We start from the raw sequence: 112,982 nt of genomic DNA, 5'->3' as shown, positions 1-112,982 counted from the left end.
CTCCACCTGGGGGGACGCGGCGAGGACGGCGAGCGGGCGCAGCACCTCGTCGAGCACGGACAGCTCGGGGCGCGCGGCCGGGCCGCCGATCCGCACCGTCAGCACCAGCTCGGCGCGCGGGCCGCGCAGCGGGTCGGCGACAACGGCGGTCGGGTCGGTCATCGGCCGGTCGGACATGCCGAGTGTGACGTAACGCACGACGTCCGCTTCGCGAAAGCGCAGCACCTCGATGCGGTCCGTGCCGACGAAGGTCACGGCGGCGCGGGCGTCAGGATCGCCCAGCGCCGTACGCAACCGGGCCTCGACCAGCTGAAGAACGTCTGACATGCGGCGAGCATAGATCGCGTATCGAACAGGCAAAGCGTCGACTTAACGCTTCAGACGGCTGATAGCCTTGGCGCCTGCCCAGGGAGTTACACGTCATCCCTCAAGGGGGACCGACCGGAGGAGGTGGGGCTGCGGTGGATCCTAGTCGACCGTGCAGTACCGACAGTTCTCCCGTCCTCTCCCCCTCGGTATGCGGCTGTTCTTGATCTAAAACCTTCCGTACCCCACCGCTCGGCGGTGAAACACGTGAAGTTGATTCGCATCCAGGGCACTTGACGGTAGAGCGCCTTCGTAACGCTTTGTCTCTTTTCTAACGCGAACTTCCGTCAGCGCCATCGCACGGAGCGCCGCCCGCTTTGCGGACGTACGGCCACCGGAGCCCGTACGCCCACCTTCCGGGCCGCGCTGCGCCGCGCGCCCGCCGCTGACGGCCTGCCCGTGAAGGAGCCCGTCATGTCGATGATCCGTGACCTGCGCGCAGCCGTCCGCCCCGCCCTGCGCCGCACCCGCGCCACCAGCAACTACGACACCACCCGCGACCCCTCCGTCTCCAGCGCGGTGATCGACTGCGCCGTCTACCGCGACGGGCGGCGGGTCAGCGACCACTGCAGCCCGGCCGAGGCCATGAAGCGGGCGCGCGCCGAGGGCGGGTTCGCCTGGATCGGGCTGCACGAGCCGACCGAGCGGGAGTTCGCGGGGATCGCCCAGGAGTTCGGGCTGCACCCGCTGGCCGTGGAGGACGCGGTCCAGGCGCATCAGCGGCCGAAGCTGGAGCGGTACGACGACTCCCTGTTCACGGTGTTCAAGACGATCCACTACGTGGAGCACGCGGAGCTCACCGCCACCAGCGAGGTCGTCGAGACCGGCGAGGTCATGTGCTTCACCGGCCGGGACTTCATCGTGACCGTCCGGCACGGCGGCCAGGGCTCGCTGCGCGCGCTGCGCCACCGCCTGCAGGAGGACCCCGAGCTGCTGGCCAAGGGCCCCTCGGCGGTGCTGCACGCGATCGCCGACCAGGTCGTGGACGGCTATCTCGCGGTCGCCGACGCGGTCCAGGACGACATCGACGAGGTCGAGATCGACGTCTTCTCCGCGGCCAGCTCCCGGCGGGGCGGCGACGCGGGGCGGATCTACCAGCTCAAGCGCGAGGTGCTGGAGTTCAAGCGGGCCGTCTCGCCGCTGCTGCGGCCGATGCAGCTGCTGAGCGAGCGGCCGATGCGGCTGGTCGACCCGGACATCCAGAAGTACTTCCGGGACGTCGCGGACCACCTGGCGCGCGTCAATGAGCAGGTGCTGGCCTTCGACGACCTGCTCAACTCGATCCTGCAGGCGAATCTGGCGCAGGCCACCGTGGCCCAGAACGAGGACATGCGCAAGATCACGTCCTGGGCGGCGATCTTCGCCGTGCCCACGATGATCGCCGGGATCTACGGGATGAACTTCGACTACATGCCGGAGCTGCGCTGGAGGTTCGGCTACCCGGCGGTGCTCGTCGTCACGGTCGCGATCTGCTTTGTGATCCACCGCGGCTTCAAGCGCAACGGCTGGCTCTGAGCTCAGCCCGGCTTCCTGCGGTCCGCCAGCACCACCAGCGCGAGGCCGACCAGGATCACCGCGAGCGCCGGGTAGGCGACCGCCTGCGGCGTCTGGCCCAGCCACAGGGCGGCGATCAGGGCCGCGCCCGGCGTCTCGAGCAGCAGCGAGGTCGAGGTGACGGACGGCCCCAGGCCCTTGACCACGCGGTTGATGAGCGAGTGGCCCAGCAGCTGCGCGGTGAGCGTCAGCGCGGCGAGCTTCAGCCATGTCGCGCCGCTGTAGCCGCCCAGCGCGGTGCCGGAGGCCAGGCAGGTGACCAGCAGCAGCACGCTGGTGGTGCCGTAGCAGACGTAGGTGTACGCCGTCGTGGACACCGTCCGCCGCACCTCGGCGCCGAGCACCACGTACCCCGCGGCCGCGATGCCGCCCACCAGCGCGAGCGCGTCGCCCGCGAGCGCGCGCGTGGACAGCGACAGATCGACCCCGGTCAGCAGCAGCACGCCGAGGAGGGCGACCGACATGCCCGCCCAGACCAGGGCGGGCGGGCGCTGCCCGCGCAGCCGCAGCAGCAGCGCGGTCCAGATCGGGGTCGTGGTGACGAGCGCGGTCGACGAGGCGACGGAGGTCATGTGCAGGCTGGGCAGCCACGCCCCGAAGTGCAGCGCGAGCAGCGCCCCCGACCCGGCGGACAGCAGCAGCCCGCGGCGCCCCATCCCGCGCAGCTCCCGCCGGTGGCGCAGCAGCGCGAAGGGGGTGAGCGCGCCGACCGCCATGGCGTTGCGCCAGAACGCGACGGCCAGGGCCGGGGCCGCCGTCGCGGCGACCAGGGGCGCGGAGAAGGAGACGGAGGCGACGGCGAGCGCCAGCAGCGCTCCGTCGAGGGTGGTGGCGGAGTGGGCGGTGGGGTACCCGGCGGGGGCCTGCGGGGCGGGGGTGCCGGTTCCGGCCGGACCGGCCGGGCCGACACCGGTGGAGGTCCCGGAGCGGCTGGAGCTGGCATTGGACACGGCCTCAGCGTAAAGAGGCATGGGGCCCTTTCGGAACTGTCCGCCCACGTGGTGGGACGGCCGTCCGTACGGCGGTCGTCCCGCGTGGCCATAGGCTGTCCGCATGACGCAGACCCCGATGGACCGCGCCCTCATCGAGGAAGCGGCCAAGAAGTCCGCCCTCGTCTGGGTCCGTGGCGCGGCCGGCGCCCGGGCCGCCGACCGCGCGCTGTGGCATGTGTGGCACGAGGGCGCGGTCTGTCTGGTCGGGGACGGCCCCGGGGAGCAGCCCCTTCGCGACCTCGGTCTGGTGGACGGCGGCGCCGCCACCGTCACCGTGCGCAGCAAGGACAAGGGCGGACGGCTCGTCAGCTGGTCCGCGCGGGTGGCCGAACTCGCGCCCGGCGGCGAGGCCTGGACGGCCGCCGTCGACGAGCTGAAGGGCAAGCGGCTGAACGCCCCGGACGCCGAGCGGATCGCCGAGCGCTGGGCCCGTGAGTGCCGGGTGCTGCGCCTGGAGCCGGCGTCCGCTCAGCTCGAGGAGCTGCCGTCCGGCTCCCTGGCCGCGTCCCCGCCGCCCAGCCCGGCCGTCACCCGCCGCCCGATGCCCGCCGGGCTCCCCAAGCTGCTCGCCCGCCGCGGCCGCGCCCGCAAGGGCCGCTGACGCGCTGAACCGCTCATGCGCTGATGCGCGGAGCCGCTGACGCCCTGAGCCGCTACGTACCGCTCGGGATCTGCTGTCCGTAGTCCACGACTTCGTCCTTGGCGGGCGCGGCCAGCGTGAAGTCCTTGTCCCAGTCGGCGAGCCGGATGACGCCCGCGCGGCCCGCCCGCTCCAGCCGCAGCGGATACGGCCTGCCCTCCAAGGAGACGTCGAGCGCCCCGCCGCTCCCCCCGCCGCCGCGGATCCGGATGGTCCGTACGCCGCCGACCTTGCCGCGGTCGCCCACGGAGATCTCGCCGTGCAGCCCGAGCAGCCCGTCGAGCAGCAGGGTCTTGTCCGTCAGCCCGCTGAGCCGTTTGTACGAGGGGTCGCGGACCGGCACCTTCACATACTTGGCGTCGAGCTTCTCCGCGGCGTCGGCTCCGTTGTGCCCGCCGCCGCCCTCGCTCTTGTGGGTCCAGAAGGCCGCGCCGGCCTTGAGGTAGAGGTCCTTGCCGACGCGCAGCAGCTGGAAGGTGCTGCCCTCGGTGGAGACCTGGCCGGTGCCGCCGTCCGACGTGAGCCGCATGTCGACCTTGTAGGTGCGCCCCTTGGTGACGAGCTCGCCGGACAGGCGTACCGCCTCGGCGTCCCCGGCGGCCTTCCGGGCCTTGGCCTCGATCTTGGCGGGGGCAAGCTTGCCCACGCCGTTGGTGCCCGCGTCGGGGTCCTCGCCGCCGCCGTCGCCGCCACATCCGGCGAGCGCCGCGGCCAACCCCGCGCACATCGCCGCCACGACAGCCGTGTTCCGGGTGCGCACGTCTGCTCTGCCTCCTGAAGCCGGTGCAGGGGCAGCGTACCGGTGCCGTCCGGGGGTGTCGGCACGATCCCGCGGAAGGGGGTGCCTCCCGGCGGTGGCCAGGGGGACCCGTCCGGCGGCAGGGCAGGGCCCGGCGCGCTAGCCTGAACCCGGCATTCAAAGCAATAGTCATATATAGCCGCCAAACCGGCATCAGCCGGAGAGTTCATGACACAGGGAGGCGCATGACATGCCCGCAGGCGCCCCCAGGGTGTTCGTCTCGCACCTCGCGGGTGTTCCCGTCTTCGACCCCAACGGCGACCAGGTGGGCCGGGTCCGCGACCTGGTGGCCATGTTGCGCCTGGGCGGGCGGCCGCCGCGCCTGCTGGGTCTGGTGGTCGAGGTGGTCACCCGCCGCCGGATCTTCCTGCCCATGACCCGGGTGACCGGCGTCGAGTCCGGCCAGGTCATCACCACGGGCGTGGTCAACATGCGGCGCTTCGAGCAGCGCCCGACCGAGACTCTGGTACTCGGCGAGCTGCTGGACCGCACCGTACGGCTGGTGGAGACGGGCGAGGAGGTCACGGTCCTCGACGTGGCCATGGCGCAGCTGCCCGCGCGCCGTGACTGGGAGATCGACAAGGTCTTCGTGCGGCGCGGCAGGTCCGGCGCGCTGCGGCGGCGCGGGGAGACGCTGACCGTCGACTGGTCCGCGGTCACCGGCTTCTCCCTGGAGGAGAAGGGGCAGGGCGCCGAGAACCTGCTGGCCACCTTCGAGCAGCTGCGCCCCGCCGACCTGGCCAACGTGCTGCACCACCTCTCCGAGAAGCGCCGCGGCGAGGTGGCCGCGGCGCTGGACGACGAACGGCTCGCCGACGTCCTGGAGGAGCTGCCGGACGACGACCAGGTCGAGATCCTCGGCAAGCTGCAGGAGGAGCGCGCGGCCGACGTCCTGGAGGCGATGGACCCGGACGACGCGGCCGATCTGCTCTCCGAGCTCCCCGAGGAGGACAAGGAGCGGCTGCTGGCCCTGATGCGCCCGCGGGACGCGGCGGACATGCGGCGGCTGATGTCGTACGAGGAGGGCTCGGCAGGCGGGCTGATGACGCCCGACCCGATCGTGCTGCGGCCCGACGCGACGGTCGCGGACGCGCTCGCCCGCGTACGCAACCAGGACCTGACCCCCGCGCTGGCCGCGCAGGTGTATGTGTGCCGGCCGCCGGACGAGACGCCGACCGGCCGCTACCTGGGCGTGGTGCACTTCCAGCGGCTGCTGCGCGAGCCGCCGTACACCCTCGTCGGCTCGGTCGTCGACACGGATCTGCGGCCGCTGCCGCCCGAGGCCCCGCTGCCGGGTGTGACCAGCTATCTGGCCACGTACAACCTGGTCACGGCGCCGGTCGTGGACGAGAGCGGATCGCTGCTCGGCGCCGTGACCGTCGACGATGTGCTCGACCACCTGCTGCCGCCCGACTGGCGGGAGCGGGAGCTGTACGGCATGGCGCCGGCCGCGGTCCCCGGCAGACCGCAGACGGTCCCCGGAAGCCCGCCCGAGACCCCCGACGGCTGGCCGGAGGTCCCCGATGGCCGGTGAGGGAGCCCGGCTCGACCGGCCCAGGGAGCGCCGCCGCGTCCGGCTGCCGCGGTGGGACCCGGAGGCGTTCGGCAAGGCGTCGGAGCGGATCGCCCGCTTCCTGGGCACCGGCCGCTTCATCGCCTGGATGACGGTCTTCGTCGCCGTGTGGCTCGGCTGGAACGTCCTGGCCCCGGAGCGGCTGCGGTTCGACTCCTTCCCGTTCATCTTCCTGACGCTGATGCTCTCGCTGCAGGCCTCCTACTCGGCCCCGCTGATCCTGCTCGCCCAGTACCGGCAGGCCGACCGCGACCGCGTTACCCTGGAGCAGGACCGGAGCCGGGACGAGCGTTCCATCGCCGACACGGAGTTTCTGGCCCGGGAGATCGCGGCGCTGCGGATGGGCATGGGCGAGGTGGCCACCCGCGACTGGATCCGCTCCGAGTTCCAGGATCTGATCAGGGAGATGGAGCAGGGGCGAACTGCCCCTGCTCGGAGTGATGAACCCGACAGCTGATGGATCCTCACAGCGCGTTGCGCGCCGTACCATCTCCGTGTGACTCCTCCCCCTCCCAAAGGAGGCGGCTTCTCACTCGGCCGCCGTGGCGACCTCATGACGGCCAAGCCCTGACCGGCGCCCGAAGGCGCGATACATACTGTAGCGAATCGGTTGCGCTCCGCGCCACCGAGTCAAGGAGATCGGATGGCTTCCGCGACAAGCCCCACGCCGACCGAGGACGCGGTGCGCGCCGCGCTCGCGACGGTCAACGACCCGGAGATCCACAAGCCGATCACGGATCTCGGCATGGTCAAATCCGTCGAGATCGCGGCGGACGGAACGGTCGCGGTGGCGGTCTACCTGACGGTCGCCGGCTGTCCCATGCGCGAGACGATCACCGCCCGGGTGCAGGAGGCGGTCGGCAAGGTCGCGGGGGTGGCCGGGGTCACCGTCGAGCTGGACGTGATGAGCGACGAGCAGCGGCGCGAGCTGGCCGCCTCGCTGCGCGGCGGCCAGGCCGAGCGCGAGGTGCCCTTCGCCAAGCCGGGCTCGCTGACCCGGGTGTACGCGGTGGCGTCCGGCAAGGGCGGCGTCGGCAAGTCGTCGGTGACGGTCAACCTGGCCGCGGCGATGGCCGCCGACGGTCTGAAGGTCGGCGTCGTGGACGCCGACATCTACGGCCACTCGGTGCCGCGCATGCTGGGCGCCGACGGCAGCCCCACCCAGGTCGAGAACATGATCATGCCGCCGTCCGCCCATGGCGTGAAGGTCATCTCGATCGGGATGTTCACCCCGGGCAACACGCCGGTGGTGTGGCGCGGGCCGATGCTGCACCGCGCGCTCCAGCAGTTCCTCGCCGATGTCTACTGGGGCGACCTGGACGTGCTGCTCCTCGACCTGCCGCCGGGCACCGGCGACATCGCGATCTCCGTGGCCCAGCTCGTGCCCAACGCCGAGATCCTGGTCGTCACCACGCCGCAGCAGGCCGCCGCCGAGGTCGCCGAGCGGGCGGGCTCGATCGCGGTCCAGACCCACCAGAAGATCGTCGGCGTGGTCGAGAACATGTCCGGGCTGCCCTGTCCGCACTGCGACGAGATGGTCGACGTCTTCGGCACGGGCGGCGGTCAGACCGTCGCCGACGGCCTGACCCGGGCCACCGGCGCCACCGTGCCGGTGCTCGGCGCCATCCCGATCGATGTGCGGCTGCGCGAGGGCGGCGACGAGGGGAAGCCGGTCGTGCTGACCGACCCCGACTCCCCGGCGGGCAGCGCGCTGCGGTCCATCGCGGGCAAGCTCGGGGGGCGGCAGCGCGGGCTGGCGGGCATGTCGCTGGGCATCACGCCGCGCAACAAGTTCTGAGCGGGCGCGAAGGGCGGCGGGCGGCCTCCTGAGGGGCCGCCTCGTACGCGGCTCCCGGCTACGCGTACGCGGTGATGTCCTTGATCACCGCGAAGCCCAGCCCGTACGCGCTCATCCCGCGCCCGTACGCGCCGATGAGCACGCCCTCGCGGGCCGCTCCGGCCAGCACCCAGCCGTACTCCGACTCGCGGTAGTGGAAGTCGGTCGGCACCCCGTCCACCGGCAGCGACAGCTGCGACCAGCTCGGGCCCTCGAGGTCGTCCGCGAGCTCCCAGGCGATCGCGGTCTGCTGGTCCAGCCAGTCCTGGCGCAGCGCGCGCTCCATGCGCGTCGGCCAGGTGGACGACAGCAGGCCGGATCCGGCCAGCCAGGCGGCGGAGGAGACCGACGTGGCCTCCAGCACGCCGGTGCCGTCCGCGCTGTCCCGCACCGGGCGGCTGGCCACGGTCACCACGACCGCGAAGCGCTGTTGGTCCGGCTCGGTCTCGGCGCGCAGCGACGGCTCGTCGCCGTGCCCGGTGGAGCCGTGCTCGACCGTGCCGTCCGCGGCCGCGCCCACCTGCATCAGCCAGCGCCGCCCCGTGAACGCCTCGTCAAGGCCGTACCACGGGAAGGCGGCCATCAGATAGCCTTCGACCCTCCGCCGAGCGTCGGCGGGGATTCCCTGAGCGGCCGACGCGGCGTCCTCGGCGGACGCACCCGCTGTACCAGCCACCCCTTGCTCCCCTAGCCGACTCGTCGTCTCCATCTGCGCGGAGCCTCCTCGTTGCCCTGCGTCGTGGGCGGCCCGCCCCCCTCAGGCGACCTCACCCCGGACAAAGGGAGGATAGCCATACGGGTCAACCAGCCCGGGCATACGGGGGGATCAAGTGGCGTCGGAGTCGAAAGGCGGACGCTCCTCGCGCCCTGGCTCTTCGCGCTTGCGCAGCAGGTCAGGGGTGCTGGAGTCGCCGGCGGAGCCGGACCCGCCACCGGACTTCGGGGCCGGGGAAGAACCGGAAGAGCCGTGTGCGGAGTCACTCTCCCGGCCGTTCACCGCGTCCGCGACCTCGGCCATCTCCTTGCGGAGGTCGAAGCCGTTACGGATCTCCTTGAGGCCCAGGTCGTCCGAGTCGAGCACGTGCTTGCGGACGAAGTTCTTCGGGTTCAGGTCCTCGAACTCGAAGTCCTTGAACTCCGGGCCCAGCTCGGAGCGGATGTCCTCCTTGGCGTTGTCGGAGAACTCCCTCACCTTGCGTATGAACCGCGACACATCCTGGATGACCTTCGGAAGCTTCTCCGGGCCGAAGACGAGCACCGCAAGGATGACGAGCGCGATCAGCTCGAGGGGTCCTATGTCGAAGAACACCTTGCAGCTCCTAGTGACGTCTGTGGCCACGGTCCAGGCCACTGAACACGGTACCTGTCGGCAGGGTCGGGGCGGGAGACGCCCGGGCCAACATCGGGCGTCTCCCTCCCCCGGCTACCGCTGGGCGGGTGTACCTCCCAGCGGTAGCCGGGGGCGCCCCGGGACCCCGGTGCCCCGGTGCCCCGGGGCCCCGGGGCTCAGCCGCTGCCGCTGGCCGAACCGAGCGTCAGCTCCACCGTCCGCTCCCGGTCGTCCCGGCGCAGCGTCAGCCGGAGCCGGTCGCCGGGGCGGTGGCTGCGGATCTTGACGATCAGCTCCTGACCGCTGTGCACCGGTACGCCGTCCACCTCCGTGATGATGTCGCCGGCCTTGATGCCGGCCTTGTCTCCGGGGCCGCCCGGGTTGACCGGCGGGCCGTCGGCGCCCCGGGTGTGCACCCGGGCGCCGTCCCCCGCGTACTCCATGTCGAGCGTGACACCAATCACAGGATGGGTGGCCTTGCCCGTGTTGATCAGCTCTTCGGCGACGCGCTTGCCCTGGTTGATCGGGATCGCGAAGCCCAGGCCGATGCTGCCGCCCTGGCTGCCGCCGACCCCCGAGCCGTCGTCGGCCGCGCGGATCGCGCTGTTGATGCCGATGACCCGCGCCTTGGAATCCACCAGCGGTCCGCCGGAGTTGCCCGGGTTTATCGGGGCGTCGGTCTGCAGCGCGTCGACATAGCTCACATCGCTGCCGTCCCCCTCCTCACCGCCGGCGGTGATGGGGCGCTCCTTGGCGCTGATGATCCCGGAGGTCACGGTGCCCGCCAGGTCGTACGGGGCGCCGATCGCCACGACGGGGTCGCCGACACGCACGGAGTCGGAGTTGCCGAGGGCCAGCGGGTGCAGTCCTGAGACCCCGTCGACCTTGATGACCGCCAGGTCGTAGCCGCTGTCCCGGCCGACCACCTTGGCGTCCGCCACCTCGCCGCCGTTGAACGTCACCGATATGGCGCCGCCCGAACCGGCGGGCTCCACGACGTGGTTGTTGGTGAGGATGTGGCCCTGCTTGTCGAGCACGAAACCGGTGCCGGTGGCCTGCTCCGTGCCGCCGCTGACATGGATGGTCACCACGCCCGGCAGCGCCCGCGCGGCGATGCCCGAGACGCTGTCCGGGTCCACGGCCCCCTGGTCGGCCGGCGCCTGCGGGAGGTGCACCACGCTGTCCTCGGTGGTCCGCTCGTGCTCCAGATACGCGCCGATGCCACCGCCGAGGCAGCCCGCGATCAGCGCGATCAGCACGGCCCCGACCAGGCCGCGGCGGCGGGACTGCTTCCGCGGCGCGTCCGGCGAGGGGGCCGAGGTCCACGGGTCGTAGTGCTGCCACTGCGCGGCCTGCCCCGGCTGGGGCTGCAGGGGCTGCCCGGTCTGCTGCGGCAGCTGGGCGGTGGCGGCGGCCGGGTCCGCCTGCGCGCCCGGCGGAAGCTGGGTGCCGTGGGCCGGGGTCATCCCGGCCGGGGGGAGCTGCGTGCCGTGGGCGGGGGTCATTCCGGGGGGCGGCACGGCCTGGGCCGCAGCGGGCGGCAGCTGGGTGCCGTGTGCGGGGGTCGCGCCCGGGTGGACGCCGGGCGGAAGGTGGGTGCCATGGGCCGGGGTCGGCACGGGCCGCTGCACGGGAGGAGCGGGCGCCCAGGGGCCGGGTCCGCCGTAGGGCGGTGTGCTGTACGGGTCGGGGGCGTGCAGCGGATGGGCGGCCTGCCCGCTCTCCGCAACGGACCCGGCTCCCGTCGAGGCCCCGTCACCGCCGCCACCGCCATCGCCGCCGGGGCCACCGGCCACCGGCGACCGCGGCTGGTCCGACACTCCGTCACCGGCGGCGTCCTCGGCGGGGGGTTGGGCCACAGGCGCCGCCCCGGGCTCGGCCCCGGCGGCCACCGCATCGCCCGGCGCTGCGGCGGCCGACGGGCCGTCAGCCGCGGTCGGCGCACGCCCGGCATCGCCGTCGGCCGCGCTCGCGGCCGATGCCGCATCCCCGGCCACGGTGTCCTCCGCGGGCTTCGGATCGGCCTCGGATGACGACCGGCGGCCGGGCCGCGCGTCCGGACGGCTCCACCACTTCGGCTTGGGCCCGGTGGCCTTACCCTCGTCCATGATCTCCCCAGATTTCCCGCGACACGGCGCGGACTGCGCCGCCTCGGGACAGCCGCCACCGCCACCGGGTGACGCTGCCCGGTAGCGATTCAATCAGGTCCGCCGACGCCCGCGCAGGGTCTGCGCCACGAGCCGCCCCGCCCCGGCGGTCAGCGAGAGGGGGCTACTTCGGGGGCGCGCTGAATCCGTGGTACGGCGGTGTCCTCGTCGCCGGCTGGGAGGGGTTCGCCATCTGGGTCGGCGCGGGCGTGGCCGCGGCGGCCCGCAGCAGCCGGGTGGCCGCCAGGATGGGCTGGATGAGCGGGTCCGGGATGCCGCCGGAGACCTCGCTGAGGGTCCGGGCGTGCGTCGTGCCCGGGGAGGTCGTGTCCGCCGGGGCCGCCATGTCCAGCAGCCCCACCTCACGGCGGGTGCGCTCGCGCACCCCCATGACCTCGGTCTCCTCGACCACAGAGCTCGCGCCGACCGGGCTGACCGCGCTGTCCGAGCCCTCCGCCTGGCTCCCGGGCGAGTCGACCGCCGCGTCCAGCGGAAGCGCGCCGCCGAGCGCGAACGCGGCCAGGGACACCGCCCCCGCGGCTGCGAAGGCGAGCCGCCGACGCGGGGCGGGGCGCCCGACCTCATGGATACGGAAACCGCGCTCGCGCGGGGTGGCGGCGGACGAGGCGGCCGGGCTCACCGCCCGGCCGGTGGGCAAAAACGCGAAGGCCTGCTCCCGTGCCTCGTGCACACCCTGAACCCCCCGGGTGTCCCGGACACCGAAGACGCTCGAGCCGCCGAACGGCGAGCCCTCGCCCCCGCCGCCGTCGCCGTCGTCCGCCGAGAGGCCCGGCAGGCCCTGGAGCCGCGCCAGAAAGCCCTCCGAGGGAGCGGGGGGCGCCGTCTGCGCGAACACGTTCTTCAGCCGCCGCTGAGCGTCGGCTTCCGCCTTGCACTTGCAGCACGTCGCGAGGTGTGCGAGCACACGCTCACGCGCGTCATGCCCCAGCTCGCCATCGACCAGAGCTGCAAGGCGGTCGCCGAGATGCTGCTCGGCGGGGGACTGACCGCCTGACCGGGTCACGCGATTCCGACCTCCCCGCTCAACCGGGGCGCGGCGGCGGGGCGGGGCACCGCCGTCACCGTGCGCTGCTCGGCCCGGGCCTCGGGCGAGCGGTGCTTGAGGGCCTTGCGCAGATGCGAGCGACCACGGTGGATACGGCTGCGCACCGTGCCGAGCTTCACACCGAGGGTGGCGGCGATCTCCTCGTAGGACAGGCCCTCGATGTCGCAGAGGACGACGGCCGCGCGGAACTCCGGCGCGAGGGTGTCGAGCGCCTGCTGCACATCGGCGTCGAAGTGGGTGTCGTTGAAATGCTGCTGGGGAGAGGGCTCACGGCTGGGCAGCCGCTCGGCCGCGTCCTCGCCGAGCGCGTCGAAGCGGATGCGCTGGCGGCGGCGGACCATGTCGAGGAAGAGGTTGGTGGTGATGCGGTGCAGCCACCCCTCGAAGGTCCCGGGGCTGTAGGTGGACAGCGAGCGGAAGACGCGGACGAAGACCTCTTGGGTGAGATCCTCGGCGTCGTGCTGGTTGCCGGTGAGGCGGTACGCGAGGCGGTAGACCCGGGCACTGTGCGTGCTGACGATCTCCTCCCAGGTAGGAGGTGTCCACGCCGGAGCGTCCGCATCGGTGGCGAAGGTCGCGGTCGTAGCGGAATCGACGGAACGAGGACGGTCAGCAGTGTTGGTCACGGATTTCGGCTCGCCCGCTGACCTGCGAAAGCGCCTCAGCACTCTCCGGTCACCGGCCGCAGCCGCACCTCCCCTGTCGGCTCTGGTGGTGTCCAGTAGAGCCCCTACCATATCCACCTCGCCCGTTAGCTCCGGATAAGCATTTTTGACCTGCATTTGTTCGTGATCCATATGCTCCCCCTTCCTCTTCCAACGCCCGGTCCCATCTGCGGGTTCCCGGGCGCAGCGGCTACAGTCACGCTTGCGTCAACTACGGGGACAGGAGAGGGCCATTACCGCCAACCGGCAGACGAGCTGGGCGTTCGCCGATGCGTTCGTCGCCGAGGACGCAGCCCTGCGCTGGGCCCGTGACCGGGCCCGGGAGGCGGGGATGCGCTCGGTGTCGTCCGGCACGGGCGCGGCGCTGCGCCTGCTCGCCGCCGCCGCGGACGCCAAGGCCGTCGCCGAGATCGGCACCGGTACCGGGGTCTCGGGCATCCACCTGCTCAACGGCATGCGGCCGGACGGCGTGCTGACCACCGTGGACTCCGAGCCGGAGATGCAGCAGTTCGCCCGGCAGGCGTTCCGCGCCGCCGGCTTCACCGGGAACCGCGCGCGCTTCATCCCCGGCCGGGCGCTGGACGTACTGCCGCGGCTCGCCGACGGCGGCTACGACCTGGTGTTCTGCGATGGCGACCGCTCCGAGTGCCTTGACTACCTCGGTGAATCGTTGCGCCTGCTACGGCCCGGCGGGCTGGTCTGCTTCGAGGGCGTCTTCGCGAACGGGCGGACCGTGGACTCCGCGGTACAGCCGGCCGAGGTGCTGCGCCTGCGCGAGCTGCTGCGCACCGTACGGGAGTCCACCGTGCTGCAGTCCTCACTGCTGCCGGTGGGCGACGGGCTGCTCTGCGCGGTCAAGCGCGGATAAACCCGAATGAGCCCGGATAAGCCCGAATAGGCGCGGATACGCACGGATCAGAACACCGTGGAGCGCCCCCTGCTCACAACACCCCGCTCACCATGCCCCCGCTCAACACACCGCCGATCAAAGCACCGCCCCGGCGGCCGGTATGTCCATACCGGCCGCCGGGGCGGCACACGGGTAGTGGTGGGACCGATGGCTTCAGCCGACAACCTTCTTCAGGGCGTCGCCGAGCGCGTCGGCCTCGTCCGGTGTCAGCTCGACGACGAGCCGACCGCCGCCTTCGAGCGGAACGCGCATGACGATGCCCCGCCCCTCCTTGGTCACCTCGAGCGGGCCGTCGCCCGTCCGCGGCTTCATGGCCGCCATGCTCGTTCCCCTTCCTGAAACCAGCTCATCGCAGCCGACAACCCAGGTGTCACCGGCATCGAACACGTTGCTTCCCTGTCATTATCCCGCATGGCACGACCCGATGACCAACATCAGTCGGCAACCCCTGCGCAACGCGCTCACCCAAAACCACCCAATTCGGGGAGGGGTCGCGATACCGTACGGGCGCCGATGCCCGGGGCGCGTCCCGACGGTGGCCCATGGTGAGCCGGATTCTTTGACGCAGGTCACATGTCGGTCGCGCCGATCTTTCGGCATGCTGAGCGCTGACCGCCGCGCGGGGCCCGGACCGGGCCGCCGCTGCGGCACCGCCCGAGCCGCGACCCAGCCGCACCGGAGGACCCGCCATGGCCGACACCGTGCTCTACGAGCTGACCGATGGACTCGCGACGATCACCCTCAATCGTCCCGACGCCATGAACGCGCTCAACATCGACACCAAGGTCGCCCTGCGCGACGCCCTGCTCCAGGCCGCCGGGGACCCAGCCGTACGGGCCGTGCTGCTGATCGGCACCGGCCGCGCCTTCTGCGTGGGACAGGACCTCAAGGAGCACATCGAGCTGCTGGCGGCCGACCGGGCGGGGGAGGGCGAGGGCTCGACCATGAGCACCGTCGCGCTGCACTACAACCCGATCGTCACCACGATCGCCGGGATGCCGAAGCCGGTCGTCGCCGCGGTCAACGGGGTCGCGGCGGGCGCGGGCGCGGGTTTCGCCTTCGCCGCCGACTACCGCGTCGTCGCCGACACCGCCTCCTTCAACACCTCGTTCGCCGGGGTCGCCCTCACCGCCGACTCCGGTGTCTCCTGGACCCTCCAGCGGCTGATCGGCCACGGCCGCGCCGCCGACCTCCTGCTCTTCCCGCGCTCGATCAGCGCTCAGGACGCCCATGACCTGGGTATCGCGAACAAGGTCGTCCCGGCCGCGGAGCTGGCCGCCGAGGCGGCGGCGGTGGCCCGGCACCTGGCGGAGGGACCGACCGCCGCCTACGCGGCGATCAAGGAATCCCTCGCCTACGCGGCGGGGCACAGCCTGACCGAGGCCCTGGCCAAGGAGGACGAGCTCCAGCGGCGCGCGGGCTCCTCGGCGGACCACCTGGCCGCGGTGGACGCGTTCGTCAAGAAGCAGAAGCCCCACTTCACCGGCCGCTGAGCTTTCAGGGCCCGGTTCTCCCCCGGCTACCTCCGGGAGAGAACCGGACAGCCATGCGAGAACTCAGGCGCCCCGGACATGGCAGTCGGCCAAGTGGTCGTTGACCAGGCCGCACGCCTGCATCAGGGCATAGGCGGTGGTCGGGCCCACGAAACGGAAGCCGCGCTTCTTGAGGTCGCGGGACAGCGCCGTCGACTCCGGGGTGATCGGGGCGATGTCCTCGAAGGTCCGCGGCGCCGGGCGGCCGACCGCGTTCGGAGCGTGTGACCAGATCAGCGTGTCCAGCTCGCCCGGCGCCAGCTCGGCGGCCACCCGCGCGTTCGCCACGACGGCCGAGATCTTCGCCCGGTTGCGGATGATGCGGGAGTCGGCGAGCAGCCGCTGCTCGTCCGCTTCCGTGAACTCCGCGACCGCCGCGATCTTGAAGTCGGCGAACGCGGCACGGAAGCCCTCGCGGCGGCGCAGGATCGTCAGCCAGGACAGCCCGGACTGGAACGCCTCCAGGGAGATCCGCTCGAACAGGGCGTCGTCGCCATGGACCGGGCGGCCCCACTCGGTGTCGTGGTAGACGCGGTAGTCGGCCATGTTCTCGGCGTCCAGCCCACCCCATGGGCAGCGCGGCAGCCCGTCCGGCCCCATCACCACTTCCCCGGCGCTCATGCCACTCCCTCACGCTCAGTCTTGCCGTGCACACTCATGCGTTCTCCCCTTCCGGCCCGCGCGGCGGGACGTCGGGCACGGGCGGATACTGCGGCGCCGGGTCATGCGGGGACAGGCCGGGGGCAGGCAGGTCGTGGGTGGGCAGCCCGGGCGGCGGCAGATCGCGCGGCAGGCCCGGCGCGGCGATGTCGTGCGGCGGCAGGCCCGGCGCCGCGATGTCGTGCGGCGGGAGGCCGCCGGGCCGCTGCAGCAGCCCGGGCCCGCCGTGCGCCGAGGCCTGCGCCCCGGCCAGGGCCGTCTCCAGCTCCGCGATCCGCGCGTCGCGCTCGGCGAGCTCGGCGCCGAGGCGGCCCAGCACATCGTCGACATCGGCCATGCGGTAGCCCCTCATGGTCATCGGAAGGCGCAGGGCCTCCACATCCGCCCGGCCCAGCGGCCGGTCGGCGGGCAGCGCGTCATCGAGCCGGTCGGGGGGCGCCTCGGCCAGCGCGCCGCCGTCGCCACCTCCGACGACCACGACCGTGACCGCGCCGACCACCACGACCAGCGCGATCAGCAAGAACCAAAACACGACGATCGTCTCCCCGGGGTGCGCGCGTACGTCCTACCAGTCTGCCTCGATCGTGCCATGCCCCACCGACAGTTATCGTCGCTCGCAGCCCCTCTGGGGAGGAAGCGAGAGGAAGTGCGGATGCTACGGCTCGGACGGCGTGAGTTCGGCGGGAACGAACAAGTGATCATGGCGATCGTGAACCGGACGCCGGACTCCTTCTACGACCGGGGGGCGACCTTCGACGACGCGCCCGCCCTGGCGCGCGTCGAGCAGGCGGTGGCGGAGGGCGCCGCCATCGTCGACATCGGCGGGGTGAAGGCCGGCCCCGGCGAGGAGGTGAGCACCGCCGAGGAGGTGCGCCGCACAGTGAGCTTCGTGGCCGAGGTGCGCCGGCGCCACCCCGACGTGGTGATCAGCGTGGACACCTGGCGCCATGAGGTCGGGGAGGCGGTCTGCGAGGCGGGCGCGGATCTGCTCAACGACGCGTGGGGCGGGGTCGACCCCAAGCTGGCCGAGGTCGCGGCCCGGCACGGCGCCGGTCTGGTGTGCACCCACGCGGGCGGCGCCCAGCCGCGCACCAGGCCGCATCGGGTCGCGTACGACGATGTGGTGGCCGACATCCTGCGGGTCACGCTGGAGCTCGCGCGGCGCGCCGTCGAGTTGGGCGTACCGCGCGAGTCGATCCTGATCGACCCGGGCCACGACTTCGGCAAGAACACCCGGCACTCGCTGGAGGCGACCCGGCGGCTCGGCGAGCTGGCGGAGACCGGCTGGCCTGTGCTGGTCTCGCTGTCCAACAAGGACTTCGTGGGCGAGACGCTGGACCGGCCGGTCAAGGAGCGGCTGCTCGGCACCCTCGCGACGACCGCGATCTCGGCCTGGCTCGGCGCGCGGGTCTACCGGGTGCACGAGGTGGCCGAGACCCGCCAGGTGCTGGACATGGTGTCCTCCATCGCCGGTCACCGGCCCCCGGCGGTCGCCCGGCGCGGCGTGGCCTGACGGCGCGGGGCGGCGGGCGGGCCGACGGGTGGCCGGGGGAGGCCGACCGGTGAGCCGGGGGAGGCCGACGCGGGCCGGCCGGTGGGTCAGCCGCCGGACTCCTTCGTCATCAGGTCGACCACCTCGTCCACGTCGTCGGTGAGGCGGAACAGCTCCAGGTCCACGGGGCTGGCCTTGCCCTGCGCGACGAGCGTGTCCTTCAGCCAGGCCACCAGGCCCTCCCAGTAGGCGCTGCCGTAGAGCACGATCGGGAAGCGGGTCACCTTCTTGGTCTGGACGAGGGTCAGCGCCTCGAAGAACTCGTCCAGGGTGCCCACCCCGCCGGGCAGCACCACGAAACCCTGCGCGTACTTCACGAACATCGTCTTGCGGACGAAGAAGTAGCGGAAGTTCACGCCGATGTCGACGTACGGGTTGAGGCCCTGCTCGTACGGCAGCTCGATGCCGAGCCCGACGGAGACCCCGCCCGCCTCGCACGCGCCCTTGTTCGCCGCCTCCATCGCCCCCGGGCCGCCGCCGGTGATCACGGCGAACCCCGCCTCCGCGAGGGCCCGCCCGATCCGCACGCCCGCCTCGTACTCCGGCGACCCCTCCGGCGTACGGGCGGACCCGAAGACGCTGACCGCCCGGCCGAGGTCGGCGAGCGCGCCGAAGCCCTCGACGAACTCGGACTGGATGCGCAGCACCCGGAACGGGTCCTCGTGCACCCAGTGGGTCGCCCCCTGGGTGTCCAGCAGCCGCTGGTCGGTCGTGCCGGGCCGCATCTGCTGGCGTCGGCGCACGACCGGGCCCTCACGCTGCTCGTGCAGCGTCCGCTCGTCCTCGGCGTTGCCCATGTGTGCTCCCTTCGCCACGATCTGCCTCCGATCAGCCGCAGATCTGTCGTTCAGCGTAGGCCTCTCGATTCGGCACGTCAGCCAAGTCCGGACGGCGGCCGTGCCGGCCGGGCAGCCAGGCGGTCAGGCGGTCAGCCAGGCCCGCAGCCGCTCCTCGGCCTCCAGCACGGCCGCGGTGGTCACGTGCTCCTCGCGGGTGTGTGCGAGGAGCGGATCGCCGGGGCCGTAGTTGATCGCGGGCACGCCGAGCGCCGAGAAGAAGGCGACGTCCGTCCAGGCGTCCTTGGGGGCCGGCTCCGTGCCGATCGCCTCGACGAAGGCGGCCGCGGCCGGGTGGGACAGGCCCGGCAGCGCGCCGGGCGCGCTGTCCGTGGCCTCCACCTCGAACCCGTCGAAGACCTCGCGCACATGCGCGAGCGCCTCCGCCTCGGAGCGGTCGGGGGCGAACCGGTAGTTGACGGTCACGGCACAGAAGTCCGGGATGACGTTGCCGGCGTGGCCGCCTTCGACGCGCACCGCGTTCAGGCCCTCACGGTAGACGAGCCCGTCGATGTCCACGCGGCGCGGCTCGTAGCGGCTCAGCCGGTCGAGAACGGGCGCGGCCTTGTGGATGGCGTTCTCGCCGAGCCAGCTGCGCGCGGAGTGGGCGCGCCTGCCGCTGGTGGTGACCCGCACCCGCAGGGTGCCCTGGCAGCCCGCCTCGACCTTGCCGTCGGTGGGCTCCAGCAGGACCGCGAAGTCGGCGGCCAGCCACTCGGGGTGCCGCTCGGCCAGCCGCCGCAGCCCGTTGAGCTCGAGGGCGACCTCTTCGTGGTCGTAGAAGACGAAGGTCAGATCGCGGCCCGGGTCGGGCACGGTCTGGGCGACGCGCAGCTGTACGGCCACGCCGGACTTCATGTCGGAGGTGCCGCAGCCCCACAGCACCCCGTTCCCGTCGAGCCGTGAGGGCACGTTGTCGGCGATCGGCACGGTGTCGATGTGCCCCGCGAGGACCACCCGCTCCGCCCGCCCCAGGTTCGTCCGGGCCACGAGGGCGTCCCCGTCCCGGTCGACGGTCAGGTGCGGCAGGGCGCGCAGCGCCTCCTCCACGGCGTCGGCGAGCGCCTTCTCGTCACCGCTGACCGAGGGGAAGTCGACGAGCCGGGCGGTGAGCCGGGCGGCGTCCAGGGACAGATCGAGTGCGGGATGTGCCATGGAAACGACCCTAGCCCGTCCCCGTCGGCGGCGGCCGGGCGGTGGCGGCGGCGGGCCGTCCCGGGCCGGTGACGTGCCTCTTGACACATGTCGGTCCGGGGCCTGGGGGCCCTGAAGTAACGTGGGCGCCGTGCCCCTGCCCGTCCTCGCCAGCCGCGCCCGTCGGACTCGTGCCGCGATCGCCCTCGCCGTACTGCTGGCCCTGGTCGGGTATGTGGCGCTGCACATCGCGACCGGCGGCTGGGGCCCGCCCCGCTGCTTCGTACGGGCGCAGGGCGAGTATCTGGCGCTGACCCCCGAACAGGCGGTGAACGCGGCCACGATCGAGGCGGTGGCCGCCTCCCGGGGGCTGCCGGAGCGGGCCGTCACCATCGCGCTGGCCACCGCGCTGCAGGAGTCGGGGCTGCGCAACATCCGCCATGGCGACCGGGATTCGCTGGGGCTCTTCCAGCAACGGCCCTCGCAGGGCTGGGGTACGGCGCGGCAGATCCAGGACCCGGTCTACGCCACGGGGCGGTTCTACGACCGTCTGGTGAAGGTCCCCGGCTACTCGCGGCTCCCGCTCACGGTGGCCGCCCAGCGGGTGCAGTACAGCGGTTTTCCGCAGGCGTACGCGAAGCACGAGACCGAGGCCGTGGTGTTGACCGGCGCGCTGACGGGGCGTTCGGCGGCCGCCTTCTCCTGCCCCGGCCCGCCGGACGACGGGATTCCGGGCGATCCGGCGCGGGTCCGGGCGGAGTTGAAGCGGCAGTTCGGCGCCGAGGTGGCGGCGGTGCGGCCGACCGGGCAGGGCGGCGGGCGCGCCGCGGCCGCGCATGTGGTGCGGGTGTCGCCGGGGGCGACGCGGGCCCGCGGCGGGGCGGAGCGTAACGGCTGGGAATTGGCCTATTGGGCCGTGGCCCACTCGGACGAGTTGCGCATCGAACGCGTTTCTTATGGCAAACATGTATGGACCGCCGGGAATTTGAGGGCCGGCTGGCATACCGCCGACGAGGATTCCGGGCCGGAAGTGCGCATCGTCACGGCCCGATAGCGCGGCATATCACCGCTGGTGACGGCGGATCAGAGCGGGTCTCGCGGCATTCCCGGACGCCCACTCACATACGAAACGGATTATGCGACGCATTGCCAATTCTTTACCTTGGCGCACCGCAACCTTCCCGCTTCTCGCGCGGTATTCACTGCGTCCGCCTGCCGGACATCCACGCCAATTGTCCCTCCGTCAAAGGAGCATCATGTCCCTCCCCCTCACGCGTCGGATCGCCCGGACCGCGCTGCTGGTCGCAGCGGGCGCAGCTCCCGTGGTCGGTGCCGCCGACGCCGCGAGTGCAGCGGACCTGGCCCTGCCGCAGGCCTCCAAGCTGGGCGGGCTGAGCGCGCTCGACACCGCCGTGGTCGGCAGCCTCGCGGACTCCGCCTCGCACCACGTCGGGAGCGCGGCGGGCGAGGTCGGCGGCAAGGCCGGCGGGACGGTCACGCGCGCCCTCAAGGGCCCGGAGCAGACCGCTCCGGTCGCCCGGACCGCGGAGAAGGCCGCTCCCGCCGCGGGCAAGACCGTCTCCGGGGCCAAGTCGGCTTCCGGCAAGGCCGGAAAGGCCGGGGCGGTCAAGGCCGGGGCGGCGAAGGCCGGAAAGGGCGACCACGGCAAGGCGGAGGCCGGAAAGGGCCAAAGCAAGGGCAAGGGCAAGGCCCGCCACGCCGCGCCGAGCCGCGGCAAGGCCGCCATGAGCAAGGTCGGCAAGGCCGTCACGGGCAAGGTCGGCAAGGCGTCCAAGGCCGGCAAGAGCGCCGCCGGCAAGGCCCACGAGGCCGGCCAGGCCACCCCGGCCGCACCGGCCGCCCCGAGCACGCTGCCCGGCAACTCCCTGACCGACGGCCTGTCGGTCAAGGGCCTGCCGATCCTCGGCAGCTGAGAGCGGGCTTTCACGGCTCACACCCGGGCCCGGGGAGCATCGGCTCCCCGGGCCCGCCGCATATCCGCAGGGCCCTCGCACATCCACAGGGCCCGCGCGGTCAGCGCCTGGGCAGACCGCCGCCCAGCCGCTGGACCGCCGCCGCCACCCGCTCGTCGGTGGCGGTGAACGCGACGCGTACGTTCCGCTCCCCCGCCACGCCGTAGAAGTCGCCCGGCGCCACCAGGACGCCCAGCTCGGCGAGCGCGCCGACGGTGTCCCAGCACGGCTCGTCCCGCGTCGCCCACAGGTACAGCGACGCCTCGCTGTGCTCGATGCGGAAGCCGCACCCCTCCAGCGCCTCGCGCAGCGCGGCCCGGCGGCGGGCGTAGCGCTCGCGCTGCTCGGCCACGTGCGCGTCGTCGCCGAGCGCCGCGACGGTGGCGGCCTGGACGGGCGCGGGCACCATCATCCCGCCGTGCTTGCGGATCTGCAGCAGCTCGCCGAGCACCGCCGCGTCACCGGCGAGGAACGCCGCCCGGTAGCCGGCCAGGTTGGAGCGCTTGGAGAGCGAGTGCACCGCCACCAGGCCCTCGAAGCTGCCCCCGGACACCTCGGGGTGCAGCACGGACACCGGGTCGGCGTCCCAGCCGAGCTCCAGGTAGCACTCGTCGCTGACCAGCAGCACGCCGTGCTCGCGCGCCCAGGCCACCGCGGCCCGCAGCTCGTCCTTGTCCAGCACCCGGCCGGTCGGATTGGACGGGGAGTTGAGCCACAGCAGCTTCAGCCCGGCCGGGTCCAGCCCGGTGCCCGCGGCGCCGGCCGCAAATGTCTCCGTGTCGTACGGCACGGGCTCCGCGCCCGCCAGCCGCGCGCCCACCTCGTACGTCGGGTAGGCCAGCCGCGGGAAGGCGACCCGGTCGCCGGGGCCGAGGCCGAGCTGGGTCGGCAGCGACGCCACCAGCTCCTTGGAGCCGACCACCGGCAGCACCTGGGTGTGGTCCACGTCCGTCGCGCCCAGCCGCCGCTCCACCCAGCCGGTCAGCGCGTCCCGCAGCGCGGCGGTGCCCCATACGGTCGGATAGCCGGGGCTGTCGGCCGCGCCGGCCAGCGCGGTGCGGATCAGCTCGGGGACCGGGTCGACGGGGGTGCCCACCGACAGGTCGACGATGCCGTCCGGATGCGCCGCGGCGGTCGCCTTGTACGGTTCGAGCCGGTCCCAGGGGAAGACGGGGAGACGGGCGGAGACGGGTGGCACAACTGGCTCGCTTTCTCGGGTAAAACAGCCCGGCCCCGCAGGCCGTGGTGGCATGCGGGACCGAGGGCTGCGCGGTGCCGGGGCGTCTTCAGAACGCGCCCGCGCGCCGCGAGGTCACTCGTCGTGCTCCTGCGGGGGCAGGGCGGCGATGAAGGGGTGGTCACGCTCGATCAGGCCCAGCTTGCTCGCGCCACCGGGCGAGCCCAGCTCGTCGAAGAACTCGACGTTGGCCTTGTAGTAGTCCTTCCACTCCTCGGGAGTGTCGTCCTCGTAGAAGATCGCCTCGACCGGGCAGACCGGCTCACAGGCCCCACAGTCGACGCACTCGTCCGGGTGGATGTACAAGGACCGCTGGCCCTCGTAGATGCAGTCGACGGGGCACTCCTCGATGCACGCCTTGTCTTTCAGGTCGACACAAGGCTGCGCGATGACGTAGGTCACGCTGTCGTTCCTCCTCTTAGGGCTGCTATCGCGCGGGAGCGCGGCGTCGTCGATGCCCGCACCTAGTATCTCCGTTCTTGGGCACGAGACGCACGTGAGGGGCGAGCAGAGCTGTGGATTTCACCACTGGCGGACGACTAGAGGTCCGGATTACCCCGTCTGACGTGGGTAAACGCGTGTCCGTCAGGCTGACGATCGAGGGTGGGGACAGCGCCGCGCGGTTCACCGACGTGGTCGGCGTGCTCACATCGTGGACAGAGAATGTGCTGTGCGTCACTCGACGCTCGGGAGAAGAGGTCCGCATCGCGGAATCCTCGCTCGTCGCGGGCAAGGTGGTGCCCGCGGCCCCGGCCCGCCGCCGCGGCCCGGCGGCGACCGCGGCCGAGCTGGACCGGGCCGCCGCCCGCGCCTGGCCGCCGGTGGAGAGCGAACGGCTCGGTGAGTGGCAGCTGCGCGCGGCGGGCGGCTTCACCCGGCGCGCCAACTCCGCGCTGCCGCTCGGCGACCCGGGCATACCGGTGGAGGACGCGCTGCGGCGGGTGGCCGCCTGGTACGCCGAGCGCGGACTGCCCGCCTATGTCCAGGTCAGCACCGGCGCCGAGGGGACACAGGAGCTGCTGGCCGCGGAGCTCGCGGCGCACGGCTGGGTCCGGGAGGTCTCCGCGGACATACGGATCGCCGCCCTCGCGCCCATCGCGGACACGGACGCCGATGTCTCCCGGGTCGCCCTCTCCCGCGACATCGACGACGCCTGGCTGGCCCGCTACCAGCGCTCCGCCTCCGGCGAGCCCGCCCCCGAGGTACTGCGGGTGCTCCGCGGCGGCCCTTCGGTGTGGTTCGCGACCATGGCGACCGCGGAAACCACGGAGTCGCAGCACGGGACCCCGGGCGCCCCGGCCGCGATCGGGCGGTGCGTGGTGGACGGCCGCTGGGCCGGGTTCACAGCCGTGGAGACCGATCCGCGGCTGCGCCGGCAGGGCCTGGCCACGGCCGTGATGACGGCGCTCGCCCGCAAGGCCCTGGAGGAGGGCGCCTCGGCTGCGTATCTGCAGGTCGAGACGGACAATGACGGTGCCAGGGCGCTCTACGAGGGCATGGGCTTCACCACACACCACGCCTACCACCACTGGCGCGCACCCCACGAGAACCACCGCTGATCGGGTACGAGGCACCTATGCCACGCAGAGACGACACCCCGGCCCGGCGCAGGCGCTTCGCCGAGGCGGCCCGCGAGGAGCGCCCAGACCTGGCGCTGCTGTGCCTGCTGGTGGCTCAGGAGGCCGATCCGGAGCTGGACGAGAACGCAATCGACGCCGCGCAGATCGAACTCGACCGGCTGGCCGGTCTGGTGCCCTACTCCCCCGGCGGGCCCGGCGCCTGGGCCAAGGCGCTGGCCGGACTGCTCGGGGAACGCCTCGACTTCCGCGGCGCCGCGGCCGACTACCGGCGGCTGGAGTCCTCGCTGCTCCACGAGGTGCTGCGGCGGCGGCGCGGGCTGCCGATCCTGCTGTCCGTGGTGTGGATGGAGGTGGCGCGGCGGGCGGGCGCGCCGGTGTACGGGGTGGCGCTGCCGGGCCACTTCGTGGTCGGCTTCGGCGATCCGTACGGGGACCATGTGCTGGCCGACCCGTTCGACGGCGGGCGGGTGCTGTCCGACGAGGACGCGGCGCTGCTGGTGGCGGGGGCGCTGGGGGTACCGTCGGCCCCGGTGGTGCCGGCCCCGGCCACCCCGCTGGAGATCGTGCTGCGGATCCTGAACAACATCCGTGCCTGGGCCGCCGCCCGGCCCGAGCGCACCGACGTCCAGCTGTGGGCGGTGGAGCTGTCCCTGCTGCTGCCCAGCCACCCGGCCCGGCTCCGCTACGAGCGGGCCAAACTGCTGGTGGAGCGCGGAAACTTCGTGGCCGGTGCGAAGGAGATGGAGGAGTACGCGGAGGTCGTGGCCGCGATGGAGCCGAACGCTGCGGAGGACGTACGGCGCCAGGCGCGGGCCGCCCGGGCGATGCTGAACTGAGCGCAGCGCACCGGGACGGCCTCCGCACGGGGCGGCCACCGCACCGGGGCTGCCTCAGGGCGGCGGTCAGAGCCACCCCTTGTCGCGGGCGATCCGCACCGCGTCGGCGCGGTTGCGGGCGGCGGTCTTCTGGATGGCCGTGGAGAGGTAGTTGCGGACCGTGCCCTGCGAGAGGTTCAGCCGGCGCGCCAGCTCCGCGTTGGTCGAGCCGTCCGCCGAGGCCCGCAGCACCTGACGCTCCCGCTCGGTCAGCGGGCACGCCCCGTCCACGAGCGCGGCCGCGGCCAGCGTCGGGTCGATGACCCGCTCGCCGCGCAGCACCCGGCGCACCGCGTCCGCGAGCTGGGCGGCGGGGGCGTCCTTGACCAGGAAGGCGTCTGCGCCGGACTCCATCGCCCGGCGCAGATAGCCGGGGCGGCCGAAGGTCGTCAGGATCACTATCCTGAGCCCCGGGAACGCCGGGCGGAGCGCGGCGGCCGCGTCGAGACCGGTCATCCCGGGCATCTCGATGTCCAGCAGCGCGACATCCGGCCGGTGCTCCCTGGCCGCGTCCACCACCTCGTCCCCGCGCGCCACCTGGGCGACGACGTCTATGTCGCCCTCCAGCCCGAGCAGCGCGGCCAGCGCCTCCCGCACCATCGACTGGTCCTCGGCGAGAAGCACCCGAATACGACCTCCCGGCACCCCGGCCGGCTCCCCCGTCGCTCCGTTCATGGGCTCAGAGTAAGCGGCGCCTCTGACAGCCCCGCCCCAGCCCAGCCCACCCCAGCCCGGTCCGGCCCGGCCCCGCTCGGCCCCGGCCCGGTCTCGCCCTGCTACCCAGGCGTCGTCCAGGCGGGCTCGGGGGTGGTGGCGCGGCGGGCGAGGGGGACGTACGCACGGAGCTCGAACCCGCCCCGCTCGCCGCTCCCGGTCTCCAGCCGCCCGCCGGCCAGCTGCAGCCGCTCGGACAGCCCGGCCAGTCCGTTGCCCGGCGGGCCTCCGGGCCCCCGGCCGTCGTCGCTGATGGTCAGGCAGAGCTCGTCACCGGCTTCGGTGAGCCTCACCGTGCAGCGCCGCGCCCCGCTGTGCCGCACCACATTGGTGACCCCCTCGCGCAGCGCCCACGCCAGGGCCCCCTCCTCGTCGGGCGGCAGATCCGGATGGCCCTCGGCGGCCCGGCCGAGGTCGGCTGCCATGCCCGCGGCGGTCAGCGCGATCCGGGCCCCGGCCGCCTCGGCCTCCAGGGTCGGGCGGCGAAACCCGCTGACCGCCTCCCGTACGTCGACGAGCGCCTGGCGGCTGACCCGCTCGATGTCGGCGACCTGCTGTCCGGCCTGTTCCGGCCGGTCGGGGAGGAGCCGCCCGGCCAGCTCGCTCTTGAGCGTGATCAGCGACAGTGAGTGGCCGAGCAGATCGTGCAGATCGCGGGCGAGCCGCAGCCGCTCCTCGTTGGCGGCGAGGTGGGCGACGGTGGCCCGCGCCTCGCGCAGCGCCCTGGTCGTACGGACCAGCTGTCGCACCCCGCTCATCGCGAACCCCCCGAGCAGCGCGGGGATCACCAGGGCGGCCAGCAGATGCGGGGTGTCCCGGGCCGTCAGGCCGACGAGCAACAGGACGACGGTGACCAGCGGGATCGACAGCCGCGCGGCCCTGAGGGGGAGCACCGCGCCACAGGCCACCGACACATAAACGAAGAGCACCAGCCAGGAGTCGTCGAGCGTCAGCGCCAGGGCTGCGGCCAGCGCGGCCATCGTGACCAGCGCCCCGACGACCTTCCGGTAGTCCACGGGACGGCCGACGTGCCGGAACAGCAGCATGCAGTAGGCGGTGAGGAAGGCCAGCAGCCCCAGGCAGCCCAGGGCGGTGGCGAGGGGGCGATGACCGCCGTCCAGCAGATCATTCACGGGGCCCGTCAAATACGCCATCCAGATGCCGATCCACAGCAGCTTGATCAGGGCCTGCCTGCGGTCGGTGGGCTCGCGGCCGACGCCGGTCAGCACATCGTCCTCCCGCGTCAGCGACCGGCGCCGTGCCGCCCAGCGGGCGCCGCCCCGCCCGGCCGGCCCGCTCGCCTCCTCACGCCGCTCGTCCACACCGCTCATCCCTTCTTCGGCCCCCTCGGCCTCCGCCCACGCCGCTCACGCCTTGCGCGTGTCCTTGCGGTACAGCCAGGCGGCCGCACCCGCGAAGACGACCAGGTAGCCAGCCAGGAGGGCGACGTCCTTGGTGTGCGGCGCGCCGCCCAGCTCGATCGCCTGGCCGAGCGCGGCATAGGCGTGGGTGGGCAGATAGTCGGATATGTTCTGGAGCCACTGAGGGTACGAGGTCGTCGGCGACCACAGGCCGCCGAGGATCGAGAGGAGGCCACCGCGACCATGTCTGCAGCGGCATCGTCAGATGGCTGTGCGGCACGGCGGTGGTGTCGCTGGTCCCCGCGATCACCAGGAACAGCGCCGAGGCGTTGGCAACCGTTCGCCGAGAGCTGCACACAAGGCCGCTTTAGCTCGATCGTGTGATGGTCGGCTCGCAGGCTTGCGGTGTCCTGGGCCGTCCGAGTTAGCGTTGCTGTGCGATCTGGGACGCCGGGTGTGGTGCCAGCGTGCGGGGCCCCCGCTCCACCGGAGTGATGGTTCGGGGCCTCCCCGTCGCCTCTGGCCATGCCCACATGGCCAGGTCGTGCAGGGAACTGGCCTCCCGGGATCGGACCACGCACGGGATGCGTGTCGCCGCCCCGGGGCTGAGTACGCCAGGGACCAGTGCGCCCAAGACCGTTCGGGGCGTGCGGCTGAGCGGGCTCACTCCCGCTCAGTTCACAGGAACGGTAGATGACCGTGAAGAAACACGAGTCTCGTTGCGCAGGGCGCGTGATCTCCAGCTTGACCAGGATGATCATCGTCCCGCCTTCTCAGCGGTCGCGGGCATCGGTCATGGCGAGGAACGCCTGCTCCAGGCCGAGGCCCGCGACCTCGATGCCGCGCGGATACACCCCGAGGCCGTAGAGCGCGTGGACCGTCGCGTCGGCGTCACTGGACCGCATCCGGACCGTGCGCCCCGATATCTCGATCCCGGTCAGAGCGGGCAGCGCGCTCAGCGCCTCCTCGTCGGCCGGCTCGTCGAGCTCGAAGGAGATCCGCCGGGCCCCGGCCATCGCCTTGATCTCGGCGGACGTGCCGTCGGCGAGCACCCGCCCGCGGTGCAGCACGATCACGCGGTCGGCTATCGCGTCGGCCTCTTCGAGGTAGTGGGTGGCGAAGAGGATGGTGCGGCCCTGCCGCGCCTGCGCCCGCATCGCCGCCCAGAAGGTCTGCCGGGCCGAGATGTCCATGCCGGTGGTCGGCTCGTCGAGCACGATCAGGTCGGCTGCGCCCGCGGTGGCCAGCGCGAACCGCACCCGCTGCTCCTGGCCGCCGGAGAGCTTGTTCACCATCCGGCCGGCGATGTCCGTGATGCCCGCGTCCTCCAGCACCTGCCGCACCGGGTGGGCCCGGGGGTGCAGATCGCAGGCGAGCCGCACCAGCTCCTGGACCGTGACGTCCTCCATCAGCCCGCCGCTCTGCAGCATCGCGCCCACCCGGCCGCCCTCGATGGCCTGGCGCGGGGTGGTGCCGAAGATCCGGACCAGGCCGGAGTCGGGGGTGCGCAGCCCCAGCAGCAGATCGAGGGTCGAGGACTTCCCCGCCCCGTTGGGGCCGAGCAGCGCGACGGTCTCGCCCTGGTGCAGCGTGAGGTCCATGTCGGCCACGGCGCGCACGCTGCCGTAGCTCTTGTTCACTTTCTCGAAGGCGACCACGGGCGCGGACGCCGACGCGCCGGCGCGGCCGGGTACGGCGGCCACCCCGGGAGCGGACTGAGCGGTGGTTGCGGTCATGGCCCAAGCTTCGCCCGGCGCGACCCACCCCGGCAGTGTCAGCGGTCGTCGTCTCGGCATGACAGATGTCATGGTCCGGGCCGGGCCCGCCGCGTTCCCGCGCCCGGCCGCCCCACCCGTTGCGCACACGACGGCCGGGCATGCGACGGCCGGGCATGCGACGGCCCCCGCCCGGTGCCGGACGGGGGCCGTACGCGCTTGGCTCAGTTGCCGTTGGTCTCGATGATGCCGATCCGCTCGGCCGGGGTCTTGCCCTTGAGCGCCTGGCCCAGCGCCACCGCGACATCCGTCGGGGCGACGGGCTGCTTGCTGCCGTTGCCCCGCTGGATCAGCACGCCGTCGAAGAGGTTGCCGTACAGCTCCTTCAGGGCGTTCAGGTCGTAGTGCTCGACCAGCTTGCCGTCCACCACCCGCATGGACAGGATCTTCCACAGGGAGTTCTGCGGGCTCAGCGGCAGCGAGTGCACCGGGTCCGTCTGGACCTTGACCAGGTCCGACATCGCGGGCTGGGCGAAGGTCCGCATCTTCCGGTCGACCTCGGCGTTGCTGATCTGCGGCTGCTTGGTGACGACGGGCAGGGTGATGACCTTGTTCTCACCCGTGGCGGCCCGCTGCCGGAACGCCGAGTCCACCGCCGCGACCGCCTTGTCGACGTCCAGCGCCTTGCCCGCCTTGCCGTACACCGCGACGGCCTTGCCGGGCTTGAACTCGATCGTGCCCTCGCGCGCCGTGCCCGAGGTGCCCGCGAGCCGCTCCAGCGCGTCCCTGAGCTTCTCCTCGTCGATGGTGACGACGGGATCGGCCTGATGGGTGCCGCCGAACAGCGAGCCGATCACGGTGACCGGGTTGTAGTCACGGCCGGCGACGCCGCGGACCGTGGCCTCGGTGTCCAGCGTCAGACCCGCGACGGACGGCTTGATCTGCTTCTGCTGGCCGTCCACGGACACCTTCAGCGGGGCGGTCGTACGGCCCTCCAGCGCGGTGTCCAGCTTCTGGACGGCCGTCTCCTTGGAGGTGCCGCCGATGTCGACGCCCAGCACGGTGGTGCCGTTCGGGACGTCGGCGTGGTTCATCACCAGGCCCGCGCCGTACGCGACGCCGCCGATGACCACGAGCAGGCCGACCGCCATGACCAGCTTGGAGCGCCCCTTCTTCTTGGGGCGGGCGGCCGCCGGGGCGGCGGGCGCCGCCGGGCTGCCGGCCTGATCGGACCTGCCGTCCTCGTCGGACGGGGCGGGCGAGGGGGCGCCGCTTCCGGCCGGCGGGAAGGGCGAGCCGGGCCGGTTCCCGGTGGGCGGGACGACGGGGATGCCGCTGACCAGCGTCTCTCCGGAGACATGCTCGGCCGGCACACCCCCGCCGGGGGTCGGGTCGGGGTCGCGGAACAGCGGCGGGGTCGGCGCGGAGTCCGGCCCCGGCTTGCCGCCGAGGCCGTCGAGCGGCCCGGCCGAGGGCGCGGGGCTCGCGCCGGTGGTGGCGCCGAGGCTGCCGGACAGCGGCGAGCCGTTCGGCGGGGTGGGCGGCTGCGCGGCGAACCCGCCGCCTCCGAACGGCGGCTGGGTGGCGCCCGGGGCCCTCGTGGGCAGCCGCATGTCGCCGGTGACCGGTCCGGTCGTCGGGCCGCTGGGCTCCGCCGCCCCGGGGAAGCCGCTCTGCGGGGAGTCGGTGAAGTACGGCAGGTCGGCGCCCGGCCCGCCGCCCGGCGACGGGGCGGGGAACTGCTGCGTGGTCTCCGGGGCGGAGAAGTCGGGAACCGGGAACGGCTGCGTGGTCTCCGCGGCCGAGGGCGCCGCGCCGGAGGCCTCGGGCTCGAAGGCCCCGGCCCCGAACGGCTCGGCCGCGAAGGGCTCGGCCGCGGCGGGCCCGGGAGGCGTGGCGGCCGGCGGCACCGGGGGCTGCGGTGTGCTCCCCGTCGTCGACCCGCCGCCCTTGGCCTTGCGGGGCGCGAACCAGTCGCTGGTCCGGTCTTCCTTCTTCTCGGGCTTGTTCGCCGAGTGTTCCCCGTGCTCCCCGCGCGCCGGTCCGGCCGCGCCCGGGCCCGCCGGGGCGGCGTCGGGCCCGGCCGGGCCGCCGGCGCCCTCGGAGTCGTCGGCGGAGCGCTGGTTCGGCACGCCCTCCTCGCCGACCGGCGTGCGCATGACCACCGGCGGGATGGGCCGCGAGCCGGGGATGTTGATCCGGATCCGGGTCGTCAGCGTGGTCTCGGTCTTCGGTTCCTCCGGCTTGGCCGCGCCACGCGCCTCGCCCTCGCCGGAGCCGCCCGGGCCCTCCTGCGTCGGGTTCGGCGACGGGTACTGGCGGGATCCGTACGGCGGGGTGCCGGGCGGGTAGGCAGCGGCGCCACCGCCCTTCCGGGGCCCGGAGGACGAACTGTCAGATTCACGGCTCAAAGCAGGTTCTCCCAGTTAGCTCCGCCGCCCGTCAGACTCGCGCGGGCGGCTCGGCGGCGGCACCACCTTACTGGGCCCCGCGGGCAGGCACTTGACGACCGCGGTAACACCGCATCCCGTGCACCGGCGGTCACGGCCTGCCGTCTTGGCGGACACCCAGGCGAAAACGTGACGTCACTTACCAAGTCGGGCCGGGCCGCTGCCCGGTTGCGACACCTTCGGCATCGTGGCACACATCACACCGGCGAACATTCCGCCCAGAAGAAAAGCGTACGAACCCGCCCCTGCTCCGAAGAGGAAGTCCCCCTCGGGACGGCTCACGGTGAGAAACAACACGGAGATCACCCACGCCCCGGCGGGCACCACCCCGCCCGCCCGGGTCCCGGTCGCCTTGACCCCGCCGTAGCACAGCGCGCCGATGCCGAGCAGCGCGAGCAGCAACCCGCCGGGGAACCAGGCCCCTTGGACCAGCGCGCCTGCGGCGGCGACCAGCACCCCCACCACGCCGAGCAGCGCATACGCCCCCAAACGCGCGGCCGTCATGCCGGCACCCCCGCGAACAGATCGTCCTCACGGCCCCCGTCCGAGCCGGCAGCCGCGACCGCCTGACCTCTGACGAGCAGGTAGTGCTCCCTGGCGGACAGCGGCTGGCCCAGATCGTTCGAGAGCGCGAAGAAGGGCCCGTCCACCGTGATCTGGGTGGCGTGGGCGCGCATGGCCTCCGCCTTCGCCTCGGCGTACCCGGAGCCGTCCACCGTCGCCGTCACCCGCGCGTCGTCGACCACGCCCGGCACATCGCCGGCGGAGGCGAGCCCCGGGAAGGGAGCCCCGGCGCCCAGGGCGCGCAGCCGGGCGAAGCCCTCCTCGAGCTCCGAGCGCGGGACGCAGTTCCAGTAGATCTTGGCGATCTCGTGCGGGGTGCCGAGGTCCCGGCGGAAGGCCGGCTCCGCGGCGAGCTCCGCCGCGCGCATGGCGATGCGGTGCGCCTGGATGTGGTCGGGGTGGCCGTAGCCCCCGTGCGGGTCGTAGGTGACCAGGACCTGCGGGCGCACCTCACGGATCACCTCGACCAGGTGGGCGGCGGCCTCGTCCACCTCCGCCCGCCAGAAGCACTCCGGGCGGGCGTTCTGCGGGGCGCCCATCATCCCGGAGTCGCGGTACCGGCCGGGGCCGCCCAGGAAGCGGTGATCACTGACCCCCAACGCCTTCATCGCCACGGCGAGTTCGCCGATCCGGTGCGGGCCGAGCGCGTCGTCGCGGTCGGCGGCCAAGTGGGCCAGGGCGGGCGGGATGATCTCGCCCTCTTCGCCGAGCGTGCAGGTCACCAGCGTGACATGAGCGCCCTCGGCGGCGTACTTGGCCATGGTCGCGCCGTTGTTGATCGACTCGTCGTCCGGATGTGCGTGTACCAGGAGCAGGCGACGGGCGGGAAGGACCGGGGTCATGAGCACAGCCTACGAGCCCCGCGGCCGGATCCGCGGGTCAGCCATGCGTCAGAGGTCGACATCTCCGATCATGTTCGCCACGTTCGTCGTGAGGTCGTCGATCGTCGGGGCGATCGAGGAACTGGCGAGGTAGAAGCCGAGCAGCACACAGATGAGAGCGTGCCCCCCTTTCAGCCCAGCCTTCTGGACGAGCATGAAGACGATGATCAGCAGCAGCACGACCAACGAAATCGAGAGCGCCACAGCGGCTCACCTCCAGGTACACGCGCTCGAACGGACAACATATTCATGCCACAGGGGGCCTACCCACTATGCGCAATCGATCATAACTATGGGCCCGTGCGCACGACTCGGTGCACGGGAGCATGACAGGGGCGCATGCCTGTTCGCACCATCGGCCGCGTCATCAGGCCTGATTCTCGCCACATTCGGTGAGTTGATCTCCGCGTCCGCCGCGGGCGGAACATGCCCGCGGCAACGGGGCCGGAGCGGTACGACCTGGGGGGCGATGGGGATCGGCGTCGCGATCCCCATCGCCCCCAGGTCGTAGGCTCGGCCTATGACCGGACAGCTCTCGTTCCCCCGGCAGCACGCCCGCACCCAGCGCTTCACCCTCGGGGCGCCGCGCGCCTTCGTCGTGGCGCCCGACGACTCACGCGTGGTGTTCCTGCGTTCGCGCACCGGCACCGACCGCGCCAACCTCCTGCGGGTGCACGACCTGACCGAGCGGCGGGAGTACCCGGCCGCCGACCCGGCCGCCCTGCTCGGCGGCGCCGACGAGGAGTTGTCCGCCGAGGAGCGGGCGCGCCGCGAGCGCAGCCGGGAGGGTTCGGGGGGCGTCGTCAGCTACGCCACCGACATGAGCGTCGAATTGGCCGCTTTCGCACTCTCGGGCCGGCTTTTCGCCTCCGAGTTGCGCGCCGGCGTGACCCGCGAACTCCCCGTGCCCGGCCCGGTGATCGATCCGCGCCCGTCTCCGGACGGACGCCGCATCGCCTATGTGGCGCAGGGCGCCCTGCGCGTCACGGACGCCGAGGGAGGCGGCGACCGGGCGCTGGCCGAACCGGAGGGCGACACCGTCACCTATGGGCTCGCGGAGTTCATCGCGGCCGAGGAGATGGACCGCTCGCGCGGCTTCTGGTGGTCGCCGGACAGCGACGCGCTGCTGGTCGCCCGGGTCGACGACGCGCCCGTACGGCGCTGGTGGATCGCCGACCCCGCGCACCCCGACCGGGAGCCCGCCGAGGTCGCCTACCCGGCCGCGGGCACCGACAACGCCGAGGTGCGGCTGGTACTGCTGGGCCTGGACGGGTCCCGCACCGAAATCGAATGGGACCGGCGGCGCCACCCGTATCTCGCGCGGGTGCACTGGTCCGAGTACGGCCCGCCGCTGCTGCTGGTCCAGGCCCGCGACCAGCGCAGCCAGCTCTATCTGACCGTGGACACCGCCACCGGGCGCACCCGTACGGTCCATGTGGACGAGGACCCGGTCTGGCTTGATCTTTTCCCTGGTGTACCGGGGTGGACGCCGGACGGGCGGCTCGTCCGCATCGCCGACGAGGGCGGCGCCCGGGTGCTGATGGTCGGCGACCGCAAGCTCACCTCGGGCGCCCTGCACGTCCGGTCGGTCCTCGACATCGGCGAGGAGGACGTCCTCTTCTCCGCCTCGCCGGGCGCGGACGCCGACCTGCCCGAACACCCCGGCGAGATCGGGGTCTTCCGCGCCTGGTTCCGCGGCAGCGGCGACCAGGGCGGCTGGGAGGCGGTCGACAAGCGGCCCGCCCCCGCCGTGCAGTCCGCCGTGCGCGGCGGCGAGGTGATCGTCCTGGCGTGCGCCGTGCCGGACCGGCCCGGCGCGGTGGTGGAAGTGATCAGGCCCACCGCCGACGGCTCGGCCGACCGCCTCGCCGAGATCGCCTCGTACGCCGAGCGGCCCGTCATCTCCGCCCGCCCCCAGCTGCTCCACGCGGGCGAGCGCGACATCCCCGGCGCCGTGCTGCTGCCGGCCGGCCACACCCCGGACGACGGGCCGCTGCCCGTCCTCATGGACCCCTACGGCGGCCCGCACGGCCAGCGCGTGCTGGCCGCCCACAACGCGCATCTGACCTCGCAGTGGTTCGCCGACCAGGGCTTCGCGGTGATCGTCGCCGACGGCCGCGGCACGCCCGGCCGCTCCCCCGCCTGGGAGAAGGCCGTCCGCGACGACCTGGCGGGCGTCACCCTGCAGGACCAGGTCGACGCGCTGACGGCGCTGGCCGAGCGCTATCCGCTCGACCTCTCCCGCGTCGCCATCCGCGGCTGGTCCTACGGCGGCCTGCTGGCGGCGCTTGCGGTGCTGCGCCGCCCCGACGTGTTCCACGCGGGCATCGTGGGCGCCCCGGTGACCGATCAGCGGCTGTACGACACCCACTACACCGAGCGGTATCTCGGCCACCCCGACGAGCAGCCGGAGGTCTACGCCGCCAACTCGCTGATCACCGACGAGGGGCTGTACGGCGCGGCGGAACCGCACCGCCCGATGATGATCATCCACGGTCTCGCGGACGACAACGTGGTCGCCGCGCACACCCTGCGACTCTCCTCCGCCCTCCTCGCCGCCGGCCGCCCGCACGAGGTGCTGCCGCTGTCCGGGGTCACCCATATGACCCCGCAGGAACAGGTCGCCGAGAACCTGCTCCTGCTGCAGGTGGACTTCCTGCGCCGCTCGCTCGGCGACTGAGCGAGCGGCTGAGCCCGCGGCGTGCCGCCCGCCCGTCCGGGCCGGGCGGCGACGGCCTCCCTACCAGCCCGGCGGGGGCGGAGGCGGGGGCGAGGAGGGCGGCGGCGGGACCGAGGGCGGGGTCGGCGGGACGGGCGGGGATGCCGGCGGAGCCGCGGGCGGCGGGGTGTAGCCGTAGCCGCCGCCCGCACCGTAGTCACTGCCGCCCGCGCCATAGCCACCGCCCGGTGCGCCGTAGCCACCGTCCCCCGCGCCGTAGCCTCCGTACCCGCCGTAGCCCCCGTACGGCGGAGCCGGGGGCCGGCTCCATCCGGCGGGCGGAAGGGCGTCCGCGGGGTCGGGGGCCTGTGCCAGGGCGAGCAGCACGACCAGGCCGGCGATTCCCTCGAAGAACGCGGTCAGCACGGAGAGCAGGCTCACGGTCGGCAGGTCGTCGAGGTGGTCGAGGTAGTCGAACTTGATGTACACGGAGATCGCCGCGATCCCGTAGCCCAGCTCCAGCGCCGCCGCCGTCATCCCCAGCGGCCGGGCCAGCGGCGCCCGGCCGAGCGCCGCGATGGCGGCCACCAGAGCGAGCAGGGCCAGCGTCCAGGACGCCCACGCGGTGGGCGGCGAGAGCAGCGTGATGAGCATGTACTTGCCGGTGAGCAGGTGCTCGTAGCTGCCCCGCCCGTCCAGCTTCTGGATCCAGTAGATCTGCCAGGCGCCCTCGATGACCGCGGCGGCCCCCAGGAACAGCGCGGCCGTCCCGGCGGCCCCGGGCCTCGGCCGGCCGGGCGGGCGGTCGGCGGGCGAGACGGCGTGGTCGGGGGCGCTCTGGTCGACCGGGCGCCGGCCGACGGCCACGACGGCCAGCAACAGCCCCCCGAGCACGACCGCCGCCCACGCGCTCAGCTGCGCGCGGGTCTTCAGCCCGTCGGGGACGCCCCGCATCCAGTCGGCCTGCAGATTCCACAGGCTGGGCAGGCGCAGCGCGACCGTGGCGACGGCGGCCGAGGCCAGCGCCCCGGCGGCGGCCGACGAGCGGAGCGCCGCGGTCCCGGCGGCCACGTACACGGCGAGCAGGACCAGATCGGCGAGGGACGCGCCCATGACGTCCCTGACCGGGTACGGCACCCCGGCCCAGCTCCACCACACACGGCCGGCCTCGTCGGCCTTGTCGAAGTCCCGGATGATCCACGCCAGTGAGATCAGTCCGAGCACGGCGCACACCAGCGCCCCGAAGGTGCGCGCGCCGCGGTTGAGTATCCGTCCCTGCCCCATGGCTGTAGGTTTGCCCCGCCCCGGCCCCTGATCAACCGTCCCGGGGTCGCCAATGTGCCGACACAAGTGACCGGCCGGGGCGACATGGCGCGCCCCGGCCGGTCTACGGCACCCGCACGGCCGTACGCAGTTCAGCCTGGCGCGTCCGTATATCGGTATCGCGTCAGCCAAGTTGCTTGCGTGTTAACGCGTTTGATGCGCCTTGCTCACCCTTTGTCGCCATCGAGTGATCTCTGTCAAGCACGCCGGGACCTCGATCTGCAAAATCTTCGCTCAAGGTTGCCGCGAGCACCCCTTCCGCTTCCGCTGGCCCCTTGACTGAGCTGTTAGTCGGTTGCGAAAGTCCGCTCATCCCGACACGCGCACGACCACCGGCGGTCGGGACCGACATGACGCGAGTAGATCAGCGCGAACAGACACAGCGATCAGTGCGGGGGGCGCTACGCGATGACGAGTCCTTCCCAGGCCGCCGCGCCCGGGGCGAAGGCGCCCGGCCCGGACGCCGTCCCTGAGGCCCAAGTCGGCAAGGACGGCGCGCCGTTGGTGGGGCGGTCGCCCGGCCAGTTGATGTGGCGGCGTTTCAAGCGCGACAAGACAGGCGTGATTTCGGCCTACGTCGTGATCTTCTTCTTTCTGATCGCCTTACTCGCGCCCGTGATCGCCTGGCTGTACGGCAAGAACCCGTACACCACCTACGGACTCGACAGGCCCGGGCTGCTCAACGAGTTCTACTACCCCATCAAGCCCAACGGGGGCATCGACGGCGAGTTCTGGTTCGGCCTCCAGCCCCAGCTCGGCCGGGACGTGTTCACCCAGCTCCTGTACGGCATACGGACGTCACTGCTGATCGCGGTCGCCGTCACCCTCCTGTGCACCCTCACCGGCATCCTCGTCGGCGTCACGGCCGGCTACATGGGCGGCAAGACCGACTACTTCCTCGGCCGCTTCATCGATCTGCTCCTGGCCTTCCCCGCGCAGCTCTCGTTCGTGGCCTTCACGCCCGTCGTCTACTCCCTCTTCGTCAACCCGGAGAAGGAGACGCCCACCTATCTGCGTGTCATCACCCTGATCCTGGTCCAGTGGGCGCTGGGCTGGATGGGGCTGGCGCGGCTGCTGCGCGGGCAGGTGCTCAGCCTGCGCGAGCGGGAGTTCGTGGAGGCCGCGAAGGTGACCGGCGCCTCCCCGTGGCGGATCATCAGCAAGGAGCTGCTGCCCAATCTGTGGACGCCGATCCTGGTGCAGTCGACGCTGATGCTGCCGACCTTCGTGACCGCCGAGGCCGGGCTCTCCTTCCTGGGAGTCGGGCTCGTCGAGCCGACCCCCGACTGGGGCCGGATGTTCGCCACCGGCGCCAGGCACTACCAGAACGACATCACGTACATGTTCTTCCCGGGCGTGGCCATGGTGATCTTCGTGGTGGCCTTCAACCTGCTCGGGGACTCGGTCCGGGACGCATTCGATCCGAAGACTAAGCGCTAGGCAGGTGCAACGACACATGACCTCATCCACACGGGGCAGAGGGCGGCGGGCGGCCGTCTCTCTGGCGATCGGGGCCCTCGTGCTCTCGGCCTGCAGCAGCGGCGGGGGCGGCGACGACGATCCCGTCGAGAACAAGCCGGACAAGGCCAGGGCCGACAACTACTCGCTCGGCACCGCGGCCGACTCCACGGGCCCGGCGGCCGATCTGCCCGGCGCCAAGAAGGGCGGGACGGTCAACGTCCTGCAGCGGGACGCCTTCACCTATCTCGACCCGGCGCAGATCTACTACGCCGACATGCTGACCGTCCAGATGCTCTACAACCGGTCGCTGACCACCTACAAGGTCGACGACAAGGGCCGGGTGAAGCTGGTCGGCGACCTCGCCACCGACACCGGCAAGTCCTCGGACGGCGGCAAGACCTGGACGTACACGCTCAAGGACAACCTCAAGTTCGAGGACGGGTCGCCGATCACCTCCGCCGATGTCCGGCAGTCCATCGAGCGGCTCTACGCCAAGTGGGCCACCGACGGGCCGCTGTACATCCCGCAGTGGCTCTCCGGTGAGGGCCAGTCCTTCCGCAAGGCGCTGCCGGACGGCCCGTACAAGGGCAAGCACCTGCCCAAGGACGTGCTCGACACGCCGAACGACAAGACGATCGTCTTCCACTTCAAGGAGCCGCACGCGGACACCCCGTACGCGGTCGGTATGCCGAACATCGGCGCGGTGCCCTCCGACGGCAAGAAGGACACCGCCGAGAAGTACACCAACCACCCGGTCGCCTCCGGCCCGTACAAGATCGGCAAGCTCAACCCGGGCAAGTCGCTGACCCTGGTGCGCAACGACCAGTGGGACCCGAAGACGGACGCGGTCCGCCACCAGTACCCGGACAAGTTCGACATCCGCTTCGGCATCCAGGAGCCCGACTCCGCCCGCCGGCTGCTGGCCGAGCGGGGCAGCGACAAGCAGGCGATGTCCTTCACCAACGCGGTCACCGTCGAGTCCGCCCAGGAAGTCGCCAAGGACGCGGGCGCCAAGTCGCGCACCTTCCTTGAGGTGCAGCCGTACGTCGACTACATGGCCATCAACATGGACCGGATCAAGGACAAGAAGGTCCGGGAGGCCCTGGCCTACGCCATGCCCAACGACCAGATCCTCGGCCAGTTCGGCGGCAAGCGGGCCGGGCAGGTGGCGGGCAACCTGCTGGCCCCCTCGCTGGCCGGGTGGAAGAACTTCGATCCCTTCGGCAAGACGAAGAAGGGGAACGAGGGCGGCGACATCAAGAAGGCCAAGGAGCTGCTGAAGGAAGCGGGCAAGGAGGGGCAGGAGATCGTCTACGCCTACCCCAACACCACCGAGTACCAGAACGTCTCGGTGGTCGTCGTCAAGGCTCTGGAGGCGGCCGGCTTCAAGGTGGAGAAGAAGGAGATCGACTCCAACAACTACAACGTCGAGATCGCCAAGATCGACAACGGCTTCGACATCTACCGCGTCTCCTGGGGCGCCGACTGGCCGGTCGGCTCGACCGTGGTCCCGCCGCTGTTCGACAGCAAGGCCGTCGCCGACGGCTCGCAGAACTACTGGCACCTCAAGAACAGCCAGGTCGACTCCGAGATCGCCCGCATCCTGAAGATCACGGACGTGGAGAAGGCGTCGGGTGAGTGGGTCACGCTGGCCAACAAGATCCTCACCGACGACGTGCCGGGCGTCCCGCTCTTCTACAACCGCCAGTGGAACATCTGGGGTTCGGGGCTCGGTGGCATCAAGTACCACTCGGTGTACGGAACCGCCGACCCGACCGCGGTGTATGTGAAGTAGTAGCCCCGCTCGCCACGCGCCGGAGCCGATACGACCGGCTCCGCCGCGTGGCCACCCCGTCAGCCCCCAGGGCACGCTGTCCGCCACCCCCCGCGGGTGGCGGACGGCGCCGCCCGTCCGATCCGCCCTGGTCGCCCAAGGCGCCCGTACCGGAAGACCCGCGACGCCATGCTTCGTTTCCTCGTACGCCGCTCCCTCGGCGCGATCGTCATCATCCTGCTGATCAGCGCGATCACGTTCTTCCTCTTCTTCGCGCTGCCCTCCGAGCCGGCGCAGCTGGCCTGCGGCAAGAACTGCGGCCCGGACGCCATCGCGCTCATCAACAAGAACCTGGGTCTCGACGAGCCGGTCCCGGTCCAGTACTGGCACTATCTGGTCGGCATCTTCGCCGGCCGGGACTTCGAGGTCGGCCACTGCCCGGCCCCCTGCTTCGGCTACTCCTTCACCAACTCCCAGCCGGTCTGGGAGACCATCATGGACCGCTACCCGACCACGCTCTCGCTCGCCGTCGGCGGCGCCGCCGTGTTCCTGATCATCGGGGTCGGCATCGGCATGATCGCGGCGGCCAGGCGCGGCACCTTCACCGACAAGTTCTTCAGCTCCCTGTCGCTGATAGGCAACTCGCTGCAGATCTACTTCGTCGGCGTCATCGCGCTGTGGCTGCTGGTCGACACCTGGGGCGTGATCGACCGGCCCGAGTACACCCCGTTCACCGAGAATCCGGCCAAGTGGTTCAGCGGGCTGCTGCTGCCCTGGCTGGTGCTCTCCATCATCTTCATCGCCAACTACAGCCGTATGACGCGCTCCCAGATGGTCGAGCAGCTGAACGAGGAGCATGTGCGCACCGCGCGGGCCAAGGGGATGTCGGGCCGTACGGTCTTCTTCCGCTACGCCTGGCGCGGCGCGATCGCCCCGATCGTCACCATCGTCGGCATCGACCTGGGCTCGCTGTTCGGCGGCGCGATGATCACGGAGTTCACGTTCACCCTGCACGGCCTGGGCCGGCTCGCGGTGGAGTCGGTGACCGAGAAGGACCTCCCGATGCTGATGGGCGTGATGCTCTTCAGCTGCACGGCGATCGTCATCGCCAACATCATCGTGGACGCGCTGTACGCCGTCATCGACCCGCGCGTGCGCCTCGCCTAGGAGTACGACCGACGTGACCACCCTGACCAAGTCCGAGGCCGCCCCGGCCCCCGCCGCGGGCGACGCCTTCCTGTCCGTGCGCGACCTGTATGTGCGCTTCTCCACCGAGGACGGCGTCGTCAAGGCCGTGGACGGCCTCTCCTTCGACCTCGAGCGCGGACGCACCCTCGGCATCGTCGGCGAGTCCGGCTCCGGCAAGTCCGTCACCAACCTCGCCGTCCTCGGCCTGCACGACCCGCGCAACACCGAGATCCGCGGCGAGATCGTGCTGGACGGCCAGGAGCTGACCGGGGCGCCCGAGCGCGCCCTGGAGAAGCTGCGCGGCAACAAGATGGCGATGATCTTCCAGGACTCGCTCACCGCCCTCTCGCCCTACTACACCGTCGGCCGCCAGATCGCCGAGCCCTACCGCAAGCACACCGGGGCCTCCAAGCGCGAGGCGTGGGGGCGCGCCATCGACATGCTCGAGAAGGTCGGCATCCCCAACGCCAAGCTGCGGGTGCGCGACTATCCGCACCAGTTCTCCGGCGGTATGCGGCAGCGCGCCATGATCGCCATGGCCCTGGTCTGCGACCCCGACCTGCTGATCGCCGACGAGCCGACCACCGCCCTGGACGTCACCGTCCAGGCCCAGATCCTCGACCTGCTCAAGGATCTGCAGCAGGAGTTCGGCTCCGCGATCATCCTCATCACCCACGACCTGGGCGTGGTCGCCAACACCGCCGACGACCTGCTGGTCATGTACGCCGGCCGGGCCGTGGAGCGCGGCACGGTCCGTGAAGTGCTCCGCTCCCCCCAGCATCCGTACACCTGGGGGCTGCTGGGCTCCATGCCGCGGCTGAACTCCGCCGTCGACGAGCCGCTGAGCCCCATTCCCGGCGCCCCGCCCAGCCTGCTGTCCCCACCGCCCGGCTGCCCCTTCCACCCGCGCTGCGTCCACACCGAGGAGGTCGGCGGCGACCGGTGCGCCACCGAGCGCCCCTCGCTGCCCGACGGCCGGGGCGCCGCCTGCCATCTGGCCGCCGACCGCAAGCAGACCATCTTCACCGAGCAGATCAAGCCCCGGCTGGCCTAGGAGACACGGACCATGAGCAGCAACGCGTCGGCCACGTCCGGGGAACCCCTCCTGGTCGCGGAGAAGCTGACCAAACACTTCCCGATCATGGGCGGCTTCCCGTTCCGACGGAAGGTGGGGGCCGTCCAGGCGGTGGACGGCATCGACCTGACGGTGCGGGCGGGTGAGAGCTTCGGCCTGGTCGGCGAGTCCGGCTGCGGTAAATCCACCACCGGCCGCCTGCTGACCCGGCTCCTGGAGCCCACCGCGGGCACCATCACCTACCAGGGCCAGGACATCACCCACGCGGACCGCAAACAGCTGGCGCCGATCCGCTCCGAGATCCAAATGATCTTCCAGGACCCGTACTCCTCGCTGAACCCCCGGCAGACGGTGGGCGCGATCATCTCCGGGCCGATGGAGATCAACGGCATCGAGCCGCCGGGCGGCCGCGAGGCCCGGGTGCGGGAGCTGCTGGAGACCGTGGGCCTGAACCCCGAGCACTACAACCGCTTCCCCCATGAGTTCTCCGGCGGTCAGCGCCAGCGCATCGGCGTCGCCCGCGCGCTGGCGCTGGAACCCAAGCTGATCGTCGCCGACGAACCGGTCTCCGCGCTCGATGTCTCCATCCAGGCCCAGGTGGTCAACCTCCTCCAGGAGCTCCGCCGCGAGCTGGGCATCGCCTTCCTCTTCATCGCCCATGACCTGGCCGTCGTGCGCCATTTCTCACAGCGTGTCGCGGTCATGTACCTCGGCAAGATCGTCGAGGTCGGCGACCGCGACTCCATCTACCACCGCCCGCGCCACCCCTACACCCACGCCCTGCTCTCCGCGGTCCCCGAGGCCGCCTTGCTGGCCGAAGAGGCGGGCGAGGGCGAGGCCCAGGGCCCCGGGGCGAGCGGCGCCGCGCGCCGCGAGCGCATCCGCCTCGCCGGCGACGTCCCCTCCCCCATCAACCCGCCCTCCGGCTGCCGCTTCCGCACCCGCTGCTGGAAGGCGCAGGACAAGTGCGCGCGCGAGGAGCCGCCGCTGATCCGCCTCGAAGGCAACCACGAGGGCCATCTGTCCGCCTGCCACTTCCCCGAGGCCCCCAGCGTCGCCGCCCGCGAGCAGGACGTGATCCTCGACCCGGCGCTGATCGCGGCGGAGGAGATCCAGCAGGGGGTTCACAAGGACTGATCTCCGCGGGCCGAGCCCTGCGGACTGAACCCTGCTAGCGTCCGCATGCGTGAACGACACCGTATACGTGGGCAACGCGGGCAAGGACGCCGCTCTGGACCGGGGATGGATCCTCGGGCACTTCAAGGACGCCGACGATCCCCGCCACAGCGACGCCGTGGAGATCAAGTGGGGCGTGCACCCTCCCGGTGACGAACGGGCCCAGTGGGTGAGAGGCGAGGAGAGGACCGCTCTTCTGGTCCTCATCAGCGGCCGCTTCCGCGTCGAGCTGCCCGGCCGCAGCGTTCTCCTGGAACAGCAGGGCGATTACGTCGTGTGGGGGCGCGGAATCGACCATTCCTGGGTCGCGGAGGAGGAGTCGGTGGTGCTGACGGTCCGCTGGCCCTCCGTACCCGGCTATGCGGTGGAGGCCGCGGAGCCGCACCGCTGAGGACCGAGCATCCGCCGCCTCAGGTCTCGGCCGACCCCAGGACCAGCACCTGAATGGCCAGAACGGCCGCGCCGCGGGCCCAGTCGTGGAAGTCGGAGACCTTGGTCTCCAGGTTGACGGGGTCGGCCTGGGGGTGGCGGCCCGCGAGGATGGCTTCCTCCACCGCCGGGCCGACCACGTCGACAAGGCCCACCCCCTCGCCCGCCAGCAGGATCTTCTGCGGCATCGCGAAGTTGGCGATCTGGGCCACGAGCGTGCCCAGGGCCTGGGCGGCCTCGTCCAGGACACGGGCGGCCATGGGCTCGCCCTCGGCGGCGCGGCCGAGGATCTCCTCGTACGTCATCTCACGGCCGGTCGCGGCCTGGAGTTGGTAGCGGATGCTGGGGATGGTGAGCAGGGAGATGGCGCTGCCGCGATCGCCGTAGGGGGTGAGCGGTCCATAGGGGTTGACGATCCAGCGCCGGCCGAAGCCCGCGCCGTCCTCGGAGGAGGCCACCCTCCTGCCGCCGACGACGAACCCGTAGCCCAGCCCCGCCCCGATGGTGAGCACCGCGAACCGCTCCAGGCCTCGCCCGGCGCCGAACCAGGACTCGGCCTCCACCAGCGCCGCCACGTCGTTCTCGACGACCGCCGGCAGCCCCGTGCGCTCCTCGACCAGCTTGGCCAGCGGCACGTCCGCCCAGTCGAGGAAGGCCGATTCGACGACGGTCGAGCGGTCCCGGACGCTGCCGCCGACGCCGATGCCGATCCCGGCCAGGCGGGGAAACGCGCGAGCGGGCTCGGCGGTCATCTCGTGCAGCAGGCCGACCACTTCCGCGGGGTCGTGTGTGGTCAGCGGCCGGTCGTAACGGGCCACGATGTCGCTGCGCAGGGTGGTGACGACCGCGTACACCCTGTCCCCTGTGATCTTGAACCCGAGGAAGTACCGGGACTCGGGGACGATGTCCAGTGGCTGTGAGGGCCGCCCCTGCCGCGCCTCCGCGAGCATCGTGTCCTCGGCCGACTCGATCAGCAGACCCGACTCGATCAGCGGCTTGGTCAGCCGGGTGAGGCTGCCCGCCGAGAGGTTCAGCCGGCGGGCGATCTCGCTGCGCGACAGCGGACCGTGTACCAGCACCTCGATCGCCACGGCGCGCTCGCCGGGGCTCAGCGGTGGCCAACTCGCCGCAAGTGTGGTCATGAAGGGTCAGACCCCCACAAGATTTTTTTCATCAAGGAAGTAATGGAGTCACTCTACGCCGCAGAAGCCGGACACAAAACACCTCCGCACGACTCTTGACGCATGGATTCTTTTGCACCAAAAGTAAGTGCCCTGAGCCGAGGACGCCGCAGACGAGGGAGTCTCCAATGACCGTCGCCTCCAGCAGCCCTCCTTCGCGTCTGCCGTTGCGCAGCTCCGAGGGGGTCACACCGAAACGCACCGTCCGCAAGGCCCGGGAGCGCGGGGACGGAGCCCTCGCGGCTCTCTTCATCGCCCCCGCCCTGCTGGGCTTTCTGGTCTTCCTGCTCTGGCCGACGCTGCGGGGCATCTACCTGAGCTTCACCCGCTTCAACCTGCTCACCCCACCCGAGTGGGTGGGCCTGGCCAACTACGACCGGCTGGTCCATGACCCCCTCTTCTGGGACTCGCTGAAGGTCACCGTCGAGTACGTGGTCATCAACATCGGTGTGCAGACGGTGTCGGCCCTCGCCATCGCGGTGCTGCTCCAGCGGCTGACCCAGTCGGCCGTGCTCCGGGGCATCGTGCTCACCCCCTATCTGATGTCGAACGTCGTCGCCGGCCTGGTCTGGCTGTGGATGCTCGACAACCAGCTCGGCATCGGCAACGAGATCCTCCAGAGCCTGGGCTTCGACCGCATCCCGTTCCTGGCCGACGAGACCTGGGCGATCCCCACCATCGCCCTGATCAACGTCTGGCGGCACGTCGGCTACACCGCGCTCCTGCTCTTCGCCGGTCTCCAGGCGATCCCGAACGACATGTACGAGGCAGCCAAGGTCGACGGCGCGAGCGAGTGGCGGATGTTCTGGCGGATCACCATGCCGCTGCTGCGGCCGGTGCTGGCGGTCGTGCTGATCATGACCGTGATCGGTTCGTTCCAGGTCTTCGACACGGTCGCCGTGACGACCGCGGGCGGTCCGGCGAACGCCACCAACGTGCTCCAGTACTACATCTACGGCTCCGCTTTCGGCCGCTTCCAGTTCGGCTACGCCTCGGCCATGTCCGTCGCCCTGTTGGTCGTCCTCAGCGCGATCACCGTCATCCAGTACCGGATCACCCGGGCCGGCCAGACCGACCTCGGCTGACGGAAGGAACTCACCGTGGCTGCCGTCACCACCACAACGACCGGAATGCCGACCGGCATACGGCCGGTCAGGCGCAGGTTCTCCATCGGCCGGGCCGCCGCCTGGACCGTGATGGGCCTGATCGTCCTCATCACCCTGCTGCCGTTCTACTGGATCCTGCGCACCGCGCTGTCCACCAACGCCGGTCTCAACACCGACCCCGCGAACCCCCTGCCGGTCGACCTCAGCAGCAGTGGCTTCGAACGCGCCCTCGGGCTCCAGTCCGCCAAGGAGGCGATCGCCGAGGGCGGCGCGGGCGGCGGGCTCGACTTCTGGCGCTATCTGCTCAACTCGGTGATCGTCTCGACGCTGATCACCAGCTGTCAGATCTTCTTCTCCGCGATGGCCGCGTACGCCTTCGCGCGGCTGCGCTGGCGCGGCCGGGACAAGGTCTTCGGCCTGTTCCTGGCCGGGCTGATGGTGCCCGCCATCTTCACACTGCTGCCGAACTTCGTGCTCATCAAGCAGCTGCACCTGGTGGACACGCTGCTGGGCATCGCGCTGCCCACCCTCTTCATGACGCCGTTCGCGGTGTTCTTCCTGCGGCAGTTCTTCATGAACGTGCCCCGGGAGGTCGAGGAGGCGGCGCTGCTCGACGGCGCCGGAAAGATCAAGATCTTCTTCCGGGTGATCCTGCCGATGGCGGCCACCCCGATCACCACGCTGGCCGTGCTGACGTACATCACCTCCTGGAACGACTACTTCTGGCCGCTGATGGTCTCCTACAGCGACAGCTCCCGCGTGCTGACCGTGGCCCTGGCGATCTTCCGGGCGCAGACCCCGGCGACCGGCGTCGACTGGTCCGGGCTCATGGCGGCGACGCTGATCGCCGCGCTGCCGATGCTCCTGCTCTTCGCCTGCTTCGCCCGCCGCATCGTCAGCTCCATCGGCTTCACCGGGATCAAGTGAGGAACGCCCCATGCGACTTCGTACACTGACCGCGCTGGCCGGAGCGGTGACGCTGTCCCTGGTGTCCGGCTGCGCGGCCGGCGACGGCACCGGAGCGTCCGCGAACACCGTGACGTACTGGCTGTGGGACGCCAACCAGCTGCCCGCCTACCAGGCCTGCGCGAAGGGGTTCGAGAAGGAGAACCCCGGGCTCAAGGTGAAGATCACTCAGCTGGGCTGGAGCGACTACTGGACCAAGCTCACCTCCGGGTTCATCGCGGGCACCCAGCCGGATGTGTTCACCGACCACATCCAGAAGTTCGGCCAGTTCGCCGATCTGAAGGTGCTCGAGCCGCTCGACGGCCTCGGCATCAAGGAGTCCGACTACCAGCCGGGGCTCGCCGCCAACTGGATCGGCCAGGACGGCCACCGCTACGGAGCCCCCAAGGACTGGGACACCGTGGCCCTCTTCTACAACCAGAAGATGGCCAAGGCCGCCGGGCTCACCGCCGGGCAGCTGGGCAGCCTCTCCTGGAACCCGAAGGACGGCGGCAGCTTCGAGAAGGCCATCGCGCACCTCACCGTCGACAAGAACGGCAGGCGGGGCGACGAGCCCGGCTTCGACAAGAACAACGTCAAGGTGTACGGGCTGGCCACCAACGGCGGCGGCTACGGCGACGGCCAGACCCAATGGAGCATGTTCACCGCCTCCGCCGGGTGGAGCTACACCGACAAGCCCCGTTGGGGCACGAAGTACCAGTACGACAGCAAGACCTTCCAGTCCGTCATCAAGTGGTACTTCGGACTGGCGAAGAAGGGCTACATGGCCCCCTTCTCCGACTACAACGTCCAGTCCAACCAGGCGAACACGCAGGTCGCGGCGGGCAAGGCCGCCGCGGCGTTCGACGGGGCCTGGATGATCTCCACGTACAGCGGCTTCAAGGGCAGGGACGTCAAGGCCGCCCTCACGCCCGTCGGCCCCACCGGCAAGCGCGCCACCATGATGAACGGCCTCGCCGACTCCATCACCAAGGCCGCCAAGAACAAGGCGGGCGCCCGCAAGTGGGTGGCCTACCTGGCCTCCGACAAGTGCCAGACCGTCGTCGGCAAGTACGGCGTCGTCTTCCCCGCCACTTTGGCCGGCACCGAGGCCGCCACCGCCGCGTACAAGAAGAAGGGCATCGATGTCACGGCGTTCACCGAACCGGTGGCCGACAAGAAGGACTTCCGGACCTTCTCCTACCCGATCACCAACTACGCGGCGGACGTGACCGCGCTCATGACGCCGCAGATGGAGGACATCTACGGCAACGGCGCACCCGTGAGCAGCCTCGACCAGACCAACAGCCAGATCAACCGGATCCTCTCTCAGTGATCTCTCGACCAGTGAAGGGCACGCCTCACATGACTTTCTCGCTCGGCATCGTCGGCGCCGGCCAGTTCTCCGGCCAGTTCGCCACGCTGTTCCAGGCCCATCCCGGCGTCGGCGACGTCTATGTCACCGATCTGCTGCCCGAGCGTGCGGAACAGCTGGCCGCCGCACAGGGGCTGGCGGGCACCTTCCCCTCGTACGAGGCCATGCTGGAGTCGAAGGCGGTCGACGCGGTCGCCATCTTCACCCAGCGCTGGACGCACGGTCCGCTGGTGCTCCAGGGCCTGAACGCGGGCAAGCACGTCTACTCCGCCGTCCCCATGGCGATCACCACCGAGGAGATAGCGGCGATCATCGAGGCCGTGCGCGCCACCGGCCTGACGTACATGATGGGTGAGACCAGCCAGTACAACCCGGCGACCGTCTACGCCCGCAACCAGATCGCCGAGGGCGCCTTCGGACGGCTCTTCTACGCCGAGGGCGACTACGTCCACGACATGGATCTCGGCTTCTACGAGGCCTATCAGTACAGCGGCGGCGAGAACTGGAAGGCGACCGCCAGCTATCCCCCGCTGCTCTACCCCACGCATGCCGTCGGCGGGGTGCTCGGCGCCTGGCAGACGCATGCGGTGAGCGTGTCCGCGATCGGGGTCAGGGACGACCGCGGGGACGGCGTGTTCGACCGGGAGATCAGCCAGTTCGGGAACGACTTCTCCAATGCCACCGCGCTGTTCGAGGTGGCGGGCGGCGGCTCGTTCCGTACGAACGAGTTCCGGCGAGTCGGCTATCCCTCATACATCCGGGAATCACGGTTCCGGTTCTTCGGTACGGAGGCCAGCATGGAGCAGCTCGCCACCGTCGGTTTCTGGCAGGACAAGAAAGGGGTGAAGGACATCTCCGAGCTGCTGGAGCCCAAGCCCACCCTGGCGCCCGACGATCCGCAGCTCGAGCACATAGCCCCGGCCCTGCGGGCCGCCTTCACCTCGGGTTCCGCGCCGGTACACGACCGGTCGCGGCTGCCGAGGGAGTTCGACCACCTCCACAACGGCCACGAGGGCAGCCACCACTTCCTGGTGGACGACTTCGTGACCGCGGTCAACACCCGCACGCTGCCGTCCGTGAACGCCTGGGTCGCGGCCCGCTACACCCTGCCGGGCATCGTCGCGCACGAGTCCGCGCTCCAGGGCGGCGCCAGGCTGGACATCCCGGACTTCGGGGACGCGCCCGGGGCATAGCCTCAGCCGCTGGGCGCGTGCGGGCGTTCCCCGGCGAAGTGGCAGGCCGACGGGTGCGCGGCCGGGCCCCCCGGGGCCCGGAGCTCCGGGGGCACCACGAGCCGGGGCACCTCCACCGCACAGCGGTCCTCGGCCCTCCAGCAGCGGGTGCGGAAGCGGCAGCCGGAGGGCGGATCGGCCGGGGAGGGGACGTCGCCGGCCAGGAGGATGCGCTCGCGGCCGTCGCTGGACTCCGGGTCGGGCACCGGGACCGCGGACAGCAGGGCCTGGGTGTACGGATGCGTCGGATGGTCGTAGATCTCGGTGTCGGTGCCGATCTCGGCGAAGCGGCCCAGGTACATCACCGCCACCCGGTCGGAGATATGGCGGACGACGGACAGGTCATGGGCGATGAAGAGGTAGGAGAGGTTGAACTCGTCCTGCAGCTTCTCCATCAGGTTGATGACCTGGGCCTGCACCGACACATCCAGCGCGGAGACCGGCTCGTCGCAGATGATGATCTCCGGGTCGAGGGCCAGGCCGCGCGCGATGCCGATGCGCTGGCGCTGACCGCCGGAGAACTGGTGCGGGTAGCGGTTGATGTACTCGGGGTTGAGCCCGACGACGTCCAGCAGCTCCTGCACCCTGCGGCGGCGATCGCCCTTCGGGGCCACCTCCGGGTGGATCTCGAAGGGCTCACCGATGATGTCACCCACCGTCATCCGCGGGTTCAGCGAGGTGTACGGGTCCTGGAACACCATCTGGATATTGCGCCGCACGGCCTTCAGGGCCCGCCCCGACAGCTTGGTGATGTCCTCGCCCCGGTAGCGGATCTCCCCAGCGGTCGGCCGCTCCAGGTTGACCAGCAGCCGGGCGAGGGTGGACTTGCCGCAGCCGGACTCGCCGACGACCCCGAGCGTTTCCCCGCGCCACAGGTCGAAGGAGACGCCGTCGACGGCCTTGACCGCGCCGACCTGGCGTTTGACGACGACGCCCTGGGTGAGCGGGTAGAGCTTGGCCAGGTCACGCACCTCCAGGACCGGCTCGCCCGGCCCGGCGGCGGGCTCAGGGGGCTGCGATGGCGTCGCGGGCATCGAGCTCGTCCTTCCAGAAGTGGCAGGCGCTGGCCCGGCTCACGGGCGCGTCCCGGTACGTCACCTCGTACAGGGGCGGCCGTTCGGTGCGGCAGACGTCCTGGGCGCGGGGGCAGCGCGGGGTGAAGGGGCAGCCGGGCGGGGACTCCCCCGGGCCGGGCGGCAGGCCCTTGATCGCGTACAGCTCCCGGCCCCCGCGCTCCCCCCCGCCGTCGAGTCGCGGGATCGAGTCCAGCAGCCCGCGGGTGTACGGATGGGCCGGGCGGCGGTAGAGGTCGCGTACGGGTGCGGTCTCCACGATCCGGCCCGCGTACATCACCGCGATGGTGTCGGCGACATCGGCGACCACACCGAGATCGTGGGTGATCAGGATCAGACCCATGTCGTACTCGCGCCGCAACTCCGCGAGCAGATCCATGACCTGGGCCTGGACGGTGACATCCAGGGCGGTGGTCGGCTCGTCGGCGATGATCAGGTCCGGCTCCAGCGCCAGCGCCATGGCGATCATGATGCGCTGGCGCATACCGCCCGAGAACTGGTGCGGATAGTCGCCCACCCGCTCCTTCGCCGCCGGAATGCGCACCCGGTCCATCAGCTCCACGGCCCTGGCGCGCGCGGCGCGGCGCGACAGGCCCTGGTGCACCTCGTACATCTCGGCGAGCTGGGCGCCCACCGACACCACCGGGTTCAGCGCGGAGAGCGCGTCCTGGAAGATCATCGCCATGCGGGCGCCGCGCACCCGGCGGCGCTCGTCCTCACCCAGCTCCAGCAGGTCCCGCCCCTGGAAGAGGATCCGTCCGCCGGTCACGAAGGCGGGCGGCGAGTCGAGGATGCCCATGATCGCCTGGGCGGTCACCGATTTGCCCGAGCCCGACTCGCCGAGCACCGCCAGCGTCCGGCCCGCGTCCACGCCCAGCGTCACCCCGCCCACGGCTTCGGTGACGCCGTCCCTGGTCCGGAACTCGACCCGCAGATCCCGTACGTCCAGCAGCCGCGGCAGGGCGGGCTGCGCCCCCTGGAGTGCGCTCATCGTCCCCTCCTCAGCGCAGCTTCGGATCGAGCGCGTCGCGCACCGCGTCGCCGAGCATGATGAACGCCAGCACCGTGATGCTCAGCGCCCCGGCGGGCCACAGCAGCATGTGCGGGGCGTTGCGGATCTGGGTGGAGGCGGACGAGATGTCGATCCCCCAGGAGACGGTCGGCGGCTTGAGCCCCACGCCGAGGAAGGACAGCGTCGCCTCCAGCGCGATGTAGGTGCCGAGCGCGATGGTGGCGACGACGATGACGGGGGCCACGGCGTTGGGCGCGATGTGCCGCAGCAGCGTCCGGGTGTCGCTCGCGCCCAGCGCCCGCGCCGCCTGGACGTAGTCGTGCCGTTTGGCGGTCAGCACGGCCCCGCGCGCGATGCGGGAGATCTGCGGCCAGCCCAGCAGCACGATGAAGCCGACCACCGGCCACACCGACCCGCTGGTGACCACGGACAGGAAGACCAGCCCGCCCAGCAGGATCGGGATGCCGAAGAAGACGTCCGCGATCCGCGACAGCAGGGCGTCCCACCAGCCGCCGTAGTACCCGGCCAGCCCGCCGAGCACGCTGCCGAGCAGGGCCGCGCCCGCCGTGGCGCAGATGCCGACGGCGATGGAGGCGCGGGCCCCGTAGACGGTGCGGGTGTAGACGTCGCGGCCCTGCAGGTCGTAGCCGAAGGGGTGGCCGGGCGCCGGGCCGTCCTGCGCCTTGGACAGGTCGCCGCGGTACGGATTGCCGTCCGTGATCAGCTCCGGCCAGATCGCGATCAGTACGAGGAAGACGATGATCAGGGCGGAGACCACGAAGACCGGGTTGCGGCGCAGGTCCCGCCAGGCGTCGGACCACAGCCCGCGCGGCGCCGCGGCCCGGTCGGCGGAGCGCCCCGGGCCGCGTCTGCCCGCGGGCACCACGGGTGCGGGGGCGGGGGCGCCCCGCAGGGCCTGGGTGTCGCCCGCGGCCAGGGCCTGTGCGCCGCCGCCGGCCGGGGCGATGGCTTGGGGGGTGTCAAACGGCTCAGGCATACCGGATCCTCGGGTCGAGCACGGCGTAGAGGAGGTCGACGATCAGGTTCGCCAGCAGGAAGACGATCACGAGGATGGTCACGAAGCCGACGACCGTGGGGGAGTTCTGGCGCAGGATGCCCTGGTAGAGCTGGTAGCCCACGCCGTGGATGTTGAAGATCCGCTCGGTGACGATGGCGCCGCCCATGAGCGCGCCGATGTCGGTGCCGAGGAAGGTCACCACGGGGATCAGGGAGTTGCGCAGCAGATGGCGGACGACCACCCGGCGGCGCGGCAGCCCCTTGGCGACGGCGGTGCGCACATAGTCGGCGCGGGCGTTCTCGACGATGGAGGTGCGGGTGAGCCGGGTGGTGTACGCGAGGGAGACCAGGCCCAGCACGACGCCCGGCAGCAGCAGCTGTCCCAGCGGCGCGTCCGGTGCGACGGAGGGCGTGGTCCAGCCCCATCTCACCCCGATCAGGTACTGCAGCACCGAGCCGCTGACGAAGGTCGGGACGGAGACCACGACCAGGGTCAGCAGCAGCACGGAGGTGTCCAGGCCGCGCCCGCGCCGCAGCCCGGTCGCGACGCCGAGGGTCAGCCCGAGGGCCATCTCGAAGAGCACGGCGACCAGGGTGAGCCGCAGGGTGATGGGGAAGGCGTCGGCCATCAGCTCGGTGACGGGCCGGCCGTCGAAGGCGGTGCCGAAGTGGCCGCTGAAGACCTGCCCCATGTAGTGCGCGTACTGCCGCCACAGCGGCTCGTCGAGGTAGAGGTCCTCGCGGATGCGGGCGGCGGTGGCCGGGTCGGGGGCCCGGTCGCCGAAGAGGGCCGCGACGGGGTCGCCCAGCGCGTACACCATGAAGAAGATCAGGAAGGTGGTGCCCAGGAACACGGGGATCATCTGGAGCAGCCGCCGAAGCGCGTGACGGCCCATGGCTCAGCCGACCTTGATCCGGTCGTAGACCGGGACGCTGAACTGGTTGAGGGCCACGCCATCGAGCCGGGACGAGTAGCCCGCGCTGCCGTTCTGGTACCACAGCGGGATGGCGGGCATCTGCGTGGCGAGGATCTTCTCGGCGTCCTGGAAGGCGGTGATGGCCGCCCCGTCGCCGGACTCGGCGTTGGCCCGGTCGACGAGCCGGTCGAAGGCGGTGTCGCTCCAGTGGCCGTCGTTGGAGGAGGCATCGGTGTAGTACAGCGGCTGCAGGAAGTTCTGGATCAGTGGGTAGTCCATCTGCCAGCCGGCCCGGAACGGCCCGGTCATCCGCTTGTTCGCCATCTTGTTGCGGTAGTCGGCGAAGGTCCCCACCGGTCTGCCGACACAGGCCCGGTCGCTGCGCAGCACGGTGTTGACGCTGTTGCAGACCGCGTCGACCCAGTCCTTGTGGGAGCCGGTGTCGGCGTTGTACGTGATGGTCATCCGGCCGCCGGGCAGCCCGCCGCCCGCCTTGATCAGCGCCCTGGCCCGCGCCGGGTCGAAGGAGCAGGCGTCGCCGCACAGGCCGGGCCGGTAGCCGCCCTGGCGGCGCAGCACCGGGGAGGTCCAGTCGGTGGCCGGGGTCCGGGTGCCGTGGAAGATCCGGTCGGTGATCTGCGCGCGGTTGATCGCCATGGAGATCCCGCGCCTCAGCTTCGCCGAGCCGGGCCCCCGCCAGCGGCGGTCGTACATCGGGAAGGTGAGGGTCTGGATGATCCCCGCGGGCTGGTTGATGTAGCGGTTCCCGAGGTCTGAGCGGACGAACTTCAGCTGGGCGGCGGGCACGTCGTCCACCAGGTCGAGATTGCCTGCCTGCAGATCGGTGTAGGCGGTGTTGCTGTCGGTGTAGACGCGCAGCTCGACGCCCTTGTTGCGGGGCTTGTCGGGCCCCGGGTAGCCGTCCCGGGCGCGCAGCTTCATCACCGAGCCCTTGGCGTACGAGACCACCTCGTACGGGCCGTTGCCGACGGGTTTGCGCAGCCAGGCGGCGTGGTCGTCGAAGAAGGCGCGGGGCAGCGGCGCGTAGGCGTTGTAGCCCAGCGTCTTGGGCCAGCTGGAGAACTTCTGGGTGAGCTTGACCGTGAAGGTCCGCGCGTCCTTGACGCGCAGTCCGGAGAGGGTCTTCGCGGTGGGCCGGCCGGTGACCGGGTGGACCTTGTCGTAGCCCTGGATGTACTCGAAGAAGTAGGCGTTGCGCTGCTCGTTGTCGAGCAGGGCGGCGTAGTTCCAGGCGTCCACGAAGGACTTGGCGGTGACCTTCTCGCCGTTGCCGAACCGCCACCCGTCCTTGATGGTGATGGTGAAGGTCCGCTGATCGGCCGTCCGGATCCGCTCGGCGAGCGCGTTCTTCGCCTCGCCGGTCGCGGGGTCGTACCGCTTGAGCCCCCGGAAGATCATGTCCAGGACCTTGCCGCCCTGGACGTCGTTGATGTTGGCCGGCTCCAGCGGGTTGGGCGGGTCGCCCCAGGAGGACCGTACGACGCCCTTGGGCGCGTCGCCCCCGCCGCAGCCGGTCGCGGCGACGGCGAGCACCAGCGGGACGAGGAGGCCGCCCGCCACGCCCACGGCCCGCGATCCACGCCGAAGGCACCGAGCGCGCGCGGCGATGCGCATGAGTGCCTCCCTGGGGCCGATCCGATGTACTGGCTCAGGCCCATATGACATCCCATGGGACGACTTGCCGCATTCGGGATACCACCGTCCGTGTCGGCCCCCAGATGCCCGACCCAGCCCCTCGCGACCCCTCCGCCGGTCCTGGCGGACACCATCCGTCCTCAAGGCCCCCTACCGTGCGCGCCATGGACCACCACCAGGCACAGGGCACCTCCCACCCGATCCACCCCTTCCGCATCGCCGTCCCGCAGCCCGACCTCGACGATCTGCGCGAACGCCTCGTCCGCACCCGCTGGCCCGACCAGCTCCCCGGCGCCGGGTGGTCCTACGGCGTTTCGCTCGACTACGTACGCGAGGTGGCCGACTACTGGGCCGGGGAGTTCGACTGGCGGGCGCAGGAGGCGCGGCTCAATGCGTTTCCGCAGTTCACCACGGACATCGACGGGCAGCGGGTGCACTTCCTCCACATCCGCTCCCCCGAGCCGACCGCCCTGCCGCTGCTGATCACCCACGGCTGGCCCGGCTCGGTCGCCGAGTTCACGGAGATCATCGGCCCGCTGACCGACCCCCGCGCCCACGGTGGCGACCCGGCCGACGCCTTCCACCTCGTCATCCCCTCCCTCCCCGGCTTCGCCTTCTCCGGCCCGACCCGCGAGTCCGGCTGGGGCATCCGCCGTATCGCCACCGCCTGGGGCGAGCTGATGCGGCGCCTGGGCTACGAGCGCTACGGGACGCAGGGCGGCGACTTCGGCTCGCTCATCTCCCCCGAGGTGGCGCGGGTGGCCCCGGCCGAGGTCATCGGCGTGCACGTCAACGCGCTGGTGACGATCCCCTCCGGCGACCCGGCCCAGATGGAAGGCCTCACCTCCACGGAGCAGTCCCGCCTCGCCGGCGTCCGGCGCTGGCACCGCGAGCTGTCCGGCTACGCTGCCATCCAGAGCACCCGCCCCCAGACCCTGGCCTACGGCCTCGCCGACTCACCCGTCGGCCAGCTCGCCTGGAACCTCGACTGGTTCGCCGCCCACGGCGACAAGCCGGGCGCGCTCGACCGGGACGCCGTGCTGACCAACGTCTCGATCTACTGGTTCACCAACACGGCCGGATCGGCCGCCCGCCTCTACAAGGAGGCGGCGTCCGTGTGGAGCGCGCCCCCGGAGCGCTCCAAGATCCCCACCGGCGTGGCGGTATTCCACGGAGACGGGGCCATCCGCCGCTTCGCGGAGCCACACCATGCGATCACGCACTGGTCGGAGTTCGACGCGGGCGGGCACTTTGCGGCGATGGAGGTGCCGGAGCTGCTGGTCGGCGACGTACGGGCGTTCTTCCGCACCCTGCGCTGACCGCGCGCTCGCGATCACACCCGCCGCGACATCACACCTGCTGCAAAGTCACCAGCTTGCCCCGGCTGCCGAGCCGGTCGAGCACGTGCCGGAGGTCGTCGGGGTCGGAGGTGGCGACCGCCGCCCCCCAGTCGAGCGGCGAGCACCGCGACGGCCCCGTCCACTGGATCGGAGGTCCCCGCCTGGCCCAGTAGCTCCCCGATCTCCCGGGCCGATGCCTCGTCCATGGCCGCCACATCGCACCCCTTGAGCAACTGCGCCAGGCGCGCCTGGCGAGCTCCGTCCCGCCACACCTGTGCCACCACGGGTGCGGGCACCTGGGGCACACCGCCCGCGGTGAGATAGGCCCGGTGGGCTCTCCAGACCTTGGTCTGTGAGCGCTCGGCGGCGATCAGCATTCCCGCGTCGTAGACGACAGGCCGCAGTACGGTCATCGGTCATTGCCCCCCGGCGCTTGTGGAATCAAGCCGCGTGATCGCCGGCGCCGGTGTCATCGTTCGCGACCGGCCTCGCGACGGTGTCCATGAACGCGTCCACCCACGCCTGTTCATCCGGGGTGGGTGGACCGATCTCCGCCAACACCTCTTCCGCCGCGATCAGCCCCGCCTCGATCTTGGCCGCGCGCTCGGCCGCGCGAGAGCCAGGCCGAGACGCTCATGCCCTCGCGGTCCGCCGCTTCCTTGGCGGCGCTCAGGGTCTCGCTCGGGATCGTGATCGTGACACGTTCGAGGCTCATACCGGCGTGGCGCCGCGCTCTCGGCGCCCACGGACGGCGGTTCACTCGAATGAGTCCGCCCGCTGGGGTCAGCCGTGGCTGATGACGACCTTCCCGAAGCCGCCGCCCGACTGGACGTACCGGAAGGCATCCGGGACCTCATCGAAGGGGAACACCCGGTCGATCACCGGACGCACCCGATGCGCCGTGACCGCCCGGTTCAGCTCGGTGAAATGGGCCCGGCTCCCCGTGGCGACCCGCCGCAGCACGGCCCCCGCGCCGAACAGGACCGCAAGGTCGAGGGGCTTGGCCCCCTCGGCCCCGGACAGCCATCGGCCGACGAGCGCCACCTCGCCGCTGACCGCGACGGACTTCAGCGACTGCTCCAGCGGGCCCGACGGGTCGACGACGCGATCGGCGCCGAGGCCATCCGTCAGGGCGCGTACGTCCTCCCACCACTGTGGGCGCTCCCGGTAGTTGATCACCTCATCGGCCCCGAGCGCCCTCAGCCGCTCGGCCTTGGCCGCGCTGGACGTGGTGACGATCACCCGGGCGCCCGCCAGCTTGGCGAACCGCAGCACGAACAGCGAGACGGCTCCCGAGCCGAGGGTCAGCACGGTGGAGCCGGGGCGCGGCGCGCCGCCGGTGGTCAGGGCGTTCCACGCGGTCACCGCCGCCAGCGGCAGCGTCGCGGCCTCCTCGTACGACAGATGCTCCGGGATGGGCACGACGCCGTCCTCGCTCAGCACCGCGTACTCGGTCAGCACACCGTCGATCATGGTGCCGAGCTGTGCGGCGTTGTCGCGCCGGAACGGGCCGTCGAGCCAGCGGGGAAAGACGGCGGCGGCTACCCGGTCGCCCACCTTCACCCGCGCCACGCCCTCGTCGACGGCCACGACCTCCCCGGCCCCCTCACAGCCGGGCACCACGCCGGGTGTGATCGGCAGCGGATAGTTGTCGGCCAGCACCATCAGATCGCGGAAACCGATCGAGTTCGCGCGCATCCTGACCACGACCTGTCCACGCCCCGGTTCGGGCTCATCCCGGTCCTGGACGGTCAGCCCGGCGAGATCATGGCCCGGGACAAGGTGGTAGCTCTTCATGAAACGGCCTTCCCCATCGCTCAGTGCTTGTGCCGAGCGATCCTGCGCGGCGGCCGGCGGTGCGGCAATTCCCTGAAGGGAATCGCCGAGTACCCTGAGCGCCCGGTACAACTACCGATGTGAGCAGCACAATCGAGCAAACGGGCGTCGGCGTCGAGCTGCGACGCTGGCGCCGGGCGCGCCGGCTCAGCCAGCTCGAACTGGCCACGCTGGCCGACACCACCCAACGCCACCTGAGCTTCATCGAAAGCGGCCGCTCCCAACCTGGCCGCGCCATCCTCATCCGGCTGGCCGAGTCTCTGAGGCTCTCCCTCCGCGAGCGCAACGACCTGCTCGGCAAGGCCGGTTACGCTCCCGTGTTCGCCGAATCGGGCCTGGACGAGTCCGCGCTACGGCCGGTCCGTACCGCCCTCGAACAGATCCTGCACGGCCATCTGCCCTACCCGGCGCTCGTCGTCGCGCCCTACGGGCGAGTGGTGGCGGCCAACGACGCCATCGAGGTCTTCACCGAGGACGCGGCCCCCGAGCTGCTGGTGCCCCCGGTCAATATGCTCCGGCTCATGCTCCACCCCGATGGCATGGCCCGCCGCGTCCGCAATATGCCCGAGTGGGGCCGCCACGTCATCGAGAACCTCCGCGCCCGGGCCCACCGCAGCCCGGACCCCCGCCTCGACGCGTTCACCGAGGAACTCGCCGGCTACGTCCCCCAGGCCCCCGTCGGCCCCGACCATCTCGGCTTCTCCGTCCCCATGAGGCTGGCGTCGGCGGACGGCGAGCTACGCCTGATCACCACGCTGACCTCCTTCGCCACCGCGACGGACATCACTCTCGCCGAACTCCACCTGGAGGCGTTTCTGCCGGCCGATCAGGCCACGGCGGAACTGCTGCGGCTCCGGGCGGAGCGGCGCCGAGATTTGCGGTGAGTATGAGACAGCGACACGCCGTCGCATCGGCGTGTCGCTGTCTCATACTCACCGCAACTCAACTGCCGCGCGTGCCCGTGATCAGACCTGCTGCACGGACACGAGCCTGCCCCGGCTGTCGAGCCGGTCAAGCAGGTGCCCGCGGTTCCCACGTCAAGGCGTGGCGTTCATCTAGGGCGCTTCAACAACACCGCGAACCGCACGTTCGACATGGATTTGAGCGCGTGCGTGTAATAGTTCTCGTAGCTGGCCCTGAGGGGTACTACGCCCACAGCTTCCCAGCCATCCTGGCCTGCGGCGTTCAGCTTCTCCTCCCAGCCGGTATCATCGATACCGGGAACAACCACGACCGTCTGGTACTCCCATACGACTGCCATTTGCTGAGGGTGACATGGCTTGCAGCCCGGCGCTAGCGCGCTTCGCAAGCCGCGCCGCGGCCTTGGAAACGATCCCCTGGACCGCTATGCCGCCAGATCGGATGTAGCTCTTGCCCAGAATGGCCCTGCTCTGAGGCGTCGTTCGTTACTGGCCTCGTGACCGTGTCCATGAACTCATCCACCCACGCCTGCTCCTCCAGCGTGGGTGGACCGATCTCCGCCAGCACCTCTTCCGCCGCGATCAGCCCCGCCTCGATCTTGGCCGCGCGCCCGGCCGCACGCGAGAGCCAGGCCGAGACGCTCATGCCCTCGCGATCCGCCGCTTCCTTGGCGGTACTCAGGGTCTCGCTCGGGATCGTGATCGTGACACGTTCGAGGCTCATACCGGCGACCATACGGGCGGACCGCCGGGCCCCGGCTCTCGCGGCGAGTGGTTCACCCGAATGAGCCCGGCAGGCCCGCCAGGCGCTATCCGTAGCCGATATTGGTGCGCCGCCGAGCCCCGATAGGTGACATGGACGGCTCCGCGCGGCCCATGCGCCGCTGGGCGGCATTCGGCGTGGGCGAGTGCGGGTTTCGTCTCGCGCCTTCGGCGCGACGATGGCGGGCTACGGGAAGCGGGGGAAGGGGCCCGGGACCGTTGCCGTCCGGCGGGCCGGTGGGGGTGTGGCGTCAGCCGACGGGTCGGGCGGCGGGTGAATGGCCAGGAGCGGGGGACGACGGTCCGGTTCGGGGCTTCCCCCACACCCCCTTGCAGAAAAACGTTTGATGCAGAGCAAGTAACCGAGCAAGCAATTCTTTGAGAGGGGGTGGGGGAGGCCTCTTGGGAGGTTGGGCTCATGGGGTGGAACAGGGACATCCACGAGGCGGCGCGGCGCCCGATGCGCTCACACGGCGCCCCCTTCGGCCCCGGCAGGCGAGACCGGGGCACCGGACCCCCGGACGGCAACGGCGCCCCGCCCCCTCCCCCCGCTTCCCGTAGCCCGCCTTCTTTGCGCCAAAGGCGCGAGACGAAAGCGGCACCCGACCACGCCGAATGCCGCTCAGCGGCGCGTGTGATCGACGTGCGCCCTTGCTGAGAGCGAGCAAAGAATTGAAATAACGGCAGTTCAGAGTCGATCTGAGAAGGTGACAGTGATGCGGAACTCGATCGTACGCACCTTGGCGACTGGTGCTGCGGCGGCCTTGCTGGCCGGTGGAGCGGCGGTGGCCTCCACGAGTGCCGCTTCCGCGCAGCCATCGCCCACCCCCACGCCCACGATGACGGGGAAACACTGCAAGGAGATCAAGGCCCGCACAAAAACGATCACCCACAACGGCAAGACCTACAAGGTCTGGATCGAGGGCCACAAGGTCTGCGTCATGAAGTGACCGTCATCGGGCACTAGATCATCCGGTCGAACTCCCCAGCCTTCGCCGACCGCAGGAACGCGCGGAGCGCGGCCGGGGTGGTGGCTATGACGACCTCCGGGTCGTCGCTCTCGCGGAGGTGGGGGGTTCCCGTACGACCCTCGGGTGCGGCCCCGGCGTCGATGGGCGGCAGGGCCAACTCGCTCAGTTCGGCGAACGACCGCCCGTATTCGGCGAACGATCGACGGTCGTCAAGGTACTTGGTCTTGCCCAATTGGTCGACCAGCACCGTCCCCAGTTCCACCGCGTCCGGTTCGATCAGCATGAACGGGTGGCTGAACGCGCTACGGCCTTCGTCGTCGAGCGAGATCACCTGGATCGTCACATTCGGCAGCCGTGACACCTCGATCAGCCGCAAGAGCTGATCGCGCATCACTGCCCGACCTCCGTACAGCACGCGCAGCGCCGCCTCATGGATGATGGCGTGCAGCCGAGGGGGGTGCTCGCCCATGAGGACCTGCTGGCGCCGCATCCGGAACTCGACGGCCGTCTCCCGTACCTCGTTCGCGGCAGGGGAGAAGACGCTGCGGTGGACGGCGGTGGCGTACTCGAAGGTCTGCAGCAGCCCTGGGATGAACAGCAGCTCGTAGTTGCGCAGGGCGACGGCCCCGGCTTCCAGCTCCGCCAAGTCCAGGTGATCCGCGCCCAGAGTCGTGCGGTAGTCGCTCCACCACCCCTTGCCGGACTCCCGTCCCAGGGCCAGCAAGGCGTCAACGGGGTAGGTCACGACTACACCGACAAGGACGCGGGCGTCACCGGCAAGGCCGTATGGTTCACGCTCAACCCGCCGCCGCCCGCGATCGGGCAAAATGGATGAACATTGGCCTGCAGCGATCACCCCACGTGGACGGCCTACGGCACACCGGAGGAGACAGCGCCGTGAGCACTCAGCCCATAGAGGACTCCCACCACAACGAGCCGCTGTTCCCCATGCCGCCGCTGACCGAACAGGCACTGCGCGTCGCCGTGCGCTCCCTGGACCTCAGCGCGGCTGTGCGGTTCGAGGAGGAATTCCACCATGCCTGGCAGGAGGCGGTGCAGACCGACAGCACCGTCCCCATGCACACCTTCCTGCACCGCTGGGGAGTGTTCGTGGCGCTGCGGCGCTACCCGGACCGGGCTCGGCGGCTCCACGAGTTGGAGGCGGCCGTTGCCCAGGCGCCCAGCATCGAAGACGCCCGGCGTGCTTCGGCCGAGATCGGAAAGCTGTTGGACTCCGCGCGCAGCGAGGTCGCCGCGTGAGCGATTGGACCTGGGAGTACCTGCCCGACGCGGAAAACGTGGTCGGCGGACTCGACCCCCAGGTCAAGCACGATGTGGAGCGGCTTGCTCAGCGGCTGGCCGACGCCGCTGCCGTCAAGTACCTCGGTGACCCACCGGTCCATGAGTCCGGGGTGTCGGGATTACTCGACCACGCGGAGGGCCGACTGATCGTCTGGTACCAGGAGCACCGTCGCTTCACCACCGTCTTCATCATCCGGGTGCAGCATTGGCCCGAGTCGAGCGGATCCTGAACCACCACGAGGGCCGCCGGGACCGTCGGCACGGTCCGGGCGGCCCTCGTCTTGGCCGGAGCAAAGAACGCTAGGCGTGGACCACGTCCTTCTCCTCCGCGAAGTGGCACGCCGACTCGTGCGCCGCAGGCGAGTCCGTGCCGGCGAAGCGCTCGGGGATGGCGAGGAGGGGGACCTCCTTGGCGCACTTGTCCTCGGCCTTCCAGCAGCGGGTGCGGAAGCGGCAGCCGGAGGGCGGGTTGGCCGGGGAGGGGACATCGCCGGCGAGGATGATGCGCTCGCGGCCCTCGCGGGACTCCGGGTCGGGGACCGGGACCGCGGACAGCAGGGCCTGGGTGTAGGGGTGGGTGGGGTGGTCGTAGATCTCGGTGTCGGTGCCGATCTCGGCCATCTTGCCCAGGTACATCACGCCGACGCGGTCGGAGATGTGGCGCACGATGGACAGGTCGTGGGCGATGAAGAGGTAGGAGAGGTTGAACTCGTCCTGCAGCTTCTCCATCAGGTTGATGACCTGGGCCTGGACGGACACATCCAGCGCGGAGACCGGCTCGTCGCAGATGATGATCTCCGGGTTGAGGGCCAGGCCGCGCGCGATGCCGATGCGCTGGCGCTGACCGCCGGAGAACTGGTGCGGGTAGCGGTTGATGTACTCGGGGTTGAGCCCGACGACGTCCAGCAGCTCCTGCACCCTGCGGCGGCGGTCGCCCTTCGGGGCCACCTCCGGGTGGATCTCGAAGGGCTCACCGATGATGTCACCCACCGTCATGCGGGGGTTCAGCGAGGTGTACGGGTCCTGGAACACCATCTGGATGTTGCGCCGGACGGCCTTCAGGGCGCGGCCGGACAGCCTGGTGATGTCCTGCCCCTTGTAGAAGACCTCGCCCGCGGTCGCGGTCTCCAGGGTCATCAGCAGCTTGGCGACCGTGGACTTGCCGCAGCCGGACTCGCCGACGATGCCGAGGGTTTCGCCCTGGTAGAGGTCGAAGGAGACTCCGTCGACGGCCTTGACCGCGCCCACCTGGCGCTTGAACAGGATGCCCTGGGTCAGCGGGAAGTGCTTGACCAGGTTTCGCACCTGGAGGATGGGCTCACCGCGCTCGACGGGGGCCTCGATGGCGGCCACGGCCGCCTCCTCGGTGGCCGCCTCGACCACCTCGACCTCGGTGACGTTGGGGGTGGCGTCCACGGCCTCGTCGTTCTTCTCGGTCTCAGCCATGGATCGTCTCCTTCCAGAAGTGGCACGCGCTGCCGCGGCCCGGCAGCGGGGTGCCGTCCTGCTCGGTGACCGGCTCCAGCACAGGGACGTCGGTGCGGCAGATGTCCTGCGCCTTGGGGCAGCGCGGGTTGAAGGCGCAGCCCGTCGGGATCTTGAGCAGGTTGGGCGGCAGGCCCTTGATCGCGTAGAGCTCCTGGCCCTTGCGGTCCAGTCGCGGGATCGAGTCCAGCAGCCCCTGGGTGTACGGGTGGGCCGGGCGCTTGTAGAGCTCGTGGACCGGGGCGGTCTCGACGATCCGGCCCGCGTACATCACCGCGATCTTGTCGGCGACGTCGGCGACCACACCCAGGTCGTGGGTGATCAGGATCAGCCCCATGTTGAACTCGCGCTGGAGCTCGGCGAGCAGATCCATGACCTGGGCCTGGACGGTCACGTCCAGGGCGGTGGTCGGCTCGTCGGCGATGATCAGGTCCGGCTCCAGCGCCAGCGCCATGGCGATCATGATGCGCTGGCGCATACCGCCGGAGAACTGGTGCGGATAGTCGCCCACCCGCTCCTTCGCCGCGGGGATGCGCACCCGGTCCATCAGCTCGATGGCCTTGGCCTTGGCCGCCTTCTTGGACAGGCCCTGGTGCACCCGGAACATCTCGCCGAGCTGGTAGCCGACGGAGAGCACCGGGTTCAGCGAGGAGAGCGCGTCCTGGAAGATCATGGCGATCCTCCGGCCGCGGATCTTGCGGCGCTCCTCGTTGGACATGGTGAGCATGTCCTCGCCACGGAACAGGATCTGGCCCTGCGGGATCTTGCCGGGCGGCATGTCGAGGATGCCCATGATGGCCTGGGCAGTCACCGACTTGCCGGAGCCCGACTCGCCGAGGACGGCGAGGGTCTCGCCGGCCCGGACGCTGTAGTTGACGCCGTTGACGGCCTTGGCGACGCCGTCCCGGGTGTGGAACTCCACATGCAGATCGCGGACTTCCAGCAGCGGGGTGCCGTTGTCACCCTCGGTCTGGCCCGCGGGGGCGCTCGTGGTCTTCTCGATGGTGGTCACGTACGCCCTCCTCAGCGCAGCTTGGGGTCGAGGGCGTCGCGCACAGCGTCGCCGAGCATGATGAACGCGAAGACGGTGAGGCTCAGCATCCCCGCCGGGAACAGCATCACATGCGGGTTGTCCCGGATGGCGTCCTTGGCCGACGAGATGTCGACGCCCCAGGAGACCGTCGGGTCGGCGAGGCCAAGGCCCAGGTAGGACAGCGTGGCCTCGGCGGAGATGTACGCGCCGAGGGCGATCGTCGCGACGACGATCGTCGGGGCGATCGCGTTCGGCAGCACATGGCGCAGCAGGATCCGGGGCGTACCGGCGCCGAGGGCGCGCGCCGCCACCACGTAGTCCGCCTGCTTGGCGGTGATCACCGAGCTGCGCGTCACCCGCGCGATGGTGGTCCACCCGAGGAACGCCAGGGCGCCGATGACGACATACACCTTGCGCTCGGTGAAGGCGTTCATCACGACCATGGTGCCGAGCAGGAACGGCAGGCCGAAGAAGATGTCGGTGATGCGGGAGATGATCGTGTCGATCCAGCCCCCGAAGTACCCCGCCACCATGCCGAGCACCCCGCCGACGACCGTCACCACGAGGGTGGTGCCGAGGCCGACCAGGACCGAGGCGCGGGTGCCGTAGATGACACGCGCGTAGATCGAGCGCCCCTGGCCGTCGTAGCCGAACCAGTCGGCCTGGAAGAAGTGGGCCAGCTCCGGCTTGGTCAGGAAGTGGTTGGTCAGGTCGCCGTCGCGCGGGTCGGCGCTGGTGAACAGCCCCGGGAAGGCGGCGATGGCGAGCAGCAGCACCAGCAGCACCGCCGAGACCCAGAACATGGGCCGGTGGCGCAGCTCGTACCAGGCGTCGCCCCACAGGGAGCGCGGCTTGCCCTGGGGGGCGGGCACGGCTGCCGGGGCGTCGACCGGGGCGGCCGGCGGGGCCACCGCGTCGATCGCCGTGTCGGTCTTGGTCTTGGTCACGTCAGGCATAACGGATCCTCGGGTCCAGGACCGCGTACAGCAGGTCGACCAGCAGGTTGATCAGCAGGATGATGAGGACCAGGACCGTGACGATGCCGACGATCGTGACGCCCTCACGCTGTACGAGCGCGGTGTACAGCAGGTTTCCGACACCCTGGACGTTGAAGATGCCCTCGGTCACGACCGCACCGCCGATGAGGCTGCCCACATCGGTGCCGAGGAAGGTGATCACCGGGATGAGCGAGTTGCGCAGCAGGTGAACGCCGACGATACGGCGGCGCGGCAGGCCCTTGGCGAGCGCGGTGCGCATGTAGTCGGCGCGCAGGTTCTCCGCGAAGGTGGTGCGGGTCAGCCGGGCCACATACGCCATGGACAGCATCCCGAGGACGAAGCCCGGCAGCAGCAGTTGCTCCAGGTTGGTGGAGTCCTGGACGTTGGGCGGCAGCCACTGGAGTTCGTCCGCGAAGAGGAACCGCGCGAGGTAGCCGAGGACGAACACCGGCATGGCGATGACGATGAGCGTGAAGATTAGTACGCCGGTGTCGACGGCCTTGCCGGCCTTGAGCCCGGCCCAGGCGCCGAGTCCGATGCCGACGATCATCTCGATGGTGAGGGCCACCGCGGCGAGGCGGAGGGTCACCGGGAACGCCTGGGTGATCTCGTCGAGGACCGGGCGGCCGCCGAACGTCTCACCGAAGTCGCCCTGGAACAGGTTGGCCATGTAGTCGACGTACTGCCGCCACAGGGGCTTGTCCAGCCCGAACTTGTGGCGCAGCTGCACGACCTGCGCGGGGTCCGCGGCCTTGTCGCCCCACATCGCCCTGATGGGGTCGCCGGGGAGGACGTGGATCATGAGAAAAATCAACAGAGTCGTCCCGATGAACACCGGGATCATCTGGAGCAGTCGCCTGAGGACGTAGCGCCCCATTATGCCTCCATGCCGTTGGGGGGCGGCGAAGGCCTCGTCTCGTCTCGTCTACAGCCACCGGGTGGGGGGACAAGTGGCGGGGCCTTGACGCCTGCGGGCCGGTGCCGCCGCTCCCCGGGGTGAGGGGGCGCGGCGGCACCGGCCGGCGGTCCCGATGCTTACTTCTTCTTCACCTGAACGGCGGTGAAGATGGGGTCACCGTCCTGGCCGTACGGGATCTTCCCGAGGACGTTCTTGGACTGACCGCTGTTGACCTTGTAGAACCACAGCGGGATCGCCGGCATGTCCTTGGCGAGGAGCTGCTCCGCCTGCTGGTACAGCTTCACCGTCTCGTCGAGCGTCGGGGCCTCGTCGGCCTGCTTGCTCAGCTTGTCGAACTCCTTGTTGGAGTAGCCGCTGGTGTTACCGGCGGAGGTGGTGCCGTACAGGTCGCGCATGAAGTTGGAGTTGACCGGGTAGTCGAGCACCCAGCCACCGCGGTACATCGACTTGACCTGGTGCTTGTCACGGGCGTTCAGGTCGGCCTGGAAGTCCGGCTTGGAGTCGCCCACGCACTCGATGCTCAGGGCCTTGCGGATGCTGTTGCAGACCGCGTCGACCCATTCCTTGTGCGGCTGGTCGGCGTTGTACTGGATGGAGATCTTGTTCCCCGGGACGCCGCCACCCTCCGTGACGAGCTCCTTGGCCTTCTTCGGGTCGTAGGTGACCTGCTCCTTGAGCGCGCCCGCCTTGTAGCCGAGCACGCCGCGGGCGACATAGCTGTCGGCCGGGGTGCGCGAGCCGTGCAGCACGGTCTTGGTGATCGTGTTGCGGTCGATGGCCATCGACAGACCCTGGATGACCTTGGGGTCGATGTTCTTGAACTGCTTGGTGTAGAAGGCCGGGACGATCGACTGGACCGCCGAGTACTCCTGGTCGATCGCGCGGGCGCCCAGGTCGCTCTTGTAGTTGGTGAGCGCGGTGGTGGGCACCTGCTCGATCCAGTCGAGGGTGTCGGAGCGCAGGGCGGAGTAGGCGGCGTCGGCGGTGGTGTAGTTGACGAAGTCGATGCCGCCGTTCTTCGGCTTGTCCGGGCCCTTGTAGTCGGAGAACGCCCGGACCTTGATCATCTTCTTGTGGTCCCAGGAGACGAACTTGTAGGGACCGTTGCCGATCGGGTGCTCACCGGCGGCCTTGGGGTCCTTGAAGAACTCCTTGGGCAGCGGGGACCAGACGTCGTAGCCGAGCTTGTAGGCGAAGTACGAGACCGAGCCGGACAGCTCGATCTTGAACTCGTTGTCGTTGACGACCTTCAGGCCGGACATCTTGTCGGACTTGGGGTCACCCTTGTCCGGGTGGACGTCCGAGTAGCCCTTGATGTCCTGGAACCAGCTGGAGTTGGTCTGGTTGTTCTTGACGTTGGCCGACCAGTTCCAGGAGTCCACGTAGGACTGGGCGGTCACGGGCTCGCCGTTGTGGAACTTCCAGCCCGGCTTGAGCTTGACGGTCCAGACCGAGGAGTCCTTGTTCGGCGTGACGGACTCGGCGTTGACATAGGTCAGCTTGCCGGTGCCCGGCTCATAGCCGACCAGCTGCGAGAAGACCGCGCGGATGACCCGGCTGCCCTGGCTCTCCTTGGCGTTCGCCGGCTGCAGCGGGTTCTGCGGCTCGCTGAGCTGGGCCTTCAGGATCCCGCTCGGGTCCGCCGTGCCCTTGTTCATGTCCTTGCTGCCGCTGTCTTTGTCGTCGCCGCCACCACAGGCGGTTGCGGCCAGGGCCACAACCGCGGCCATCGCGACCCACTTGGCGCTCATGGCACCGCGCATGGGTTTGCCTCCTCAGGAGTCCACTGTCACTACGAATAAGGGGGCAACCGGAGACACGCTGACACCCCTGACAGCGAAAGGGACCGGAACCCCCCGTGTGCTCGTAGGCCGGCGCTCCCCACAGCGCGTGACCCATCGACCCGAGCCCAACGGACCCCATAATTGAGCACGACAGTCCCGTAAACCACACTTAAAGGGTCTCGCTTTGGTCACGAGATCTACGCGCGGAGCTTCGAAATCCGGACAAAACTGCCGCAGACAGACACACGCGAAACGGACTGTTAACACATCATGCGGAGCGCAGTCACCGATAATCGGACGATGATCGCCGGATAAGAGCTTGACTGACATGTTGCTGACATGGCAACAGCCCGGCCCCCACCTCCCGCGGGCAGGAATTCCGGGCTGTTGGCATATGCAGGACGTCACACCGGCCGATTACTTCAAGTAATCGGCCGGTATTACTTTTGCTGGTGCTTTTGCGTTACCGCTTCGCGCGGGACGCCGTCCGGGCGCGCTCCTTCTGGTCCAGCACCACCTTGCGGATACGGACCGTCTCCGGGGTCACCTCGACGCACTCGTCGTCGCGGCAGAACTCCAGGGACTGCTCCAGCGAGAGCAGCCGCGGCGGGACCAGGGACTCGGTCACATCGGCCGTGGAGGAGCGCATGTTGGTGAGCTTCTTCTCCTTGGTGATGTTCACGTCCATGTCGTCGGAGCGGGAGTTCTCGCCGACGATCATGCCCTCGTACACCTCGGTGCCCGGCGAGACGAACAGCGTGCCGCGCTCCTGGAGGTTGGTCATCGCGAAGGCGGTCACCGCACCCGAGCGGTCGGCCACCAGCGAACCGTTGTTACGGGTCTTGAGCTCACCGAACCACGGCTCGTGGCCCTCGTGGATGGAGTGCGCGATACCGGTGCCCCGGGTCTGGGTCAGGAACTCCGTACGGAAGCCGATGAGACCGCGGGAGGGGACGATGAACTCCATGCGGACCCAGCCGGAGCCGTGGTTGGACATGTTGTCCATCCGGCCCTTGCGGGTGCCCATGAGCTGGGTGACCGCGCCCATGTGCTCCTCAGGCACATCGATGGTGATGCGCTCGATCGGCTCGTGGACCTTGCCGTCGATCTCCCGGGTGACCACCTGCGGCTTGCCGACCGTCAGCTCGAAGCCCTCCCGGCGCATGGTCTCCACCAGGATCGCCAGCGCCAGCTCGCCCCGGCCCTGGACCTCCCAGGCGTCCGGGCGGTCGGTGGGCAGGACGCGCAGCGAGACATTGCCGATCAGCTCGCGCTCCAGCCGGTCCTTGACCAGGCGCGCGGTGACCTTCCGGTCCTTCACGGCCGACTTGTCCGCGCCCTTGCCGCCGGGGCCCCGGCCGACCAGCGGCGAGGTGTTGGTCCCGATGGTCATCGAGATGGCCGGCTCGTCGACCGTGATCAGCGGGAGGGCGATCGGGTTCTCGGGGTCGGCCAGGGTCTCGCCGATCATGATCTCGGGGATGCCCGCGACCGCGCAGATGTCACCGGGCCCGGCCACCTCGGCGGGCTTGCGGGTCAGCGCCTCGGTCATCAGCAGCTCGGTGATCCGGACGTTGGAGATCGTGCCGTCGCGCTTGATCCAGGCGACGGTCTGCCCCTTCTTCAGCTCACCCTGCTCGACGCGGAGCAGCGCGATACGGCCGAGGAAGTTGTCCGCGTCCAGGTTGGTGACATGGGCCTGGAGGGGGGCGCTCGCGTCGTACTCGGGGGCCGGGATGGTCTCCAGCAGGGTGGAGAAGAACGGCTGGAGGTTGTCGCTGTCGGCCGGGACGGTGCCGTCCTCCGGCTTGTTCAGCGAGGCCACGCCGTCGCGGGCGCAGGCGTAGACGATCGGGAACTCGATCTGCTCCTCGGTCGCGTCCAGGTCCAGGAAGAGGTCGTACGTCTCGTTGACGACCTCGTCGATCCGGGCGTCCGGGCGGTCGGTCTTGTTGATGCACAGGATGACCGGCAGCTTGGCCTGCAGCGCCTTGCGCAGCACGAAGCGGGTCTGCGGCAGCGGGCCCTCGGAGGCGTCCACCAGCAGCACCACCGCGTCGACCATGGACAGACCGCGCTCGACCTCACCGCCGAAGTCGGCGTGGCCGGGGGTGTCGATGATGTTGATGGTGACGGGGTCACCGCCGTCCGCCGGGTGGTACTTGACGGCGGTGTTCTTGGCGAGAATGGTGATGCCCTTCTCGCGCTCCAGGTCGTTGGAGTCCATGACCCGGTCGTCCACGTGCTGGTGGGCGGCGAACGCGCCGGCCTGCTTGAGCATGGCATCGACGAGGGTCGTCTTGCCGTGGTCGACGTGGGCGACGATGGCAACGTTACGGATGTCGTGGCGCGTGGGCACTGCGGCGCTTCTCCCGGAATCGTGGATGGCGACGCACCCGGTCCGGCACGCCCGCCTGCCGGGCAGATCACGCCACGGCCTCACCCCATGGTACGTGGACGGGGCGGCGACGGCCGCCCCGCCCGTACCGGGCCGGTGGACGTGGCTCAGGCGCGCGCGGGGTCGCCCTCGTGGCAGCCCAGCCTGGCGGCCTCGCGCGAGTCGTCGCCCGCCTCCTCGGGCAGCTTCTCGCCGCACTCCAGGATGATCTCGGCTTCGGTGGGGTCCCACGAGACCACATGGCCGGAGCTGACCGTGTCATCGCCGCAGACATACCGGAAATCGGCCTCGAACAGGTCATACGCGGTGGCCGTGACATAGCGGCCGGACGTCTTGGCTGTCTGCACACCGTAGGAGCCGTGCTTGTCGTAGGTGGTCGTTCGCCCCGTCTGGTCGACCAGGGTGAACGCGTCGCCGCGGGTCGGCTTCAGGTGCCGGGCGAGACCGCGGATCACCTGCTTCCCGGACAGGGCGGCTCCCTCGGTGCGGACGGACACGGTGTAGCGGGCCACCGGCTCGACGCCACGGGTACTGACCTTGTGGCCGCTCTTCTGCGTGGTGACCGCCATGGCGTTCACCACCGGGCGCCGGGAGACGTTCAGCCAGGTGTACGTGCCGTCGGCGCACGCCCTTTTGGCCGCGATGTTCTGGGCGCCGCCGCGGGCAGCCCCGTCAGAGCCGTCGGAGCCGCCCGACGTACAGCCCGCGGCCCCCGCCATGATCGCTACGGCCGCGACCGCCGTGGTCAATCCGCGCTTCATGCCGCCCTCCCCCGTGTGTCCGATGTCGTGATCACGTGTCATGTTTCACGTCGATCGGCCTGCCGGGCAAGGGAGTTGAGCCAGTCCTGAGGGTTACTTCCGGAAGCCGATGTCCTGGTAGCGCGGGGTCGCGAAGCCGAAGGCGCCCGCGTTGACCACCGTCTTCCTGGCCGCGACCAGCTGGGGGCGCTGGTAGAGCGGGATGGACCCGGCCGCCGCCCAGATCCGCGCGTCCGCGCGGCTGACCAGGGCGCGGGAGGAGCCGGAGTCCAGCTCGGTGGCGGCCTGGTCGAAGAGCTGGTCGATCTGGTCCGTGCCGACCCGGGTGTAGTTCTGCTCGACGACCAGGGAGCCGTCGGCGGCGGGCTGGGGCTTGGCGTAGATCGGGCGGGCGTCGGTGGCGGGGTAGGCGCTGGCGGGCCAGGAGTAGAGGGCGAGGTCGTAGTTGCCGGAGGCGATGTGGTCCTTGAAGTAGCCGTTGCCCGAAACCTTGGTGATCTTGGTGCGGACGCCGATCGCCTCCAGCATCCGCGCGATGCGCTCGCTGACCTTGCCCAGCGGGGCGGTGCCGGTGCCGGTCGGCACCACGAAGCGCAGCTCCAGCGGCTGGCCGTGCTTGCGCACCACGGCCGCGGCGGCGCGTCCGGAACGGCCGGCGTCGCCCGCGTCGGGGCCCGCTCCCCGGCCGCCGTCGCGCCCGCCGTCCCGCTGCCCGCCGTCCCGGGCGGTGCCGTGGCCCTGGTCGTCCGTCTTGGCGCCGAGCGCCTTCTGCCGGGCCGAGGCGGAGTCGGCGCGCCAGCCCGCGTCGGCGAGCAGGGCCTGGGCGGCGTGGGTGTCCTTGCCGCCGAGGGCTCCGCTGTGGTCCTTGTAGCCCTGCTGGCCGGCCATCAGCAGATGGTTGCCGAGCGGCTTCGCGGGCAGGCCCAGGGGCGCCAGCACCAGCTTCGCGAGGTCCTTGCGGTCGATCGCGCGGGCCACGGCGCGGCGCACCCGCTCATCGGCGAGCGGGCCCTTGGTGCCGTTCAGGGCGAGCTGGGTGTACGCGGGCTCCAGGGCCTTGCGCACGGTGAGCCGGCGCAGGGCCGCCATCTCGGCCCGCTTCTCCTTCGAGGCGTTCGCCTCCGCCCAGGCGCGCATCGCGTCGGCCGCGTCCCGGCCGCCCCCCGCCAGGCCCGTCCCGGCCTCGGCCCCGTGCCGGGCCGACGGCTCGGCCGTCCCCCGCTTCCCGCTCTCCGCCTCCTCGGCCTTCTCCGCTTTCTTGTCCGTCCCTGCTTTCTCCTCCGTCTTCGTCTTCTTCTTGGGCACCTCGGCCGCGTCCTCGATCCGCTTGGCCATGGCCCGGTCGACCTCGGCCAGATCGAGCTTCCCGGCCAGCAGCGCGGCGGGCCTCTCCTTGAGCGGCACGGCCTTGAAGACCAGCTCGGCGAGCCGGGCCCGATCACCCCACCAGCGGGGGTTGCGCACCAGCGTGACGCTCTTCGTACCGCCCTTGATGCTGCCCATCATGAACGGGCCGGCGCTGACCGCCAGCCCCCTGCGCCGACCGTCGTTGAAGGCCGTCGGGTCGCTCATCACGCCCTTCGGGTAGAGCGGGGTGAACAGCGAGCGCCAGTCCGCGTACGGCTTGGCGAAGGTGACCTCGACCTCGTGCTCCCCGTCGCCGGGCGCGACCTTGGCGATGCGGTCGTACCCGGCGTTGCGGGCCGTCCAGTACGCGCCGTCCGCGCCGCGCAGCGCCTTCCACTGGGCGGTGAAGTCCTCGGCGCCGATCGGGCGCCCGTCGGTCCACACCGCCTTCGGGTTGAGCTTGTAGCGCACGACCTGCTTGGGCTCGCGGTCCACCACGTCGGCGGCCTGGAGATAGTCGGGGTTGCGCTGCGGGCGGCCCCGCCCGTCCAGGGTGAACAGGGACGGCAGGACGGCGCCGGCGATCCGCTGGGTGCCGCTGTCGGCGTTGGTCTGGAAGGCGTTGAACGTCCCGGGCGCCGCGTCCAGGGCCCAGCGCAGCGTCCCCGTGCCGGCCACCTTGTCCCGGGCGGCCGTGGCGACGTCCCGCCGGGCGGCGGCGGGCGAGCTGTCGTCACCGCCGGAGCTGCATCCGCTCGCCCAGGGCAGTGGCAGCAGCACTCCCGCGGCGAGCAGCACGACACGGCGGCGCTTGGCGATGGACATGGCGCGTACCTCCGGGGTGGGCCTGCTCGGCCGGACGGGCCGGGTGAGCCGGGATTGTGCATATTTGGCATATTGTGACGCTCATCGCATATACTCCTCACTCAAAGCGACGGTTCAGGAAACAGCACGCCGAGACGGCCATGGAGGGGAAAGGATCACCCGACCGGGGCAATCCGATGGGCGCGCACCCCCGCGCGCGAAGGTGCGTTCGCTCCGGTGGCTCCGCGAATCCCGACAGATCCCTTCCCAACCGCGACCATGACGCGTAACACTCGCTGTCGCATGAGCGTCGCCAACCGCAACCGCGGAAGTGAGGGCAAGTCATGTCCTTGAACGACGACTTGACGGCCGTCCAGCGCTGTCTCGACGACCTGGTCCGCTCCGTCCACCGGCTGGAGCAGTCGGTCGGCCCCGAGGGCCTGGAGATACGCCGGGTCCGTACCGACACGGACCATCTGCGCGAGAGTCTGGCCCTGCTGCGCGCGACCGCCCCCGGCGAGCGATCGAGCCCCGAGATGGTGCTGGTCCCCGACGCGCCGTACAACAGTGCGCTCTGGTCGGACGTCGACGACGAGGGGCTGGGCGCGCGCGACCGCCACGCGCCCTGAGGCGCGCACGCGGCGTGGCCGGCGCCCCGCCCCACGAGGCGACCCGGCACCAGGCGCCCCGCCCCGCGCGGGCGACGCGCCACGAGGCGACCCGGCCGAAGCGAACGGGCGCCTACGACAGGTGTCCCGCCCCTCACGCCGCGTGAGTGCCGCCCCATCACCCCACCCGCACACTCCACCACGGAGTCCCCTTTGGCCACAGGCACCGACCCCCAGGCCCGTACGACCTCCGGAAAAGACCCCGCCACCCACGGCGTGCACGGGCCCTCGCGCGCCGCCGTCCCGGCCCGCCATCTGCGCACCGACCGCTGGTGGCTCTCGCCCGCGGCGACCGCCGCCGGTCTCTTCGCCTTCGTCGTCTACTCGACCTGGCGGGCCTTCTCCGGAGACGACTACTACGCCGAGCCGTATGTATCGCCGTTCTACTCGCCCTGCGTCGCGCAGAACTGCGTGCCCATGAAGGGCGGCGCGAACTGGGAGATCTTCGGCGCGTGGTGGGGCCTGTCCCCCGCCCTGCTGATCCTGATCTTCCCGCTGGGCTTCCGGCTGACCTGCTACTACTACCGCAAGGCGTACTACCGCGGCTTCTGGGCCTCGCCCCCGGCCTGCGCGGTCCCCGAGCCACGCGCGAAGTACTCCGGCGAGACCCGCTTCCCGCTGATCCTGCAGAACGTCCACCGCTACTTCTTCTACTTCGCGGTGATCGTCGCCGGGATTCTCACCTACGACACGGTGCTCGGCTTCCGCGACGAGCACGGCCGGTGGGGCCATATGGGTCTCGGGACCCTGGTGCTGCTCGTCAACATCGCGCTGATCTGGGCGTACACCCTCTCCTGCCACTCCTGCCGGCACATCGTCGGCGGCCGGCTCAAGCACTTCTCCCGGCATCCGGTGCGCTACCGGCTGTGGGGCTGGGTCAGCAGGCTCAACGCCCGCCACATGGCGCTGGCCTGGGCCTCCCTGGTGAGCGTCGCGCTGGCCGACTTCTACGTCTATCTGGTGGCGAGCGGCGCCTTCGACGACCCGCGGTTTTTCTAGGAGAGGTGCCTGAAGATGACCCAAGTCGAACGGCAGTCGTGGGACGTGGTCGTGGTCGGCGCCGGCGGCGCCGGGCTGCGGGCCGCGATCGAGGCGCGCGAGCAGGGCAAGCGCTGCGCCGTCATCTGCAAATCGCTCTTCGGCAAGGCCCACACCGTGATGGCCGAGGGCGGCATCGCCGCCAGCATGGGCAATGTCAACGAGGGCGACAACTGGCAGGTGCACTTCAGAGACACCATGCGCGGCGGGAAGTTCCTCAACCACTGGCGGATGGCGGAGCTGCACGCGCAGGAGGCCCCGGACCGCGTCTGGGAGCTGGAGACCTGGGGCGCGCTCTTCGACCGCACCCCCGAGGGCAAGATCTCCCAGCGGAATTTCGGCGGCCATGAGTACCCGCGCCTCGCCCATGTCGGCGACCGCACCGGCCTGGAGCTGATCCGCACCCTGCAGCAGAAGATCGTTTCCCTGCAGCAGGAGGACAAGGCCGAGTTCGGCGACTACGAGGCGCGGCTGAAGGTCTTCCAGGAGTGCACGGTCACCCGCGTCCTCAAGGACGAGGCGGGGGAGCGGGTCGCCGGGGTCTTCGGCTACGAGCGGGAGTCCGGCCGCTTCTTCACCATCGAGGCCCCCGCGGTGGTGCTGGCCACCGGTGGCATCGGCAAGTCCTTCAAGGTGACGTCCAACTCCTGGGAGTACACCGGCGACGGCCACGCGCTGGCGCTGCTGGCCGGGGCACCGCTGGTGAACATGGAGTTCGTGCAGTTCCACCCGACCGGCATGGTCTGGCCGCCCTCGGTCAAAGGCATCCTGGTGACCGAGTCGGTGCGCGGCGACGGCGGGGTGCTCCGCAACAGCGAGGGCAAGCGCTTCATGTTCGACTACATCCCGGATGTGTTCAAGGAGAAGTACGCCCAGACCGAGGACGAGGGCGACCGCTGGTACGAGGACCCGGACCACAACCGCCGCCCGCCCGAGCTGCTCCCCCGCGACGAGGTCGCCCGCGCCATCAACTCCGAGGTCAAGGCGGGCCGCGGCTCCCCGCACGGCGGGGTCTTCCTCGATGTCTCCACCCGGATGCCCGCCGAGGTCATCAAGCGGCGGCTGCCCTCCATGCACCACCAGTTCAAGGAGCTGGCGGACGTCGACATCACCGCCGAGCCCATGGAGGTCGGCCCGACCTGCCACTACGTGATGGGCGGCGTGGACGTCGACCCGGACACCACGGCCGCGACCGGAGTGCCAGGACTGTTCGCCGCGGGCGAGGTCGCGGGCGGTATGCACGGCTCCAACCGGCTGGGCGGCAACTCCCTCTCCGACCTGCTGGTCTTCGGCCGCCGCGCGGGGCTGTACGCGGCCCGGTACGCGGAGGAGACGGCCTCCTCAGGGGCCCGGCCGCAGCCCGACGACGCGCAGATCGACCTGGCGGCGGCCGAGGCGCTGCGCCCGTTCAGCGCGGAGGCCGGCGATCCGTCGCGGGCCGCGACGGGCCCGGCCGAGAACCCGTACACGCTCCACCAGGAGCTGCAGCAGACCATGAACGACCTGGTGGGCATCATCAGGAAGGCCGGCGAGATGGAGGAGGCGCTGCACCGCCTGGCCGGTCTGCGGGTGCGGGCGCGCCGCGCCGGGGTGGAGGGGCACCGGCAGTTCAACCCCGGCTGGCACCTGGCCATCGACCTGCGCAACATGCTGCTGGTCAGCGAGTGCGTGGCGCGCGCCGCGCTGGAGCGGACCGAGAGCCGCGGCGGGCACACCCGCGACGACTATCCGGAGATGGACCGCGAGTGGCGGCCGGTCAACCTGGTGTGCCGGCTCGCCGACCTCTCGGGCGGGCTGGCGGCGCCGGACGCGCGGCAGGGGCAGATCCGGCTGGAGCGGCGCCGGACCCCGCCCATCCGGCCCGATCTGCTCGGCCTGTTCGAGAAGGACGAGCTGGCGAAGTACCTGACGGACGAGGAGCTGACCCAGTGACTGCGTACGAGGCCCACTTCAAGGTGTGGCGCGGCGATGTGGAAGGCGGCGGTCTGAGGGACTTCCACGTCGAGGTCAACGAGGGGGAGGTCGTTCTGGACATCGTCCACCGGATCCAGGCGACCCAGGCCCCGGACCTGGCGGTCCGCTGGAACTGCAAGGCGGGCAAATGCGGCTCCTGCAGCGCCGAGATCAACGGGCGGCCCCGGCTGATGTGCATGACCCGGATGTCGGTCTTCGACCGTGACGAGACGATCACCATCACCCCGCTGCGCGCCTTCCCGGTCGTACGGGACCTGGTGACCGATGTGTCGTTCAACTACGAGAAGGCGCGCGAGGTGCCGTCCTTCGTGCCGCCGGAGGGGCTGGGGCCGGGCGAGTACCGGATGTGGCAGGAGGACGTGGGGCGCTCCCAGGAGTTCCGCAAGTGCATCGAGTGCTTCCTGTGCCAGGACACCTGCCATGTGGTGCGCGACTTCGAGGAGAACAAGCAGGTCTTCGCCGGGCCCCGGTTCCTGATGCGGGTCGCCGAGCTGGACATGCACCCGCTGGACGCGGCGGCCGACACCGGGCTCGACCGCAAGCGCACGGCCCAGGAGGAGCACGGTCTGGGCTACTGCAACATCACCAAGTGCTGCACCGAGGTCTGCCCGGAGGGGATCAAGATCACGGACAATGCGCTGATCCCGCTCAAGGAGCGGGCGGTGGACCGCAAGTACGACCCGCTGGTGTGGCTGGGCAACAAGATCCGCCGCCGCGAGTCCTGACTGTCCGGTGAGGGGCCGGGGCGTGGGCCGGATTGTCCGCCCGCCCCCGGGCTCACGCCTCACCACATGCTCAGCAGCGCCTCCACCGAGTCCGGGCCCGACGACTGCCCGTTCGGCAGCGCCAGCTCGAACCAGACGGTCTTGCCGTGCGGGGTGCGCCGGCTGCCCCAGCCCGCGCTGAGCAGGCCGACCAGCTGCAGCCCGCGCCCGCCCTCGTCGGTGTCGCGGGCGCGGCGGCGCCGGGGCTGGACCAGGCCGCTGTCCCAGACCTCGCAGACCAGCGTGCGGTCCAGCAGCAGGCGCAGCCGGATCTCGCCCTCGCCGTACCGCAGGGCGTTGGTGACCAGCTCGCTCACCAGCAGCTCGGTGGTGTCCACCAGTTCGTCCATGCCCCAGGACTCCAGCTGCTCCCGGGCCAGTTCACGGGCGCGGCCGACCGACTTGGGCTCGCTGGGCAGCTGCCAGTCGCCGACGGAGTCCGCCGACAGGCCCTGCATCCTGGCCATGAGCAGGGCGATGTCGTCCTCGCCGTGGTGGGTGTCCAGGGTGGACAGCACGTGGTCGCAGACGTCCTCCAGGGACACCGCGCTCTCGGGGGTGTTGAGGGAGGCGCGCAGGGCCTGCAGGCCCTCGTCGAGGGTGTGGTCGCGGGACTCGACCAGGCCGTCGGTGTAGAGGGCGAGCAGCGCACCGTCGGGGAGCTCGACCTCGGTCTCCTCGAACGGCTCGCCGCCGACGCCCAGCGGCATCCCGGGCGGGACCTCCATCAGCAGGGCGGGCTCGCCCGGTTCGACGAGGACGGGGGGCGGATGCCCGGCGTTGGCGAACGTACAGCGGCGGGTGACCGGGTCGTAGACGGCGTAGACGCAGGTGGCGAGGTAAACCTCAGCCAGGCCGGAGAGGTCGGAGGAGCCGTCGGCGGCCTTGCCGCGGGCGAGGGCGCGCGAGCCCGCCCGGCCTCCGGCGTGCGAGCCGCCGGGCGCGCCGAGCCCGGCGGCGATCTCGTCCAGCGCGGAGAGGACCTCGGCGGGCTCCAGGTCGAGCAGCGCCAGGGTCCGCACGGCGGTGCGCAGCTCGCCCATGGCGACGGCGGCGCGCAGACCGCGGCCCATCACATCGCCGACCACCAGGGCGGTGCGGTGGCCGGGCAGTTCGATGACGTCGAACCAGTCGCCGCCCACCTCGGTCGCCGCGTTTCCCGGCAGATAGCGGCAGGCGATATCGAGCCCGGCGGCCTCCGGGTCGCCGGGCGGCAGCAGGCTGCGCTGCAGTATCAGCGCGCGTTCGTGCTCCCTGCGGTAGAGGCGGGCGTTGTCGATGGAGACGGCCGCGCGGGCGGCGAGCTCCACGGCCAGGGCGGTGTCCCGCTCGCCGAAGGGCTCGCTGCCCTTGGTGCGGGAGAACTGGGCGAGGCCGACGACCGTGTCGCGCGCGACCATCGGCACCACCAGCGTGGACTGCAGCATCGTGCCCATCTCGAGGCTGTCGCCGCCGTCCCGGCCGGGGACGACGCGGGCCCGGGCGGTGCGCAGGGCCACGGCGCTGGGCGAGTTGAAGGGGTAGCGGTGCACCTCGCCGACCTGGACGGGCTTGGTGGTGGAGCCCGCTCCGTCGCCGCCGGCCAGATAGCTGTCGCCGAAGCCGACCGGGCCGGCCGAGACGGCGCTGGCGAAGGCCACCCGGCGCAGCTCGGCGCTCCCGTCGGCCAGTCCGGGCGGGGTCTCGTCGCCGACGAGCAGCCCCTGGTAGAGGTCGACGGAGGCCAGGTCGCAGAACTGCGGTACGGCCACGTCCAGCAGTTCGCGCGCGGTGGTCTCCAGGTCGAGGGAGGTGCCTATTCGGGCCCCCGCCTCGTTGAGCAGCGCCAGATTGCGCCGTACGCCCGCGGCTTCCTGTTCGGCGCGGCGGCGGCCGGTGACATCGGTGGCAAGACCGGCGACGCCGATGGGCCGGCCCGAGCCGCTGTGCAGCCGGTACAGCGAGATCGACCAGCGGCGCCGCTCGGGGTTGCCGGGCACGGTGCCCACGATGGGCATGTCGGTCAGCGACTGGCCGCTGTCGAGGACTTGGCGCAGGGCGGCGGCGAGCCGGTCGGCCTCGCCGCGCGGGAGCAGGTCGTACGCGGAGGCGCCGCGATACGCATCGGCGGGGCGGCCGAAAACCGTGGCAAACCGCTCATTGACCCGGAGCATGCGCAGATCGGTACCGAAGAGAAAGAAACCGAGCGGAGATTGACCGAAAACGGCCTGCGAGGCGGCGAGGTCGGTCTCCAGCCCCCGTAGGGCCGTCACATCCACGGCGATACACAGGGCGGACCGCTCACCGTGCTCGGTCTCGGCCGGCATCACATAGACCTCGGCGATGCCATGCGCCTGCGGCGCCTGGGGGTTGTGGTACGGGACGAGCCCGGTCCACTCCCTGCCGTCGAGGATGTCGGCGACCGTCCGACGGCTGGCCTCGCGCAACTCCGCCGGCACGAACGCCTCCACCGGGTCCTTGCCGATGGCCTCTTCATGGCTCAGGCCGAGGAGTTCGGTGGCGCGCCGGCTCCACTGGGCGATCCGGCCGTCGGGCCCCAGCGAGAAGGAGGCGACCCGGATGTAGTCGTAGATCGAGCCGGGCGGGCTGCTCTGCCACACCGACGCGGCGGCGGACAGCGAGGAATCCGGTGAACGGTACGGAATGGGCAAAGAAGATGAAGTGGACGCAGAGGATGAAGACGAAGAAGGCGATGAAGAAGACAAGGCGGGCGTGATGGGCGAACGTGACGATGAGGACGTACGGGACTCCGGCGACATCTGCGAACCAACCGCCTCCTCGGGCATCTCCGCCCCCGCTGGCTTCTCGCTCATGCGCCCGTCCCCTCCGGCTCAGGTGCTCCGACCGGCTCTCAGATAGCGAGTATCCAGCACCTCGGCCATCCGGAGTACGGTCTTCACGATCACAGCACTATCTCAGCCCGCATTCAGGTTCCGTCCCGGCTTTTTGACAAGCGCTCAAGATCAGCGCTCCCCCACACTCCTAACCGGGCAGAGCCAGCTCGAACCACACCGTTTTCCCGCCGGCGTTGGACCGGGCACCCCAGCGCAGCGCGCTGTGGGCCACCAACTGCAGACCTCGGCCGCTCTCGTCCTCCGGGGCGGCCACGCGCTCGCGCGGCGGATCGGCGAGCGGGTCGGAGACCTCGACCAGCAGCACCGGGTCCCGCGCGGCGCGTTCGCGACGGGCGTACATCCGGACGCCGATCGGACCGCTGGCATGCCGCAGCGCGTTGGTGACCAACTCGCTCACCAACAACACCGTCACATCGCACAGCGGCGTCAGACCCCAGCCGTCCAGCGCCTCGCGCACCTGGGAACGGACCACCCGGACGGCCCCGGGCTCGGCGGGGAGCACCCATGCGACGAAGCGGGCCCGACCGGACCCGGAACCGGCCGCTCCTGCGCTGTCCGTCACGCCGATCACTTCCCCCGACATGTCCAAGCCCCGCCGGAATGTATGGATTCAGGGAGGTTAATCAGTACATACCCGATATCCGGGCGGGAGTACCGTCGGCCGTCCTGCGAGGGGCCAAGGGATCGGCGAGTACGGGGCCGGAGGCGCCCGGACGGACCCTAGGCGCTCAGCAGCCGCCGCACCGCCTCGGCCACCGCCGGACGGTCCTCGTCCAGCCAGTCGACCTCGTCCACGCGCTCGGGCGGAAGCCAGCGCAGCTCGTCGTGGTCCTCCAGCGGGCGCGGCTCACCGGAGCACAGCTCCGCGGTCCACACCTGCAGGACGTACCCGGGCTTGAGGGTCCACTCGCCGGGCAGCCGCTCCAGCGGCCGCACCTCGACGCCCAGCTCCTCGCGCAGCTCGCGCACGAGGGTCTGCTGCGGCGTCTCGCCCGGCTCCGCCTTGCCGCCGGGCAGCTCCCAGCGGCCCGCGAGCTCGGGCGGGGCGCTGCGCCGCGCGGCCAGCAGCCGCCCCTGGTCGAACACCGCTCCGCCCACCACCACGCGCACCGTCATGCGCCGCACCCTACGGGAGACCCTGGATGCGGCGCGGGCGACGGGGGCGTCGATGGGACGCGGCGACGGAAGAGGCCCTGAGCCGGTTCGCCGGGCTCAGGTCCGGGGGGTCAGTGGGGCCGGGAAGCCGGGCCCGGCGGGGGCCGCTCAGCGGGCCTGACGGGAGGCCGCGGTCCGCTCGACGACGTAGAGCTGCTCCTTGCTCTGCGAGTCGAGCCGGTCGGCCACTTCCTGGGCCTCGGTCTTGGTGGCGTAACGGCCGACGCGATAGCGATTGCCGTTGTCGTCCTGGCGGATGACGAGCCATGGCAGGACGGCATTGCTGTCACTCATCGGTCCGCCCCCTCCAATCTGGCGCGCCCCCGCGCACGCCTCCGTGACTCCGGTAACGAATTCCCGATCCGCATATGCCCGAGCCTACGCCCAACCTTCACGCACCGGATACGCCTTCTTACAACGAGGTGTTCATCCGGCCATGCCGCCGGTCATCGGCGGCGTGGCCGGTCGAGGCGCCGTCCCGCCAGGGGGCGGCACCCTCGTCCGGCCCGCACCGTGTCAGACGCCCGCGGCGGCCTTCTCGCGCCGGTCGTCGTCCGCCTCACCCGCGGCCTCGGCCTCGGCCTCGGCGGTCAGCTCCTGCTCGGCCTGCACCAGGGTCGGGTTCCGCCATGCGCTGCTCACGCCCCAGGCGTAGAAGGCCAGACCGATCACGGCCACGATCAGGATGTCCCAGCCCTCGGGCAGATAGCCACGGCCGCCGTAGTCCTTGCCGCCGGCCCACGAGACCAGCGCCATGACCAGCAGGTACGCCACCATCCAGGCGCCCGCCAGCAGATGCGGCTTCAGCTCGGCCCACGGCTTGCGCAGCTCGTACCAGGCCCAGATCGGCAGACCGATCGCCATGATGAAGATGACCTTGCCGGTCAGCGGCCAGCGGGCCCAGTACAGGACGAGCGAGCCGAAGACCATCGCGATCGGCGCGATGATCGGCATCGCGCGCAGCTTCACCGGGCGCGGCAGGTCCGGGGAGAGGCGTCGCAGCGACATCACGGCCACCGGACCGGTGATGTACGAGATGACGGTCGCGACGGAGACGATCTCGGCGAGCGAGCCCCAGCCGCGGAAGACCGCGAGGAAGGCGAAGGCGATGACCAGGTTCAGCAGCAGCGCCGGGCGCGGGATGCCGGTCTTGGGGTCGACCTTGCCGAAGACCTTGGGCAGGTGGCCGTTCTCCTGCACGCCGTGGATCATGCGGGAGGTGGTGGCCGCGTAGATCATGCCGGTGCCGGACGGGGAGATGAAGGCGTCCGCGTACAGCAGCAGCGCCAGCCAGTTCAGGCCCCAGGCGGTGGCCAGGTCGGCGAGCGGGGAGTTGAAGGACAGGCTCGACCAGCCGCCGTGCGACAGGTCGGCGGCCGGGACCGCGCCCAGGAAGGCGACCTGCAGGGCGACGTAGATCACCAGCGAGATGATGATGGAGCTGATGACGGCCTTGGGCAGGGACTTGCCGGGGTTGCGCGCCTCGCCCGCCATGTTGAGCGGCGACTGGAAGCCGTTGTACGCCCAGACGATGCCGGAGACCGCGACGGCGGTGAACACCGAGCTCCAGCCGTTGGGGGTGAAGCCGCCGTTGTTGCTGATGTTGCCGCTGTCGAAGTGGGCCAGCAGCAGGGCGCCCGCGGTCAGCGTCGGGACGACCACCTTGAAGATGGTGATCGCGGTGTTGGTCTTCGCGAAGAGGGTGATCGCGAACCAGTTGAGGAAGAAGTAGAAGACCAGCAGGACGGAGGCGAGGACGACACCGGTGCCGGTCAGCTCCTTCCCGTCGTACAGGTGCTTGGCCCAGCCGAAGTCCCAGGAGCTCATGTACTGGATGGAGGCGGTGGCCTCACCCGGGATCACCGAGACGATGGCGATCCAGTTGGCCCAGGCGGCCAGATAGCCGGCGAGCGAGCCGTGCGAGTACTGCCCGTACCGGACCATGCCGCCGGCCTTGGGGAACATCGAGCCGAGCTCGGAGTAGGTCAGGGCGATGGTGAGGGCCACCGCGGCGCCGATCACCCAGGCGAGAATTGCGGCGGGGCCGGCCAGTGACGCGGCTCGCTCGGCACCGAAGAGCCAGCCGGAGCCAATGATGGAACCGAGGCCGACCGCGGTGAGCGACACCGTTCCGAGCGACCTTTTGTAATGCGAGTGGGAACCTTGTTCAGTGCTCAACGTCCCTGACACTCCCTTCGTCCCCCATAGCTGTACCTGATGCAAACGGCCGTCATCGTACAAGCGAATTGAAGGGGTGCCTCACGGGTTTGAGCTGAGTTTGAGGTCCGGCTCTCACGGATGTGCTCTGGACGGTATCAGCGCAGGTCAATCACTGGTAAAATCCATGAGAAGCATAAGTCAAGGCGGGCCCGACGGGCCCTTCGCTAAATCTTTACGAGCCGGGCACGGGACTTATTAATCCCATCCGTAATCGCCTGTAACTCGCCACGGAAGTGACGACTCTTCCGCAATGTTCATGCCCAGATACCGCGAATGGGCCGGATGGCTGGGTGACGCGAGTTGAGCACGATGTGCCGCTTTTCATGCAGCGACCACGGACCTCAAATCTACCTCAAATTCCGATGAGCTCAAATTCAGCTCAAATCCATTTGCGACTGCCGGAGTTGAGGAATCGTCGGCAGCGGCGCCCCGCGACCGAGCGGGCCGGCCCTCGGCCGGCCCCGGCCGTCACCGCACCGGAAGGCGGTACGCGACGCGGTACCGCTCCGCGAGCACCACCACATCGGCCGTCTCGACGGGGCGGCCGCCCGCGAAATACGTACGCGAGATGACGAGTACGGAGTGGCCCGGCACCCCGCCCAGCGTCAGCGCCTCCTCCGCCCGGCCGGGCCGCGCGGAGACCTCCTCCGTCACGTTGTCCACCACGACGTCGATCGCGGCCATCCGCTCGACCACGCCGCGCCCCGCCAGCGGCCCCTCCTCGGGCAGCATCACGGGCGAGCGGCCGGTGATGGCAAGCGGCTCCCAGGAGGTCGAGATCATCACCGCGTCCCCGGCGGCCCGGAACACATACCGGGTGCGCATGACCCGCTCGCCGGGCTCGATGCCCAGCCGCTCGGCGGTCTCGCGCCCGGCCTCCTCCCGCTCGCTGCTCGACTCCCAGGTGCCGATGATCCGGTCGTCGGCCTGCTCCTGGCGGAACGGACTGGCCGTGCCGCCGTCGCGGAAGCCGGTGCGGACCAGGCGGCGCGGGACGGGCCGCGCGCGGACATAGGTGCCGGAGCCGGAGCGGCCCTCGACCAGCCCCTCGGCCATCAGAACCTTGCGCGCCTCGAGGGCGACGGTGTCGGAGACCCCGTACTCCTCACGGATCCGGGCCTGGGAGGGGAGGCGGGTGTGCGGTGGCAGCTCGCCAGTGGTGATCTTCTTCCGGAGGTCGTCGGCGACTCGGAGGTATGCGGGCTGGTCACCAAAGGCCACGAGCGCTCCCAGTGGTTGACAGTCGGCAACAGCTTCGCAACCGAGGGTTGCCATCCGCAACTCAAGGCCAGAGCTTCACCAGAAGTGGTGAACTGCAGCTCAGAGACGTTTACTTCGACAACGACGCATAAGGTCGGTATCAATGACGATCAACGTCTGAGCAACGCCGTAAGACCGCCGTGCATCGCCGTGCATCGCCACAACACCGGCGAGCATCGCCGTACACAGCCATACACAGCCGCCCGCCGCCGTTCAGCGCCGTTCAACAGCCCGCCCCCCCAGGAGCCCGCCGTGCGCACTCGCCCCACCCCGCGGCCGCTGCCCGCCGCCCTCGCCCTGCTGCTGTGCGCCGCGTGCACCGGCGGCTCGGGGCCCACGGACGCCACCAAGGACGTCCCCGGGGCACGGCCGGGCGCCGCCGGGGTCGGCGATCCGCTCTTCCCGGGGCTCGGCAACGGCGGCTACGACGTGTCCCGTTACCGCCTCACCCTCGACTACGCCCCCGACTCCCACCGCCTCAAGGGCATCGCCGAGCTCACCGCCCGCACCACCCGCGCCCTGACCTCCTTCCACCTGGACCTCGCCGGGCTGCGGGTGCGCGAGGCCACGGTCGACGGCCGGCCCGCGAAGACCGCGCGCAGCGGCACGGAGCTGACGCTCACCCCCGCCGCCGCCCTCCCCAAGGGCCGTACGTTCAAGGCCACGGTCGTCTACGACGGCACGCCGAAGACCATCTCGGACCCGGACGGCTCGGAAGAGGGCTGGATCAAGACGGCCGACGGGGCCGTGGGGGTCGGCGAACCCACCGGCTCCATGGCCTGGTTCCCGGGCAACAACCACCCCTCCGACAAGGCCGCGTACGACATCACCATCACCGTCCCCCAGGGCTACACCGCCGTCTCCAACGGCGAGCTGACCGGCCGGAGCGAGCACGGCGACCGCACCACCTTCCGCTGGCACACCGGCGAGCCCATGGCGAGCTATCTGGCCACCGTCGCCATCGACGACTTCGACATCCACACCACGACCACCGACGGCACCCTCCCCCAGTACGTCGCCGTCGACCCCGAACTCGCCGACCGGGCCGCCGGCGTCCCCGACCAGGTCACCGAGGTCATCGACTGGGAGACCCGGACCTTCGGCCCGTACCCCTTCTCCTCCACCGGCGCGATCGTGGCCGACGCGCCCGGCCTCGGCTACGCCCTGGAGACCCAGACCAAGCCGCTCTTCCCCTCCCCGCCCAGCGAGCCGCTCATCGTGCACGAGCTCGCCCACCAGTGGTTCGGCAACTCCGTGACGCCCCGGACCTGGAAGGACATGTGGCTCAACGAGGGGTTCGCCACCTACGCCGAGTGGCTGTGGGAGGAGGACCACGACGGCCGCACCACCCAGGAGATCTTCGACGACTTCTACGACGGCACGGACGACGAGAGCGAGGGCATCTGGGACTTCCCGCCCGCCGCCCCGCCCAGCGCCGGCCGGGTCTCGGACCCGCCCGTCTACGGACGCGGGGCGATGGTGCTGCACAAGGTGCGCGAGGCCGTCGGCGACAAGACCTTCTTCGCCATCCTGCGCGCCTGGACCCGGGACCACCGCCACGGCAACGCCGACACCGCGCAGTTCATCGCGCTGTGCGAGAAGAAGTCGGGCAAGGACCTCCATGACCTCTTCGACGTCTGGCTGTTCAAGGACGCCAAGCCGAAGAAGCCGTGACGCGGACGGCAAGCCGAAGCGGCCGTAACGCGATCGCCCAGGGCTGCTGCCGCCCTCAGCGCCCCGCGCCGGGTGCCGGGATGGCAAGGACGCGGTCCCGCAGGACCGGAAGCTCCGTACGGATCGCCGCGACCGCGTCCATCTCGACCTCAGCGGTCAGAATCTCCTCGCCGGCCCCGGCCTCGGCGAGCGTTCGCGGCGCCGGGCCGGCCAGGCGGCGGGCACGGCCAGGATCTCCGTCCCGGCATCGACCAGGGCCCGGAACAGCTCGGGAAACCGCAGGTCATAGCAGGTGGCGAGGCCGAGCTCGCCGAGTTCGGTGGGGACCGTCACCACATCCCGCCCGGCGGCCATCCAGGCGGCCTCACCGGTGTCGAAGCCATAGCGGTGGATCTTGCGGTACGTACGGCGCAGCGCCCCCGTCCGGTCCAAGACCAGCGCGGTGTTGTAGAGCGCGCCGTCGCCGTCGCGCTCGACCACCGTGCCCGCGTGCAACCACCCAGAGCGCGGCTACCGCATCAGAGCAAGGGCGAGAGCCGCGACAGCCAGCCCCAGATACCCCACGGGAAACGCGATGTTGTGGAAGACGCGCTTGCGCATATGCGCCCCGACGGCACCGACGAAGAACAGCACAAGCCCCACCGCGGCGGCCACCCCGATGAACCGGACGCCCGCAAGCCCCAGCAGCAGCCCGGCGGCCCCAGCGGCCTTGAGCCCGGCGAGCCAGGGGATCCAGCCCCGCGGAACGCCCACTTCCGCCGAGTTCGCGAGCACGAACTCCGCCTTCGCCAGATCCGCCACCGCGATCCCGGCGTTCGCCACGATCGCGACGGCGGTGACGGCCGCATACACGCTGAACACTCGCGCCCCTTCCTGTCTGTCCCCGCCAACCAGCCTCGTCAGGGCTCGGAGCGCCGTCCAATACCTGCCTCCATAACCTGGCGGCATGGACATCGACACGCGGTTGCTGCGCTACTTCGTCGCCGTGGCGGAGGAAGGGAACCTCACCCACGCGGCCCAGCGGCTGTTCGTCTCCCAGCCCGCGCTGACCAAGCAGATCAAGCAGCTGGAGGCCCAGCTCGGCACGGCGCTGTTCACCCGCTCCCGCTCCGGTATGACCCTCACCGAACCGGGCCGCGCCCTGGCCGAGCGGGCACCCGCCCTGCTGGCCGACTGGGACTGGATCCTCCGTGAGACCAAGGCCGCCGCGAGCCGGGCCGCCCGCGTGCTGCGCGTCGGCCTCGTGGCCAGCGGGGCCAACGAGGCGACGCAGCCCATCGTCGCCGAGTTCTCCCGCCGCCGACCGGGCTGGCGCGCCCAGATGCGCCAGGCCTCCTGGGCCAACCCCTCGGCGGGCCTGGCCGACGGAGAGGCCGACGTGGCCCTGGTGCGCCTCCCCTTCCCCGGCCAGGACGCCCTGCGCGTGACACCCCTGTTCACCGAACCCCGCTGCGTCGCCCTCGCCGCGGCGCACCCGCGAGCCGCCGGCGCCGATGTGATCCCCTTCCGAGACCTCTGGGACGAACCCTTCGTCGCGGCCCCCGCCGAATCGGGCCCCTGGCGCGAGTACTGGCTCGCCGCCGACGAACGCGAAGGCCACCCGGTCCGCATCGGCGCCGTCACCGACCAGCCCGACGACTGGCTCAACGCCATCGCCAACGGCTACGGCATCGCCCTCGCCCCCGAATCCGCCGCCCGCTTCTACGCCCGCCCCGGCGTCGTCTACCGCCCCGTCACCGGAGTCGGCCCGAGCCGGGTCGCCGTCGCCTGGGCCCCGGCCGACGACGACAACCCAGTCGTCCAGGACTTCGCCCACTGCTGCCTGGACCTGGGGACCGGCGGCGGTACGGTGGTGCCATGACCGCCCTGCCCGACTGGATGCGCCCGCCGCGCGATGAAGGCTGGTTCGCGGAGGATCTGGACCGCCTCCCCGAGGCGCCACGCCACACCGAGCTGATCGACGGAGCCCTCGTCTTCATGATGTCGCCGCAGAGGTGGTGGCACGGCCACCTCGTCACCATGCTCACGCTTGCCCTCATGGAGCAGGCACCCGCCGGTACCAGGGTCGGTCGCGAGATGACGATCAAGCTCGACGAGCGCAACCGTCCCGAACCGGACCTCCTGGTGACGACAGCCGACTTCAAGGGCGATCGCACGTGGTTCGCCCCTGGCGAAGTCCAGCTCGTCGTCGAGGTCGTCTCCCCCGAATCAGCCCACCGTGACCGCACGGTCAAGCACCGCAAGTACGCGGAGGCAGGCATCCCGCACTACTGGTGCATCGAAGAGAAAGACGGTTCACCGGTCGTCCACGTCTACGAGCTCGATGGACCGACTGGCGCCTACGCCCCCGCCGGCATCTTTCGCGGCAGCCTCCGCCGACCGGTGCCGTTCGAGATCAGCCTGGATCTCGACAAGCTCACACCGTAAGGCGTCACCCGGCGCGAGAACGAAGAGGGTCCGCACTCGCCGAGTGCGGACCCTCTTCGTATGTCAGACGTTGAAGCGGAACGTCGGGAACAGCGCAGTCACCTGCGGAAACGGCAAATCCGGCCGGACCATCCAGCGCCGATCCAGCAACAGGCATGGAATCGCTGGATCACCCCACCGGCCCCACCGCCCGTCAGGGGCTCAGCTGCCACAGGGCGTCCATGGGCAGAGCCCGGATCCGGTCGCCGAACGGCAAGGTCTGCTGTCCCGTATAGAGGACGTAGCCGGCGACGAACCGGTCCCCGAGCAGGTTGGCGAGATTGCGCAGCCCCGAGAGGTCCTCGGTGCGCACGGTGGCCCCGGCCTTGACCTCAATGCCGATCACGTCGCCTCGCGGTGTCTCGATGACCGCGTCTACCTCGACCTTGTCCTTGGTCCGATAGTGGAAGAGGCGGCCTTGCTGCTCGGACCAGGTCAGCTGGCGGGCGAGCTCCATGACGACGAAGTTCTCCAACATGGCACCGGCCGCGCCGTCGGGCTCAGCGAGCCGGGCGGCGTCCTGGCCCGTCAGATGGCAGGCGATCCCGGTGTCGACGAAGGCGAGTTTGCCAGTCCCCACCGTCCTTCCCGTCAGCCCGGAGGTCCAGGCCGGAATGGTCTTGATCAGAAAGACTGAGGTAAGCAGTTCCAGGTAGCGCACCAGCGTGGTGCGGGGAATACCCGAGGCGGTGGCGAGCGCCGCAGGGACCAGCAGCCCTCCAGTCCGCCCGGCAAGGAGACCGAGGAGTTTCAGGATCTCGCCATGCCGCTCGATACTGGCGAGCTCCAGCACATCACGTTCGACAAGCGTCGAAAGATAGGCGTTGAAGAACGCGGTCCGGCGCCGGGGCGTGCGCTTGACGGCCTCGGGGAATCCGCCGACGACCGCGCGGTCCAGATAGTCGCGCTTACGCAGAGCGGAGGTGCGGCTGAGGCCGGGGCCGTGAGTGAACGCCGCGTCGACGAACCGGTCCGGACCGCCGCTGATCTCCCCTTGCGAGAACGGCCACAGTTCGATGACCTCCATACGGCCGGGCAGCGCATCCGGCAGCGTCCGCATGGCAAGGATCCGCGAGGATCCGGTCAGCAGGAAGCGCCCCGGCGTCGGATCGAGGTCGACGGCCACCTTGATCGCACGGAGGAGTTCCGGCGCGAGCTGGATCTCGTCGATGAGCATCATCGAGTCGTGCTCGACGAATCCCGTGGGATCGTCCATCGCGGCACGCAGGGTCGCCGCGTCGTCGAGCAGACGCAGGACGGGGTCGCGTCGACGCGCGGCGGTCAGGCGGGTCAAGGTCGACTTCCCCGCCTGACGGGCGCCGTTGACCAGCACCACGCGTGTGTCATCGAGCGCTTCCGCGACAAGGCTCTCGGCATGGCGCCGAACCAGATCATTGCAAGTTGCCATGCATCACAGAGTGCCACCACCGCCAAGATCAATGGTCATTTAGACGCACCTCTGGTGGACAAACAGCCGATAGGATGGTGGGCATTCGGACGGACGATGGTCCATCGATCACTCGAGCGACCGACAGCTGAAGTTCCTGAGCGGCCATGCAGCTCGGCGAGCAGCTGCCAGGCAACGGGAACGTCACCGCCACCGCAGCCGCCCTCAGCCCGGGCCGACCCGCACAACAGTCGGCACGCGAAGAGTGAGCGGCGCCTCCATCATCGACAGATCCGAGCGATGAGGACCAGCAGCACCGGCTTGGTTTCCAGCCCCCGGTCCCAGGCCCGTTGCAGCATCCCCTCAAAGGCGCCATCGACACCATCCCTTGCCATCCGCGATCGCCTTGTCCCGAGCACGGTCGAACGGTGCCTCCCCGTCCCTCGCCAGGGCAAGGCCATCCAGTCGGTGTGGCCGATGGGGTCGACCGGACGATGCTTGCACGGGCGACCGTGCGCTTGTGTCACCAGACCATCGCCTGGTCCGACCGCCCCCGCTGCTCGACTGCCCCGCAACCTCTCCGCAGTGACCTGCGAGAACGTCCCACCGTGGTGCCGATCCAGCAGGTATCCAGCAGTCGGCGATCGCCACCGTCGCGCACCTCGCGCAACAGCAGCGACGTCCCCGGCGAGACGGCTGCGACGACGTGGTCCGACGGTTCAAAATCAGCTCGATCCAGCACGGATCCAGCAACGGGTACGGCGACGGGGTCGATCCCATTGCGGGCCGACCCCATTTGACCTGCGTGTTTGCCAGATCGCCACGCCGATACTAAGGCGGCTGCTAAACGTTGAAGCGGAACTCCACCACGTCCCCGTCCCGCATCACATAGTCCTTGCCCTCCATCCGGGCCTTCCCCGCCGCGCGGGCCTCGGCGACCGAGCCCGTGGCGACCAGGTCCTCGAAGGAGATGACCTCGGCCTTGATGAAACCCTTCTGGAAGTCGGTGTGGATCACACCGGCCGCCTCCGGGGCGGTCGCGCCCTTCTTGATGGTCCAGGCGCGGGACTCCTTGGGGCCGGCCGTGAGGTAGGTCTGCAGGCCGAGGGTGTCGAAGCCGACGCGGGCGAGGGTGGCGAGGCCGGGTTCGTCCTGGCCGACGGACTGGAGGAGTTCGAGGGCTTCCTCGTCGTCGAGTTCGGCGAGGTCGGCTTCCAGCTTGGCGTTGAGGAAGATCGCCTCGGCGGGGGCGACGAGGGCGCGCTGCTCGTCCTTGAAGGCGTCGTCGGTGAGCTCGTCCTCGTCGACGTTGAAGACGTAGAGGAAGGGCTTGGTGGTGAGCAGGTGCAGCTCGTGGAGGACGGCGGCGCGCTCGGTGCCCTGGACGATGCCGGCGGAGAAGAGGGTGCGGCCCTCGTCGAGGATGGCCTTGGCCTCCTCGACGGCCTTGACCTGGGCCTGCTTGTCCTTCTGGATCCGCGACTCCTTGACCAGGCGCGGCAGCACCTTCTCGATGGTCTGCAGATCGGCGAGGATCAGCTCGGTGTTGATCGTCTCGATGTCGTCCTTGGGCGAGACCTTGCCGTCGACGTGGACGACGTTCTCGTCCTTGAAGGCGCGGATGACCTGGCAGATCGCGTCGGACTCGCGGATGTTCGCCAGGAACTTGTTGCCCAGGCCCTCGCCCTCGGAGGCGCCCTTGACGATGCCCGCGATGTCGACGAAGTCGACCGTGGCGGGGAGCTTGCGGGCCGAGCCGAAGATCTCGGAGAGGGTGTCGAGGCGGGGGTCGGGGACGCCGACCACGCCGACGTTGGGCTCGATGGTGGCGAACGGGTAGTTGGCCGCCAGGACGTCGTTCTTGGTCAGGGCGTTGAACAGGGTCGACTTGCCGACATTCGGCAGACCGACGATTCCGATCGTGAGCGACACGTTGGCGACTTCCCGTAACTTCCCGTAGCGAGAATGTGACGACAGGGACGAGGCCCGCGACGGGGCCGATGCACCAGTCTACGGGGCCGCTCCGCGTCACCCGGCCGGACCGACAATCGGTCGAACACACTGCCAAGGTCCTGCGAAGGGCGTGTCCAACACCGGATTCTCGTCGCCCCTCGACCTACGTTGGTCGCGTGGAGCACTACAGCACCCGTCCCCCGCGCCGTTCCTACGCCCCCTCGCCCCGCCCGGCGGCGGACGACAGAGACATGAGCCGAGGCAGCCGGGAGAACCGGGAAAGCCGGGAGAGCCGGGACAGGCCCGGAGGCGGCGCGGGCGCGGCGGCGCGCGGGCCGGTGGCGGCGCGCCGCCCCGGACCGGCGCCCGCGACGGCGGCGGGCGCCGTGGGGCCGGCCGTGCGGCGTGCGGCGGCCGGGCTGCGCTATCCCACCCCGCGCCTGACCGGCTTCGGGGCGGGGCTGCTGGCCACCGTCGCCATGCTGGCCTTCGGATGCCTGGACGCGCTGCTGTTCTCCGGCTCCACCACCTCGTACGGCGTGGTCTTCCTGTTGGTGAGCACGGCCTGCGGGCTGTGGGTGCGGCCGGTGGACCTGGCCGCGGCGCCGGTCGGGGTGCCGATCGCGTTCGCGTCCGGGCTGCTGCCGATCAATGAGGGGACGGCGGGCCTGGCCGGGCAGACGATGGGCATCTTCACCTCGCTGTCCTTGACCGCCGGCTGGCTCTACGCCGGGACGCTGCTGACCGCGCTGATCGTCCTGGCGCGCAAGGGCGCCCTGGTCAGTCGGCGGAACCAGCGGCAGCAGTGGGAGCGGCAGCAGAGTCGCGGATCGCGGCCCGATCAGCCGTCGCGGCCGGACCGGCCAGAGCGGTCCGGGCAGCCATCGCGGCCCCCACGATCCCCGCGTTGTTCAACAGCTGCGCAGGCACGACCTCGGCCTTGATTCCCTCGATCAGCGGCAGGAACTTCGACGCCTTGCGGCTCACCCCGCCGCCGATCACGAACAGCTCGGGCGAGAACAGCATCTCCACGTGCGCGAGGTACTTCTGCACCCGGTGCGCCCAGCTGTGCCAGCTCAGGTTGTGGTCGTCCTTGGCCTTGGTCGAGGCCCGCTTCTCCGCCTCGTGACCGCCGAGCTCCAGATGGCCCAGCTCGGTGTTGGGCACCAGGCGCCCGCCGGTGAAGACCGCGCTGCCGATGCCGGTCCCGAAGGTGAGCAGGATGACCGTGCCCGTACGGCCGCGCCCGGCGCCGAAGGTCATCTCCGCGATGCCGGCCGCGTCCGCGTCGTTGACCACCGTGACCGGCGACCCCAGCCGCGCGCCGAGCAGCGCCGCCGTGTCGACGTCGATCCAGCTCTTGTCGACGTTGGCGGCGGTGCGCGTCACCCCGCTCGTCACCACGCCCGGGAAGGTCACCCCGACCGGCCGCCCGGACCAGCCGAAGGAGTCGACGACCTCCCTGACGCTCTCCGCCACCGCGTCGGGCGTGGACGGCTGCGGCGTGAGGACCTTGAAGCGCTCCTCGGCCAGATCCCCGCGCACCAGGTCCACCGGCGCGCCCTTGATGCCCGAGCCGCCGATGTCCACGCCCAGGACGCCGATGGCGTCGCCGGGGCGGGCGACGGGCCCGGGCTGCGACTGCGCCTGCTGCTGCGGTGCGGTATGCGTCGATTCCATGATCGAAAGGCTAGACGGTCTCGGCGGAAGTGGTGCCCGCCACCGCGGCCCCGGCCTCGGCCCTCAGGTCGCGGCGCAGCTCCTTGGGCAGCGAGAAGGTCAGGCTCTCCCGCATCGGCTGGACGACCTCCACGTCCCCGAAGCCACGCTCGGCCAGCCACTCGAGCACGCCCTCGACCAGCACGTCCGGCACCGAGGCGCCCGAGGTCACGCCGACCGTCGACACGCCCTCCAGCCAGGCCTCGTCGATCTCGCCGGCGAAGTCGACCAGATGACCGGCCTTGGCGCCGGCGCCGAGGGCGACCTCGACCAGCCGCACCGAGTTGGAGGAGTTCTTGGAGCCGACGACGATGACGAGGTCGGCCTCGGCGGCCACCTGCTTGATCGCGGTCTGGCGGTTCTGCGTGGCGTAGCAGATGTCGTCGCTGGGCGGGCTGACCAGCGCCGGGAACCGCTCCTTGAGCGCGTCCACGGTCTCCATCGTCTCGTCGACGGAGAGCGTGGTCTGGGACAGCCAGACGACTTTGGACTCGTCGCGGACCCTGACGTTCTCCACGTCCTTCGGGCCGTCGACGAGGGTGATGTGGTCCGGCGCCTCGCCGCTGGTGCCGATGACCTCCTCGTGGCCCTCGTGACCGATCAGGAGGATGTCGTAGTCCTCCTTGGCGAACCGGACGGCTTCCTTGTGGACCTTGGTGACCAGCGGGCAGGTCGCGTCGATGGTGGCGAGCCGGCGCTGTCTGGCCTCCTCGTGGACGACCGGCGCGACGCCGTGGGCCGAGAAGATCACGATGGACCCCTCGGGCACCTCCTCCGTCTCGTCGACGAAGATCGCGCCCTTCTTCTGGAGGGTCTGCACGACGTATTTGTTGTGGACGATCTCCTTGCGCACGTAGATCGGCGCCCCGTACTGCTCGAGGGCCTTCTCGACGGCGATCACGGCACGGTCCACGCCGGCGCAGTAACCGCGGGGGGCCGCGAGCAGGACCCGGCGGGCTGTCGTTGCAGTCATGTTCACCATGGTAGGGGGCCCTGACCCCCGGGCTTTGTCAGTGGCGGCCGATACGCTCGCGCACATGGCTGTCAACACATCCGCGGAGACGCCGATCCCGGTCGGCGAGGTGTCCCGGCTGATCGGGGGGTGGATCGACCGGCTCGGGGCGGTGTGGGTCGAGGGGCAGATCACCCAGCTGTCCCGGCGCCCCGGCGCCGGGGTGGTGTTCCTGACGCTGCGCGACCCCTCGTACGACATCTCGCTCACCGTCACCTGCTTCCGCGCCGTCTTCGACAAGGTCGCGGACACGGTCACCGAGGGCGCGCGGGTGGTGGTCCATGCCAAGCCGGAGTGGTACGCGCCGCGCGGCCAGCTGTCGCTGCGGGCCGCCGAGATCCGGCCGGTCGGGGTCGGGGAGCTGCTGGCCCGGCTGGAGCTGCTGAAGAAGTCGCTGGCGGCGGAGGGGCTGTTCGCGGCGGACCGCAAGAAGCCGCTGCCGTTCCTGCCGCAGCTGATAGGGCTGGTCTGCGGGCGGGCCTCGGCCGCAGAGCGCGACGTCCTGGAGAACGCGCGGCTGCGCTGGCCCGCGGTCCGCTTCGAGGTGCGCAATGTCGCGGTGCAGGGCGTCCATGCCGTGCCGCAGGTGATCGAGGCGGTCCAGGAGCTGGACGCGCTGCCGGAGGTGGACCTGATCATCGTGGCACGCGGCGGCGGCAGCGTGGAGGATCTGCTGCCCTTCTCCGACGAGCAGCTGGTGCGGGCCGTGGCGGCCTGCGCCACCCCGGTGGTCTCGGCGATCGGACACGAGCCGGACTCGCCGCTGCTGGACCTGGTCGCCGATCTGCGCGCCTCCACGCCCACCGACGCGGCCAAGAAGGTCGTGCCGGACGTGGGCGAGGAGCTGGTGCGCATCCAGCAGCTGCGCGAGCGCGCGCTGCGCAGCGTGCGCGGCCTGCTGGACCGGGAGGAGCGGGGGCTCGCGGCCGCGCTGGCCCGGCCCTGTATGCGGCAGCCGCACCGCATGGTGGACGAGCGGGCCGAGCAGGTCTCGGGGCTGCTCGACCGCGGTCGGCGCTGTCTCGGGCATCTGCTGGACCGGGCCGACTCGGAGCTGACGCACACCCACGCCCGGGTGGTGGCCCTGTCCCCCGCCGCGACGCTGCGGCGCGGCTATGCGGTGCTGCAGCGCGGGGACGGGTCGGTGGTCCGGGCGGCGGCCGAGGTGAGCGCGGACGAAGAGCTCAGGGCGCGGGTCGCCGAGGGCGAATTCACGGTCCGCGCCGTTGTCAGCCCCTCTGAATAGGCTGTGCGGCATGGCAAAGACCCAGGAGAGGGACGTGAAGGCGGAGAAGTCCGAGGCGGGGCAGGCGGCCGGGGACCCGGCCGGCGCCTCCGCGCTCGGCTATGAGCAGGCGCGCGACGAGCTGGTGGAGGTGGTGCGCCGCCTGGAGGCTGGCGGGACGAGCCTGGAGGAGTCGCTTGCCCTCTGGGAGCGCGGCGAGGAGCTGGCGAAGGTCTGCCGCCGCTGGCTGGAAGGCGCCCGGGCGCGGCTGGACGCGGCGCTGGCCGAGACGGCGGAGGGGGACGACGGCGGGGCGGACGGGGACGAGCGGTGACGCGAGGTGACACGAGGGCCGAGGGGGACGGCGGGAGCTGACGGGCGGCGGGCCTGGGGGCGGCACGCGCGCTTCGGGCTGCTGCGAGCTGTGAGGGGGAGCACCCGTCGCCCCCGCCGGTCATGGTCGTACTGGTCCGCTCGGCCGAGGCCCGCGAGCGTCCCGGGCGGGCCGGAAGGCCGTCGCGCTCAGCCCTTCCTCGCATCGAGCGCGGCAGCCATGTCCGTCAGCTGTCCGAACGACGCCGTGCCGGTGACCACCGTGGTCACGCCCGGCTCCGTACGCACCAGCGCGTCGTACTTCTCGCCCTCGTAGCGGACCCACTCCTTGCCGTCGATCCGCTGCGTCTTGTCCGTCTTCTTCGCCTGCTGGGTGACATCGGCGATGTACGGCCCCGCCTTGGCGTCGCTCTGCTCGACCGCGACGTAGTCCTCCTCCGGGGTGAGGAAGCCGAGGTGCCAGGCCGTGCCCTCCGCCTGCGACGACGCCGCGGGCCCGTAGGTCACCGAGGTCGCGCGCCAGCCCTTGGGCAGGCTGCCGGCCTCCGGCGCTGCCACCGGGTACGGCGCCGCGCGCCGGGCGGTGATCAGCTCTACCCTGTAGTCGACCGTCTTCAGCGGATTCTTGCTGTCGTCGTGCGGAATGGCGAAGACGTAGATGCCCGCTGCGACGACGCCTATGGCCGCCAGCGACAGCACCATGTCCCGCACCGTCTCTTTGCCTCGCATACCTGCCACGCCCCCTATCGTCCCTCATGGCAGTCGTGCTCATGCGTGGGGCCCTCTGCTCACATTCCTAATCAGCGGATACTGTGCTTTTCGGGGGGCTGTCCCCGGCTCACCCACAAAGCACGAATCACCCTCACATCCGGCCGTCGCCGTACAGAAAGGTGCGATCCGATGACCGAGCATCATCTGCCGTCCCAGCTGGAAGTCAGCCCCGAGGCCCCCGACCGCAACCTGGCCCTGGAGCTCGTCCGGGTCACCGAGGCCGGTGCCATGGCCTCCGGTCGCTGGGTGGGACGCGGCGACAAGAACGGCGCCGACGGCGCCGCCGTGAAGGCCATGCGCTCCCTCGTCCACACCGTGTCGATGAACGGTGTCGTGGTGATCGGCGAAGGCGAGAAGGACGAGGCGCCCATGCTCTTCAACGGAGAGCGCGTGGGAGACGGGACCGGCCCGGAGTGCGACGTGGCCGTGGACCCGGTGGACGGCACCACGCTCACCGCCAAGGGCATGGCGAACGCGGTGTCCGTCCTGGCCGTCGCCGAGCGCGGCACCATGTTCGACCCGTCCGCGGTGTTCTACATGAACAAGCTGGCCACCGGTCCCGAGGCGGCCGAGTTCGTCGACATCACCGCGCCGCCGGGCGTCAACATCCGCCGGATCGCGAAGGCGAAGCGGTCCAGCCCCGAGGACGTCACGGTGGTCGTGCTCGACCGGCCCCGGCACGAGAACATCGTCAAGGAGATCCGGGAGGCGGGTGCCCGGATCAAGTTCATCTCCGACGGTGACGTGGCCGGTGCGATCATGGCGGCGCGCGAGGGCGCCGGCGTGGATCTGCTGCTGGGCATCGGCGGTACGCCGGAGGGCATCATCGCGGCCTGCGCGATCAAGTGTCTGGGCGGCACGATCCAGGCCCAGCTGTGGCCCAAGGACGACGAGGAGCGGCAGCGCGCGATCGACGCGGGCCATGACCTCGACCAGGTGCTCGAGACGGACGACCTGGTCAGCGGCGACAACGTGTTCTTCGTGGCCACCGGCATCACCGACGGCGATCTGCTGCGCGGGGTGCGGTACCGCGCGGAGACCGCGACCACCCAGTCGCTGGTGATGCGCTCCAAGTCGGGGACCATCCGGCAGATCGACTCGGTCCACCGGCTGTCCAAGCTGCGCGCCTACGCCTCGGTCGACTTCGACCGCGCGCGCTAGCCGCACCGCCGGTACGTCCCTACGGACGGGCCCCTCCTCCCCGGCGGGGCCCGACTCCCCCCTTTGATGGCTCGGTTCTCCCCCAGCTGGGAGGTGCCCCGGGGGCGTTCGCGAGTCAGCCGGCGGCCGCCACCCGCACGGCGCGCTGCAGCTCCGCCTCGCGGCGCCGCCGGCGGGCCAGTACGACGCGGCGCTCGGCCGCCGTCAGCCCGCCCCACACCCCGTACGGCTCCGGCTGCAGCAGGGCGTGCTCGCGGCACTCGACCATGACCGGGCAGCGCGCACAGACGCGCTTGGCGGCCTCCTCACGCGACAGCCGCGCAGCCGTGGGCTCCTTCGAGGGCGCGAAGAACAGCCCGGCCTCGTCCCGGCGGCACACCGCCTCCGAGTGCCAGGGGCCTGCCTGATCCCGAGCGGGGATGCGCTGCGGGGGCACGGCGGCGTCCAGCAGGGGCTGATGCGGTTGCAGCACGGTCTACTCCTGACGACGGCTCCGGTGGTCACCCTTGCCCGCCTGGCCCGCACGGCCCCTTAGCACCCCCATCAGCCGTACGAGAGACGATGCACCAAGCCTTACCCGCTGTGCGCGTGCTTATGCACACCGTTGCCCCGGCCGAGAATTCAATATGAACGTAGGTTCTTCAGGCGTTTTCCGCGCTTGCGTTTGACCTCGGCACCGCCGAAGAAAGCGAATCCCCGCACCACGACGGCCGGGGCCTCCGGATCCGGCGCCTCATACGTCTTGATGTCGAATCCGCCGAAAATGCCCCCGCCGTTGCCGCTGACCGTCACGTTTTCGGGGACCTTGATCTCGACTCCGCCGAAGATGGCACAGACGTTGATGACGACCTCCCGATGCTCGAACAGCGCCTCGGTCAGGTCGATTTCGACGCCGCCGAACAGCGCGAAGGCATGGGTGGTGCGCCTGACCCGCCAGCGGCCCCTGCGCACCGCGCCACCGAAGACGGCCGTCAGGTTGTCGGAGGCGGGGAGGGCACGGGGCCCGCGCGGCCCCAGGTCGCCCGGGACCGGCACCGGGGCGGCGGCGCGGCCGGTCCCCGCGGCCGCGGGCAGATCGCGGACCAAGGGGTCCAGCTCACCCACGGTCTTGGCCCGGTAGACCGCGTCGATCCGCTCGGCGTGCTCCTCGGGGTCGAGCCTGCCCTCGGCCAGCGCCTCGCGCAGGATGTCCGCGATCCGGTCGCGGTCCGCGTCCGAGGCGCGCAGCTCCGCGGCGGACACGGGCGCGGGAGCGGGCACCGTCGCGGGCACGGGGTCGGTTTTCGTCAGAGGCACCGGCTGCTGCTCAGTCACCCGGCCAGAGTACCCAGTCGCGATGTATCGCGACTAGGGGTCGTGGCGAGTCGGCGGACGGAGTCCGGCGCGGCCGGCCGAAGGGTTCGTATGCCCGACCTCACAGGTCCGGCCCATCCGCCCCGTTCTACGCTGGTGTGCGCTGTCGACGAAGTCAGCCGTAGCCCCGTCGAGTGAGGAATGGCCAGGCCATGCCCCCTGTCTCCCAGCCCGCCCACCCAGCGTTCGCCTATTCGGACCTGCTGCCCCTTGGTGAAGACACCACGCCGTACCGCCTGGTGACCTCCGAGGGCGTGAGCACCTTCGAGGCCGGCGGGCGTACGTTCCTCAAGGTCGAGCCGGAGGCGCTGCGCAGGCTCGCGGCCGAGGCGATGCACGACATCTCGCACTATCTGCGCCCCGCGCACCTCGCCCAGCTGCGCCGCATCCTGGACGACCCCGAGGCCAGCCCCAACGACCGCTTCGTCGCGCTTGACCTGCTGAAGAACGCCAACATCGCGGCCGCGGGCGTGCTCCCGATGTGCCAGGACACCGGCACGGCCATCGTGATGGGCAAGCGAGGGCAGAACGTGCTGACCGAGGGCGGCGACGAGGAGGCCCTGTCGCGCGGCGTGTACGACGCGTACACCAAGCTCAATCTGCGCTACTCCCAGATGGCCCCGCTGACCATGTGGGAGGAGAAGAACACCGGCTCCAACCTGCCCGCCCAGATCGAGCTGTACGCGACCGACGGCGGCGCGTACAAGTTCCTCTTCATGGCCAAGGGCGGCGGCTCGGCCAACAAGTCCTTCCTCTACCAGGAGACGAAGGCGGTCCTCAACGAGGCCTCGATGATGAAGTTCCTGGAGGAGAAGATCCGCTCGCTGGGCACCGCGGCCTGCCCGCCGTACCACCTGGCGATCGTGGTCGGCGGCACCAGCGCGGAGTACGCGCTGAAGACCGCGAAGTACGCCTCGGCGCACTACCTGGACGAGCTGCCCACCGAGGGCTCCCCCACCGGTCACGGCTTCCGCGACAAGGAGCTGGAGGAGAAGGTCTTCGAGCTGACGCAGCGGATCGGGATCGGCGCGCAGTTCGGCGGCAAGTACTTCTGCCATGACGTACGGGTGGTCCGGCTGCCCCGCCACGGCGCCTCCTGCCCGGTGGCCATCGCGGTCTCCTGCTCCGCCGACCGCCAGGCGCTGGCGAAGATCACGCCCGAGGGCGTCTTCCTGGAGCAGCTGGAGACCGACCCGGCCCGGTACCTGCCGGAGACCACCGACGAGCACCTGTCGGACGACGACGTGGTGCGCATCGACCTCAACCGGCCGATGGACGAGATCCGGGCGGAGCTGACCAAGTACCCGGTCAAGACCCGGCTCTCGCTCACCGGCCCGCTGGTCGTCGCCCGCGACATCGCGCACGCGAAGATCAAGGAGCGGCTGGACGCGGGCGAGGAGATGCCGCAGTACCTGCGCGACCACGCCGTCTACTACGCGGGCCCGGCCAAGACCCCCGAGGGCTACGCATCCGGCTCCTTCGGCCCGACGACGGCGGGCCGCATGGATGCGTACGTGGAGCAGTTCCAGGCGGCCGGCGGCTCGTACGTCATGCTGGCCAAGGGGAACCGCTCCAAGCAGGTCACCGATGCCTGCCAGGCGCACGGCGGCTTCTACCTCGGCTCGATCGGCGGCCCGGCGGCGCGGCTGGCCCAGGACTGCATCAAGAAGGTGGAGGCCCTGGAGTACGCGGAGCTGGGCATGGAGGCGGTCTGGAAGATCGAGGTCGAGGACTTCCCGGCGTTCGTCGTGGTCGACGACAAGGGGAACGACTTCTTCACCGACCCGGGCCCGTCCCAGCCCTTCGTCAGCAGCATCCCGGTCCGCCCGGGAGCCTGATCGCACGCGCCCGGCCGGACGCGGCGCCGCCCGGACGCGGCGCCGCCCGGACGCACCGCCCGGCCGGGTCCGCTCAGCCGGCCAGCACCGCCTCGAACGCCCCCGGGCGCTGGGCCACACCGCTGCAGGCGGGGTCCGGCCCGGGGGCGCCCTCGCCCGCGGGGCACGGGCGGTCGCGCTCCGCGGACCACATGGACAGCCGGCCGATCCCCTTGGCCGCGGCGAACCGGGCGAGCCCGGCGGCGTCCTCGAGCGTGAAGACCTCTCCGGAGACGTCGTTGACCCCGATCATCGGGGTCACGGTCAGCGTTTTCCAGGCGTCGGCCTCGGAGAGGCCGAGGACGCCGCGGATCCGGCCGTGGGCGTTGATGGCGGCCTGGACGGCGTACCGGCCCATGTCGCCGGTGTGCTCGCCGCCGTAGTTCATGGCCATGATGTTCACGCCCGAGACGTCGACCCCCTGGGCCCTGGCGTCCGCGAGCAGGGCGCTGCTGTCGTCGGTCAGGCCGTAGGGCATGGCGGGCAGGGTGAAGGAGACCTCAAGGCCGGGGCGGGCGCGCTGGAGCAGCGCGATGGCCCGCGCCCGGCGGGTGGCGGAGACGGGGTCGGCGAGGGTGGCGCCCTCGATGTCGAAGTCGGCCTTGGTGAAGCCGTAACGGTCGATCACCGAGGCGTAGGCGGTGGCGAGTTCGGGCACCTCGGCGCAGGCCGTGGCCAGCTCCCGCCCCGCAGCGCCGCCGAAGGAGACCCGTACATCGCCCCCGGCCCGGCGCACGGCGGCGATCCGGGCCGCCAGGGTCCGGTCGGCCAGCGGGATCCCGCCGTCCCAGACGGGGACGCAGCCTCCGCCCGCGATGACGAACCCCAGCGTGAACTCCCTGACGCCGCGCGCCGCGGCCGCGGTCATGTCGTATCCGGTGGCCGCCCAGGCGCTGACGTACGGCACCAAGGGGACCTCGGGGCGGGGAGCGGGCGAGGGGGCGGGTGAGTGTGTGGGCGGGTGCGCGGTGGGGGACGCGAGCCGCGGGGGTGGCCGCTCTCCTCCGGCCCATACGGCGACGGCGGCGCAGACCGCTGCGGCGAGGGTGGTGCAGCCGCCCAGGCGCAGGGTGGAGATGGCCCTCACGCGATGTGCTCTCCTTCCGTACGGGAAGCCGGGCGCGGGCCGCCGGATGCCCTGTGCTCCCCCGGCCCGCCGGGAGGCGCCCCCGCCGCGGCGCTTCGGCCGCCATTCCAAGCTCGCACATCGAACGAACCGTCATGAGCTATGACACACCGCACCGTTTCCCTATATCCGGAAAATCCTATTTGCTGCATTAGCCTCTGGCTCATGGACCCTCAGTCAGACGTGGCCGAGCGCACGCCGGCGCGCCTCCTCGCCGCGGACGACGCCACGGCGGGGCCCGTGTTCGTGGACCTCTCCGGGCGCCGTGCCCGCCTGCTGCGCCAGGCGGGCGTGGTCGCGGGGGCCGCGGTCATCGGATACACGGCCCTCCTGGGAGCGGGTTTCTCGGGCGGCACCGCCGTCGCCCCCGACACCCTGGCCCCCGGCGCCGCCGCCGACCGGGCCGACCGGGACGCGAAGGACGCCCGGCGCGGCCGCCCCCCGACCCGTAAGCCCTCCCCCGGCAAGCCCTCGGCCCGTACGCCCTCGGCCGGGGCCGGAGCCGACCGGCACGCCGGCGGCCACGCCGACCGCCGGACGGGGGCCGAGGCGCGATGAGCGGCGGCAGGCAGCCGAGGCTGCCGCGCCCGCGCCGCCGCAGGCACCCGGCGGCGCCGCAGACCCAGGCCCAGGGCCAGGCCCGGGCCCGGTCCCGTTCCCGGCCGGTGTCCCGCCGGGTGTCCCGGCGCGCGGTGTCCCGGGTGGCCGCCGCCGGGCGGCACGCCCTCCCCCGGCTGCGCATGGTGCTCGGCGTGGCCACGCTGGCCGCGCTGGTCTGCGGGATGCTGCTGGACGGCTATCTGCACGCCGAGGTCGGCAACGACGCCCGGGTGCACAGCTCGTACCACGCCTACGACGTCCCCCACCGGGTCCGCACCGGCGGCCCGGTGCTCACCTTCGACGACCACGGCAGGCCCACCGGCCACCGCATCCCGGCCCGGACCATCGCGCTGACCTTCGACGACGGCCCGGACCCCCGCTGGACGCCGAAGATCCTGAAGGTGCTGCGCGAACACGACGTGCCGGGCACCTTCTTCGTGCTCGGCCAGATGGTGGTCCGCAACCCCTCCCTGGTGCGCCGGATCCGGGCCGACGGCCATGAGATCGGCGTGCACACCTTCACCCACGCCGACCTCGCCTACCAGGACAGCGACCGGGTGGACCGCGAGCTGGCGCAGTCCCAGCTGGCCCTGGCCGGCGCGGCCGGCGTCAACAGCTCGCTCTTCCGCGCCCCGTACGCCTCGACGCTCGGCGCGCTCGACGACCGGACCTGGCCGGTCCAGCGGTATCTGGGCGACCGGGGCTACATCAGCGCGTTCATCGACGTCGACAGCCGGGACTGGCAGCGCCCGACGGTCGAGCGGATCGTCCGCAACGCCACCCCCGCGGCCGGGAAGGGCGCCGCCGTGCTCTTCCACGACGCGGGCGGCGACCGCTCGCGGACCGTCCGTGCGCTGGGGACGTACATCGAGCGGATGAAGGCCAAGGGCTACACCTTCACCACGGTCACCGGAGCGCTCGGCGCCGAAGCCGCCGTCCACCCGGTCGACGGGGCGCGCGTCTGGCAGGGCCGGGCCCTGATCTGGGCGGCGGCGCTCACGCAGATCGCCATGCCGTGGCTGGCCTGGCTGCTGGCCGTGGTGGGCCTGGCGGTGCTCGCCCGGCTGCTGATGATGGTGGTGCTGGCCTGGTGGCACCGGCGCGCCCGCGACCGGCGCCGCTTCACCTGGGGCCGGGCGGTGGACGAGCCGGTGAGCGTGATCGTGCCCGCGTACAACGAGAAGGAGTGCATCGCCAACACGGTGCGGTCGCTGGCCGCCAGCACCCATCCGATCGAGATCCTGGTCGTCGACGACGGCTCGACCGACGGCACCGCCGATATCGCCCAGGCCCTGGACCTGCCGAACGTACGGGTGCTGCGCCAGGAGAACGCGGGCAAGGCCGCGGCCCTCAACCGCGGCATCGCCGAGGCCCGCTTCGACCTGATCGTGATGATGGACGGCGACACCGTCTTCGAGCCCGGCACCGTGCGCGAGCTGATCCGCCCCTTCGCCGACCCGGGCATCGGCGCGGTCGCGGGCAACGCCAAGGTCGGCAACCGCGCCGGGCTGATCGGCGCCTGGCAGCACGTCGAGTACGTGATGGGTTTCAACCTCGACCGGCGGATGTACGACCTGCTGCGCTGCATGCCCACCATCCCCGGCGCGATCGGCGCCTTCCGCCGCCGCGCCCTGCTGGACGTGGGCGGTATGAGCGCCGACACCCTGGCCGAGGACACCGACGTCACGATCGCCCTGCACCGGGCCGGCTGGCGCGTCGTCTACCAGGACAGCGCCCGCGCCTGGACCGAGGCGCCCGGCACCCTCGGCCAGCTGTGGCGGCAGCGCTACCGCTGGAGCTACGGCACCATGCAGGCGCTGTGGAAGCACCGCCGCTCGCTGGTCGACCGCGGCCCCTCGGGGCGCTTCGGCCGGGTCGGGATGCCGCTGGTGGTCCTCTTCCAGGTGGTCGCGCCGCTGTGCGCACCGCTGATCGACCTGTTCACGCTGTACGGGGCGGTCTTCATCGACCCGGTGAAGGCGCTGCTGGCGTGGTCGGCGCTGATGCTGGCGCAGCTGCTCGGCGCGGCGTACGCCTTCCGGCTGGACGGCGAGCGGTACCGCCCGCTGCTGGCGCTGCCGCTGCAGCAGATCGCCTACCGGCAGCTGATGTATGTGGTGCTGCTGCACTCGTGTGTCACCGCGGCGTCCGGCGCCCTGCTGCCGTGGCAGAAGCTGCGCCGCACCGGCGAGGTGGACTCGCCCCGCACGCCGGCGCCCAAGGCCGTACGGTGACCCGGCTCACGCGATCACCTGCGCGGAAGCGGGAACACGGCGGGCGGAGCGGATGCTGTTCGTGGTGGAGGTGGGTCTTCCATGACCGACGAGAAGTTGTCCGAGGAGAAGTACCGCGTCGAGCACGACTCGATGGGTGAGGTGCGGGTGCCGGCGCACGCCAAGTGGCGTGCCCAGACCCAGCGGGCGGTGGAGAACTTCCCCGTCAGCGGGCAGCGCCTGGAGCGCGCGCACATCGAGGCGCTGGCGCGGATCAAGGCCGCTGCCGCCACGGTCAACGCCTCGCTCGGCGTGGTCGACGCCGAGGTCGCGGAGGCGATCGCGGACGCCGCGGCGCAGGTCGCCGAGGGCCGCTGGGACGAGCACTTCCCCGTCGACGTCTTCCAGACCGGCTCGGGCACCTCCTCCAACATGAACATGAACGAGGTGCTGGCCACCCTCGCGAGCGAGCGCCTGGGGCGCGACGTCCACCCCAACGACCACGTCAACGCCAGCCAGTCGTCCAATGACGTCTTCCCCTCCTCCATCCACATCGCGGCCACCGCGGCCGTCACCGCCGATCTGATCCCGGCGCTCGACCACCTCGCGGCGGCGCTTGAGCGCAAGGCCGCCCAGTTCGCGGACGTCGTCAAGGCGGGCCGTACGCACCTGATGGACGCGACGCCGGTGACGCTGGGCCAGGAGTTCGGCGGCTACGCCGCCCAGGTCCGCTACGGGGCCGAGCGGCTGCGCGCCGCGCTGCCCCGGCTGGCGGAACTGCCGCTGGGCGGCACCGCCGTGGGCACCGGCATCAACACCCCGCCCGGCTTCTCCGCCGCCGTCATCGCCGAGCTGGCCCGCTCGACCGGGCTGCCGCTCACCGAGGCCCGCAACCACTTCGAGGCGCAGGGCGCGCGCGACGGCCTGGTGGAGACCTCCGGCCAGCTGCGCACCCTCGCGGTCTCCCTCACCAAGATCGCCAACGATCTGCGCTGGATGAGCTCAGGGCCGCGCACCGGGCTCGCCGAGATCGCCCTGCCCGATCTGCAGCCCGGCTCCTCGATCATGCCGGGGAAGGTCAACCCGGTGATCCCCGAGGCGGTGCTCATGGTCGCCGCCCAGGTCACCGGGAACGACGCGACCGTGGCCTGGGCCGGGGCGGCCGGGAACTTCGAGCTCAATGTGATGCTCCCGGTCATCGCCAAGAACCTGCTGGAGTCCGTCCGGCTGCTGGCGGCCGCCTCCCGGCTGCTGGCGGACCGTACGGTCGACGGGATCACCGCCAACGTGGAGCGCGCCCGCGAGTACGCGGAGTCCTCCCCCTCGGTCGTCACCCCGCTCAACCGCTACATCGGCTACGAGGAGGCGGCGAAGGTGGCCAAGAGGTCGCTGGCCGAGCGGAAGACCCTCCGCGAGGTGGTCCTGGAGTCGGGGTACGTGGAGCGCGGGCTGCTGACCCTGGAGCAGCTGGACGAGGCGCTGGACGTGTTGCGGATGACCCACCCGTAACGCGGTGTTGCGGTACAGGTCACGGCGTGGTGCCGCCGGCCCACCTAAGATCTGCTCATGACAGCGGACATCGTGGAGACGACGGGGACGGCGGACACCGCTCGATGGGCGCCGGGGGACCACATTCTGTGGCGCTACCGCGCCAACGCCGAGACGAACATCCACATCTGTCGCCCCGTGACCGTCGTCCGGGACACCGCCGAGCTGCTGGCCGTCTGGCTCGCGCCCGGCACCGCCTGCGTCAAACCGCAGCTCACCGACGGCACCTCGGTCCACCACGAGCCGCTGTCCACCCGCTACACCAAACCGCGCACCACCGCGCTGTCCACCTGGCTGGGCACCGGCGTCCTCAAGCTCGCCCGGCCCGGTGAGCCGTGGTCGGTGTGGCTGTTCTGGGAGCACGACTGGCGGTTCAAGAACTGGTACGTGAACCTGGAGGAGCCGCGGCTGCGCTGGAGCGGCGGCATCGACTCGGAGGACCACTTCCTGGACATCGCGGTCTACCCGGACCGCAGCTGGGAATGGAAGGACGAGGACGAGTTCGGCGAGGCCCAGCGCGTCGGCCTGATGACCCCCGAGCAGGCCGAGCGCGTACGGGCCGCGGGCCGGGCCGCCGTCGGTCTCATCGAATCCTGGGGAGCGCCGTTCCGGGAGGACTGGGAGAACTGGCGTCCCGACCCGGCGTGGACCGTCCCCGCGCTGCCGGCGGACTGGCGGCGGCCGGCTGTCCGTACCGACCGGTATCGCACGTCGGCGCACTCGAGGTCCTGAACCTCTTGCTGCGCCCCAGTGTTTCAAACGTAGGATCGTCGTCCGGAAGACTGCACTCGTGAAAACCAGACAGCGGCGCAACTCACGAATGAGGCGTGACATCTGACGCGGTCACAGGAGGGGGCGGAGACGTGAGCGGTGAGGGAGGCCGGCACGTCCACGGCGCGGGAGACGGGGGGCCGGTGACGGTGGCGGAAAGCCCGGAAGGTCCAGCGGGCACAGGCGGCACAGGCGGTACGGACAGCGCGGACGGCGACGGCGACGACTACGCCGACGACTACGAGGGGTTCGAGGACTTCGACCGCCTGGCGCTGGACCGCAGCGGACAGGCGGAGGCCTTCGACGCGATCGGCGACCGCTACGACGAGGCGTTCCCGCACAAGGACGGGCAGCTCGCGGTCGGCCAATGGCTGGCCGACGCCCTCACGCCCGGCTCCCGGGTGCTCGACGTCGGCTGCGGCACGGGGCTTCCCACGGCCCGTCAGCTGGTGGACGCCGGACACGAGCTGGTCGGCATCGACATCTCCCCGGGCATGCTCAAGCTGGCCCGGAGCAACGTCCCGACCGCCACCTTCCACCAGGTGGACATCGTCGATCTGCGCTCCGGCGGCCGCTACGGGCCCGGCGGATCGCGGGACCTGGGCGAATTCGACGCGGTCGTCGCCTTCTTCTCGCTGCTGATGCTGCCCCGCCCGGAGATCCCGTACGCCCTGCGGGCGCTGCGCGGGCTGCTGAGACCCGGCGGCCTGCTGGCCCTGGCCATGGTCGAGGCGGACGTGGACGACTTCGCGATCCCGTTCCTGGGCAACTCGGTGCGGGTATCCGGTTACCTGCGGGAAGAACTGCGGCGGGTCGTGCAGGACGCGGGCTTCGAGATCACCGGGGAGGACTCGCACTCGTACGCCCCGGCCAGCACGGACGTACCACCCGAGATCCAGCTCTATCTGCACTGCCGACGACGTGTCTGACACTCGGTGCGCCCGGACGAACAGGGCGCATGGCCCCGGACGGATGGAAACCCACGCGTGACGGAGCACCCCACCTCCCACAACGAGCGGCAGGCCACCAGCCAAGCCGCCGCCTCGGGTTCGCCCGAGGACGCGCACGGCGCGGTCCCGGACCCGCGGACCGCCGTGCGACGGGCCGCCGCCCCCGGCCAGGAGCCGGACGGCGGGCGACCACGTCCCGCCTTCCCCACGGCCGGACCGGCGAGCGGCCCGGACTCGGGCCAGGGCCCGGCCGCGGACCCCGGCTCCGCGGCCGCCGAGCCGGGTGCGGCCCGCCCGCGCGGCCAGGCCACGCCCGAGGGGCGGCCCGCCGAGGGCCGGCGCCGGGGCCGCGGCCAGGGGGCCGCGCGGCGCGACGGCGGCACGGCCGGGCAGCGCGGTGGCGGTACGGCGGGGCGGCGGGGCGGGGCGGGCTCGGACCGCCGGGGCCAGGCGGCCGGCGATTCGGCCAGTGACGCGGTAAGTGAGCACCCGGCGCAGCCGGAGCACGGCACACCGGAGGGCGAGCCTGTGTGGGACGCGGACCACAATGCCGCCAGGGGCGCGGCACACCGCCCCGGGGGACGGGACGGCGATCCCGGCCCCGGCACCGAACCCCCGGCCGCGGGGAGCGACGGCACGGGCGGGCGGCGCGGCCGTGACGCCCGGAGAGCCGCCCGGCGCGGCCCTGCCGCGGGCGAGCACCCGCCGGCCGAGGCGGGCGACGCCCGGGCCGCGGCCGAGGTCGGCTATCGCACGCCCGAGGGCGGAGCGCCCGCGGCGCCACCGACACCACCGCCGGGCAGCCCGCTTGCCGCCGAGGCGGCCGCCGCGCGGGACCGCAGCGGGGACCGGCTGCGGTTCGTCGGCGCGGCGACCCGCCGGATCGCGCGCGGCATCGACCTGGACGAGATCGTGCTGGGCCTGTGCCGGGCCACCGTGCCGACCTTCGCCGACGCGATCCTGGTCTATCTGCGCGACCCGCTGCCGGTGGGCGACGAGCGCCCGGTCGGCCCGGTCGTGCTGCGGCTGCGCCGTACCGACCGCATCCCGCTGGACCCGGACACCGAGAGCGGGCGGCTGCCGCTGCTGCCCTCGCAGCCGGACCTGTCGCCCGCCGTGGGCGGCGGCCCGGCGGCCGAGCTGTGCGAGGTGGAGGCGGGCGGCCCGCTGAACGAGGTGCTGCGCGGGGTGCGGCCGGTCTTCGGCGACTCCTCGGCCGCCCGGGCCGCGCTGCCCGAACTGCTCGGTGAGCACACGTCGGTGGCCACGGGCCAGCGCACGGTCCTGGCGCCGCTGCGGGGGCGGCGCCGGGTGATCGGCGCCGCCGTGTTCGTACGCCGCCCGGACCGGCCGCCGTTCGAGCCGGACGATCTGCTGGTCGCCGCCCAGCTGGCCACGCACACCGCGCTCGGCGTCGACAAGGCGGTGCTCTACGGCCGCGAGGTGTACATCGCCGACGAGCTGCAGCGCACCATGCTGCCCGACTCGCTGCCGCAGCCCACGGGTGTGCGGCTGGCCAGCCGCTACCTCCCGGCCGCCGAGACGGCGCGGGTCGGCGGCGACTGGTACGACGCGATCCCGCTGCCCGGCAACCGCGTCGCGCTGGTGGTCGGCGATGTGATGGGCCACTCCATGACCTCGGCCGCGATCATGGGTCAGCTGCGCACCACCGCGCAGACCCTGGCCGGGCTCGACCTGCCGCCGCAGGAGGTGCTGCACCACCTCGACGAGCAGGCCCAGCGTCTTGGCACGGACCGCATGGCGACCTGCCTGTACGCGGTCTACGACCCGGTCGCGCACCGCATCGTGGTCGCCAACGCGGGCCATCCGCCGCCCCTGCTGCTGCACCGCGGCGGCCGCGCGGAGGTGCTGCGGGTGCCGCCCGGCGCACCGATCGGGGTCGGCGGCGTCGACTTCGAGGCGGTCGAGCTGGACGCGCCCGCGGGCGCCACCCTCATGCTCTACACCGACGGTCTCGTCGAATCGCGGATGCGCGATGTGTGGACCGGGATCGAGCAGCTGCGCGAGCGCCTGACGGCGACCGCCCGGCTCACCGGCCCCAACCCGCCGCCGCTTGAGCCGCTGTGCGACGAGGTGCTCGACATGCTCGGCCCGGGCGACCGGGACGACGACGTGGCGCTGCTGGCGGCCCGGTTCGAGGGGATCGCGCCCAGCGATGTCGCCTACTGGTTCCTGGACCCCAAGGCGCAGACGGCCGGGCAGGCACGCCGGCTGGCGCGGCGGGCGCTGGCCCGGTGGGACCTGGACGATCTGACCGACGCGGTGGAGCTGCTGGTCAGCGAGGTGGTCACCAACGCCGTGCGGTACGCGGAGCGGCCGGTGACGCTGCGTCTGCTGCGCACGGACGTGCTGCGCTGCGAGGTCGGGGACGATGTGCCGCAGCTGCCCCGGCTGCGGCAGGCCCGGCCGTCCGACGAGGGCGGGCGCGGGCTGTACCTGGTCAACCGGATGGCGCGGCGGTGGGGCGCGACGCGGCTGAGCACCGGCAAGGTCGTGTGGTTCGAGCTGGCGATGCCGCCGCGGTCCTGAGCCACGCGGCCGTTGTCGGCACATCACGCGGCGGTGGGGGGGGGGCCCCCGCCCCCCCCCCCCCCCCCGGGGGGGGGGGGCCCCCCTTGCCCGGCGAGTTGGTGGGCGGGCGGGCCGGCGACTGGGGCGGGCGGGGGGCGGGGGGCGCCGGGGCGGT

100 protein-coding genes and 4 pseudogenes (1 of these 104 running past the window's edge) are annotated in these 112,982 nt (G+C 71.3%); 46 read left to right on the top strand and 58 right to left on the bottom strand.

Features of this window, described 5'->3' with window-relative positions; genetic code table 11:
• On the bottom strand, nucleotides 1-327 hold the 5' portion of the coding sequence (locus ACFZDL_RS38645; RefSeq protein WP_353587248.1) for a suppressor of fused domain protein. It extends 282 nt beyond the left edge of the window; only the first 327 of its 609 coding nucleotides appear in the window; it begins with the start codon at nucleotides 325-327; its stop codon lies beyond the left edge, outside the window.
• Between the two features lie 453 nt (nucleotides 328-780).
• On the opposite strand from ACFZDL_RS38645, the gene ACFZDL_RS38640 reads away from it, so the two are divergent.
• Nucleotides 781-1,881, top strand: coding sequence for a magnesium and cobalt transport protein CorA (locus tag ACFZDL_RS38640; RefSeq protein ID WP_353587250.1), 1,101 nt, complete (start codon nucleotides 781-783; stop codon nucleotides 1,879-1,881).
• A 2-nt stretch (nucleotides 1,882-1,883) separates the two neighbouring features.
• On the opposite strand, the gene ACFZDL_RS38635 is transcribed toward ACFZDL_RS38640, so the two are convergent.
• Entirely contained in the window at nucleotides 1,884-2,870 is a 987-nt protein-coding gene (locus ACFZDL_RS38635) for a DMT family transporter (RefSeq protein WP_353587252.1), read from the bottom strand.
• Between the two features lie 103 nt (nucleotides 2,871-2,973).
• Between ACFZDL_RS38635 and ACFZDL_RS38630 the strand changes: the two genes are divergently transcribed.
• A complete protein-coding gene (locus ACFZDL_RS38630; RefSeq protein ID WP_353587254.1) occupies nucleotides 2,974-3,513 on the top strand; it encodes a hypothetical protein in 540 nt (179 codons plus the stop codon).
• Between the two features lie 52 nt (nucleotides 3,514-3,565).
• On the opposite strand, the gene ACFZDL_RS38625 is transcribed toward ACFZDL_RS38630, so the two are convergent.
• Entirely contained in the window at nucleotides 3,566-4,312 is a 747-nt protein-coding gene (locus ACFZDL_RS38625) for a hypothetical protein (RefSeq protein ID WP_391193590.1), read from the bottom strand.
• A gap of 229 nt (nucleotides 4,313-4,541) precedes the next feature.
• Here ACFZDL_RS38625 and ACFZDL_RS38620 point away from each other — a divergent pair, with 229 nt between their 5' ends.
• From ACFZDL_RS38620 to ACFZDL_RS38610, 3 genes are all read left to right on the top strand, one after another.
• Nucleotides 4,542-5,885 carry a magnesium transporter MgtE N-terminal domain-containing protein gene (locus ACFZDL_RS38620; protein WP_353587256.1) on the top strand — a complete coding sequence of 448 codons (1,344 nt, stop codon included), beginning with the start codon at nucleotides 4,542-4,544 and terminating at the stop codon, nucleotides 5,883-5,885.
• Nucleotides 5,875-6,381, top strand: coding sequence for a DUF1003 domain-containing protein (locus ACFZDL_RS38615; RefSeq protein ID WP_353587258.1), 507 nt, complete (start codon nucleotides 5,875-5,877; stop codon nucleotides 6,379-6,381). Before ACFZDL_RS38620 ends, ACFZDL_RS38615 begins: the two co-directional genes overlap by 11 nt.
• 186 nt (nucleotides 6,382-6,567) lie before the next feature.
• Nucleotides 6,568-7,722: an Mrp/NBP35 family ATP-binding protein gene (locus tag ACFZDL_RS38610; RefSeq protein ID WP_353587260.1), complete on the top strand. Its 1,155-nt coding sequence runs from the start codon at nucleotides 6,568-6,570 to the stop codon at nucleotides 7,720-7,722.
• Nucleotides 7,723-7,780: 58 nt separating this feature from the next.
• Here the strand turns inward: ACFZDL_RS38610 and ACFZDL_RS38605 are convergent, their stop codons facing one another.
• The 5 genes from ACFZDL_RS38605 to sigE form a co-directional block, all read right to left on the bottom strand.
• The gene (locus tag ACFZDL_RS38605) at nucleotides 7,781-8,470 is read right to left on the bottom strand and encodes a hypothetical protein (RefSeq protein ID WP_391193587.1); all 690 of its coding nucleotides are present in this window, start codon (nucleotides 8,468-8,470) and stop codon (nucleotides 7,781-7,783) included.
• 117 nt (nucleotides 8,471-8,587) lie between these two features.
• Nucleotides 8,588-9,070: a sec-independent translocase gene (locus tag ACFZDL_RS38600; RefSeq protein ID WP_353587262.1), complete on the bottom strand. Its 483-nt coding sequence runs from the start codon at nucleotides 9,068-9,070 to the stop codon at nucleotides 8,588-8,590.
• Between the two features lie 197 nt (nucleotides 9,071-9,267).
• A complete protein-coding gene (locus ACFZDL_RS38595; RefSeq protein WP_353587264.1) occupies nucleotides 9,268-11,199 on the bottom strand; it encodes a trypsin-like peptidase domain-containing protein in 1,932 nt (643 codons plus the stop codon).
• A 163-nt stretch (nucleotides 11,200-11,362) separates the two neighbouring features.
• On the bottom strand, nucleotides 11,363-12,262 hold the full coding sequence (locus tag ACFZDL_RS38590) for a zf-HC2 domain-containing protein (protein WP_353587266.1): 900 nt from the start codon (nucleotides 12,260-12,262) through the stop codon (nucleotides 11,363-11,365).
• On the bottom strand, nucleotides 12,259-13,041 hold the full coding sequence (gene sigE, locus ACFZDL_RS38585; RefSeq protein WP_353587267.1) for an RNA polymerase sigma factor SigE: 783 nt from the start codon (nucleotides 13,039-13,041) through the stop codon (nucleotides 12,259-12,261). The genes ACFZDL_RS38590 and sigE overlap by 4 nt, the downstream gene beginning before the upstream one ends.
• 130 nt (nucleotides 13,042-13,171) lie before the next feature.
• Here sigE and ACFZDL_RS38580 point away from each other — a divergent pair, with 130 nt between their 5' ends.
• Nucleotides 13,172-13,837 (top strand): O-methyltransferase, encoded by a 666-nt coding sequence (locus tag ACFZDL_RS38580; RefSeq protein WP_089504983.1) that lies wholly within the window; start codon nucleotides 13,172-13,174, stop codon nucleotides 13,835-13,837.
• 195 nt (nucleotides 13,838-14,032) lie between these two features.
• On the opposite strand, the gene ACFZDL_RS38575 is transcribed toward ACFZDL_RS38580, so the two are convergent.
• Complete coding sequence (locus ACFZDL_RS38575; protein WP_003966491.1) at nucleotides 14,033-14,200, bottom strand: DUF3117 domain-containing protein; 168 nt, start codon at nucleotides 14,198-14,200, stop codon at nucleotides 14,033-14,035.
• Nucleotides 14,201-14,568: 368 nt separating this feature from the next.
• Here ACFZDL_RS38575 and ACFZDL_RS38570 point away from each other — a divergent pair, with 368 nt between their 5' ends.
• Entirely contained in the window at nucleotides 14,569-15,372 is an 804-nt protein-coding gene (locus ACFZDL_RS38570) for an enoyl-CoA hydratase-related protein (RefSeq protein ID WP_353587269.1), read from the top strand.
• A gap of 63 nt (nucleotides 15,373-15,435) precedes the next feature.
• On the opposite strand, the gene ACFZDL_RS38565 is transcribed toward ACFZDL_RS38570, so the two are convergent.
• Entirely contained in the window at nucleotides 15,436-16,032 is a 597-nt protein-coding gene (locus ACFZDL_RS38565) for a DNA-3-methyladenine glycosylase I (RefSeq protein WP_353587271.1), read from the bottom strand.
• A 163-nt stretch (nucleotides 16,033-16,195) separates the two neighbouring features.
• Nucleotides 16,196-16,609 (bottom strand): annotated as a pseudogene (locus tag ACFZDL_RS38560) (DivIVA domain-containing protein); the annotation flags it as partial.
• 114 nt (nucleotides 16,610-16,723) lie between these two features.
• Here ACFZDL_RS38560 and folP point away from each other — a divergent pair.
• Nucleotides 16,724-17,584 carry a dihydropteroate synthase gene (folP, locus tag ACFZDL_RS38555; RefSeq protein ID WP_353587275.1) on the top strand — a complete coding sequence of 287 codons (861 nt, stop codon included), beginning with the start codon at nucleotides 16,724-16,726 and terminating at the stop codon, nucleotides 17,582-17,584.
• An 86-nt stretch (nucleotides 17,585-17,670) separates the two neighbouring features.
• Here folP and ACFZDL_RS38550 read toward each other — a convergent pair whose 3' ends face one another.
• Both ACFZDL_RS38550 and dapE read right to left on the bottom strand, forming a co-directional pair.
• A complete protein-coding gene (locus tag ACFZDL_RS38550) occupies nucleotides 17,671-18,420 on the bottom strand; it encodes a TIGR00730 family Rossman fold protein (protein ID WP_353587277.1) in 750 nt (249 codons plus the stop codon).
• Nucleotides 18,421-18,543: 123 nt separating this feature from the next.
• On the bottom strand, nucleotides 18,544-19,614 hold the full coding sequence (dapE, locus tag ACFZDL_RS38545) for a succinyl-diaminopimelate desuccinylase (protein ID WP_353587279.1): 1,071 nt from the start codon (nucleotides 19,612-19,614) through the stop codon (nucleotides 18,544-18,546).
• Nucleotides 19,615-19,735: 121 nt separating this feature from the next.
• Here dapE and ACFZDL_RS38540 point away from each other — a divergent pair, with 121 nt between their 5' ends.
• Nucleotides 19,736-20,647, top strand: a complete 912-nt coding sequence (locus ACFZDL_RS38540; RefSeq protein ID WP_391193578.1) for a hypothetical protein — start codon at nucleotides 19,736-19,738, stop codon at nucleotides 20,645-20,647.
• Between the two features lie 202 nt (nucleotides 20,648-20,849).
• A complete protein-coding gene (locus tag ACFZDL_RS38535; RefSeq protein ID WP_353587283.1) occupies nucleotides 20,850-21,527 on the top strand; it encodes a hypothetical protein in 678 nt (225 codons plus the stop codon).
• 100 nt (nucleotides 21,528-21,627) lie between these two features.
• Here the strand turns inward: ACFZDL_RS38535 and dapC are convergent, their stop codons facing one another.
• Nucleotides 21,628-22,764: a succinyldiaminopimelate transaminase gene (gene dapC, locus ACFZDL_RS38530; RefSeq protein ID WP_353587285.1), complete on the bottom strand. Its 1,137-nt coding sequence runs from the start codon at nucleotides 22,762-22,764 to the stop codon at nucleotides 21,628-21,630.
• A gap of 114 nt (nucleotides 22,765-22,878) precedes the next feature.
• Nucleotides 22,879-23,205, bottom strand: coding sequence for a ferredoxin (gene fdxA, locus ACFZDL_RS38525; RefSeq protein WP_014054705.1), 327 nt, complete (start codon nucleotides 23,203-23,205; stop codon nucleotides 22,879-22,881).
• A 113-nt stretch (nucleotides 23,206-23,318) separates the two neighbouring features.
• Here fdxA and ACFZDL_RS38520 point away from each other — a divergent pair, with 113 nt between their 5' ends.
• Both ACFZDL_RS38520 and ACFZDL_RS38515 read left to right on the top strand, forming a co-directional pair.
• The gene (locus tag ACFZDL_RS38520; protein WP_353587288.1) at nucleotides 23,319-24,362 is read left to right on the top strand and encodes a GNAT family N-acetyltransferase; all 1,044 of its coding nucleotides are present in this window, start codon (nucleotides 23,319-23,321) and stop codon (nucleotides 24,360-24,362) included.
• 17 nt (nucleotides 24,363-24,379) lie between these two features.
• Nucleotides 24,380-25,219 carry a transglutaminase-like domain-containing protein gene (locus ACFZDL_RS38515; RefSeq protein WP_353587290.1) on the top strand — a complete coding sequence of 280 codons (840 nt, stop codon included), beginning with the start codon at nucleotides 24,380-24,382 and terminating at the stop codon, nucleotides 25,217-25,219.
• 66 nt (nucleotides 25,220-25,285) lie between these two features.
• Here ACFZDL_RS38515 and ACFZDL_RS38510 read toward each other — a convergent pair whose 3' ends face one another.
• The 8 genes and pseudogenes from ACFZDL_RS38510 to ACFZDL_RS38475 form a co-directional block, all read right to left on the bottom strand.
• Nucleotides 25,286-25,933 (bottom strand): response regulator transcription factor, encoded by a 648-nt coding sequence (locus ACFZDL_RS38510; RefSeq protein ID WP_353587292.1) that lies wholly within the window; start codon nucleotides 25,931-25,933, stop codon nucleotides 25,286-25,288.
• Nucleotides 25,934-26,034: 101 nt separating this feature from the next.
• Nucleotides 26,035-27,303, bottom strand: coding sequence for a sensor histidine kinase (locus ACFZDL_RS38505; RefSeq protein ID WP_353587294.1), 1,269 nt, complete (start codon nucleotides 27,301-27,303; stop codon nucleotides 26,035-26,037).
• 36 nt (nucleotides 27,304-27,339) lie between these two features.
• Nucleotides 27,340-27,561 (bottom strand): annotated as a pseudogene (locus ACFZDL_RS38500) (ABC transporter permease); the annotation flags it as partial.
• Nucleotides 27,562-28,106: 545 nt separating this feature from the next.
• On the bottom strand, nucleotides 28,107-29,069 hold the full coding sequence (locus tag ACFZDL_RS38495) for an ATP-binding cassette domain-containing protein (protein ID WP_391193571.1): 963 nt from the start codon (nucleotides 29,067-29,069) through the stop codon (nucleotides 28,107-28,109).
• Nucleotides 29,070-29,272: 203 nt separating this feature from the next.
• Nucleotides 29,273-31,459, bottom strand: coding sequence for a peptidoglycan binding domain-containing protein (locus ACFZDL_RS38490; RefSeq protein WP_353587296.1), 2,187 nt, complete (start codon nucleotides 31,457-31,459; stop codon nucleotides 29,273-29,275).
• 174 nt (nucleotides 31,460-31,633) lie between these two features.
• The gene (locus ACFZDL_RS38485) at nucleotides 31,634-32,002 is read right to left on the bottom strand and encodes a DUF6113 family protein (protein ID WP_353587297.1); all 369 of its coding nucleotides are present in this window, start codon (nucleotides 32,000-32,002) and stop codon (nucleotides 31,634-31,636) included.
• Nucleotides 31,999-32,904, bottom strand: a complete 906-nt coding sequence (mshB, locus tag ACFZDL_RS38480; protein ID WP_353587299.1) for an N-acetyl-1-D-myo-inositol-2-amino-2-deoxy-alpha-D-glucopyranoside deacetylase — start codon at nucleotides 32,902-32,904, stop codon at nucleotides 31,999-32,001. Before mshB ends, ACFZDL_RS38485 begins: the two co-directional genes overlap by 4 nt.
• Before the next feature lie 48 nt (nucleotides 32,905-32,952).
• Nucleotides 32,953-33,147, bottom strand: a complete 195-nt coding sequence (locus ACFZDL_RS38475; protein WP_353587301.1) for a hypothetical protein — start codon at nucleotides 33,145-33,147, stop codon at nucleotides 32,953-32,955.
• A gap of 316 nt (nucleotides 33,148-33,463) precedes the next feature.
• Here ACFZDL_RS38475 and ACFZDL_RS38470 point away from each other — a divergent pair, with 316 nt between their 5' ends.
• Complete coding sequence (locus ACFZDL_RS38470) at nucleotides 33,464-35,623, top strand: prolyl oligopeptidase family serine peptidase (RefSeq protein WP_353587303.1); 2,160 nt, start codon at nucleotides 33,464-33,466, stop codon at nucleotides 35,621-35,623.
• A gap of 60 nt (nucleotides 35,624-35,683) precedes the next feature.
• On the opposite strand, the gene ACFZDL_RS38465 is transcribed toward ACFZDL_RS38470, so the two are convergent.
• On the bottom strand, nucleotides 35,684-36,886 hold the full coding sequence (locus tag ACFZDL_RS38465) for a hypothetical protein (RefSeq protein ID WP_353587305.1): 1,203 nt from the start codon (nucleotides 36,884-36,886) through the stop codon (nucleotides 35,684-35,686).
• 447 nt (nucleotides 36,887-37,333) lie between these two features.
• On the opposite strand from ACFZDL_RS38465, the gene ACFZDL_RS38460 reads away from it, so the two are divergent.
• The 6 genes from ACFZDL_RS38460 to ACFZDL_RS38435 all read left to right on the top strand — a co-directional run bounded on the left by ACFZDL_RS38460 (nucleotide 37,334) and on the right by ACFZDL_RS38435 (nucleotide 43,990).
• Nucleotides 37,334-38,365, top strand: a complete 1,032-nt coding sequence (locus ACFZDL_RS38460) for an ABC transporter permease (RefSeq protein WP_353587307.1) — start codon at nucleotides 37,334-37,336, stop codon at nucleotides 38,363-38,365.
• A gap of 16 nt (nucleotides 38,366-38,381) precedes the next feature.
• The gene (locus ACFZDL_RS38455) at nucleotides 38,382-40,181 is read left to right on the top strand and encodes an ABC transporter substrate-binding protein (protein ID WP_353587309.1); all 1,800 of its coding nucleotides are present in this window, start codon (nucleotides 38,382-38,384) and stop codon (nucleotides 40,179-40,181) included.
• Between the two features lie 168 nt (nucleotides 40,182-40,349).
• Entirely contained in the window at nucleotides 40,350-41,327 is a 978-nt protein-coding gene (locus tag ACFZDL_RS38450; protein WP_353587311.1) for an ABC transporter permease, read from the top strand.
• A gap of 13 nt (nucleotides 41,328-41,340) precedes the next feature.
• Nucleotides 41,341-42,402 (top strand): ABC transporter ATP-binding protein, encoded by a 1,062-nt coding sequence (locus tag ACFZDL_RS38445; RefSeq protein ID WP_353587312.1) that lies wholly within the window; start codon nucleotides 41,341-41,343, stop codon nucleotides 42,400-42,402.
• Between the two features lie 12 nt (nucleotides 42,403-42,414).
• Entirely contained in the window at nucleotides 42,415-43,560 is a 1,146-nt protein-coding gene (locus ACFZDL_RS38440; protein ID WP_353587314.1) for an oligopeptide/dipeptide ABC transporter ATP-binding protein, read from the top strand.
• A gap of 49 nt (nucleotides 43,561-43,609) precedes the next feature.
• The gene (locus tag ACFZDL_RS38435; protein ID WP_353587316.1) at nucleotides 43,610-43,990 is read left to right on the top strand and encodes a signal peptidase I; all 381 of its coding nucleotides are present in this window, start codon (nucleotides 43,610-43,612) and stop codon (nucleotides 43,988-43,990) included.
• A gap of 19 nt (nucleotides 43,991-44,009) precedes the next feature.
• Here ACFZDL_RS38435 and ACFZDL_RS38430 read toward each other — a convergent pair whose 3' ends face one another.
• Nucleotides 44,010-45,170: an ROK family transcriptional regulator gene (locus tag ACFZDL_RS38430; protein WP_353587318.1), complete on the bottom strand. Its 1,161-nt coding sequence runs from the start codon at nucleotides 45,168-45,170 to the stop codon at nucleotides 44,010-44,012.
• A gap of 167 nt (nucleotides 45,171-45,337) precedes the next feature.
• Here ACFZDL_RS38430 and ACFZDL_RS38425 point away from each other — a divergent pair, with 167 nt between their 5' ends.
• From ACFZDL_RS38425 to ACFZDL_RS38410, 4 genes are read left to right on the top strand one after another with little or no spacing between them, the layout of a single operon-like run.
• Complete coding sequence (locus ACFZDL_RS38425; RefSeq protein WP_353587320.1) at nucleotides 45,338-46,294, top strand: sugar ABC transporter permease; 957 nt, start codon at nucleotides 45,338-45,340, stop codon at nucleotides 46,292-46,294.
• A 15-nt stretch (nucleotides 46,295-46,309) separates the two neighbouring features.
• Nucleotides 46,310-47,242: a carbohydrate ABC transporter permease gene (locus tag ACFZDL_RS38420; RefSeq protein ID WP_353587322.1), complete on the top strand. Its 933-nt coding sequence runs from the start codon at nucleotides 46,310-46,312 to the stop codon at nucleotides 47,240-47,242.
• 10 nt (nucleotides 47,243-47,252) lie between these two features.
• On the top strand, nucleotides 47,253-48,596 hold the full coding sequence (locus ACFZDL_RS38415; RefSeq protein WP_353587324.1) for a sugar ABC transporter substrate-binding protein: 1,344 nt from the start codon (nucleotides 47,253-47,255) through the stop codon (nucleotides 48,594-48,596).
• A gap of 29 nt (nucleotides 48,597-48,625) precedes the next feature.
• Nucleotides 48,626-49,828, top strand: coding sequence for a Gfo/Idh/MocA family oxidoreductase (locus ACFZDL_RS38410; protein WP_353587326.1), 1,203 nt, complete (start codon nucleotides 48,626-48,628; stop codon nucleotides 49,826-49,828).
• 2 nt (nucleotides 49,829-49,830) lie between these two features.
• On the opposite strand, the gene ACFZDL_RS38405 is transcribed toward ACFZDL_RS38410, so the two are convergent.
• The 5 genes from ACFZDL_RS38405 to ACFZDL_RS38385 are packed head-to-tail and all read right to left on the bottom strand — an operon-like array spanning nucleotide 49,831 to nucleotide 55,521.
• Entirely contained in the window at nucleotides 49,831-50,901 is a 1,071-nt protein-coding gene (locus ACFZDL_RS38405; RefSeq protein WP_353587328.1) for a dipeptide ABC transporter ATP-binding protein, read from the bottom strand.
• Nucleotides 50,873-51,931: an ABC transporter ATP-binding protein gene (locus ACFZDL_RS38400; protein ID WP_353587330.1), complete on the bottom strand. Its 1,059-nt coding sequence runs from the start codon at nucleotides 51,929-51,931 to the stop codon at nucleotides 50,873-50,875. Before ACFZDL_RS38400 ends, ACFZDL_RS38405 begins: the two co-directional genes overlap by 29 nt.
• A 10-nt stretch (nucleotides 51,932-51,941) precedes the next feature.
• Nucleotides 51,942-52,949, bottom strand: coding sequence for an ABC transporter permease (locus tag ACFZDL_RS38395; RefSeq protein ID WP_353587332.1), 1,008 nt, complete (start codon nucleotides 52,947-52,949; stop codon nucleotides 51,942-51,944).
• Entirely contained in the window at nucleotides 52,942-53,865 is a 924-nt protein-coding gene (locus ACFZDL_RS38390; protein WP_353587334.1) for an ABC transporter permease, read from the bottom strand. The genes ACFZDL_RS38395 and ACFZDL_RS38390 overlap by 8 nt, the downstream gene beginning before the upstream one ends.
• 3 nt (nucleotides 53,866-53,868) lie before the next feature.
• Complete coding sequence (locus ACFZDL_RS38385; protein WP_353587336.1) at nucleotides 53,869-55,521, bottom strand: ABC transporter substrate-binding protein; 1,653 nt, start codon at nucleotides 55,519-55,521, stop codon at nucleotides 53,869-53,871.
• 185 nt (nucleotides 55,522-55,706) lie between these two features.
• Here ACFZDL_RS38385 and ACFZDL_RS38380 point away from each other — a divergent pair, with 185 nt between their 5' ends.
• On the top strand, nucleotides 55,707-56,861 hold the full coding sequence (locus ACFZDL_RS38380) for an epoxide hydrolase family protein (RefSeq protein ID WP_353587338.1): 1,155 nt from the start codon (nucleotides 55,707-55,709) through the stop codon (nucleotides 56,859-56,861).
• Nucleotides 56,862-57,665: 804 nt separating this feature from the next.
• Here ACFZDL_RS38380 and ACFZDL_RS38375 read toward each other — a convergent pair.
• Nucleotides 57,666-58,679: an NAD(P)-dependent alcohol dehydrogenase gene (locus ACFZDL_RS38375; protein WP_353587340.1), complete on the bottom strand. Its 1,014-nt coding sequence runs from the start codon at nucleotides 58,677-58,679 to the stop codon at nucleotides 57,666-57,668.
• A gap of 119 nt (nucleotides 58,680-58,798) precedes the next feature.
• Here ACFZDL_RS38375 and ACFZDL_RS38370 point away from each other — a divergent pair, with 119 nt between their 5' ends.
• Entirely contained in the window at nucleotides 58,799-59,602 is an 804-nt protein-coding gene (locus ACFZDL_RS38370; RefSeq protein ID WP_353587342.1) for a helix-turn-helix domain-containing protein, read from the top strand.
• A gap of 167 nt (nucleotides 59,603-59,769) precedes the next feature.
• On the opposite strand, the gene ACFZDL_RS38365 is transcribed toward ACFZDL_RS38370, so the two are convergent.
• Together ACFZDL_RS38365 and ACFZDL_RS38360 are read right to left on the bottom strand one after the other, a co-directional pair.
• Nucleotides 59,770-59,979, bottom strand: a complete 210-nt coding sequence (locus ACFZDL_RS38365; RefSeq protein WP_353587344.1) for a hypothetical protein — start codon at nucleotides 59,977-59,979, stop codon at nucleotides 59,770-59,772.
• Between the two features lie 32 nt (nucleotides 59,980-60,011).
• A complete protein-coding gene (locus ACFZDL_RS38360) occupies nucleotides 60,012-60,362 on the bottom strand; it encodes a hypothetical protein (protein ID WP_353587346.1) in 351 nt (116 codons plus the stop codon).
• A gap of 754 nt (nucleotides 60,363-61,116) precedes the next feature.
• Between ACFZDL_RS38360 and ACFZDL_RS38355 the strand changes: the two genes are divergently transcribed.
• Nucleotides 61,117-61,350 carry a hypothetical protein gene (locus ACFZDL_RS38355; protein WP_353587348.1) on the top strand — a complete coding sequence of 78 codons (234 nt, stop codon included), beginning with the start codon at nucleotides 61,117-61,119 and terminating at the stop codon, nucleotides 61,348-61,350.
• Between the two features lie 13 nt (nucleotides 61,351-61,363).
• Here ACFZDL_RS38355 and ACFZDL_RS38350 read toward each other — a convergent pair whose 3' ends face one another.
• Entirely contained in the window at nucleotides 61,364-62,116 is a 753-nt protein-coding gene (locus ACFZDL_RS38350) for a DUF397 domain-containing protein (protein ID WP_353587350.1), read from the bottom strand.
• A 152-nt stretch (nucleotides 62,117-62,268) separates the two neighbouring features.
• Between ACFZDL_RS38350 and ACFZDL_RS38345 the strand changes: the two genes are divergently transcribed.
• A complete protein-coding gene (locus ACFZDL_RS38345) occupies nucleotides 62,269-62,631 on the top strand; it encodes a hypothetical protein (RefSeq protein ID WP_353587352.1) in 363 nt (120 codons plus the stop codon).
• Complete coding sequence (locus ACFZDL_RS38340; protein ID WP_353587354.1) at nucleotides 62,628-62,903, top strand: hypothetical protein; 276 nt, start codon at nucleotides 62,628-62,630, stop codon at nucleotides 62,901-62,903. Before ACFZDL_RS38345 ends, ACFZDL_RS38340 begins: the two co-directional genes overlap by 4 nt.
• Nucleotides 62,904-62,973: 70 nt before the next feature.
• On the opposite strand, the gene ACFZDL_RS38335 is transcribed toward ACFZDL_RS38340, so the two are convergent.
• The 8 genes from ACFZDL_RS38335 to ACFZDL_RS38300 form a co-directional block, all read right to left on the bottom strand.
• A complete protein-coding gene (locus tag ACFZDL_RS38335; RefSeq protein ID WP_353587355.1) occupies nucleotides 62,974-64,119 on the bottom strand; it encodes a dipeptide ABC transporter ATP-binding protein in 1,146 nt (381 codons plus the stop codon).
• Nucleotides 64,112-65,170 (bottom strand): ABC transporter ATP-binding protein, encoded by a 1,059-nt coding sequence (locus ACFZDL_RS38330; protein ID WP_353587357.1) that lies wholly within the window; start codon nucleotides 65,168-65,170, stop codon nucleotides 64,112-64,114. Before ACFZDL_RS38330 ends, ACFZDL_RS38335 begins: the two co-directional genes overlap by 8 nt.
• Nucleotides 65,171-65,181: 11 nt before the next feature.
• Nucleotides 65,182-66,147 carry an ABC transporter permease gene (locus ACFZDL_RS38325; RefSeq protein ID WP_353587359.1) on the bottom strand — a complete coding sequence of 322 codons (966 nt, stop codon included), beginning with the start codon at nucleotides 66,145-66,147 and terminating at the stop codon, nucleotides 65,182-65,184.
• Nucleotides 66,140-67,066: an ABC transporter permease gene (locus ACFZDL_RS38320; RefSeq protein ID WP_353587361.1), complete on the bottom strand. Its 927-nt coding sequence runs from the start codon at nucleotides 67,064-67,066 to the stop codon at nucleotides 66,140-66,142. The genes ACFZDL_RS38325 and ACFZDL_RS38320 overlap by 8 nt, the downstream gene beginning before the upstream one ends.
• Nucleotides 67,067-67,224: 158 nt before the next feature.
• Nucleotides 67,225-68,871, bottom strand: a complete 1,647-nt coding sequence (locus tag ACFZDL_RS38315; RefSeq protein ID WP_353587363.1) for an ABC transporter substrate-binding protein — start codon at nucleotides 68,869-68,871, stop codon at nucleotides 67,225-67,227.
• Nucleotides 68,872-69,355: 484 nt separating this feature from the next.
• Nucleotides 69,356-71,251 carry a translational GTPase TypA gene (gene typA / locus ACFZDL_RS38310; RefSeq protein ID WP_353587365.1) on the bottom strand — a complete coding sequence of 632 codons (1,896 nt, stop codon included), beginning with the start codon at nucleotides 71,249-71,251 and terminating at the stop codon, nucleotides 69,356-69,358.
• 146 nt (nucleotides 71,252-71,397) lie between these two features.
• On the bottom strand, nucleotides 71,398-72,051 hold the full coding sequence (locus ACFZDL_RS38305; protein WP_353587367.1) for a hypothetical protein: 654 nt from the start codon (nucleotides 72,049-72,051) through the stop codon (nucleotides 71,398-71,400).
• 93 nt (nucleotides 72,052-72,144) lie between these two features.
• Nucleotides 72,145-74,223 carry an ABC transporter family substrate-binding protein gene (locus ACFZDL_RS38300; protein ID WP_353587369.1) on the bottom strand — a complete coding sequence of 693 codons (2,079 nt, stop codon included), beginning with the start codon at nucleotides 74,221-74,223 and terminating at the stop codon, nucleotides 72,145-72,147.
• Between the two features lie 323 nt (nucleotides 74,224-74,546).
• Here ACFZDL_RS38300 and ACFZDL_RS38295 point away from each other — a divergent pair, with 323 nt between their 5' ends.
• From ACFZDL_RS38295 to ACFZDL_RS38280, 4 genes are all read left to right on the top strand, one after another.
• Entirely contained in the window at nucleotides 74,547-74,831 is a 285-nt protein-coding gene (locus tag ACFZDL_RS38295) for a hypothetical protein (RefSeq protein ID WP_353587371.1), read from the top strand.
• A 192-nt stretch (nucleotides 74,832-75,023) separates the two neighbouring features.
• The gene (locus tag ACFZDL_RS38290; RefSeq protein WP_353587373.1) at nucleotides 75,024-75,869 is read left to right on the top strand and encodes a hypothetical protein; all 846 of its coding nucleotides are present in this window, start codon (nucleotides 75,024-75,026) and stop codon (nucleotides 75,867-75,869) included.
• A 15-nt stretch (nucleotides 75,870-75,884) separates the two neighbouring features.
• Nucleotides 75,885-77,840 (top strand): fumarate reductase/succinate dehydrogenase flavoprotein subunit, encoded by a 1,956-nt coding sequence (locus ACFZDL_RS38285; RefSeq protein ID WP_353587375.1) that lies wholly within the window; start codon nucleotides 75,885-75,887, stop codon nucleotides 77,838-77,840.
• Nucleotides 77,837-78,607, top strand: coding sequence for a succinate dehydrogenase/fumarate reductase iron-sulfur subunit (locus ACFZDL_RS38280; RefSeq protein WP_353587377.1), 771 nt, complete (start codon nucleotides 77,837-77,839; stop codon nucleotides 78,605-78,607). The genes ACFZDL_RS38285 and ACFZDL_RS38280 overlap by 4 nt, the downstream gene beginning before the upstream one ends.
• A 59-nt stretch (nucleotides 78,608-78,666) precedes the next feature.
• On the opposite strand, the gene ACFZDL_RS38275 is transcribed toward ACFZDL_RS38280, so the two are convergent.
• From ACFZDL_RS38275 to ACFZDL_RS38250, 6 genes are all read right to left on the bottom strand, one after another.
• Nucleotides 78,667-81,459 carry a SpoIIE family protein phosphatase gene (locus ACFZDL_RS38275; RefSeq protein WP_353587379.1) on the bottom strand — a complete coding sequence of 931 codons (2,793 nt, stop codon included), beginning with the start codon at nucleotides 81,457-81,459 and terminating at the stop codon, nucleotides 78,667-78,669.
• Between the two features lie 169 nt (nucleotides 81,460-81,628).
• Nucleotides 81,629-82,072 carry an ATP-binding protein gene (locus ACFZDL_RS38270; RefSeq protein ID WP_353588110.1) on the bottom strand — a complete coding sequence of 148 codons (444 nt, stop codon included), beginning with the start codon at nucleotides 82,070-82,072 and terminating at the stop codon, nucleotides 81,629-81,631.
• A gap of 149 nt (nucleotides 82,073-82,221) precedes the next feature.
• Nucleotides 82,222-82,617 (bottom strand): (deoxy)nucleoside triphosphate pyrophosphohydrolase, encoded by a 396-nt coding sequence (locus tag ACFZDL_RS38265; RefSeq protein WP_353587381.1) that lies wholly within the window; start codon nucleotides 82,615-82,617, stop codon nucleotides 82,222-82,224.
• Nucleotides 82,618-82,764: 147 nt separating this feature from the next.
• Nucleotides 82,765-82,950, bottom strand: a complete 186-nt coding sequence (locus tag ACFZDL_RS38260; protein WP_014176736.1) for an SPOR domain-containing protein — start codon at nucleotides 82,948-82,950, stop codon at nucleotides 82,765-82,767.
• A 222-nt stretch (nucleotides 82,951-83,172) separates the two neighbouring features.
• Complete coding sequence (locus tag ACFZDL_RS38255) at nucleotides 83,173-84,834, bottom strand: APC family permease (RefSeq protein ID WP_353587383.1); 1,662 nt, start codon at nucleotides 84,832-84,834, stop codon at nucleotides 83,173-83,175.
• 510 nt (nucleotides 84,835-85,344) lie between these two features.
• Nucleotides 85,345-86,097, bottom strand: coding sequence for a GntR family transcriptional regulator (locus ACFZDL_RS38250; protein ID WP_353587385.1), 753 nt, complete (start codon nucleotides 86,095-86,097; stop codon nucleotides 85,345-85,347).
• A gap of 291 nt (nucleotides 86,098-86,388) precedes the next feature.
• Here ACFZDL_RS38250 and ACFZDL_RS38245 point away from each other — a divergent pair, with 291 nt between their 5' ends.
• The gene (locus tag ACFZDL_RS38245) at nucleotides 86,389-87,810 is read left to right on the top strand and encodes a M1 family metallopeptidase (protein WP_353587387.1); all 1,422 of its coding nucleotides are present in this window, start codon (nucleotides 86,389-86,391) and stop codon (nucleotides 87,808-87,810) included.
• A 55-nt stretch (nucleotides 87,811-87,865) separates the two neighbouring features.
• Here the strand turns inward: ACFZDL_RS38245 and ACFZDL_RS38240 are convergent.
• Together ACFZDL_RS38240 and ACFZDL_RS38235 are read right to left on the bottom strand one after the other, a co-directional pair.
• Nucleotides 87,866-88,308 (bottom strand): annotated as a pseudogene (locus tag ACFZDL_RS38240) (nitrilase-related carbon-nitrogen hydrolase); the annotation flags it as partial.
• Between the two features lie 12 nt (nucleotides 88,309-88,320).
• Nucleotides 88,321-88,671 (bottom strand): DoxX family protein, encoded by a 351-nt coding sequence (locus ACFZDL_RS38235; RefSeq protein WP_353587389.1) that lies wholly within the window; start codon nucleotides 88,669-88,671, stop codon nucleotides 88,321-88,323.
• 85 nt (nucleotides 88,672-88,756) lie between these two features.
• Between ACFZDL_RS38235 and ACFZDL_RS38230 the strand changes: the two genes are divergently transcribed.
• Together ACFZDL_RS38230 and ACFZDL_RS38225 are read left to right on the top strand one after the other, a co-directional pair.
• Nucleotides 88,757-89,671 carry a LysR family transcriptional regulator gene (locus ACFZDL_RS38230; RefSeq protein WP_353587391.1) on the top strand — a complete coding sequence of 305 codons (915 nt, stop codon included), beginning with the start codon at nucleotides 88,757-88,759 and terminating at the stop codon, nucleotides 89,669-89,671.
• The gene (locus tag ACFZDL_RS38225; protein ID WP_353587393.1) at nucleotides 89,668-90,237 is read left to right on the top strand and encodes a Uma2 family endonuclease; all 570 of its coding nucleotides are present in this window, start codon (nucleotides 89,668-89,670) and stop codon (nucleotides 90,235-90,237) included. Before ACFZDL_RS38230 ends, ACFZDL_RS38225 begins: the two co-directional genes overlap by 4 nt.
• Nucleotides 90,238-90,430: 193 nt before the next feature.
• On the opposite strand, the gene ACFZDL_RS38220 is transcribed toward ACFZDL_RS38225, so the two are convergent.
• Together ACFZDL_RS38220 and ychF are read right to left on the bottom strand one after the other, a co-directional pair.
• A complete protein-coding gene (locus ACFZDL_RS38220) occupies nucleotides 90,431-91,684 on the bottom strand; it encodes an ATP-binding protein (RefSeq protein ID WP_353587395.1) in 1,254 nt (417 codons plus the stop codon).
• A gap of 822 nt (nucleotides 91,685-92,506) precedes the next feature.
• Entirely contained in the window at nucleotides 92,507-93,595 is a 1,089-nt protein-coding gene (gene ychF / locus ACFZDL_RS38215; protein ID WP_353587397.1) for a redox-regulated ATPase YchF, read from the bottom strand.
• Nucleotides 93,596-93,663: 68 nt separating this feature from the next.
• Here ychF and ACFZDL_RS38210 point away from each other — a divergent pair.
• Nucleotides 93,664-94,326 (top strand): annotated as a pseudogene (locus ACFZDL_RS38210) (DUF6542 domain-containing protein); the annotation flags it as partial.
• A 70-nt stretch (nucleotides 94,327-94,396) separates the two neighbouring features.
• Here ACFZDL_RS38210 and ppgK read toward each other — a convergent pair.
• Entirely contained in the window at nucleotides 94,397-95,221 is an 825-nt protein-coding gene (gene ppgK / locus ACFZDL_RS38205; protein WP_353588112.1) for a polyphosphate--glucose phosphotransferase, read from the bottom strand.
• An 85-nt stretch (nucleotides 95,222-95,306) separates the two neighbouring features.
• Nucleotides 95,307-96,317, bottom strand: a complete 1,011-nt coding sequence (locus ACFZDL_RS38200; protein ID WP_391193537.1) for a 4-hydroxy-3-methylbut-2-enyl diphosphate reductase — start codon at nucleotides 96,315-96,317, stop codon at nucleotides 95,307-95,309.
• Nucleotides 96,318-96,372: 55 nt separating this feature from the next.
• On the opposite strand from ACFZDL_RS38200, the gene xseA reads away from it, so the two are divergent.
• Nucleotides 96,373-97,593, top strand: a complete 1,221-nt coding sequence (xseA, locus tag ACFZDL_RS38195) for an exodeoxyribonuclease VII large subunit (protein WP_353587401.1) — start codon at nucleotides 96,373-96,375, stop codon at nucleotides 97,591-97,593.
• A 10-nt stretch (nucleotides 97,594-97,603) separates the two neighbouring features.
• Nucleotides 97,604-97,906: an exodeoxyribonuclease VII small subunit gene (locus ACFZDL_RS38190; RefSeq protein WP_353587403.1), complete on the top strand. Its 303-nt coding sequence runs from the start codon at nucleotides 97,604-97,606 to the stop codon at nucleotides 97,904-97,906.
• A 188-nt stretch (nucleotides 97,907-98,094) separates the two neighbouring features.
• On the opposite strand, the gene ACFZDL_RS38185 is transcribed toward ACFZDL_RS38190, so the two are convergent.
• Nucleotides 98,095-98,634 carry a DUF4245 domain-containing protein gene (locus ACFZDL_RS38185; RefSeq protein ID WP_353588114.1) on the bottom strand — a complete coding sequence of 180 codons (540 nt, stop codon included), beginning with the start codon at nucleotides 98,632-98,634 and terminating at the stop codon, nucleotides 98,095-98,097.
• Between the two features lie 171 nt (nucleotides 98,635-98,805).
• On the opposite strand from ACFZDL_RS38185, the gene glpX reads away from it, so the two are divergent.
• Entirely contained in the window at nucleotides 98,806-99,837 is a 1,032-nt protein-coding gene (gene glpX / locus ACFZDL_RS38180) for a class II fructose-bisphosphatase (RefSeq protein WP_353587407.1), read from the top strand.
• A gap of 115 nt (nucleotides 99,838-99,952) precedes the next feature.
• On the opposite strand, the gene ACFZDL_RS38175 is transcribed toward glpX, so the two are convergent.
• Together ACFZDL_RS38175 and ACFZDL_RS38170 are read right to left on the bottom strand one after the other, a co-directional pair.
• Nucleotides 99,953-100,309, bottom strand: coding sequence for a WhiB family transcriptional regulator (locus tag ACFZDL_RS38175; protein WP_014176756.1), 357 nt, complete (start codon nucleotides 100,307-100,309; stop codon nucleotides 99,953-99,955).
• A gap of 149 nt (nucleotides 100,310-100,458) precedes the next feature.
• Nucleotides 100,459-101,151, bottom strand: a complete 693-nt coding sequence (locus ACFZDL_RS38170; protein WP_353587409.1) for a DUF1707 domain-containing protein — start codon at nucleotides 101,149-101,151, stop codon at nucleotides 100,459-100,461.
• 191 nt (nucleotides 101,152-101,342) lie between these two features.
• On the opposite strand from ACFZDL_RS38170, the gene ACFZDL_RS38165 reads away from it, so the two are divergent.
• The gene (locus ACFZDL_RS38165) at nucleotides 101,343-103,028 is read left to right on the top strand and encodes a fumarate hydratase (protein ID WP_353587411.1); all 1,686 of its coding nucleotides are present in this window, start codon (nucleotides 101,343-101,345) and stop codon (nucleotides 103,026-103,028) included.
• Nucleotides 103,029-103,101: 73 nt separating this feature from the next.
• On the opposite strand, the gene ACFZDL_RS38160 is transcribed toward ACFZDL_RS38165, so the two are convergent.
• Nucleotides 103,102-104,154 (bottom strand): chitinase, encoded by a 1,053-nt coding sequence (locus ACFZDL_RS38160; RefSeq protein WP_353587413.1) that lies wholly within the window; start codon nucleotides 104,152-104,154, stop codon nucleotides 103,102-103,104.
• Between the two features lie 204 nt (nucleotides 104,155-104,358).
• On the opposite strand from ACFZDL_RS38160, the gene ACFZDL_RS38155 reads away from it, so the two are divergent.
• From ACFZDL_RS38155 to ACFZDL_RS38130, 6 genes are all read left to right on the top strand, one after another.
• Nucleotides 104,359-104,751: a hypothetical protein gene (locus tag ACFZDL_RS38155; protein WP_353587415.1), complete on the top strand. Its 393-nt coding sequence runs from the start codon at nucleotides 104,359-104,361 to the stop codon at nucleotides 104,749-104,751.
• Nucleotides 104,748-107,027: a glycosyltransferase gene (locus ACFZDL_RS38150; RefSeq protein ID WP_391193531.1), complete on the top strand. Its 2,280-nt coding sequence runs from the start codon at nucleotides 104,748-104,750 to the stop codon at nucleotides 107,025-107,027. Before ACFZDL_RS38155 ends, ACFZDL_RS38150 begins: the two co-directional genes overlap by 4 nt.
• Before the next feature lie 81 nt (nucleotides 107,028-107,108).
• Complete coding sequence (locus tag ACFZDL_RS38145; RefSeq protein WP_353587417.1) at nucleotides 107,109-108,515, top strand: class II fumarate hydratase; 1,407 nt, start codon at nucleotides 107,109-107,111, stop codon at nucleotides 108,513-108,515.
• A gap of 57 nt (nucleotides 108,516-108,572) precedes the next feature.
• Nucleotides 108,573-109,286 (top strand): DUF402 domain-containing protein, encoded by a 714-nt coding sequence (locus ACFZDL_RS38140; RefSeq protein WP_353587419.1) that lies wholly within the window; start codon nucleotides 108,573-108,575, stop codon nucleotides 109,284-109,286.
• Nucleotides 109,287-109,591: 305 nt separating this feature from the next.
• A complete protein-coding gene (locus ACFZDL_RS38135; protein WP_353588117.1) occupies nucleotides 109,592-110,254 on the top strand; it encodes a class I SAM-dependent methyltransferase in 663 nt (220 codons plus the stop codon).
• 57 nt (nucleotides 110,255-110,311) lie between these two features.
• Complete coding sequence (locus tag ACFZDL_RS38130; protein WP_353587421.1) at nucleotides 110,312-112,825, top strand: SpoIIE family protein phosphatase; 2,514 nt, start codon at nucleotides 110,312-110,314, stop codon at nucleotides 112,823-112,825.
• Nucleotides 112,826-112,982: the final 157 nt, after the last annotated feature.

This window comes from Streptomyces sp. NPDC007917, assembly GCF_042959105.1.
In the GTDB taxonomy this organism is placed as follows: domain Bacteria; phylum Actinomycetota; class Actinomycetes; order Streptomycetales; family Streptomycetaceae; genus Streptomyces.
This window is presented reverse-complemented; position numbering and strand designations above follow the sequence as displayed.

Bases quoted from the DNA above. Each gene is read 5' to 3' on its own strand.
- ACFZDL_RS38640 (WP_353587250.1), top strand. From the start codon at position 781: ATGTCGATGATCCGTGACCTGCGCGCAGCCGTCCGCCCCGCCCTGCGC.
- ACFZDL_RS38630 (WP_353587254.1), top strand. From the start codon at position 2,974: ATGACGCAGACCCCGATGGACCGCGCCCTCATCGAGGAAGCGGCCAAG.
- ACFZDL_RS38620 (WP_353587256.1), top strand. From the start codon at position 4,542: ATGCCCGCAGGCGCCCCCAGGGTGTTCGTCTCGCACCTCGCGGGTGTT.
- ACFZDL_RS38615 (WP_353587258.1), top strand. From the start codon at position 5,875: ATGGCCGGTGAGGGAGCCCGGCTCGACCGGCCCAGGGAGCGCCGCCGC.
- ACFZDL_RS38610 (WP_353587260.1), top strand. From the start codon at position 6,568: ATGGCTTCCGCGACAAGCCCCACGCCGACCGAGGACGCGGTGCGCGCC.
- ACFZDL_RS38605 (WP_391193587.1), bottom strand. From the start codon at position 8,470: ATGGAGACGACGAGTCGGCTAGGGGAGCAAGGGGTGGCTGGTACAGCG.
- ACFZDL_RS38595 (WP_353587264.1), bottom strand. From the start codon at position 11,199: ATGGACGAGGGTAAGGCCACCGGGCCCAAGCCGAAGTGGTGGAGCCGT.
- sigE (WP_353587267.1), bottom strand. From the start codon at position 13,041: ATGGTAGGGGCTCTACTGGACACCACCAGAGCCGACAGGGGAGGTGCG.
- ACFZDL_RS38575 (WP_003966491.1), bottom strand. From the start codon at position 14,200: ATGGCGGCCATGAAGCCGCGGACGGGCGACGGCCCGCTCGAGGTGACC.
- ACFZDL_RS38570 (WP_353587269.1), top strand. From the start codon at position 14,569: ATGGCCGACACCGTGCTCTACGAGCTGACCGATGGACTCGCGACGATC.
- ACFZDL_RS38565 (WP_353587271.1), bottom strand. From the start codon at position 16,032: ATGAGCGCCGGGGAAGTGGTGATGGGGCCGGACGGGCTGCCGCGCTGC.
- folP (WP_353587275.1), top strand. From the start codon at position 16,724: ATGCTACGGCTCGGACGGCGTGAGTTCGGCGGGAACGAACAAGTGATC.
- ACFZDL_RS38550 (WP_353587277.1), bottom strand. From the start codon at position 18,420: ATGGGCAACGCCGAGGACGAGCGGACGCTGCACGAGCAGCGTGAGGGC.
- dapE (WP_353587279.1), bottom strand. From the start codon at position 19,614: ATGGCACATCCCGCACTCGATCTGTCCCTGGACGCCGCCCGGCTCACC.
- ACFZDL_RS38535 (WP_353587283.1), top strand. From the start codon at position 20,850: ATGTCCCTCCCCCTCACGCGTCGGATCGCCCGGACCGCGCTGCTGGTC.
- ACFZDL_RS38515 (WP_353587290.1), top strand. From the start codon at position 24,380: ATGCCACGCAGAGACGACACCCCGGCCCGGCGCAGGCGCTTCGCCGAG.
- ACFZDL_RS38510 (WP_353587292.1), bottom strand. From the start codon at position 25,933: ATGAACGGAGCGACGGGGGAGCCGGCCGGGGTGCCGGGAGGTCGTATT.
- ACFZDL_RS38505 (WP_353587294.1), bottom strand. From the start codon at position 27,303: ATGAGCGGTGTGGACGAGCGGCGTGAGGAGGCGAGCGGGCCGGCCGGG.
- ACFZDL_RS38495 (WP_391193571.1), bottom strand. From the start codon at position 29,069: ATGACCGCAACCACCGCTCAGTCCGCTCCCGGGGTGGCCGCCGTACCC.
- ACFZDL_RS38485 (WP_353587297.1), bottom strand. From the start codon at position 32,002: ATGACGGCCGCGCGTTTGGGGGCGTATGCGCTGCTCGGCGTGGTGGGG.
- mshB (WP_353587299.1), bottom strand. From the start codon at position 32,904: ATGACCCCGGTCCTTCCCGCCCGTCGCCTGCTCCTGGTACACGCACAT.
- ACFZDL_RS38470 (WP_353587303.1), top strand. From the start codon at position 33,464: ATGACCGGACAGCTCTCGTTCCCCCGGCAGCACGCCCGCACCCAGCGC.
- ACFZDL_RS38465 (WP_353587305.1), bottom strand. From the start codon at position 36,886: ATGGGGCAGGGACGGATACTCAACCGCGGCGCGCGCACCTTCGGGGCG.
- ACFZDL_RS38460 (WP_353587307.1), top strand. From the start codon at position 37,334: ATGACGAGTCCTTCCCAGGCCGCCGCGCCCGGGGCGAAGGCGCCCGGC.
- ACFZDL_RS38455 (WP_353587309.1), top strand. From the start codon at position 38,382: ATGACCTCATCCACACGGGGCAGAGGGCGGCGGGCGGCCGTCTCTCTG.
- ACFZDL_RS38450 (WP_353587311.1), top strand. From the start codon at position 40,350: ATGCTTCGTTTCCTCGTACGCCGCTCCCTCGGCGCGATCGTCATCATC.
- ACFZDL_RS38440 (WP_353587314.1), top strand. From the start codon at position 42,415: ATGAGCAGCAACGCGTCGGCCACGTCCGGGGAACCCCTCCTGGTCGCG.
- ACFZDL_RS38430 (WP_353587318.1), bottom strand. From the start codon at position 45,170: ATGACCACACTTGCGGCGAGTTGGCCACCGCTGAGCCCCGGCGAGCGC.
- ACFZDL_RS38425 (WP_353587320.1), top strand. From the start codon at position 45,338: ATGACCGTCGCCTCCAGCAGCCCTCCTTCGCGTCTGCCGTTGCGCAGC.
- ACFZDL_RS38415 (WP_353587324.1), top strand. From the start codon at position 47,253: ATGCGACTTCGTACACTGACCGCGCTGGCCGGAGCGGTGACGCTGTCC.
- ACFZDL_RS38410 (WP_353587326.1), top strand. From the start codon at position 48,626: ATGACTTTCTCGCTCGGCATCGTCGGCGCCGGCCAGTTCTCCGGCCAG.
- ACFZDL_RS38405 (WP_353587328.1), bottom strand. From the start codon at position 50,901: ATGCCCGCGACGCCATCGCAGCCCCCTGAGCCCGCCGCCGGGCCGGGC.
- ACFZDL_RS38400 (WP_353587330.1), bottom strand. From the start codon at position 51,931: ATGAGCGCACTCCAGGGGGCGCAGCCCGCCCTGCCGCGGCTGCTGGAC.
- ACFZDL_RS38395 (WP_353587332.1), bottom strand. From the start codon at position 52,949: ATGCCTGAGCCGTTTGACACCCCCCAAGCCATCGCCCCGGCCGGCGGC.
- ACFZDL_RS38390 (WP_353587334.1), bottom strand. From the start codon at position 53,865: ATGGGCCGTCACGCGCTTCGGCGGCTGCTCCAGATGATCCCCGTGTTC.
- ACFZDL_RS38385 (WP_353587336.1), bottom strand. From the start codon at position 55,521: ATGCGCATCGCCGCGCGCGCTCGGTGCCTTCGGCGTGGATCGCGGGCC.
- ACFZDL_RS38380 (WP_353587338.1), top strand. From the start codon at position 55,707: ATGGACCACCACCAGGCACAGGGCACCTCCCACCCGATCCACCCCTTC.
- ACFZDL_RS38375 (WP_353587340.1), bottom strand. From the start codon at position 58,679: ATGAAGAGCTACCACCTTGTCCCGGGCCATGATCTCGCCGGGCTGACC.
- ACFZDL_RS38365 (WP_353587344.1), bottom strand. From the start codon at position 59,979: ATGGCAGTCGTATGGGAGTACCAGACGGTCGTGGTTGTTCCCGGTATC.
- ACFZDL_RS38360 (WP_353587346.1), bottom strand. From the start codon at position 60,362: ATGAGCCTCGAACGTGTCACGATCACGATCCCGAGCGAGACCCTGAGT.
- ACFZDL_RS38355 (WP_353587348.1), top strand. From the start codon at position 61,117: ATGCGGAACTCGATCGTACGCACCTTGGCGACTGGTGCTGCGGCGGCC.
- ACFZDL_RS38335 (WP_353587355.1), bottom strand. From the start codon at position 64,119: ATGGCTGAGACCGAGAAGAACGACGAGGCCGTGGACGCCACCCCCAAC.
- ACFZDL_RS38325 (WP_353587359.1), bottom strand. From the start codon at position 66,147: ATGCCTGACGTGACCAAGACCAAGACCGACACGGCGATCGACGCGGTG.
- ACFZDL_RS38320 (WP_353587361.1), bottom strand. From the start codon at position 67,066: ATGGGGCGCTACGTCCTCAGGCGACTGCTCCAGATGATCCCGGTGTTC.
- ACFZDL_RS38315 (WP_353587363.1), bottom strand. From the start codon at position 68,871: ATGCGCGGTGCCATGAGCGCCAAGTGGGTCGCGATGGCCGCGGTTGTG.
- ACFZDL_RS38305 (WP_353587367.1), bottom strand. From the start codon at position 72,051: ATGAAGCGCGGATTGACCACGGCGGTCGCGGCCGTAGCGATCATGGCG.
- ACFZDL_RS38300 (WP_353587369.1), bottom strand. From the start codon at position 74,223: ATGTCCATCGCCAAGCGCCGCCGTGTCGTGCTGCTCGCCGCGGGAGTG.
- ACFZDL_RS38295 (WP_353587371.1), top strand. From the start codon at position 74,547: ATGTCCTTGAACGACGACTTGACGGCCGTCCAGCGCTGTCTCGACGAC.
- ACFZDL_RS38285 (WP_353587375.1), top strand. From the start codon at position 75,885: ATGACCCAAGTCGAACGGCAGTCGTGGGACGTGGTCGTGGTCGGCGCC.
- ACFZDL_RS38275 (WP_353587379.1), bottom strand. From the start codon at position 81,459: ATGAGCGAGAAGCCAGCGGGGGCGGAGATGCCCGAGGAGGCGGTTGGT.
- ACFZDL_RS38265 (WP_353587381.1), bottom strand. From the start codon at position 82,617: ATGACGGTGCGCGTGGTGGTGGGCGGAGCGGTGTTCGACCAGGGGCGG.
- ACFZDL_RS38260 (WP_014176736.1), bottom strand. From the start codon at position 82,950: ATGAGTGACAGCAATGCCGTCCTGCCATGGCTCGTCATCCGCCAGGAC.
- ACFZDL_RS38230 (WP_353587391.1), top strand. From the start codon at position 88,757: ATGGACATCGACACGCGGTTGCTGCGCTACTTCGTCGCCGTGGCGGAG.
- ACFZDL_RS38225 (WP_353587393.1), top strand. From the start codon at position 89,668: ATGACCGCCCTGCCCGACTGGATGCGCCCGCCGCGCGATGAAGGCTGG.
- ACFZDL_RS38220 (WP_353587395.1), bottom strand. From the start codon at position 91,684: ATGGCAACTTGCAATGATCTGGTTCGGCGCCATGCCGAGAGCCTTGTC.
- ACFZDL_RS38200 (WP_391193537.1), bottom strand. From the start codon at position 96,317: ATGGTGAACATGACTGCAACGACAGCCCGCCGGGTCCTGCTCGCGGCC.
- xseA (WP_353587401.1), top strand. From the start codon at position 96,373: ATGGCTGTCAACACATCCGCGGAGACGCCGATCCCGGTCGGCGAGGTG.
- ACFZDL_RS38190 (WP_353587403.1), top strand. From the start codon at position 97,604: ATGGCAAAGACCCAGGAGAGGGACGTGAAGGCGGAGAAGTCCGAGGCG.
- ACFZDL_RS38185 (WP_353588114.1), bottom strand. From the start codon at position 98,634: ATGCGAGGCAAAGAGACGGTGCGGGACATGGTGCTGTCGCTGGCGGCC.
- glpX (WP_353587407.1), top strand. From the start codon at position 98,806: ATGACCGAGCATCATCTGCCGTCCCAGCTGGAAGTCAGCCCCGAGGCC.
- ACFZDL_RS38165 (WP_353587411.1), top strand. From the start codon at position 101,343: ATGCCCCCTGTCTCCCAGCCCGCCCACCCAGCGTTCGCCTATTCGGAC.
- ACFZDL_RS38155 (WP_353587415.1), top strand. From the start codon at position 104,359: ATGGACCCTCAGTCAGACGTGGCCGAGCGCACGCCGGCGCGCCTCCTC.
- ACFZDL_RS38150 (WP_391193531.1), top strand. From the start codon at position 104,748: ATGAGCGGCGGCAGGCAGCCGAGGCTGCCGCGCCCGCGCCGCCGCAGG.
- ACFZDL_RS38145 (WP_353587417.1), top strand. From the start codon at position 107,109: ATGACCGACGAGAAGTTGTCCGAGGAGAAGTACCGCGTCGAGCACGAC.
- ACFZDL_RS38140 (WP_353587419.1), top strand. From the start codon at position 108,573: ATGACAGCGGACATCGTGGAGACGACGGGGACGGCGGACACCGCTCGA.